Consider the following 115,343-nt stretch of genomic DNA (forward strand, 5'->3'; position numbering starts at 1 on the left):
CGATTAAAGGCGAATCCGTGGTGGCGTATGTAGTGTTAAAAGGCAAACGTCCGGAAGGCGAACAAGCCAAGAAAATCGTCGCTGAATTGCGTGAATGGGTAGGCAAGGAAATCGGCCCGATTGCCAAGCCGGATGAAATTCGTTTTGGTGATAATTTACCAAAAACGCGTTCAGGGAAAATCATGCGCCGCTTGCTGCGCAGTTTGGCCAAAGGGGAAGAAATCACCTCTGATATTTCCACTTTGGATAACCCGGCGATTCTGGAGCAGTTGAAACAACCAGTGAGTTAAGACAGAGCAGTATGGAAGGCCTGATTATCCTGGCGGTATTTATCGCGATTGCTGTTTTCCTGATGCGAAAATAGCAATCAGCTTACTCACAGCCATCCCCATCAGGCAAATAGGTTAAAATAGCGGCTTTTAAACGAGCCGCTATTTTTTCATGTCCAGTTTGCAGCAAGAAGTCCAACGCCGTCGCACCTTTGCCATTATTTCTCACCCGGATGCGGGTAAAACCACGCTTACTGAAAAGCTGCTGTGGTTCGGCGGCGCCATCCAGGTCGCTGGTGAAGTCCGTGGCCGCAAGGCTGCGCGCCATGCCACGTCTGACTGGATGGAACTGGAAAAGCAACGTGGTATTTCAGTCACCTCTTCCGTGATGCAGTTTCCCTACCGTGACCACATGGTCAACCTGCTGGATACACCAGGCCATGATGACTTCTCTGAAGATACCTATCGTACGCTGACCGCGGTTGACTCGGCCGTGATGGTGATTGACTCTGTCAATGGCGTGGAAGCGCAAACCATCAAGCTGCTCAACGTCTGCCGTATGCGCGACACGCCTATCATTACCTTCATCAATAAGCTTGACCGCGAAAGCCGTGCGCCAATTGAGTTGCTGGATGAAATCGAAACGACACTGGGCATGGAGTGTGCGCCCATGACTTGGCCGATTGGTATGGGTAAAACTTTCCGTGGTGTTTATAACCTGGTGACTGACAGTATTCTGTTTTTCGATCCACGTGCTGAAAAAGGCACTTCGGAAACTATCCAGGGTATCGACAACCCGCGTCTGGACGAGCTGATAGGCTATCAGGCACAAGAGCTACGCGTGGACATTGAACTGGTCCGTGGTGCATCGAATGAGTTTAATAAAGAGCGTTATTTAAGCGGCAAGCAGACGCCTGTATTCTTTGGTTCTGCCGTGAATAACTTCGGCGTGCAGTCCTTGCTGGATGCAGTGGTAGACTTATCGCCACCGCCACAGGCACGCAACACGGCAACCCGCTCTGTAGCCGCTAATGAAGAAAAATTCGCAGGCTTTGTATTCAAGATTCAGGCCAATATGGACCCAAAACACCGCGACCGCATTGCATTCCTGCGGGTGTGTTCCGGCCGTTTTGAACGTGGCATGAAAATCAAGCAAGTGGCTTCCGGCAAAATGCTTAACGTCAATAACGCTATCACCTTTATGGCGCAAGACCGTACCATTATGGATGAAGCGTACTCCGGCGACATTATCGGCATTCCTAACCATGGCACTATTAAGCTCGGCGATACATTTACCGAAAACGAAGCACTGAAATTCACCGGCATCCCTTCATTCGCGCCGGAATTTTTCCGCCGTGCGCGCATTAAAAATCCGATGAAAATGAAGCAGTTACAAATAGGCCTCAAGCAACTCTCCGAAGAAGGCGCAGCGCAGTTGTTCCGCCCGCTACTTTCCAACGATCTGATCCTTGGCGCCGTAGGTATGCTGCAGTTTGACGTAGTGTCGCATCGCCTGGAACATGAATATGGCGTCGATATGATTTTCGAGCCATATGACTGTTACACGGCGCGCTGGCTGAAAGGCTCAGATGCAGATCTGAAGGCCATCGCTGACAAGTACGGTTTCAACGTAGGTTTGGATAGTGCAGATGACTATGTATACCTGGCACCTAACCGCGTCAACCTGCAAATGGCCCAAGAGCGCTACCCGGATATCCAGTTTATGGAAACGCGGGAAATCGCTTAACTCTATTCATTCGTTGGCAGCCGGACTATGTCTATTTCAATACCGTCAGGCGTGATCAAGGCTTTATCTTTCAAGCAACCGTTTGCCTGGCTGATCGCAAACGGCTACTTGCTGGTCGATGACCGAACCTGGGGCACACAATATCGCGGCCCCATGCTCATTCATGCCAGCAAAGGGTTGTACGCGCAGTATTACCAGCACATTAAATTCAACACCGACGTTCCCATCCCTGATGTGGATAAACTGGAATATGGCGGTGTGGTTGGCATTGCCAAACTTGTGCTGTGCTGCAAACCTGGGGAATTACCAACAGGAGTTAGTCGCGATCAACGCGCGCATTTCGGCGGTGTGCATCATGACTATTTTGGTTTTTTATTTGAACAGGCAAGACCGCTACCGTTAATGCCATGTGCGGGCAAACTTGGTATCTTCGAGCTTGATATCGATCAGTTATTGGCGGCCCCGCCGGCAGCACAAACAGAGTTGTTTTGATGCAGACTCGACCTTGGAACAGAATTATCGACAATCACTTGATCGCTAAACGACTTGCATACTGAGATTCGGAATACCCAATGAAAAATGCCTGCCCATGTTACAGCGGTAAAGCTTATACAGACTGCTGCCAGCCTTTGCATAACGGCACACCCGCACCAGATGCTGAACGTTTGATGCGTTCGCGTTACAGCGCCTATGCATTAAAATTGCCAGAATATATTTTGCATACCTGGCATCAAGACACACAACCTAAAAGCCTTACTCAAGAAGATTTAGGAGGTATCAAATGGTTAAAACTGCAGGTGCTTTCACATGAGCAGCCGGATGCGGATACGGCGTTTGTAAAGTTTGTGGCGACTTTTCAGAGTGGTAAACAGAAGAAAGAACAACTGACCGAATATAGCCGATTTAGTCGAGAAAGTGGGCAATGGCTTTATATTGATGGGCAAGCTGACTAGGTGATTATTCAATATAAAAAGGCAGCGACTCCGCTGCCTTTTTTAATTACCTGAATATTAACTTAAAGCCCCTGCTTGAGGCTTTCCATAATAAAAGGGTCCAGGTCGCCATCCAACACGCCCTGCGTATTGCCAATCTCGACATTGGTGCGCAGGTCTTTGATACGTCCCTGGTCCAGCACATAACTTCGGATCTGGTGACCCCAGCCGATATCGGTTTTGGCATCTTCCAACGCCTGCTTTTCCTCGTTACGCTTGCTCAGCTCTAGGTTATACAAAGCACCCTTCAGCATATTCATCGCTTCCTCTCGGTTACGATGTTGCGAACGGTCATTCTGGCACTGCACGACCACATTGGTCGGCAAGTGGGTGATACGCACCGCTGAGTCGGTTTTGTTAATGTGCTGACCACCAGCACCACTGGCGCGGTAGGTATCAATGCGCAAATCCGCCGGGTTGATGTCAATTTCAATCGAGTCATCTACCTCAGGGAATATCTGCACACTGGCAAAGCTGGTATGACGCTTGGAGTTGGCATCAAACGGGGATTTACGCACTAGGCGATGCACGCCGCTTTCAGTACGCAATGTGCCGAACGCATAATCACCGCTGACTTTGATCGATGCGCCCTTAATCCCGGCAATATCACCTTCTGATTCTTCCAGCACTTCGACTTTAAAACCTTTGCGCTCTACATAACGTAAATACATACGTAATAACATGCCCGCCCAATCCTGCGCTTCAGTACCGCCACTACCAGATTGAAATTCGATAAAGCAGTTGTTGGCATCCAAAGGCTGCGAGAACATGCGTTTGAATTCCATCGCAGCGATGATTTCCTCAATCTTTTTTGTGTCTGCTTCTACACTCAATAAGGTGTCATCATCATTCTCTTCACGCGCCATCTCAAACAACTCACGGCTATCAGACAATGACTGATGCACATCGTCCAGCGTCATGACCACGGTTTCCAGCATGCGTTTTTCCTTGCCCAGGTTTTGTGCCTTTTCTGCATTGTCCCAAATCTTGGGATCTTCGAGCAGACCGTTGACCTCGGCTAAACGTTGCTGTTTGTTTTCGTAGTCAAAGATACCCCCGAAGGGCCTGGTGACGTTGCGTCAAATCGCTGAGTGCGTTGGCGATACTATTGAGGTGTTCGGCTTCCATTTTTGATTGGTCAGAGAGTAAAAGCCAGCATTATACCGCAGCCTTGCATGTGATTCAGGATCATATATGGGCATCAATTTAGTAAAGAATTCATATTTTTGTCACATTCACTGTCACAAAATAGTAAAATCACGGTCACAAAACTTTGTAACCGTCCGGGAGTCCTCAATGGCGCATGCCACCTTTGGCCGCATTATGGCTGCAATCAGCCCTAGAAACGATAACTATTTTGTGCTGTTTAACCGTCTGGCCGACTGTGCTGTGCGTGGTTCCAAAGTATTGGCGTTAATGGCCGCAGAGGTAGATCAGGCCGGGTTTCACACACATTTTGCCGAAATCCGCAAAATTGAATCCGAAGCGGACGAATATACCAAAGAGATCCTGCTTTCCCTGCACAAGACCTTTATTACCCCGTTTGACCGCCGAGAAATCCGCGAACTGGCGATGGCGCTGGATGACATCATTGATTATATGGAAGCGATTCCGCAGAGTGCGGAAATCTACGGCCATACCAAATTCACCCCTGAAATGGTAGCACTTGCGCAGATCCTGTTAAGAGCGGCCGAAAAAGTACGCGATGCCGTGCATATGCTGTCAGATATGAAAGATGCCGAACGCATTTTGCGCACTTGTGAGGAAATCAGCACCATCGAAGGTGAGGCCGACCACATTATGCGCTCTGGCATGCACAGGCTGTTTTCTGAAGACCATGATGCCCGCACCCTGATCCGTTCCAAGCAACTATATGATTTGTTCGAAGAGGCTGTCGACAGCTGTGAGGATGTCGCGGATGTGATTCACGGCGTCGTGTTGGAACGCATTTAAGGAATCGTCATGGATCACGTGATAATCGTCATGGCGGTGCTTGTTTTCGTCGCCCTGATCTTTGATTTTATGAACGGCTTTCATGATGCCGCCAACTCCATAGCGCTAATGGTTTCAACCCGTTTGCTAACTCCTCAGGCAGCCGTGATCTGGGCTGCTTTCTTTAACTTTGTCGCTTTCCTGTTTTTTGGTTTGCATGTGGCAGATACAGTAGGTAAAGGGATCATAGACCCGAATATCGTCAACAATACTATTATCTTCGGCGCCCTGTTTGGCGCAATTGCCTGGAACGTCATCACCTGGTGGTTCGGCATCCCCTCCTCCTCGTCACACGCGCTGATTGGCGGCCTGATCGGCGCAGGCATGGCGCATTCAGGCACTAAGGGCGTGATCATAGGCAGCAAACTGATCAGCACCGGTATTGCCATTATCTTGTCGCCATTGTTTGGCATGTTGCTGGCGCTGCTGTTGTCCATCGGTATCATGTGGGCATTTCAGCGCTCATCCCCTTATAAAATCGAAAGCCGCTTTAACAAGATGCAATTTATTTCATCTTCGTTATTCAGCCTTGGGCATGGCGCCAATGACGCGCAAAAAACCATGGGCATTATTACGGTCTTGCTGTTTGCCAATGGCTACCTGCAAGGTGACTTTCATGTGCCATTCTGGGTGGTGATTGCCTGCCAGCTGGCAATGGGCCTCGGTACCCTGTTTGGTGGCTGGCGTATCGTACGCACCATGGGCATGGGCATTACCAAGATTCGCCCGACCGGTGGCTTTGCAGCACAAACCTCCGGCTCGATTGCATTATTTCTGGCCACTAGCCTGGGGATACCCGTTTCAACCACCCACACCATTACCGGCGCCATTGTCGGCGTAGGACTATCACGCCGGATGACCGCTGTACGTTGGGGATTAGCTTCGCGAATTGTCTGGGCATGGGTACTGACTATCCCCTGCGCAGCAATTATGGCAGCAATTGCGTACCATATCGGTGAAAGTGTGTTGTAAGAAAAATGTCATGCAAAATAGGCGCCTGGTGCGCCTTTTTTATTTTTTGTCACATTTCTGTCATATAAAGTTTCTAAGATTCACGCATTGCAAGATAACACCACACACAGGAGTGTATAAATGAATACCACGTTGTTCCGCACTACTTTAATCGCTTCATTGATTGTACAAACATTCAGCTTTTCAACAGCTAATGCAGCGGACAAGATTATCAAAATTGACGGTTCGAGCACTGTATACCCGATTACCGAAGCCGTCGCTGAGGAGTTTCAGCGTACCAAAGGTATCAAGGTGACTGTAGGTGAATCTGGTACTGGCGGTGGTTTCAAAAAATTCTGCCGTGGCGAAACTGACATTTCAGATGCTTCACGCCCAATCACACAAAAAGAAATAGACCTGTGTAAAGAAGGCGGCGTACAGTTTATCGAGTTACCAATCGCCTACGATGCATTGACTGTAGTGGTGAACAGTAAAAATGACTGGGTAAAACAACTGACAGTCGCAGAACTGAAAAAAATCTGGGAGCCAAACTCTTCTGTTAAAAACTGGAAGCAAGTGAATGCAACCTTCCCGGACAAAGCGATGAACCTGTATGGTCCTGGTACTTCTTCCGGTACCTTTGATTATTTTACTGAAGCGGTGAACGGCAAAGCCAAAGCCAGCCGTAAAGATTACACGCCATCAGAAGATGACAATGTCCTGGTACAAGGCGTTTCAGGTAACCAAGGTGGTTTGGCTTACTTTGGCCTGGCTTACTACCTGGAAAACACAGACAAGCTGAGAGCCATTCCTATTGTTGCAAAAGAAGGCGGCAAACCTGTATTGCCTTCTGAAGCTACGGTAATGGACGGTACTTACCAACCACTGGCCCGTCCATTGTTTATCTACGTGAACGCAACTTCAGCTGCATTCAAACCGGAAATCAAGGCGTTTGTGAATTTCTACCTGGAAAATGCACCGGAACTGGTAAAAGAAGTGAAATATGTACCATTGCCAAAAGAAGATTACGATGCAGTTAAAACACATTTCAAAGCGATGAAACCAGGTACCGGCTTTAACGGTTCTTCAGAAGTCGGCATCAAGATTACTGACCTGTTATCCCGAATCAAATAATGATTAAGGGGCTGCAATAGCCCCTTTTTTCGTTACTTTCGGCCTGTACCGCGGATTATCCGCTAAAATTCTTACCCTGACAGATCATCACTATGGCGACTCAAGCAATGCAAGCACCCGTGGAACTGCCCATCAGCCCCAGACTGGCTAAAAACATCCGTAGAAATGTCAAAGAACGCATCATTGAGTTGATACTGATGATGGCGGCACTGGTAGCGGTAGCCACTACCTTCGCGATTGTAGGCGTGTTGTTATATGAGTCTTTAAGTTTTTTTAAAACCGTGTCTGTGGTCGAGTTTTTCACCGATACCGAATGGACACCCCTGTTTGAAGATGCACACTACGGCATCTTGCCACTGGTTTCAGGTACATTAACGACTTCTGCCATTGCCCTGGCAGTGGCCGTGCCTATCGGTACCATATCGGCGATTTTCCTGTCTGAATTTGCCACACACAAAACACGCGAGATTGTAAAGCCTATCCTGGAATTGCTGGTGGGTGTACCAACCGTAGTGTTCGGCTATTTTGCCTTGTTCTTTGTCACGCCATTACTACAGACCATCTATCCGAATCTGCCTAGCTTCAACATGCTGGGTGCCGGTATTGTGATGGGCATCATGATTATTCCTTACATTGCCTCACTGTCTGAAGATGCCATGCGCGCGGTGCCTATGAGCATGCGTGAAGGTTCTTATGCGATGGGTGCAACCCGTTTCCAGACTGCGGTTAAAGTGGTCACACCAGCGGCTATCTCCGGTATTGTGGCTGCCTATATCCTGGCGATCTCCCGCGCGGTGGGTGAAACCATGGTGGTGGCGATTGCTGCGGGCCAGCAACCTAACCTGACATTCAATCCACTGGAAAGCGCTGCGACGATTACTGCTTACATTGTGCAGGTGGCCATGGGCGATTTGCCGCATGGCAGCATTGGTTACCAAAGTATTTTTGCCGCCGGACTGGTGTTAATGGCAATGACGTTAACTTTTAACATCATCGGTCACTGGGTACGCAAACGCTATCGCGAGAGTTACTAATTCTTAAGATATACCCTGACGCAAAGCTGACATATAACAACGATACACTGCCGGTAACCGACTACCGGACGATGCGGGAATAATACCAACATGGAACATAAAGCTTCTGTACTTGAAAATCTGGCCGAAGTGCGCGCCATGATTAAACGCCACAAGCGTAACGACACGTTGTTTGCAACGCTGGGCCTACTCTGTCTGATGCTAGGCCTGATGACACTGATGTTGCTGTTCTGGCAGTTGATTGCTGATGGCTATCCTAAATTCAACCTTGAATTCCTGACTGAATTCCCTTCGCGTCGTGCAGCGCGTGCCGGCTTGCTTTCCGCATGGGTAGGTTCATTGCTGGTGATGATTGTGACATTCCTTTCTGCGGTGCCTATAGGCGTCGCCGCCGGTTTATACCTCGAAGAATATGCGCCGAAAAATTTCTTTACTGACCTGATTGAAATCAACGTCTCCAATCTGGCTGGCGTACCCTCCATTATTTACGGTTTGCTGGCGCTAGGTTTATTTGTGTACATCCTGGGTTTGGGTCAAAGTATCCTGACGGCCGGTTTAACCTTGGGTCTGCTGATTCTACCAATTGTGATTGTGTCTACCCGCGAAGCCATACGTGCTATCCCGGTTTCTATCCGCGAAGCCGCATACGGCGTTGGCGCGACCAAATGGCAAGTGGTGTATGACCATGTATTCAAATACTCTTACGGCGGCATTTTGACCGGTGTGATTATCGGTATGTCCCGCGCTTTAGGTGAAACTGCACCGATTATCACCATTGGTGCGCTGACATTCATCGCCTTTCTGCCACCCTCACCAATCACTACAGAGGCACCATTCATTAACTTTGAATGGTTATCCTCCGGCTTTACTGTGATGCCGATCCAGATGTTTAACTGGTTGTCCCGCCCTGACCATGCATTTCATGTCAATGCGGCCGCCACTGGGGCACTCATTATTGTTGTCACCTTGTTGATGAACGGTGGCGCAATCTGGTTACGCTACAAAATTCGTAAAAATATTAAATGGTAATGCCACACAGGATTTAGAAAATATCATGGCCACAATAACGACCCCGATTAAAGCCGAAGCACGCGATTTAAACTTTTTTTATAGCAACGGTGCCCGCGCACTCAAAGGTATTTCCATGCCTTTGTACGAGAACAAAATCACTGCGCTGATTGGTCCTTCAGGCTGTGGTAAATCCACATTCCTGCGCTGTTTCAACCGCATGCACGACCTGTATCCTGGTAATAAATATCAGGGCCAGATTGTAATGCACCCGGATAACACCAATGTGCTCGATAGCGGCGTGGACCCGATTGAAGTACGCATGCGTATCAGCATGGTGTTCCAGAAACCTAACCCGTTTCCGAAATCGATCTATGAGAACGTGGCTTACGGTCTGCGCGTGCGTGGTGAAAACAACAAACGCATCATGGATGACAAAGTAGAAGAAGCGCTGAAAGGCGCAGCATTGTGGAATGAAGTCAAAGACCGTTTGCACGATCTGGCATTCAACCTGTCCGGTGGTCAGCAACAACGCTTGTGTATTGCCCGCGCGCTGGCCACGGATCCGGAAATCATGTTGTTCGATGAACCGACTTCAGCATTAGACCCGATTGCAACGGCCAACATTGAAGAGTTAATGGTTGAGCTGCGTAGCAAATTAACGATTCTGGTCGTGACACACAATATGCAACAGGCAGCACGTGTGTCCGATTACACGGCGTATATGTACCTGGGTGAACTGATCGAGTACGATGATACCGACAAAATCTTTACTAACCCTGGCCGTAAGGAAACTGAAGATTACATTACCGGTAAATTTGGTTAACTCCACTTTTCCAATAAAAAAACGCCGCAAATTGCGGCGTTTTTTATTGGACACTTACAACATGCTCAAGCATTAACCTTCGATAACTTGCTCAGATGAAACTGATCCGTTATTTAGGAAGGTAAGGGATGGCACCTGCAACATCAGTGTCATCTATCAACTGGAAACGGCTTTCAGTACCCTCTTGCCTGGCTTTTGAGAATGGCGCATATTCGGGGTCATTCGCAAATGCTAATGCTGCTTCTTTATTAGGAAACTGAATTAAAGCAATCAATGTGTTTTCCAATGGCTTACCCTCAAGCACATCAATATTAGCACTTCGACTCAAATATCTTCCACCATGTTTTTCCGCAATCAGGTGAACATGCTTTGCATATTCAGGAACCCATTCATCATTTTTAAGTAGTACATCTGCAATTAAATATGCTGCCATTTTTACTCCTTGGATGTGTAGAAATAATCAATTAGTGCGAGTTTAAACTCTATTGTTTAAATCAATGAGAAATTTAAAGACTGCCAAATTCTGGCTGGCACTCAAAAAAGGCAACCAGCGTGCGGCAGGTGTTGAGTTAACATATTAGATTATCCTGAGATTGTGCTGCTTGCTCGAGTGCAAGGCTGCCGGTATCTTGGCGCGCCAGCTGGCAAGCGTCAAGTGGTCCAGGAAAAATTCCGGAAAATCAGCAGGGATGGCAGCATCACAGTAAGTGTGTGCTGCCTGAATTATGCGGCTGCAGAAGCTGACAGCGGAAAATTGGCCAGCATCAAACGCTCGTAGCACTCCAGCAACTTCTTGGCCTGTGCTTCGCTTGACCATACCTGTTCCACATAGCGTTTGCCATTTTTACCAACACGCTCACGCAACTGGTGGTCAATCAGCAAGGTTTGTACTTGTTCGGCAAAGTGCAACTCGTCATCTTGTGCAATCAGCGCGCCCTGCTCATGGCGCAAGATGGAGGCAGTGCCCAGTTCAGCGATGGCAACCACCGGTGTTTCCTGCGCCATGGCTTCCAGCAATACTAGCCCTTGTGTTTCACTCTTGGAAGCAAACACAAAGATATCCGCAGCACGGTAAGCGGCATTCAGGCCGACAGCACGGTCCAGGTAACCCAGGAACATCACGTTCTGTTGCAAGCCGTTATCCTTTGTCATTTTTTTCAACATCGCTTCGGCCGGGCCTTCACCCGTGATCACCAGTAAAACCTCGGGATGATCCTGGATGACCAGCGACAACATTTCCAGCAGGAACTGGATATTCTTTTCATGTGCAACCCGGCCAACAAACATCAGCAAAGGCCTTTGTGCGGGGATGCCATATTTTTCCCTGAAGGCTGCGCCATCACCAGGTACAAAACGTGAGGCGTCCAGGCCGGTAGGAATCACGGTAATTGGTGTGGTCACCCCGTATTGTTGCAAGACATCACGCATTTGCCCTGAAGGTGACACCACGGTATCCACTTGCTGGCATTGCTTACGAGATACCCATTGCGCAATATTCACCGCAAACTTGCGTGGTACCCACGGCAAGTAATGGTGCATATAGTCTTCAAAGAAGGTGTGGTAGGTTTCCAGCACCGGCACTTGCAGTTTCTTGGCGATTTTAAGCCCGGCATAGTGCGCGATAAAGGGAGTATGGATATGCACCATGTCGTAATCACCAGGATGCAGGCTTTCAATATAGGCCACCAGTGCAGACCACTTCATTAAGTAATCTTCAGGATCAAACACAATCTTGCGCGCATCTATGCGCGTGATCCAGGCTTCATCACCAATCAGAGCATGATCGAGGGACTGCGCGTATTGAGGCGCAATCAGGTGCACGCTATGCCCATCGGCACGCAGGCTTTCTGCAAAGGTACGAATGCTGGTTGAAACGCCATTTACGCGTGGGAAATACACATCTGAAATCATCAATATTTTCATGCAAAGTTCCGTTTAAGCGGTTCCATGTAAACAATTCTCACATACTTTAACAAGGGTTCGTGATGCTTTTATGACTAAATCCCTTTCATATCAATGTCATACAATCATCATGCATCTGTCATCTACCAGGCGCAGAGTGCGCACATGCAAAAAAGTATCTTCAGATGTTTAGCCGTACTGCTATTACTGATTGCCATACCCGGCGAAGCACATGCCTGGGGGTTGTATTCCCATGTGGCTTATACCCATAGCTGGTTACAGACATTACCTTTATTGCCCTTGCCCTGGTTAGGCGTGATGCGGCGTTACCCGACCCTGGTGCTGGCTGGCGCCTGCCTGCCGGATCTGGCAGTAGTTTCCCGTACCTTTAATCACAGCCATGGCTGGGGCATAGGCCAGCAATTACTGCATACCAAAAATGAGAGACAACTGGCGCTGGGGATAGGGTATAACGTGCATTTACTCACCGATGTCGTTGCCCACCAGCATTTTGTACCTACGTTTGAAGCCAAGTGGCAGCATGACAGTCTGCTCACGCATGCGGCTGCTGAATGGGCAATGGATGCTTACCTGCAAACGACGGACATTCCTTCGCCTTCCAAACTATTGCGTATACACCGCAAAACCATTGTGGAAACGTTAACGCAAGCGATGCAATGTGATTCCGGCATCGTGGAAAAAGCTGTTTCCAGGTTAGCTACCGCCGACCAGGCATTGCGCCTGTCGCGTATTCCCCAATATTTGTTGCGCCGTTACGGCAGGCTGGATAACGAGTTTGAACACAAACTGGCCTATTACCGCGATCAGGTAAGTTTGGCATTGCAAGACCTGCCTCAGTTACTCAACGGGTCGTTTCCCTCATTGCATGCCGAGCATGTCAATTTAGGCATGGAACAACTGGATGACTGGCGCCAAAAATGCCTGCAAGACGCCAGGCTGCGCCCTACCCGTGCCATCCAAGCGTTTGAGCATTACCATCATCAGTGGTTTAACCAGCCAGACTGCTAGCGCAAAAAGCCAAGCTGCCGCTGTTGCTTTAACAGCTAGCGGGTATGCTTTAATTATCAGGCTGACTTGAATCTATTGGCGCTGGCTCCATCTAACGAGTACCCATCCTCCAGCCAACAAAAACAATACATGCCGCCTCTACGCTTTCTGCTCACATTCACCACCATGGTCAGTGTCTTGCATTACTACATCGGTTCACGCCTTCTAAACTCGGTTGCCTGGGCTGATTGGGTGCTGTGGGCCGGTTGGATATTCCTGGTCATTTCAACGCTGCTGCAGCCAGTCGCTTTCCTGGCACGCGGGCTGCGTAACCATGCTTTGCGTGATACCACCAGCTGGGTCGCAATGACGCTGATGGGCGTGTTTTCTTCATTGCTGGTACTGACACTAATACGAGATATTTTCTTGCTGGTGGTCGCTGGCATGGATGCTTCCCACTTTTTCCAGGCAAACTTTTTAACGCTGGAGAAGAACACTGCTTTATTGGCAATCACAGGCGCAGTGGCAATCAGTGTGATCGGGTTTTTCAATGCCCGTCGATTAGCCAGGGTGATTAAAATCAAAGTGCCTTTACGCAATTTGCCTGCCACGCTGAATGGCTTCCGTATTGTGCAGATCAGCGATATCCACGTAGGGCCTACCATTAAAAAAGGCTATCTTTCGCGCATCGTTAACCGCGTCAATACCTTGGACGCCGACCTGATTGCCATTACCGGCGACCTGGTGGATGGTCGCGTCAGTGAACTCTCAAGGCATACCCAACCGCTGGCGCAATTGAATGCGCGCCACGGCAGTTTTTTTGTTACCGGGAATCATGAATATTATTCTGGCGCACTGGACTGGATTCAGGAAATAAAGCGCTTAGGGATACAAGTATTGCTGAATGAGCACGTGCAGCTGAAACATGATGGCGCAACGCTGGTTTTGGCGGGGGTGACAGACATAACCGCAGGCGGGTTCTATGACCATCATCAGAGTGACCCACATGCAGCGATTGCAGGTGCGCCCCTGCATGCACCAAAAATCCTGCTCGCGCACCAGCCACTGAGTTCCAAAGAAGCCGAGTCAGCAGGTTTTGATTTACAGTTATCCGGACATACGCATGGCGGCCAGTTTTGGCCATGGAAATACCTGGTGCCACTGCAACAGCCTTATGTAGCTGGGCTGCACCGTTTGAAAAATTTGTGGGTATATGTGAATCGGGGGACCGGTTATTGGGGCCCACCCAACCGCTTTGGCTCGCCGTCGGAGATCACCTGCCTGACACTAGTACCGGCAAATGATTAGAGCGTCATTGACGTTCTAATCAACGCTTGGCGCTGTTAACCCTCAACGCGCCTGCGGTAAAGCACATCTGGCAAATAGCTAGCCAACACTAGCAGTATCGCCAGCACCAGATACACGACGCGTAGCGGGTAGTCTGTGACAAAACTGGCTGTGGCTTTTTTTGCGGCAATAGACTGGTAAAACGCTTCCTGGTCTTGCCCTTTCACGTAACTGCCTTTGAATTCCGCTGACAGCTCTTTCAAATACTCTTCTTCCAGTTGCGACAGCATGCGGTCATATTCTGCATAAGCCACCGGAGGATCCGGTTCATCACTACTCGGGTCCGCATAAGTCACGCCTACAGCACCTGCGTTATTATTTTCGCTAACTGGCCAGTATCCCACTGGTTTATTGGCAGTGTTATAGCGTGTAATCGCCACCTTTTCTGGACCGCCTACCCCGACAAACGTGAAAAACTCACCGATCTGCACCCCGCTTAAATCCTGCTTGATGGTCACGTTCACGCGTGGCGCTTCATCGCCATCGGTGAAAAACAGCATTTGTGCCGGTTGATTCAGCGCATCATAAATATGGGTCGCTGCATGTACGGCAAAGCTCAGACGGCTATTGCCTTTCCATGCCATGCGCCATTCCAGGTGATCAATACCATCGGTAATCACATCCAGGTTTTTGCATACTTCCAGCGGTGTTTGCAACATCGCCACGTTATCAGAAGCAAAAATGCCTAAACTGAAATACGTGCCGCATGGTGCTTTATGCACGATCTGTTTCATCAAATGTTGTGCGTAGGCAATGCGGCTGATTTTTTTCTGGTTCAGCATTTCATCTTCAGCATTCATACTTTGTGACACATCGGTGATCAGCAAATAATGCTGCACCTGCTGCCTGAGCTGTATGCTGGGCTTGACCAGTGCCAACACCAGCAAACTCAAAGCGAGTGCGTAGAGCACAGGCTCATAGTACTGTTTCAGCCATGCTATCGCTTTCATTATGGCAACCCGATCGGCAGATTACTGAGTTCCATATGCGACTGGTCTTTAGTGCCCGCCTGCATGCCGCGCGCCATCACCGAGTGCAATAGACTCAAATTGAATTTGGCCGCTTTATCTGCAGGCTGCAGGCGTAATGACTGTTCATAAGCGATTTTTGCCTGTGTAAATGCATAGCGCGCCTCATCCTGAAACGAACCATCTTCATTCACTGTGCGCACCAAGCCGGACAAAAACAGGTTATTCCCGATATTGAAATGGATATGCGGCAGCTCGGCTTCTGGCGGACCGACTTCCAGCAACTGGCCATAGGTTTGCACTGCATGTTTATAATCGCCATGTTTGCCCTGGTCATAGGCCGCAGTAAACCGTTGCAAATACGGATATTCTTTCTCTTTAATCAACGTGCCATTCTGGATTTTTTGATTCAGCGCCTGTAATGACTGTAACTGCCAGCCAAAATACATCGCACCAATGATTCCTGCCACGGTAATGCTACCCCACAGCCAATTGGCTTTTTTTGCATGTGTTGCCATTAGTACATCCTTATATGTTTAACCAGCACCAACCCAAATCCCAGTACCAATGCCAGCAAGATTAAGTCTTTGGCATAGTCATGCCCGGGAATCATGATGGCGTATTGAATGACGTTCTTTTCCTTGGCATCGATTTCACGCAGGGCAGATTCCAGCGCCGTGGCGTTATCTGCCTCAAATGCCTTGTATTTGATCTTTAAGGAACGGAAAAATCTATCCAGCGCTATGGCTTCCGGTACGCGCTCTTCTTCATAGACGTTGTCACTGAAAATACTGATGTCATCAGGTTCACGTAGCACAATCCAGTACAGATTGAGTTTTTTACCTGTCAACTGTTTCTGGATCTGGTATTTCACGCGCGGGCTTAATTTACCGGCACCATCCGACAGCAAAACGATAGCGCGCGAGCCGGTGCTGGCAATGTTTTCAAACAATGTTACTGCATTGGTGATGCCGGCACCGATATTGGTCTGGTTCAAGGCCGGGCCAGTCGCGGCCTGAATTGCCGAGTGGATGCCATCGCGATTGGTGGTGATTTTCATGCCATACAGGGCAGAGTTGGTGAAGCCAACCACGCCCATCATGTCATCCGGTCGGGAATCGATAAATGCAGTAATTAATCGCCTTGCCGCCATGGACTTGATTTCTGCCGCATGCCCACCGGTACTTTGCCCGGCAAACGGGTGATCCATACTCACGCTGCGGTCAATCACAAATACACTTTGCGCCCCTTTGCCGACTTTTTGCTCCTGGTGGCTATCGCCCTGTGGACCAGCCAAAGCTAACACCAGGCATAGCAGCATCAGTGCAGTAGCGGCTTTAACCAGCCGGTTGGCGGTATCTGAAAACGGGTCTGCAGGCACCATTTGCAACCATGAATAAGTTTGTGCATGCCGGCTTTTCAATAGGAAAGGGACAGCGACTACTGGCAACAGCAGCAAGAACCACGGGTGTAACCAATGCATCAGACGCCCCGTTCACAATCGCGCAGCTGGCGCGTAAATGTTTTACATTGCTTTAAATAACCGGCAGCGTCGATGGCTTGCCCGCTATACAGCACCGCATTGGACTCGGCAAAAAAAGCATGAAGCGCTTGTTCTAGTGGTTTAAAACCAGGTTGTTGCGCGACAAACTGCGGCACATGTGACGCCAGCATTTGCTGGCCGAAGCGCTGATTCAATGCATCTTGCACAATCAGGGCTGCCTGCTTCTGGCCTTCAGCGTTTGCTGGCAGTTTTTTTAGTTTGCGGAAAGCACGGGCAAAGTGCCCGTTCACCATAGGCAATAAAGTCCAGTCGGAATTCCGGTAAAGCAATACCAGGCCACCAATCACCGCTAGTAACAGGCTGATAAGCAATCCTCGTTGTGGCGTTTGTGTATCCAGTAATGCCGGGCGGTGTTGTGCAACCACACTTTGCCTGGCTTTTTGTAACTGGTCTGGCAGTTGCGCCATCAACCAGAAGCGCCATGAAGGTAATTCAACCTTGGCACCGCTTTTAAATGTCACTTGTTCGGCCGGCAGTTGCAACTGCACAGGTTTGCCACTGCTGGCGAATACCTGGTAATCGTATACCAACTTGTAGACTTGTTGATTTCCCTGCTTGCGGCTATCGACTTGCAACTGCCGCAGTTCAACACCGTTACGTTGCAAGCCTTTCAGTGGCAGGTTGTTGTCATTGAGCTGATCATTTGCAGCCACCGAAACCTCGATGGAGCGTTGCAATACATCACCGATCTGTATCCCTGCATAAGAAGCCGGGTTTTGCACGCTAAGTACTTGCACTTTGGCCACTGGTGTTTCGGCCAAGGCAAAGCTTGGGCATACAGCAGCCATCAACCACCATAAAAAAATCTGTTTCATCAGCACACTCTAATGGATAAGTTGTTCAAAATAATCCGACAGCAAGGCCGAATCGAAGCGTCCATCGACATACAGCGGACGAATATCAAAGCGCGCAAATAGCTGGTCCAGCGCCTGTTTACGTTGCTCAAACATCTCGACAAACTGCGCGCGTATGGCCTGGCGGAAGAAAATGGTTTTTTGCTGGCCGGTTTCGGGGTCTTGCAAGTTACCGAAACCAAAGCGCGGCAAACGCTGATATTCCAGCGGATCCCATAATACGATGGGAATCATTTGGTGATTGGCCATCAGGTTCAAGCCATGCTCAATCAGTGACAGCGGCAAATGAAAATCGGAAATCCAGAACACCAGGCCTTTTTGCTGGCCCAGTAATCCGGCCGCCTCGACGATGCCACTGCCATCTCGTCGCGTACTGCGAAAATCACCGATTTCGGCGATGGTGGCAAAAGACTGGTGCGCATGGTGCCCGGCTGACAGGCTCAAATGCGGAATCACGCTATGGTCATAAGAAACCATGCCAAACAGGTCACTGTTCTCATGGGCCGAGCAGGCAATCGATGCTGCCACCGCTTTCACCGTATCCAGCTTGCTCACTTGCCCCTGAAACTGCATGGAACTGGACAGATCACATACGGCATACAGAGGAGACGATGCCTCCTGCTTGAATACACGCACCTGGATCTGCTCATAAGGATCACGCAGCGTTTGCCGCAAATCCACGCGCCTGGCATCCGGATAATCAACTAGCGAAACATGCTTGCTGAATTCATCGCCCGGACCACGCTGTATGCCCAGGTGTTCGCCAGTATGCACGCTGGCAGAGCGCCAGGGCACCTGGTAGAAAAAGGGCTGGGCGTAGTCGGGAATCATGCCGCTTTCGCCTTGGATGGCACGCTCACTGAAGCCAGTATCTGGTTGGTCAGTTCGCGGGACAGTTCGGTGCGACGGCTTTCAAACATCGGGTTAAGCACCAGTCTGTGCGCAATGATTTCATGGAACACCGCATGAATATCTTCTGGGAATAAACTGTCACGATTCATTAGCCAAGCATGCACACGGGCTGCTTTTAATAACATACCCATACCACGCGGACTGGCCCCGGTATGTATCAGGCGGTTAACATCCACGCTATCAAGCTGAATGCCGTAAGCAGATGGTTTTTGGGTAGATTCCCACAAATCCAGCGCATAATCTTCAAGCACATCGCTGGCGCGGATATGGCTTTGCAATACGTCAGAAAAAGCATTCAGCTGGTCATAAGCCAGTACGCCGGCATCCACTTGCTGGGTCAGGCGCTCGGCATGCTGGAACTTCACATCGAACATCAAGGCCTTGCGTAATGCACGATCCTCAGGAATTTCAATCGGGATTTCCATCATAAAGCGGTCGCGCGCTGCGGATGGAATCTCAAAGGTTTCATTTTTTTCTACCTGGTTACGGTCGGCGAATACCAGCATGTGCGGCAAACGATATTCTTTTTTGAACGCGCCAATATGTCGCTCAGCCATCACACGCAGCATCAATGCATGTACCTGCGGCCTGGCGCGGTTGATCTCGTTAAAAAAGAACACAGACAACTGCTCGCCTGCCCGCAGCAACGGACCCTCTTCCACTTTTGGACGGCCATCCTCGCCAAGGAATGTGTGGTAGATCAGATCGTTAGGCATCAGGTCAACGGTGCCTTCAATACGCTCATAAGCCCCCCCCAAACCACGGGCAATCGACTGCAACAACGTCGTTTTACCCACACCTACACCGCCTTCGAGTAACACATGGCCGCGGGCAAAAATGGCAATATTAATGGCACGGATTGCCTTGTCCTGGCCGACCACTACTTTTTTCACTTCGTTTTCGAGCTTAAGCGCATGGTCGCGCCACTCGGTCAATTGTGTTTCGATTGATACGGATGTCATGGTTATCCCTTGTTTACAAATTCAGCCGGGGCTATGATGCCAAAGTAGCTTCTGGAAAAGGTGTGGAAGAACTGGTTGCAATTTGTGGTTTGCCACGTTAATATGCAGACAGGTCTGTTCACTTATTTCTAGTCTACTGCAGCCATCGAAAAAAAAGCAAGAAGATTTTTATGGGGTTACCAGCGTGAACGTACTAGCGATAATGAAGAAGACAGGACAGCGTGGCGCACGCAGCGTGAAAACCTACGCGCTCTATGGCCTTTGGAAATTGGGATTTAAGCAATGGTGTCGACATGCGCCGTTATACATGTTGCGCCAACAGCTGGTAGCCTGGAACTCGCAGCGCATGCATGCCCATGGTGCCAGTGCTGCTTTAAATACGCAGGACATCCTGCATATTCGGCAGCTGATAGAACGGGCTCAACATACAGCGGATGTGGCACTGTCGCCAACCCTGCTGGACCAATGGTTTTTCCAGGCCATAGGCGCCATTCGTGTGCAATCGCAAACAGGTGTCGATACTGCCTGGCATTTGTTTGAGCAGTCCGTGCATGAACAACTAGGGAGCCAGTCATTTAGCCGTTCATTGTCCTTTGGCTTGGTGGTGACGCTCAGTGTGGTCTGGATGACTATGGTAACGCCAATGCATCAGCCGACGCATACTGAATGGTCACCATTGGAAGAAACACAATTTGAGTCAGGTGCGACCGCTGATCCAGTCACGCTCAGCTTGCTAAACCTGGCTTACCAGAAAATGCAAAACGGCAGTTGCCAGCTACCACAGGCAGCAATGTTGCCAGATGCGCAGCGACAGGCATTTATTATGTTTGTCACCAATGGCAAGGTAGATGTTGACCATGTGGAACAGTTGCGGCAAGCACTTGGATACGTGAGTTGCCTGTACCCACAAGAACTCATGCGCCCGCAAGGACGTGAACGTTTTTAAACCAGCATAAGCAGAAAAATCGGGATCTCCCATTGAATGGGAAAAGGATAAATGATGAACATGCGTGAGAAAATTTTAACCATTGCCAGCAGCCTGTTTGATACCAGAGGTATTCAGGCTTCGGGCGTTGATACCATTATCATGGAGGCAGGCGTCGCTAAAGCAACCCTGTATAAGCACTTCCCCAGCAAAAACCAGTTGATTACGGCTTATTTGCGTGAGAAATCAGACAAATTTTATGGCTGGCTGAATGCCCAGCTGGCTACAGGTAAAAGGGAATCGATTGAGTTACTGATTCAATTGTGTGAGTTACTTGAGCAATGGATAACACAGCCAGAATTTCATGGCTTGCCGTTTCATATCGCTGCAGTAGAGTTTCCGGATCCTGAGCATCCGATTAACCAGTATTCAGCCGTTCTTTCGGTAGAGCTGCAAACCTATCTATGTAAAATTGCCCGCAATGCCGGCGCTAAGGATCCGGAAGCATTGGGTCAGCAATTAACCATTCTTTTTGAAGGGGCGGCATTAGTAGAACGACTTGCCCCGAACACCGGTGCCGCTACCCGTGCAAAACTAGCAGCGATTACCCTGGTGCATCACGCTACCTGATCACGTGAAAATACCAATGTGCTAACCTGGTGGCACATTGGTGTTTTTACAGTTTCTTTAGTCATCTCTGCTAACACTTCTGAGCTCGTTTTTTATTCATACCCTGCCTGATCTCACTTAGAATTAATCTCTAAACAATGAGATTTGGCTACGCATTTGAGCTTTTAAATAGAGTGGGATTAGCTTTTCAAAAGCAATGCCTTTTCAAGCCTCACACCTGTAATTTCAAATAAAATATTAAATTATTTACCGATTGGTAATAAATATATTGACAAGCATAAACGTCTTCTTTACTATTTATATACCGAATGGTAATTAAATAGTAAATCAAATTTTACAAGGACTTTAAAATGAGCACACCACAGCAACGTATTGCATTTATTACTGGCGCTAATCGCGGTATCGGCTTTGAAACTGCCAAGCACTTAGGCGGACAAGGCATCAAAATTATTCTTGGGGCACGTGATGAAGTCAAAGGCTTGGAATCAGTAGCGCTATTAAAAGCCGCGGGCATTGATGCGGAATATTTGCACTACGATGCGGCATTAACAAATGCCCCTCAAACAGTAGCTGAAGCATTGCAATCACGCTTTGGGAAACTGGATATCCTGATTAACAATGCCGGGATATTGAAAGAAGAATTGATTGGCCAGAACAATACGTTAACCGTTGACCAGGACACACTGAAAGCTACTTTTGATGCCAACTTTTTTGCAGTAGTGGCACTGACTCAAGCCCTGCTGCCCTTGCTTCAAAAATCTCCAGCGGGCCGAATTGTTAACCTGTCCAGCATTCTGGCTTCACAAACACTGCACAGTTCACCAGACTCGCCTATAGAGGTCGCAAAAGGACTGGCGTATAACGCCTCGAAAACAGCATTGAACATGTTTACCATACATCTGGCGCATGCGCTAAAAAATACCCACATTAAAGTCAATTCTGCGCACCCTGGCTGGGTGAAGACTGAACTGGGCGGGCCTAATGCGCCAATGGAAATCAGTGACAGCTGGAAGACTTCAGTCAGGTTAGCTACACTGGACGATAATGGCCCTACCGGTGGCTACTTTCATGAGGACCAGGCTTTGCCATGGTAAATAGCACAAACAAACGCGTGGCCTTCAAACGTAAACTGCTATTCGCAGCACTGATGTCACTGGTGACTGTGAATATCGTGAGCATTTCCATCCTGCTGATTAATCACGTCCCTAGGGCGCTATTGCTTGAAAAGTGGCTAACCAGCATCACAGTGGCCTGGCCGATCGTATTTGTGAGTATTTTGATGGTTGCGCCGTGGTTGTTACGGCTGACGGAATGGCTGGTAAAAGACCATAAGTAACCTTGTTTCCTCTGCTGTAGTGAGGAAGCATGGAGAGCGAGTCTGGCTGCCCTGAATAGGCAGACCTGCTCGCTTAAACTGACGGGCAGGTTAGAAAGGCTTGCGCGGTTCCAGGTGACGGAAAATGATACGACCTTTATCCATATCATAAGGAGACATCTCAATAGTAATCTTGTCGCCCGCCAGAATACGGATTTTATGTTTACGCATTTTGCCACCTGTGTAAGCGATCAACTCATGACCGTTTTCAAGTTTCACACGATAGCGCGCATCCGGCAAAATCTCGGTGACTGCGCCCTGCATTTCAATTAACTCTTCTTTTGCCATTCAGCATCCTCTAAAAATAAAAAAAGCCCGGAGATTCCGGGCCCCTTTTCCGGTAGGCCGTTAACCAGCCTTGCGGACGTGCAATTAATTATTCAATGATTTGAATATTTGCAGCTTGTTTGCCTTTAGGGCCAGTAGCTACTTCAAAGCTAACGCGTTGGTTTTCTTTCAAAGTTTTGAAACCTGCAGATTGAATTGCAGAAAAGTGTGCGAATAGATCTTCGCCGCCGTTGTCAGGAGTGATGAAACCAAAACCTTTTGAATCGTTAAACCATTTAACTGAGCCTGTTACCATGATAAATCCTTGAATGAAAATTAAAAATTTGGGCTAATTGCCCATAACGAGGATCAAGATGGCGGGAAGTAACGATACACCAAAAGATAGAACCATAGAACAACGACACTACTTGAACTTCGTGAGGGCACACTATGCACGTAATCTTGAATATTGGCAACTAGTATTTGATAAACCGCTAAAAAATCAAAAAAATCATTAGATATCATGTTGTACACACTGATAAAACAACGATTTAGCTTTTAAAAAAACATAGGGAATATGATTATTCCAGATGAATTTTTTATTTAAAAGTACTTAGGATTTCAAAAGTCTTTTCATCATCACAATGCGCTACATTGAAACGCAACCATGAAGAAGGTGCTTGATGGGGGCTAAATAAATTGCCGGGTGCCAGCATGATGTTTTGTTTTGCTGCGATCGTCGCAATTTCAGCTGCATTACCTTCGTTTGCAAGCTGCGCCCATACAAACATACCGCCCGCCGGCTCTGCATATACACTTAAGCCACAAGCCTCTAACTTGCTGATTACCCGCCCTCTTTCGACTTCAAGCCGGGAACGAATTTTCTCCATATGCTTACGGTAGCGTCCTTCGACTAGTATCTGGTACATCACACGTTGATTAATTTCTGAACTGGTTAGCCCGGTGAGTAATTTCAGGTCTAGCAATCGCATGGCTAGCTCGCTATTGCACGCCACAAAACCTACACGTAGGCTGGCCGAAATGGTTTTGGAATAGCTGCTGACATAAATGACCCGATTCAACTGATCCAGCGTGGCCAAACGTGGCACATGATTTGAGTGGAAGTCGCCGTAAATATCATCCTCAACAATATATAAGCCTGACTTTTCAGCCAGCTGCAATATCTGGTGGGCAATCGCCATGCTGGTGCTGGTACCGGTTGGGTTATGCAACACTGTATTGGTGAAAAAAAGTTTGGGGCGATAGGTTTCAAGATGCTGCTTTAGCGCAGCAACATCCGGCCCATTCATCCCGCGTGGTACAGCTATCAGCTTGGCGCCCAGAGATTTCAGGTATCCAAACAAAGTGTAATAACCAGGGTCATCCACCAGTACCACATCCCCAGGCTGGATAAATAGCCTCGCCACCAAATCCAGCCCGTGCGAGGCACCATTGGTCATGATGATCTGTTGCGGCTCCAGGCTGATGCCTATATCCGCCAGGTTCTTTTGTGCCAGTTGTTGACGCAAGGGCAAATAACCACGGATATCGCCATAGCCCGTTAAAAATGCACCGGGCTTGCGCGAAAGCTCGTGCAGGCTCTTTTGAATGACCTTTTCATCCAGCCAGTCAGTGGGCAACCAGCCACACCCCGGACGGATGATATTGGGAACATCCCGAAAAGTGTTATGCAACAACCACAATACGTCGTCGGCACGTTCCAAAAAAGTGGTTTGCGGAATCGCCTCTTCGGTTTGGGTGAGGGAAGCCACATAAAATCCTGATCCGCGACGTGATAACAAATAGCCAAGCGCTACCAAGCGATCATAAGCGTCCACAACGGTAAAACGGCTAATGCCATGCTGGATTGCGAACTCCCGGATCGATGGTAAACGTGTGCCTGCGCGCAACACACGTTGCTCAACCAGATTTTTGATACCGGTGACTACCTGCTCAACCAGAGGAACAGAATCTGAAGTATTCACTGTGATTATCGGTATTACTGGCATGGCAATATGACCTGTACAGTTCTATCAACTGAAATAAAAATTGTACATGTAGTGTACATGATGATAACGATATGATGCTTTTAAAATTTATAAAGCAAATATTATGAAATCGTTAATAGCTCTCTTGATTGTTGCAGTCACAGTTTCGCCATGGTTAGCAAGAACAGAGCGTCTAAAAACAACGCTCATGGCTCAAACTGCTAAATCTCAGCAGAGAGATCAGCTATCACCTTGCATTCTGCATTTAAGCGCTCCAGCTGATTGCAAGGACTTATCCCAACCAACACAAAAGTTCGTGCTGGTCAGAGGTCAACCGTTACCTATTTAACATTATGTATGTCCCTCAACACTTCTCAGAGCCGAATATTGATGCATTGCATGCGCTGATGCGCGCTTATCCGCTGTCTACGCTGGTTTTAATGTCAGAAGACGGTTTAAATGCAAATCATATACCTTTATATCTTGACACTGCCAACGGTAAACATGGCACTCTCAGCGGACATATAGCGAGGGCTAACCCGCTGTGGAAAGACCTTGCTGCCAATCATCAAGTGCTAGCCATCTTTCACGGCCCGGATGCTTATGTGACGCCTTCCTGGTATGCGAGCAAAGCGAAAACAGGCATGGTGGTACCCACCTGGAATTATGTCGCGGTGCATGCGCATGGCAGAGCAAAAATGATTGAAAACAAGGAGTGGTTACGCACACATCTTTCATTATTGACCACTGACCAGGAAGCCAAATTTGAACATCCTTGGCTGATTGAAGATGCACCGGCAGGCTTTATCGATAAGTTGATACTTGAATTGGTGGGAATTGAGATTGAGATCATTCAACTGACGGGTAAGTGGAAGGCTAGCCAGAACCAGTCAGTGGAAAATCAGTTGGGTGTTATTCAAGGACTACGTGAGAGCGCCAGTCTTGAACAATGCGAGATGGCCGCGATTATTGAAAAATCAATAACCAGTCATTGAGTAAGAATGGCGCCAATAGCTGCCATTCTCCTTTCAATGCTTTAAAACAAGGGTGAATAAGCCGCTACCAGTAAATACCCTACCCCGGCACCTGCCAGCACATCGCTTGGATAATGCAAACCAAGTACAACCCGTGATATACCTACCAGCACCACAAAAGGATAAACGATAGGAAACAGTTGCGGATAATGTTGCACAGCCACCATCCCAAAAGCCACTGCGTGCAAGGTATGTCCGGAAGGGAAACTGAAATAATCCAGCGGTGTACCGCTTAAGAGTACATCCTGTCGGACTTGAAACGGTCTTGGTCGGCTAGTGCGGTGTTTCAACCACTTATACACCAGGGTACCGCTGAGGCCTACGGTAAGCATTTGCAGGCATACGTATAAGCCGCTTTGGCCCTGAGTGATTGCAATCACCAGCATCAATAGATACCAGAACATGCCATCGCCCATGCGCGAGATGGCGCGAAACAGGTTGCGGATCAATCGATATTGGCCGGTATGACTTACTTTGACACACACACGGCTATCAACCGACTGCACCCATCCCAAAGTTTGTTGTAATTTAAGCATCTCAGGTCCTTTCCGCGGTTTGCCCCAACTTTAACGGGGTGCGCCGACTACTTAGGTGAGCTTAGTATGAGCAGGATGCTTGAAACTATAGTGAAGAATTCGTGAAATTAATGTGACTTGCTTATAGTGCCAGGAACTATTTCCAGAGTACGCGGTAAACAAAACCCGGGAAGGAAAATACGAGGAACAGGCAGACAGTGATACTGTAAAATTCCCAGCCTTGTGGCCATACCTGACCCATGACCAGTTGTTCCACAAAGTAGGCAATCACCAGTGTGATCAGGTAAGCAGGCACCAAGGCAGCGAAGCGTTGCCATAATTGATTGACGCGACCAGCGATACCCAACCACTTGTCTGAAATCCAGCCCAGGTTGGCCATGAAAAGTATTAATACCAGGTACAGCAGTTTAGTTAGCATAATGTGATTACTGCAGACTCATTAACAGGCTGCGGCCACAGACACTCAGCAGAATTTCCGGGAATAAGCCCAACCCTAATAATGCCAGTGAATGTACGCTTAATACAAAACGCATATCGATCGGCGCAGTCAGTGGGGAATGATCAACCGGTGCATCAAAGTACATTTTGCGCACGATATTCAGGTAGTAGAAAGCGCCAATCACTGCCATTAATACTGCCAAGACCACTTGCCAGGTAAATCCGGCCTGCCATGCAGCTTGCAACACGGTAAATTTGGCATAGAAACCGATGGTAGGCGGAATGCCCGCCATGCTGAACATGATGATCAGCATCATGAAAGCAAACCAAGGATGGCGTTGATTGAGACCTTTAAGGTCGTCGATCTCTTCCGCTTCAAAGCCCTGACGGCTTAACAGTAAAATAATGCCGAAGCCGGCGATTGAGGTTAGGACATAGGTGCTGATATAAAAGAAGCTTGAGGCAAAGCCATTGGCATTGGCGCTCATCATGCCGAACATGATAAAACCGACATGCGAGATGGTGGAATACGCCAGCATACGCTTGAGGTTGGTCTGGACGATGGCACTGAAGTTACCAATAATGATAGACAGGATTGCCATCAGCATCAGCATATCCTGCCAGTCTTGTGCGAGCGGATGCAGACCTTGTACCAGCAACCGCACCGTCATCGCAAATGCTGCCAGTTTCGGTACAGAGCCGATCAACAGTGTCATTGGCGTTGGCGAACCCTGATACACATCCGGCACCCACATCTGGAACGGCACGGCGCCAAATTTGAAAGCAATCCCTGACACCAGGAATACCAAGCCCATAATCAGCACAGGGCTCTTGTTTTGCTGCATGATGCTGTTGGCAATATCACTGACATCCAGGCTACCGGTCATACCGTAAATCATACTCATACCATACAGCAACATGCCGGAAGCCAGGGCACCCAGCACAAAGTACTTCATGGCTGCTTCTGAGGCACGCGGATTATCGCGGTCAAACGCAACCAGCGAATACAGGCATAGAGATAATAATTCAAGGCCAATATAGATAGTCAGCAAGTTATGACCGGACACCATAATCATCATACCCAGCAGGCCAAACAGCACCATGGCATAAAACTCGCCACGGTACAAACTGCGGTCCTGCAGGTATTTGCGGCTGTAGACAAAAATCAGTGAAGTACCCAGGTACATCATCATTTTGATCACGTCCGACAGCGTGTCGTCGATGAACATGTGGGAGAACGCAAAGCCAACTGCAGGCGTATGGGTTTTAAATGTAAAGAATGCTGCGGCAAACAAGGTGAACTGGCTCAACCCATAAATGATGGAGCGGTTTTGCGGCAGGATAAATAAATCCAGCAGCAAAATAAACATGGCCATGCCCAATAACACCAGTTCCGGCAACAGGGCGAGCAAATCGAATTGCATATTATCCATTTTCTAACATCCTGCCTTAATAGCCAGTGACCGGCAATTTGGAAATCGCCATATGTTTCAGGAATTCACTAGTGGTAGCCTGCATCACTTCAGTAATTGGCTGTGGATACACACCGAACCCAATGACCAGAATTGCCAGAATACCCAGAATCAGGAATTCGCGTTTATTGAGATCTGTCAGCTCAGCTACGTGGTGGTTTGCAACATCACCAAAAAATACGCGCTTGGTCATCCATAAGGTATAAGCAGCACCGAAAATTAAAGTTGTGGCTGCAAAGAAACCAACCCAGAAATTAAATTTGACTGCGGCCAGAATCACCATAAATTCGCCAACAAAGCCCGACGTGCCTGGCAAGCCACTGTTAGCCATGGCAAACAGCACGGCAAACCCGGCAAACACCGGCATTTTGTTGGCGACGCCACCGTATGCCGAAATTTCACGGCTGTGTACGCGGTCATACAATACGCCTACGCTCAGGAACATGGCAGAAGAAATAAAGCCGTGCGAGATCATCTGCACCAAAGCACCTTCCAACGCCAGCTGGCCAAACATAAAGAAGCCTAAAGTGACAAAACCCATGTGTGAAATTGAAGAATAAGCAATCAGTTTCTTCATATCGGTCTGCACCAGGGCAACCAGGGCGATGTACACCACTGCGATCAGCGATAGCACGATCATGGCGGTACTGAAGTAGTGTGACGCGTCCGGCGCTATCGGCATCGCAAATCGCAGGAAGCTATAGCCGCCAAGTTTCAATGCAATTGCTGCCAGTACCACAGAACCACCTGTTGGCGCTTCCACATGGGCGTCCGGCAACCAGGTGTGCACTGGCCACATGGGGATTTTCACAGCGAAGGCCATAAAGAAAGCAATAAAAATATAAATCTGCGCTTTCATGCTTAAAGGCAGCAAGTAGTAATCGGCCAGTTCAAAACTACCGGTCTGGTGATACAGGTAGATAAATGCCACCAGCATCAACAGGGAACCGAGCAAGGTATACAGGAAAAACTTGACGGTGGCATATACGCGGTTAGGACCGCCCCACACACCGATCACCAGGAACATCGGGATCAGCATTGCTTCCCAGAACACATAGTAGAGCATTGAATCCAGTGCCGTGAAGACACCTATCATAATCCCGCTCATGATCAGGAAGGCGGCCATATACTGGGCAACATGCTTGGTGATCACTTCCCAAGCGGCCAGCACTACAATCACGGTAGTAAAGCTGGTCAGCAGCACCAGCGGCATGGAGAATCCATCGATACCCAGGTGATAATGGATATTAAACGCAGGGATCCATGGCAGCAACTCTTCAAATTGGAAGAAGCCATCCTGCACATCAAACAATGTGTAAAGAGGTATGGTCACCAGAAAGCTGACCAGGCTACCTGCCAATGCCAGCCAGCGGGTTAAAGTCGCTTTGTGGTCACCGCCCAGCAGCAATACCAGCACACCGGATAATATTGGCAGCCAGATGGCGAGACTTAACCATGAAATACTTGTGAGGTCGGCTTGCATCATCAATTAATTTTTACAAAGAAAGTCATAAGAAGAAACACGCCAATAATCATGGTAAAAGCGTAGTGATAAATAAGGCCTGATTGTACATTGCGTAATCTGGCAGCAATCTTACCCATGGTTTTGGCGGTGCCATTCACCATGGCACCATCAATTAAAGTGATATCGCCAAACTTCCACAGCAAACGGCCCAGGCAACGGGAACCGCCGGCAAAGAATTTCTCGTTAAAACTATCGAAACCATATTTGTTATCCAATATGCGGTAAATCACGTCGAATCGCTGTTTGATCGCCGCCGGAATATCCGGGCGCTTCATATAGAAGAACCAGGACAAAAACACGCCAGAAGCAGCCAGGATAAATGGCAGGCTGGCAAAGCCATGAATCGCCATACCAGCCGGACTGTGCATAAACTCATGGTAATGATGTGCCAGATGCTCCATCGCCGGATGCGCTTCAGGATTCACGAAAATCACATTCTTGAAAAAATCGCCAAACACCATAGGCTCCAGCGCAAAATAACCAATGACCAGTGATGGAATTGCCAATAATATCAATGGCAAGGTCACTACCCAGCCTGGCTCATGCGGATTGTCATTCGGGCCAAGGCCGTGATGATGCGCATCGTCATGTGCATGATCGTCATGATGGTCATCTGCATGCGCATCGTGCGTACCATGGGCATCGTTAGTATGCGCGACATGCTTATGGTCTGCGTGTCCGGCATCTCCATGCGCTACTTGGCGCCATTTTTCTTCACCGTGAAACACCAGGAAATACAGTCGGAAAGAATAGAATGCTGTCACAAATACGCCAACGATCACCGCAAAGTAGGCGAACCCGCTGCCTGGAATATGCGATAACTCTACTGCTTCAATGATGCTGTCTTTTGAATAGAAACCGGAGAAGAAAGGTGTACCGATCAAGGCCAGCGAACCTATCAGCGAAGTAATCCATGTGATCGGCAGGTATTTTTTCAGGTTACCCATGTTGCGGATATCCTGGTCATGGTGCATACCTATAATCACAGAACCGGCACCCAGGAATAACAAGGCTTTGAAGAATGCGTGTGTCATCAGGTGGAAAATTGCCACTGAGTATGCCGAAGCACCCAGCGCGACCGTCATATAACCGAGTTGTGACAGCGTGGAATATGCCACCACACGTTTGATATCGTTCTGGATAATCCCCAGGAAACCCATAAACAAGGCAGTAATCGCCCCGATCACCATCACCGTGGATAAGGCTGTTGTTGACAGTTCATATAGCGGCGACATACGTGCCACCATAAAAATACCTGCCGTTACCATGGTCGCGGCGTGAATCAATGCAGAAATTGGTGTCGGGCCTTCCATCGAGTCTGGCAACCAGACATGCAACGGCACTTGTGCCGATTTACCCATGGCGCCCACGAACAATAGCAGACAGGTGACTGTCATCAGAGACCATGAGCTGCTACCCAGGATGTTCACTTGTGCATCTGCCATAGATGGTGCGCGTTCAAACACGGTCGCGTAATCCACACTGCCAAAATAATACAGCACCATACCTATGCCCAGCAGGAAGCCAAAGTCCCCTACCCGGTTCACAAGGAAAGCTTTCAGGTTAGCGTAAATGGCTGTTGGACGTGTAAACCAGAAGCCAATCAGCAGGTAAGACACCAGGCCTACCGCTTCCCAGCCGAAAAACAGCTGCATGAAGTTGTTACTCATCACCAGCATCAGCATGGAGAAGGTAAACAGCGAGATATAGCTGAAGAAACGGCTATAGCCCGGATCCTCTTGCATATAGCCTATGGTATATACGTGCACCATCAACGACACGAAAGTGACGACTACCATCATCATGGCACTCAGGTTATCAATCAGGAAACCGACTTCAAAATGGATATCACCTGAGTTTAGCCAGGTATATACGGATTCATTCAGGGTAAATCCATCCAGTGTCTGGTTGAGTATGGTGACGGATAGTACAAAAGCTGCACCGACACCGGCGATGGTAATGGCATGCGCAGTCCAGCGTGGCAGTTGATTGCGGAATAAACCAACGATGGCTGCCGAAAATAACGGCAGCAAAGGGATCAATATCAGGATTTGTTTTATTGTCATGCCACTAGCCTTTTAACTGATCCAGATCATCGACGTTGATAGTGTGAAGATTACGGAATAGCACCACCAGAATTGCCAGTCCAATCGCCGATTCAGCAGCTGCAACCGTCAGGATAAAAAATACAAACACCTGGCCGGCGATATCGTTGAGGTAATGTGAAAAAGCGATGAAATTGAGGTTTACCGCTAATAGCATCAACTCAATCGCCATCAGCAGGATGATGACATTTTTACGATTGAGGAAAATGCCGATCACGCTAATTGCAAACATCAGCGCGCCCAAAATCAGGTAATGAGACAAGCCGACCATGGTTATTTTTTCTCCTCGGCAACAGGTGTTGGCGCTGGCGGTTCAACTTCGGCAGGCATGGAAACAATTCTCAGCCTGTCATTACGCTTCACTTTCACCTGCTCGGATGGGTTCATGGATTTGTTATCCTTGCGCTCACGCAGGGTCAGCACAATGGCGGCGATCATGGCGACCAGCAACACAACAGCGGCTAACTCGAAAGGTAACAAATAGTCGGTATACAGCACTTTACCCAATGCCGCGGTATTGCTGTAATTGGCAGGTAACTCTACCGCCTGGCTTGGTTGCAGGTTTTTGTCAGCCAGCACCAGTGTCATTTCAACCACCATCAGCAAACCAATAAAACCTGCCATTGGCAGATATTCCCAAAAACCTTCACGTAATTTGTCGAGGTTGATATCCAGCATCATGACCACAAACAGGAACAACACCATCACCGCGCCGACATAGACAAGGATCAGCGCGATAGCGAGAAACTCTGCCTCAAGCAATAACCAGATACCGGCTGCGGTAAAAAACGACAATACCAGGAACAATGCCGCATGCACCGGGTTGCGAGTAGTAATCACGCGGATGCCGGAAAACAGCAGGATAGCTGCCAGCACATAAAAAACAATATCAGTAAATACCATAATTTTCCTGTCCGCGCTTAGCGATAAGCCTTGTCCTGAGTGCGATCGGCAGCAATTTGCGCCTCATATTTATCGCCCACTTCCAGCAACATTTCTTTGGTGTAAATCAGGTCGCCGCGCTGCTCACCGTGATAATCAAAAATTCGCGTTTCAACAATGCTGTCTACCGGGCAAGACTCTTCACAGAAGCCGCAGAAAATACACTTGGTCAGGTCAATGTCATAACGCGTAGTACGCCGGCTGCCATCTTCACGCTGGTCAGATTCAATAGTGATTGCCATCGCCGGGCACACTGCTTCGCACAATTTGCAGGCAATGCAGCGCTCTTCACCATTCGGGTAGCGGCGCAATGCATGCAAACCACGGAAGCGGTTCGATTGCGGTGTGCGCTCTTCCGGGTACTGGATAGTGATTTTCTTGGCAAAGAAATAGCGTCCGGTCAGAGCCATGCCTTTCAGCATTTCCCATAACATTAAACTGCCTAATGTATTTTTAATCGCGTTCAACATGGTAAGGTTTCCAAATTCTTTGTCCGTACATCCTATTAATGGAACAGGTACGCCCACTGGGTCTGCATCATGGCGGCAACTACGACAATCCACACCAGCGTGATCGGAATAAATACTTTCCAGCCCAGACGCATGATCTGGTCATAGCGGTAGCGCGGGAAGGTCGCACGGAACCACAAGAATAAAAATAATAAAAATGCGACTTTGGCTAACAGCCACAAAACACTGTCTGGCAAGAATGGTACTGGTGACAACCAGCCGCCTAGGAACATCAGTGCGGCCAGCATGGACACCAAAATCATGTTGGCATATTCCGCCAGGAAGAAGACCGCGAAAGCCATACCGGAATATTCCACATGGAAGCCAGCCACAATCTCCGACTCACCTTCAGCGACGTCAAACGGTGCGCGGTTAGTCTCCGCGACGGCACTGATGAAATACACAATAAACAGCGGGAACAATGGAATAAAGTACCAGTGCCAGAAACCACCCTCCTGCCCCATGACAATCTTGCCCAGGTTGAGGGAGTTTGCACACATGAGCACACCGACAAGCGTAAAGCCCATGGCAATTTCATAAGAAACGATTTGTGCGGCAGAACGTAAAGATCCCAGGAAAGCATATTTGGAGTTGGATGCCCAACCGGCAATAATCACGCCATAGACCGCGACTGAAGTCATGGCCAGGATATACAACAAACCAGCATCGATATTAGCTAACACCAGTGTCGCATCAAACGGTATCACAGCCCAGGCGGCAAAGGCAGGTGCAATTGTCAGGATAGGGCCAATAAAAAACAACACTTTATTCGAAGCGGTAGGCAGGATGATTTCTTTGAATAACAGTTTTAATGCATCTGCCACAGGTTGCAACAAACCGAATGGACCAACACGGTTAGGCCCGATACGCACCTGCATATAGCCAATCACCTTGCGCTCGAAATAGGTCAGGTAAGCTACGCATACCATCAAAGGCAGCACGATGGCGACAATTTTCACCAGTGTCCATGACACCAGTTGTACTTCCGGCCAGTAGGATCCAAATAAGTCAGCGAAGAATTGCATGTTATGCCATCTCCGTCAGTTGTTTTTCGTAAATCGCCACTTGCTCGACTGCCGCTTTTTCAATCGTAATATCACCCATCAGATCACCCAAACCGACTGTCAGCGGATGTGCTGCGGCTACACGCACGCAACCTTTTGCCACATGATTATCTGCGCGCACTTTCAGCACCGCGCTGCCTTTGCTCTGGCGGACAACCACAATATCGCCATCCTGCAAGCCTAATTCGGCCAGCTGGTCGCCGTGAATACGTGCCATCGGGCGGATGTTGTATTTGGTCTTTTGTAGTGGTGCAGAGCGACGCACGATAGGGTCAAATTCGTACTGCGGCACTTCACCGATACGCTGCAAACCTGTCTTCTTGATATTCACCTGGATTTCAACCAGCTCTTTCAGGTTGTTGTTCAGACTGCGCCAGACTACGGCAGAAGGCTTCTCACCATTGAACAGTGCGTTTTTAACCTCTTCCGAACTGTTGTAATCAAAACCGGAAAGTCCCAGTGTATTCGCTAACACACGCAATACCTTCCAGCCAGGACGACATTCGCCTAACGGACGTGTCACAGCCTGGAAGCTTTGTACACGCCCTTCCATGCTCATAAAAGTACCGGAAGTTTCAGTAAATGGTGCAATCGGTAACAGGATATCGGCGTTTTCAAGGGCAGAAGACTTGTAAGCTGTTAATGCCACTACACACTCGGCTTTAGCCATCGCCTCGTTAGCCAATGCCGCATGCTGGCAATCCAGTTCTGGTTCGATATTCAATAACAGGTAAGCTTTACGCGGTATTTCAATCATGGCGCGCGCATGCATACCGGTGGCTGAAGGCATGACGCCTATCATATGCATACCGGTACTATTCGCTGCCGGAGGCAAAATACCGCCCTTGGCACCACTGATACCGCCAATCGCTTCCGCCATACTATACATCTCGGTAAAACGCGGATCACTCAATGCCATATTGCCCAGGAAAATACCGACCTTAGGCGCAATCAGGATCAGGTCCTCACGGATACCGGCCAGGCTTTCCGCAATTTTTTGCGTATTTGGGCGTATCTTGATTTCTTCCAGCAACTCATTCAATGCCGGTGGCAAACATAGTGACAGTTTTTGCAGACCGGACATGGCTTTCAGAATCTGTCCCAAAACATTGACCATATCATTCGGGCGCACAATCACTTTGTGCGCAATATCCATCAATGGATCATTGTCCAGCGGGCTGACAATACTGAGCTCGGCACCATTCGCCACCGCTTTACGGATACGCTGTGCCAGCAATGGGTGTTCATTACGGATATTGGACCCGATCAACAGGATACGGTCCAGCTCTTCAACTTCCTGGATATTACAGCCCATCCATGGCGTACCGGTACGCTTACCATCGAGACGGAAATCCGTCTGGCGCAATCGGTAATCGACGTTGCCGCAACCCAAGCCATCAGCCAGTTGCTTGATCAGGTAACCTTCTTCCATGGTGCTGTTTGGGGAAACCAGCACGCCGAGCGCCTCGCCACCATGTTGTTTGGTAATGTCTTTGAGCTGGCCTGCAGCAAATTCCAGCGCTGTTTTCCAATCTGTTTCCTGCCATTGCCCGTTGTGCTTGATCATCGGCACTTTCAGGCGATCCGGACTGTTCAGGCCTTCGTAAGAGAAACGGTCGCGGTCAGATAACCAGCATTCGTTGATTGACTCTTTTTCACGCGGCAGTATGCGCATGACTTTGTTATCTTTAACATGCACTTCAACATGGGAGCCAAGGCCATCATGCGGGGCAATTGAAGGACGACGTACTAACTCCCAGCTACGTGCAGAATAGCGGAACGGCTTACTGGTTAACGCGCCGACCGGGCATAAATCAATGATGTTGCCGCTTAATTCTGAATTAACTGATTGATCAACGTAAGCAGTAATTTCTGCATGCTCACCACGGTTGACCAGGCCCAACTCCTGCATACCGCCAACTTCCTTAAGGAAGCGCACACAACGAGTACACTGAATGCAGCGTGTCATATCGGTACTAACAAGCGGGCCGATATTTTTGTTGAACACCACGCGTTTTTCTTCTGTGTAACGTGAACCGGAAGCGCCATAGGCGACTGCGATATCCTGCAAATCACATTCACCGCCCTGGTCACAGATCGGGCAATCCAGCGGATGATTGATCAGCAAAAATTCCATCACGCTTTTTTGTGCTTCAACGGAAGATTTGCTGCGTGTAAAAATCTTCATGCCATCGGCGACCGGTGTGGCACAGGCAGGCAAAGGTTTATTGAATTTCTCCACCTGTACCAGGCACATGCGGCAGTTTGCAGCTACAGACAGTTTCTTGTGATAGCAGAAACGCGGGATGGCAATGCCTACCGCATCCGCAGCATCAATAATGGTGCTGCCGTGTTCGACCTCTAGTGGTTTGCCATCAATTTCAATATTTAACATGTCTGCAATCTCTAAAATTTATTTGTTGAGCTGGTCTCAAAAATAGATTTTTATTTACCGTCGATCATGGATTTTCCATGCTGTATGTAGTACTCAAACTCGGGGCGGAAATGCTTGATAAAGCTCAACACCGGCGTTGCTGCCGCATCACCCAGCGCACAAATTGTGCGACCGGAAATGTTGTTGCTTAAATCAGTCAGCAAATCCAGATCTTCCATTTTGCCTTTGCCATTCACGATGCGCTCGATAATGCGATATACCCAACCGGTGCCTTCGCGGCATGGCGTACATTGGCCGCAGCTTTCTTCGTAGAAAAAATAGCTTAATCGTTTAAGCGTTTTAACCATGCAAGTGGTTTCATCCATCACAATCATCGACCCTGCACCCAGGCTGGAACCGGCTTTACTCAAGCCATCGTAATCCATGGTGGCATTTTCAATCGCACTGGCTGGCATAACCGCCGTAGAAGGTCCACCAGGAATAACCGCTTTTAGTTTTCGACCTTTCCAGATACCACCGGCCATTTCGAGCAAGTCCTTAAAAGGCGTGCCCATTCTGATTTCGTAGTTACCTGGTTTGTTGACATGGCCTGAGACTGAAAACAATTTACTGCCGCCGGAATTAGGCACACCCAGGTCTGCAAACGCCTGGCCGCCGTTCTGCATAATCCACGGAATCGAGGCGTAGCTCTCGGTATTATTCACATTGGTAGGCTTGCCAAATACCCCATAACTGGCCGGGAATGGCGGTTTAAAACGTGGCTGGCCTTTTTTACCTTCAATGGATTCGATCAAGGCGGTTTCTTCGCCACAGATGTAAGCACCGTAGCCATGCACTGCGTATAAATCGAAACTGAAATTGGTGCCAAACAGGTTTTCCCCTATATAGCCCGCTTCACGCGCTTCGGCCAATGCCGCTTCGAATATTTCGTAATCCTGCCATATTTCACCGTGGATATAGTTATAACCTACGCGCGCGCCCAATGTGTAGGCGGCAATCGCCATACCTTCAATCAACTGGTGCGGGTTGTAGCGGATAATGTCACGGTCTTTGAAAGTGCCTGGTTCACCTTCATCGGTATTACACACCAGATACTTGGTGCCATCGTAATAACGTGGCATAAAGCTCCACTTCAATCCGGTCGGGAAACCGGCACCGCCGCGTCCGCGCAGGTTAGAGACTTTTACCTGGCTGATGATTTCCGGCGCTTTGATTCCCTCAGTAACTAATCGTTTGAGTTGAACATAACCACCCAATTTTTCATAGGTCGCCAGTGCAGCAGGATTTTCTTCAGTCAGTGTGCGTAAGGTGACCAGGGTCTGCCCCGCCAGGTCTGTTTTGACCACAGGCGCTTTGTTTGCAGGGGTATTTGAAGTGCTTGCCATGACCCGTTCCTTCAGCCCTTGTTTAACTCATTGATGAGCGCATCCACTTTTTCAGTGGTGAGAAACTCATGCATTTGACTGTTGTTCACATGCAGCAACGGCGCACCGCCGCAACATCCCATGCACTCTCCTTCTTTGAGGCAGAATTTGCCATCAGCAGTGACTTCATTAAAACCAACTCCAAGCTTATGTTGCAGGTGTTCGACAATCTCATCCGACCCGCGCAACATACAGGAGATATTGGTACAGATGGTGATCTTGTGTTCACCCACCGGCTCCAGCTCATACATATTGTAGAAAGTAGCCACTTCAAGTGCAGCAATTTCCGGAATACGCAGATACTTCGCTACTTCTGAAATACTCTCCTTGGACAGCCATCCGCGCTCCATTTGCACAATACGCAAGGCTGACATCACAGCAGCCTGGCGCCTGTCTTTGGGATACTTACCCAGTTCGTATTCAATTTTCTCTATCGATTCTGCACTTAACATGCTTGTACCTTAAATATCTTTTCGACTTATCCAGTGTGAAATCCGGGCCATCTTATCGATCCGATTACCTATCGACTTTTATCTATCAATTTCGCCGAACACAATATCTTGTGTACCAATAATCGCCACCAAATCGGCAATCATATGCCCTTTGGTCATTTCATCCAGCGCTGCCAGATGCGCAAACCCTGGCGCACGAATTTTCAAGCGATAAGGCTTGTTGGCGCCATCGGAAACTATATAAATACCAAACTCACCTTTAGGATGTTCAATGGCGGCATAAGCCTCGCCTACAGGCACGTGAAAACCTTCGGTAAACAACTTGAAATGGTGGATCAAGTCTTCCATATTGGTTTTCATGCCTTCGCGGTTAGGCGGTGCAATCTTATTGTCACTGGTGATTACCGGACCAGGATTCACGCGTAACCAGTCTATACATTGCTTGATAATCCGGTTGGACTGACGCATTTCTTCCACACGCACCAGGTAACGGTCATAACAGTCACCGTTCACACCCAGTGGAATATCAAAGTCCATTTTGTCATAGACTTCATACGGTTGTTTCTTACGCAAATCCCAGGCAATCCCTGAACCACGCAACATCGCGCCAGTCAGTCCCAACGCTAATGCACGTTCAGGTGTTACTACACCAATACCGACCGTACGCTGTTTCCAGATACGGTTATCGGTCAGCAACGTTTCGTACTCATCCACATACGTCGGGAAGCGGTTGGTAAAGTCTTCAATAAAATCAAGCATGGAACCCTGGCGGTTCTCATTGAGTTTCTTGATTTCTGCATCGCTGCGGAATTTAGTCGTTTCATGCTGCGGCATTTTTTCCGGCAGGTCACGGTATACACCGCCAGGGCGGTAATAGGCTGCATGCATACGCGCGCCGGAAACCGCTTCGTAAACGTCAAACAAATCTTCACGCTCACGGAACGCATACAGGAATACTGTCATCGCTCCCACGTCCAGCGCATGAGCACCCAGCCATAACAGATGGTTTAGGATACGGGTAATTTCGTCAAACATGACGCGGATATACTGCGCACGGACAGGCACTTCCAATCCGAGCATTTTTTCAATCGCCATCACATAAGCATGCTCATTGGCCATCATGGATACATAATCCAGACGATCCATGTAGGGCACGCTCTGCAGGTAAGTGCGGTTCTCGGCCAGTTTTTCCGTGGCCCTATGCAATAAACCAATGTGCGGATCTGCACGCTGAATCACTTCGCCATCCAGCTCAAGCACTAAACGCAACACACCATGCGCCGCAGGGTGCTGCGGGCCAAAGTTCATGGTGTAATTCTTAATTTCAGCCATACTAAAAATTCCCTAGCTTGCCAGATTTAGCCATGATGTTTTCCTTCATCACGAATCAGGCGCGGTACATTATTGCGTTGATCAATCGAAACGGGTTGATAAACCACACGTTGCTGTACCGGGTCATAACGCATTTCTACATTGCCGATCATGGGGAAATCTTTACGGAACGGATGGCCGACAAAACCATAATCCGTCAGCAGGCGACGTAGATCCGGGTGGTTTTCAAACATCATGCCGTAAAGGTCAAACGCTTCGCGTTCAAACCAGTTGGCAACCGGCCAGACATCAACCAATGTAGGAAATAACGGAAAGTCATCATCCGTCGCAAACGCACGGATACGCACGCGCTGATTCAAACTCACAGATAACAAATGTAACACCACCGCAAAACGTGGGCCTTCCCAACGCCCGTCAGCATAGTCAGAATAATCCACACCACACAAGTCAATCAGCTGCTCGAATTTGAGTTCCGCGTGCGTTTTCAATTTATCCGCTACGGCCAGCAAATGTTTAACATGTACTTCTACCGTAATCTCGCCCAGCTTTTGTTCCAGCTTGATCACGCCATCACCCAGTGCTAACTTGAGCTGTGCGGATAAATGTTCGAGTTTTGCGGACATAGTTTGATTTCTTGGCTGAGTTTTTTAGATTCTGGTGAGCGTATCAGGTTCGGGCAATCGTATTGGTACGTTTGATTTTTTTCTGTAGCTGGATAATGCCGTACAGCAGAGCCTCTGCAGTTGGCGGACAACCTGGCACGTAAACATCGACCGGCACAATACGGTCACAGCCGCGCACTACCGCATATGAATAATGGTAATACCCACCACCATTGGCACAGCTACCCATAGAAATAACCCAGCGAGGTTCGGCCATCTGGTCATAAACCTTGCGCAACGCAGGAGCCATTTTGTTTACCAGCGTGCCAGCAACAATCATCACATCCGATTGCCGCGGGCTGGGGCGGAATACGATACCAAAGCGGTCCAGGTCATAACGCGCCGCGCCGGCATGCATCATTTCTACCGCACAACACGCCAGGCCGAACGTCATCGGCCACAAAGAGCCGGTACGTGTGTAATTGATCACCGTATCCAGTGTGGTGGTGACAAAGCCTTTTTCCAGTACGCCTTCAATGCTCATAATGCACCAATCCTATTAGTCCCATTCCAAGGCGCCCTTCATCCATTCAAAGATGAAGCCGACCACCAGCACAAACAAGAAAACCATCATCGCCCAAAAACCAGCCTGGCCAATTTCCTGGATCACGATCGCCCAGGGGAAAAGAAAAGCAATTTCGAGATCAAACAGGATAAACAGGATGGCGACCAGGTAATAACGCACATCAAATTTCATGCGCGCATCTTCAAACGCTTCAAAGCCACATTCATAAGGAGAGTTTTTTTCCGCATCAGGGCGATGCGGAGAGACGAGTTTACCAATAATAAGCGGCCCCAGGCCAACGCCCAAGCCCACCAGGGTAAACATCAAAATCGGGAAATAATTTTCTAACACTGATTTGCCTTAATCGATCATGTTAACAAGTCATTTCACTGCAAACCCAAAGGTCTGGCAACTACACAACAAACACGCCCAAGCAAACACTTCCCAACCAGCCGACGTCGCGAAACCTTGAATTAATAGATCACGCATGAACATCGCTGGTGCCGTCGGCGAGACTCGAACTCGCACAACTTTCGTCACTACCCCCTCAAGATAGCGTGTCTACCAATTCCACCACGACGGCTAAAAATTAATTGGGAATATCTTTGGGTGTATTTTCAACCGGCTTGGCAGGTTCAACTGCCTCGCCTTTGGCCGGAGCCTGTTGTGTCAGCGGGGATTTAACCACGCTGCCAGAACCCGCTTTATTACTGGACAAAAATGCCAGCGTCAAACTGGTTGCAAAAAATACTGTAATAAAAATCGATGTCAGCTTGCTGAGCAAATTGGAAGAGCCGGAAACCCCGAACAAACTACCTGAGGCGCCACTTCCAAACGCTGCACCCATGTCAGCGCCTTTGCCGTGCTGTAATAAGACCAGGCCAATCACTGAAGCTGCTGCCAACACATGAATGACAAGAATGACGTTTTCCATATTCCTTAATCCGATAATGTAATAACAATGATGCTTTTGGCACGTTTGCTATTGAGTTAGAGGTGCTATTTTACAGGAACGGCCTGACATATTTTTATAAATTGCCCAACATCTAGCGAGCAACGGCCGATCAGCGCACCATCTATTTCCTTCTGATTTAATAATTGTACCGCATTTTGTGGACTTACGCTCCCTCCGTAGAGGATTTTTAAGCTGGCAGAGGCCGATTTATCGGCATTCGCTACTGACTCGCGAATAAACTGGTGCATGGCGACCGCCTGCTCTGCAGTCGCGGCCAAGCCAGTACCAATCGCCCAAATCGGTTCATAAGAAACAATGGTATCGGCAAATGCTTCGCCACCAAACAGGCGAATAATTGTTTCTAACTGCCGACCCACCACACGCTCCATGACGCCGGCTTCGCGCTCAAGCAGAGTTTCACCGACGCACAAAATCGGCTTCAGGCCATGGCGTTTGGCTACCATCATTTTTTCAGCGATATTCTCATCCGACTCACAATACGCCGTACTGCGTTCGGAATGCCCGATAATCACATATTGCGCGCCAAAATCGCGCAGCATACTCGCACCGACTTCACCGGTATAAGCACCTTGCTCGAACTTGGCCAGATTCTGTGCACCCCAGCCTATCCGTGAATTGGACAGCAACGATTGTGCCTGCGCCAGATATGGATACGGTACGCAAACTACAACATCTGTTTGCGTAAGCGAAGTTAAGCCTTCCAGGTAGCCCTCAATCAATGCCTGGTTAAAAGCCAGGCTGCCATGCATTTTCCAGTTGGCAACAATTAACTTATGGGGCTTTGTGTTTGAATCAGGTTGAGACATGCAGAAATTAACTCACAATGTACGGAGCGTTAGCCCATTGAATTTGCTTTGCGCGAATTCTACGCCCGCACACCGTGAGCGACAAGTCTGGTGATAAAACTTAGGTATAAAGCCAGGCAATAAGACCCGGCAACATCATTAAGCGCTCAAGAACGGATAATCAGTATATCCCTTGTCAGTGCCACCATAGAATGAAGAAGGGTCGGCTTCATTCAGTGGAGCATCTTTCGCATAGCGCGTAACCAGGTCAGGGTTCGCGATAAATGGCACACCGAAAGCCACGGCATCCGCATGCCCACTGGCAATCACTGCATTGCCACGCGCTTTGTCATAGCCAAGATTGGCGATATAGCCATTGTTGAACAGTTTACGCAGTGCCTCAAAATCGAACGGCTCAGCTTCACCGCCCCCATGAATGCCGCCTTCAACCGCATGCAAATATGCCAGATCAAACTGATTCAATGCCTGTGCAACATAATTGAAAGTCTTTTGTGGCTGGCTGTCTTTCATATCATTGAACGGATTCACCGGCGAAATACGCACACCCACTTTGTTCGCTCCAATAGTGTCCACTACCGCTTGCACCACTTCCAGCAATAATCGGGTGCGATTCTCTAGAGACCCGCCATAAGCATCCTCGCGCTGATTTGATCCATCTCTCAAAAACTGGTCTAGCAGATAGCCATTTGCTGCATGCACTTCAACCCCATCGAAACCCGCCGCGATGGCGCAACGCGTCGCATGTACATAATCTTGTACTATGGTGGGCAGCTCATCCAGCTCGAGGGCGCGTGGAGTGACATAATCCTGCAAACCTTGATAAGTAAACGCCTGCCCTGCCGGTTTGATTGCTGAAGGAGCTACAGGCTGAGACTGGTTGGGTAATAAACTAGGATGTGAAATACGGCCTACATGCCACAACTGGATGACGATTTTGCCACCTTGTGCGTGGACGGCATCGGTCACTTTTTTCCAGCCGGCAATCTGTGCATCGGTATAAATACCTGGCAAGGCCGGGTAACCATGCGCCATTGGTGAAATCGGCGTCGCTTCTGTAATAATCAGGCCAGCTGTGGCGCGCTGCTCGTAGTATGTCACATTCATCGCCTGCGGCACGCCGCCCTCACCTGCACGGTTCCGCGTAAGAGGTGCCATCACTACGCGATTTTTTAATGCGATTGCGCCCAGTGTTAATGGGGAAAATAAATCTAATGCCATGCTTATCTCCAATACTTACATTTTACGAATCTTAAAACGAATATACGGAAGCCTGACCAAACCAGGCTTCCGTATTCATATTGCTAATTACTGTGTTATTTAGCTTTAACGCCTTCAATCAACAAGGTCACTTCAATCTCATCGCCTACTGGTGAGTTGGCACCAGTCGCCCAGCCATAACCGTAATCTGAGGCTTTCAGAGTTACATGCCCCTCAAAACCTGCGCGTTGCCCACCCCATGGATCAGAACCGTATCCTAATACGCGAACAGGGATATCCACTTGTTTGGTGACGCCATGCATGGTCAACTTGCCCTGTAAAATGGCCTGATTCTGGTTTGAAGCAGTAATCTTGGTGCTTTCGAACTGAATCTGTGTGTATTTGGCGGCATCCAGATACTTGTCGGCTTTGATATGCTCATCGCGCTTGGCTAAACCAGAGTTCACACTCGCAACATTAATTGTCGCGCGCACGGTAGCTGTATTCAAGTTGGCCGGATCAAGCGTAATCACACCCGTCACATCATTAAAAGTGCCGGAAGTTTTGGCAACCACATGGCGGATGCTGAAATTGGCAAAACTATGTGCAGCATCAATATTGTAGGTTTCGGTTGCGGCCCAGGCTTGTGAAGCTGCCAACAGACTTACAGCTAAGAGTAACTTTTTCACTTTAATTTCTCCCTAATTTGGATTGTTATTTAGATTCAGAAAACCGTTTGGCAATCGTAGCAACGCGCTCACCCAAATGCTCGGCAGTTAATAGATCACTAGGAATCGGTCCAAACTCTGGCCCCTGATCGGCATTCGCCTGCGCCATCGCGCCCAAGAAGCCACCCAAACGATTTAAATCGTTGACCGACCCTTTACTGTTATTGTTCCCCGGCAATAAATCCTGTCCTACCCAGATCATGCCGTGTTGTGCTGCAAACACTGCTAACTGTATTAATGTACTAAGCTTGTCCCCGCTTTGGCTGGCAGAGGTGGTGAAGCCAGCTGCAATCTTGTCTTTCCACTCGCGGACATACCATTTCTCCGAACTGGCTTCCATAAAAGCTTTAAAAGCAGCTGACGCTGAACCCATATAAGTCGGGCTACCAAAAATAATCGCATCACTTGCTTTAAGTGCATCCCATTGCTGCTGGGCTTCTTCTGCAGTAAAAAGATGCAGTTTTACGCCTGCCACTTTCTCGACACCGCGCGCAACCGCTTTGGCTTGCTCTGCGGTATGGCCATAACCACTGTGATAAACAATTGAAACTTGAGTCATGTTGTTACTCCCTTCATATTAAATAATGAATGTTAAAACCTATTTTTTATTGCCAGGTAAATCAAACCACAACACTTCACTTTCTTCGTGCGCGCGCATTTCCAGTTTAGTCGCATCTTCAATTTTCAGCGCATCGCCAGTGGCTAATCGCTCACCATTGATCTCAACTGCACCGCGGGCAACATGCATATAAGCGCTGCGGCCTTCGCTCACTTCCAGAGGCAGGCTATGTTCTGCCTCAAGCACGGTGGCGCACAAAGTCACATCCTGGTGAACTTTCAATGAACCATCCCAGGCATCAGGCGAGGCGATCAAAGCCCAGCGATTCAATTTATTCTCTACAGAAATCGTTTTTTCTTCATAGCCTGGCGCCAGATTCAAAGTCGCAGGCTCAATCCATATCTGTAATAAATGCGCGGTGGTTTTGTCAGAGGCATTCATCTCACTATGACGCACGCCAGTACCGGCCGTCATGCGCTGCACATCACCGGCACGAATGACGGACCCATTACCCATGCTGTCGGTATGACGTAGCTCACCCGCCAGCATATAAGTAATGATTTCCATATCCTGATGGCCGTGCATGCCAAAGCCGGTTGCCGGGGCGACTTTATCGTCGTTAATCACGCGTAATACTGAAAACCCCATATGGGCCGGATCGTAATAACTGGAAAATGAAAAGCTGTGAAAGCTTTCCAGCCAGCCATGATTGGCGTAGCCACGTGTGTTTGAAGGGCGAATGTTCAACATTTTATTCACTCCGTTTGAAAGATTAAATGTATGATAAAAAAACACTAACCCCATTGATAGCAAAACATTTTGCATCACTTGTTCAATTTTTTTGATTAAGCATTTATGAGCCTCAAACTCAGCATTGAAGCGCTGGAAGTAATTGACATGATCGCGCGCAAAGGCAGCTTTGCGGCAGCAGCAGAAGCTTTATACCGCGTGCCTTCTGCACTCACCTACACGGTACGCAAGCTTGAGGAAGATTTAGGCATAGAGTTATTTGATCGTAGCGGCCACCGCGCGACCCTAACAGCAGCGGGCGCAGAATTGCTTAAAGAAGGCCGTTATTTGCTGGACGCGGCCCAGACGCTGGAATGCCGAGTGCGCAGGATAGCCACTGGCGTTGAAACCGATATTGCGATTGCTATCAGCGACCTGTTCGATTTTCAGCCTATTCTGAATTTACTACAAACGTTCTACCAGCAGGGATTTGGCACCCGGGTTAAACTTCTGCGTGAGGTCTATGGTGGTAGTTGGGATGCTCTGCAAACCAACCGCGCAGATATTTCAATCGGTGCACCGGGTGATTCCCCACCCGGCAATGGTTTTGGCACTCATTTGCTAGGGCAACTGGAATTTGTGTTTGCCATTGCACCACATCACCCGTTGGCAGCGCTGCCTGAACCATTAGACGCCAATGATATTGTGCAGCACCGGGTAGTCGCTGCAGCGGATAGCTCACGCAACCTGCCTCCGCGCACCTCCGGCATACTTTCCGGTCAGGATACCCTGACCGTGCCGGACATGCAGACCAAGCTGCAAGCACAGATATCCGGTATTGCGATCGGCTATTTACCAAAACAAATGGCGCAAACCGCAGCCGATAAAGGGCTGCTTCTGATCAAGCAAGTGGCGGAACCCAAGCCAGTAGCGCCGACTTTTATTGCCTGGCGGCATCAACGCCCTGCCGATATGGGCAAAGCCATACAATGGCTACTCAAGCAACTCTCAGAACTCACTTTGGAGCAATTACTCACCAAATGATTTATCATTTGGGCTGGATTGCCTAACGGAAAAAGCATGTCACAAGAACAACTGCCTGAAGAGTTCGAACCATTAAACCGCATCGCCATCAAGGCGATGCTTTGGCTCAACGGCCTGGCTCATATCATCATTGGCCTGGCACTCGCCATCTCGGTCATCATGTTCACCTGGCTGTTCTTTATCGATGTAAAAGAAGCTGCTTCGACCAACAACCTGGTACATGGTTTTTTACGTGCACTGGGTACATTAATGTTGCTGTGGTCCATATCAGCGTTAATCTCAGCAGAAATCCGCTACCTGCGCGGCCATAAATTACTGGTTGAAACCTTTGTCGAGGTCGTCCTTGTCATGTTTCTACGTAAACTGATCGTGCTACCTGTGCAGGATGCCACCCCAACCTACCAGGAAATCGGCATCTGGCTGGCGGGCGCTTTTACCATGGGCTTGGTATATATCCTTATTCGCTTGGCCGATAAACCCAGTAACACATAATATTTATGCAAGACCAAGATTACATGCGCATGGCAATTGCGCTCGCTGAAGAAGCGGCCAGCCTGGGTGAAGTGCCGGTAGGCGCAATAATAGTGAAGAATGGAGAAGTGATCGGCCGTGGGAGAAATGCCCCTATCAGTCTAAATGACCCGACAGCACATGCTGAAATCCAGGCTATGCGGGAAGCCGCCAAACACTTGGGTAATTACAGATTGGTGGATTGTACGTTGTATGTGACTTTAGAACCTTGCGCCATGTGCAGCGGCGCTATCCAGCATGCACGTATTTCCCGCCTGGTGTACGGTGCCAGCGACCCCAAAACCGGCTGTTGCGGGAGTGTCATTAATTTGATGGCAGAAAATAAGCTAAACCATCACTGTGAAGTGACCAGCAATGTAATCGGTGATGAATGTGGCTCCCTGTTAAGCAGTTTTTTCAGGCAACGTCGCCTGGATAAAGAACAAGACAAACTCTTGCCCTAGCGCTTGCCGGGCTCAAAAGATCCAAACAAGTTAACGTACCTGACGCATAAAAATAAACCCGCCGAGGGCGGGTTTATTGGTCACTGCCTGGATGAATTAAGCAGATTTACGGCGGCGAACGATACTCCCGATCATTGCCAAACCAGCCATCATCATGGCATAAGTTTCAGCTTCTGGCACCATAGTCACAGCGAAACCGCTCAGGAACATATCCTGACGGATACGGCCACCTTCTGAAGATGATGCACCTTGTACGATGTGTACAGCGTTCGATGTCCATTCAACAATTGAGTTATTTGCACTGAACTTGATCAGATACAAACCACTGTTAGGATTATCTTCGCCCAAGCTTACGTCTGTTCGGATCGCTACTTTGTCTGCATCAAAGTATGCGCCTGTAGCAGCCGTACCAGCATTGTAGGAGGCAATGTAATCAGAACGAGAAGGATCACGCAAACGATAGCCAGCCTCTGCACCACTATAGATACCGGATGCATAAGTCCATGCTGCACTTAAATCACCGGTTGCGTCGGCGAAACCGCTACGCACAATAGAGTTGATTTCAGTAATACCATGGTCATCATTGGTTAACTGGAAATAGGTACCGATGATGTAGGAGTTACTTGAAGCTTCATACCAGAAAGAATCCACAAACTGTCCAACAATCTGGCTTGTACTGCCAGCAACTGGCGAGTAAACATCCGTAGTGACAGAGTTCTTCAGTGTCCAGGAAGATGGCAAATCATTAATAAAGAACGGATCAGTTGCAGGGTTGTTGGTACTGCCTGGGGTACGGGCGCCATTGTTAGAGATAGTGGTGAAATCACCTGCGTATGCAGAACCTACAGCTGCAAAAGTAATCGCAGCGGCTGCCAAAGATTGTTTCAAAAGAGTAGCTTTCATAGTATTATTTCCTCGCAATTAAGATATTTAGATGGCGGGGTAGCCTTGGCTCCCCGCTCTTTTTTTCATGGCATTTATAATTTTAAGTATGTCTATGCCATTATTTTGATTGACGACGACGTGCGGCTGCGCCTGCTACGCCAAGGCCGGCCAACATCAAGGCATAAGTTTCTGCTTCCGGTACAGGAGTGGCAATGAAACCAGTCATGAATCCACCGACTACAGACTGACCCTCTTCACCAGCTTGATAGTAACCAATGGCGTTAGCGCCGAGGCCATAATTCACAGCATCGGTTTTTACCAGATACAAGCCAGACCAAGGGTTACCTTCTGAAACGCTGATATCAGCCTTTTGACGAACAATACCGTTGGTGTAATCTACAACTGGGTCATAAGTAAAATCATTTGTCTGGCCGGCCTGATACATACGCAAATCAAAGTCGGACAGGAATGTCCAGGCGACTGAAGGATTATCACCTGCGCCCTGGCGATATAGGTAGTTAACTTCCTGATCGTTATCAACCAGGTTCATATAACGCGTACCAAATACCAGTTTGCCGTCGGCGCTGTCACGGTAGACATAATCAAACACGGTTGCCTGGGCAATACCAGGTAGCAAAGTTACGTTTTCAGTCACGCGCCAGTCAACCAGGGTCAATGTACCTGTTGAAATCGTTGGATTACCGGTAGTAGTTGCAAAGGTTCTATAATTCAATGCAGATGCAACCACACCATTGTCTGAACCGTACTCATAACCACTCAGATAAGTCGTTGAGGTCAGATTTTCAATGTAGAAAATGTCCCTGTTCGGATTATTGATACCGTTTTTCAAACCACCATTTGCTAGGGAAAGGTCTCCGCCCACACCTTGTGTTAAGGATACAAAATTCCCTGCATAAGCACTGTTTACGCTTAATGCAAGCATACTGGCTAACAATATTGCCTTTAACTTCATCACTAATCTCCTTTATTTAAAGAATATTTGTTTTCAATCTAATTCCAGTTGTCATGGCTAGATAACAAAACTAATTACCTGCTGCATTTTTAAAACAATCTATTGATCTCTACCAGCTTCGTCTTTAACAGGTGGCAAAACCTGTGCCAGCGGTTTTCCGGTTATCAGAAATTTACAAAAGAAATTTACTGCGACAGGAGAATTTATAAGTAATTGATAAATAATGATTAAATTTTTATAAATTTAAATTTTTCTTTAAATTTTATTAACAAATTTAAAGAAAGTTCTTAATAAAAAATCAATCCATAATAATGGTTGTTATAAACCACCGATTGGTTGCCGAAAACAACCAAGAAAAAAAACCAGCAATCAATGCTGGTTTTTTATCTCATCTTCACTTTTAATCTTTAAAGGCTTTGTTTTTCCAATCCCAATCAATTGAAAGCCCTATCCATGCTGCTCTGGGCGCACCAGGACCAATGAATGTTGTATTGTTCCAGTTGTTAGAGTTAGTTTGAAATTGGCCTGCAGAATTGAATGGATTTCTTCCTAAATCACCCGCGGTGGCGTATTCTCGATCAAAAATATTATCCAATTTCAAGAACATTTTCACACCTGGATTAAATTGATAATTGGCTCGCAGATGGAATACTGCATAACCTGATGTCGTACCTTCACCAATATAGTTATATCTTTCAGTAGAAATTCGACCTCGTGGTTGGTGATCATTATTTTCATTCCCCCTAACAAAAGCGGAAGAATGCATAACCATTGATAGAGTTGCATCAAATTTATCAGAAAATCTGTGGCTCCAGCTTGCCTGTAAAATATGATTTGGCATACCTGGCAATTGATCTCCAGACTCGACCGTTACGTAAGCCTGTGCTGCCGCAGCAACAATTTGCGAATTAGTACTATTTGCGTCATTGATGATCCTTTGCGAGGATTCAAACGTAGCCCTCATAAAGGTATAGTTTAGACTGAACTTATCATTATCTACCCCCCCTTTAACACCCATTTCTATCCCTTGTCGTAAGGTTGACCCAAAATTATCAAATACACCGCGATTTCTCCGACCTAACGGAACAAACAAAATATCATCCTTCAATTCAGTTCGGAACAATCCGATATTCCAATCCCAACCTTGAGTTTCACCTCTGAAACCAGTTTCATATGAGGTGGAACGTACCTGTTTTAAATATGGATCCGAAGATAATGAAGTGGGTATAGAACAACCAACTTGATAATTTTGACTTCCAACTGCGGCAGTTGCATTTTTATCATTTGCGCACCCAAGTTCAATCACGGTAGGTGTTCGTGCCCCTCGACTTACATTCCCATAAGTAGTTAAGTCTTTTCTTACTTCCCAAGTTACCCCTAGGGATGGATTAAAGCTACGATAGTCATAATCTCCCGTACTACATGCATAACGACCACGAGTTGGAGAAACATCGCCACGCACCAAGCATTTTTGCTTTAGTGGATTGTAATCATCATCCGTAAATGCATGCAGTTCCTTACCATTATCTGAAATAAGTGTATTTTTAACGTTTGTCCAATTTAAGCGTGCTCCGAGAGTTAAATGCAAATCATCGGTTGGCGACCAAGTATCCGAAATAAAAGCACTTTTTGTTTTGCTACTACCCTTCAAATTATTTCTATCTACAATGTAGTAAGCACCATAAAAACCGTTGTCTTCAAAAAAATCTGTATTTGTTGTTGGTCGTACTACATGATTATCATCAATTTCACCCATTTGCTGAGATTGTAAGAAGCCGATTCTATTGCTATCTATAGATACGCCAGCAACAACTTGATGCTTATCAAAATCAAAAGAAGACTGAAACATTCCCCCACCACTGATTTGATTGAGAGCAGTGTAGTTAAACATCCCATTCAACTTACCGGCATCATCCACTCCATCTCCATCAATATCATTTCCCCATTGAGAAATTAATGCTCGATATGGATCATAGACATCTCCGCTTATCGCAGATTGATCTAAGCGCCGCTTGTATAGCGACCCGGATAGAGTAACGTTATCATTAACATACCAACTCCCATTTAACGCATAATGTTCAAGTGTACTTTTCACTTGATCAGGTGAGGTATAGACTTGAGTCCTATCTCGTTCAGCTATTTCAAATGGAATCATGCCATTACCGACAAGAGCAGTGTCCACATTCATAGCAGTAAAATTCAATTCACCAGCATCTAACCTTACTGATGCTTTGTTGAAAAGTTGACGTACATTCGTTGGAGAATTATCACGCCAGCCATCCTCCTTAAAATGATTATAGGCCGTGAATAAAGCAAATCTCTCACCATGTAAACCATTTGAAAATTGTGCTTGCTCCCTGCCCCATGAACCAAAAAGATATTGCGACCTTAGATAGTTATCTGAAAAACCATCTTTAGTACGAATAGCTAATGCACCACCGATGGTATTTAAACCAAACAATGGATTAGACCCTGGGATTAGATTAAGACTGGAAATAGCATTCATGGGAATTAAATCCCAGTTGACTACCTCACCAAACGCTTCATTAATACGAACACCATCCAAATAAACCGAAATGCCTTGTGGCGTACCTATAGATGGTGAAGCCGTAAAACCACGAAAATTTAAATCTTGTTGAAAAGGGTTCCCAGCATAATCATTCGTTGTGACCGATTGCATATTCCCATTCATAAACTCCGTCACATTGAGTGCTTTTGTTTCTTCAATCTCTTTTGAAGTTGCGCTTTGTATATTAGTAGTGGCCGTTGCCTTATCGATGGGAACCCCAGGCAAAGGGGTAATGATTCTCTGACGCTTTGCCTTTACTTCAATTTCATCAAGTAGGATTGTTGCATTTGGCTCTGCCGCTTGGGAATTGTTGTTTGAAGGCTCGGCATCCAACTCCGCCCCAATCAAAACTCCAGAATAAGTTGCCATTAGCAACACTAACTTCAATTTATTATTTAACACACTGTCTCCCCCATTTGGCAAAGGCAGTGCAAAAATCAATCCACCAAAATTACATTTTTTTTACTATTAAAATCATATAGTTACTTATTAATTTATCTTTACAGCCACATATTTTTGGCTGTATGAAACCAGTGCGGTTATAAATAACCATTAATGAAAAGGCTTTAACCAATAAAAAAACCCGCCGTAGCGGGTTTCTTTTTTATTGCTAGTTATTAGTGCTTAATCACGGTTACCTAGCAAAGCCAGCAAGATGTTTAACAAGTTAACAAACAAGTTATAAACATCAAGGTACAGATTCAATGTCGCCATTACATAGTTAGTCTGGCCACCACGTACAATCTGGTTTACGTCATACAAAATGTAAGCTGAGAAAATAAGTACTGATACACCAGAGATAGCCAATGACAATGCTGGAATCTGGAAGTATAAGTTTGCTAAACCGGCAACAATCACCAGAACCAAGCCAACCATCAGGAATTTACCAATGCCACTGAAGTCACGTGCCGGGGATGAGCCGATACCAGCCAGTGTTAAAAAGGTAATCCCTGTACCCGCTGCAGCCAAACCTACAATCTCGGCACCATTACGTAAATGCAATGCATACTGGAGAATTGGGCCAAGCATAATGCCGAATGCGAATGTCATTGCCAACAGCAGCCACACACCAATACTGCTATTCTGGTTAACAGCAATCAGTTTGAACATACCAAACATCACAGCCAGAAAGCCGATTGCGAATATGAACGGATGCGCCGCCAAAAATCCAAAATTCATTTGCAGGCCTACATAGGCGCCAATGACGGTTGGGATCATACTCAAGCCGAGTAGTGCATATGTGTTGCGCAACACGCGGTTCTGCGTATCGGATACATTACCCTCACGACCTAAAACTTGCATATCAGACATAATGTTTTCTTCCTCTCAAATAAAACGTTATTACTTTTAACTTCTAAACCTTTAACTTTCAAGAACTAAGATAAGGGCAAATGGACAAAGTTTCAAGTTTAATCATCACTTTTAGACTATTTATCCTAAATTTTCCAGATGGCATAAATCACTAGTGCGATTAGCAGGATTCGGGTGATTTGATAAACTGTCCGGTTCCAGCGTTTGAAGCGGCGACGATATTGTCCAACTACCCAGGCGTAGTGAAACAGGCGGTTAATCACGCCGGTCTGGTCACCATCTTCATTGGGTGAGCTGGCCGCTGTCACAATGGTATTAGCTAAAAAACGATTCACAGACTGTGCCCAGCGATAACGCATTGGACGCTCGATATCGCAAAACAGGATGATGCGGTTTTCATCAGTTTTGTTATAGGCTTCATGGATGTAAGTTTCATCAAACATCACCGCTTGTCCATCGCGCCAGCTGTAATTTTCGCCATCAACCTTGATATAGCACAAGTCATTATTCGGCGTTGCCAATCCCAAGTGATAGCGCAATGATCCTGCATACGGGTCGCGGTGCGGATTCAAGTGCGCACCTGGTGGCAGTTCGGCAAACATGGCGGCTTTGACGCTGGGGATACTTTGCAGCAAAGCCACTGTTTGCGGGCAATAAATGCTGGCGGAAGGATGCTCCGCGTCATACCACTTCAGGTAAAAACGTTTCCAGCCGGTTTTGAAAAATGAATTGAAACCGGCATCGTTATTGTTTTTAGCGGCGGCAATACGTTCCTGGTCGCGCACATGCAGGGCTTCCTTGAGGATGTCCTGCCAGCGGTCGCTGATCACTTTCAGTTCTGGGAATTCGCTGACTTGCACGTAAGGCGTCGTCGGTGCTTTTGAAAACAGGTATAAAAACACATTAAAGGGCGCCACAATGCCTGAGTGATCAAACAGTTGCCTGTAAAACTTATGCCGCACCTTGCCGCGAAAGTGCACGTAGCTGACAGAGGCTAAAAATATCCCTAAAACAATCCATTTCATAGCAATTACCGATGATTGAGCTTGAAAAATTACTTTTTAATTAAGTGCTTAGCTTACTTTATCCTGGCGTGATTAGAAAGCCTTCACGCAAACAAATCTGCTTCCTTTAAGCCCACCAGCGCAACCCGTTTTACGGCATCTACATAATCAGCTGATTCACGTAGCGCAATCATATCTGCCGGGTGATGCGCGCCGTGCATACGCGCTAAGCGCGCAATCGTTTGTGCAGAAATGCTCCATTCGAGGTTTTCCAGTAACTCATCCGCCAGATCTGGGCGGTTGCACAACAACACCATATCGCAACCGGCATTCAGCGCCGCCAGTGTGCGTGCTGTCACATCGCCCGCTACGGTCGCGCCTTCCATACTCAAATCATCGCTAAAAATCACGCCGTTAAACCCCAGGCGCTCACGCAATACTTTTTGCAACCAGCGCGGCGAGAAACCGGCAGGTTTTTCATCCACTTTAGGATAAATCACATGTGCGGGCATAATCGCATGCAAACCCTCATCAATCATCTGGCGGAAAGGTTGCATGTCGTTTTGCGCAATCTGGTCAAACTCACGATCATCCACCGGAATACTGACATGTGAATCAGCTACCACAAAGCCGTGCCCGGGAAAGTGTTTGCCAACTGCCGCCATACCGCCTTTTTTAAGGCCCTGCATCAAATGAAAGGCTAATTCATTAATTGCCTGCGGATCGCGGTGAAAGGCACGGTCGCCGATGACCAGGCTATCGCCGTAATCCATATCCAGCACGGGGGTAAAACTGAAATCCACTCCATGTGCACGCAACTCAGCTGCCAGGATATATCCGGCCTCTACTGCCAACTCTTTCGCTTTACGCGGATTTTTGTCCCAGATATGGCCAAACTCTCGCATGGGTGGAATTTTTGTAAAGCCTTCGCGAAAGCGCTGCACGCGCCCGCCTTCATGATCGACCGCAATCAATAATGGCGGCTGGCGCACGGCATGAATGCTGGCGGTCAGTGCTTTTAACTGCTCACCATTCTCAAAATTACGCGCGAACAGAATCACGCCACCCACCAGCGGGTGTTGCAAACGGCGGATGTCATCAGCAGTGAGTTCTTTGCCAACAACATCCAGCATGACGGGACCTAAAGACATAAAGTTTCCTGATGTTTTCTATGAATGATTTAACCTGTTTGGCCCAGGCTAGCTCAATTTTAAACGATAAAGGCTGGTTACTTCTTTTGATCTTGCAGCAAAAAGCGGGTCCTGCTTATCCTGTGATTTACCATGTTTAGGCTGCGTGTCTAAACGCTCAATCACTTGCAAGCCAGCTTCAGCGATCCAGCCTGTTAAATCATCTGGTTTGCGCAAGCCAATCAGCTCCGCCAGATTTGACATGACCAGCCAGGCCTCACCATCCGGGTTTAAATGCGCTTTAACACCACTTAAAAAACCCTTCAGCATCCTGCTATCGGGGTCATATACCGCCTGCTCGATCGGCGTGTTGGCCTTAGCTGGCAGCCACGGCGGATTACACACTATTAAATCGGCTTTGCCTTCCGGAAACAGGTCTGCTTCAACAATCTGAATATTGGTAAGCATATTCAGTTGCTGTACATTGTCTGCAGCGCAGATTAAAGCGCGTGGACTGGTATCCGTAGCAATGACATTTTTTACGCCACGTGTCACCAAGACGGCGGCGATGACACCGGTACCGGTGCCTATATCCCATGCAACCTGAGGATTATTGAGTAGCGCCTGGTCAATCAGTTCTAGATACTCACCACGTACGGGCGAATACACCCCGTAATGGGCGTGGATATTGGCATTCAGCGCGTTGATGGGGACGCCCTTTTTACGCCATTCATACGCGCCGACCATACCTAACAGCTCACGCAACGAAAGTACCAGGCGTGCGGGTAATTTGTCTTTTTTCTCATCAACAATCAATGCGCCCTGCACTGCCGCTTTCACATCCGGTGCACGCGGTAAATCACATTGCCCGTATTTAAGCTCAATCAACACTTTGTTCGTGATGTTGGCACGGTCGATCTGGCGTGCACGGTGCTGGTGAAAACTCTCCAGCATCGTAGCGGCAGGTTTGACCGGTTTGCGATCTACACGTCGCGTAATCGCCTGCAATAATTGTTTGGCATTTTGAAAATCGCCACGGTAAAGTAAAGCGGTGCCTTCGCAGGCCAGACGATAGGCCTCGTCTGCTTTTGTCGTGTCATCTGCGATGACTACGGCTTTTGGCGGCAGATTGCCTGCTTCTGACTGCCAGTCAGCAGCTTGTGTTTTGTTTTTTTCGTACCAGTTAACTTGGTTCAATGGGGTTCCGATAGGTATATGGATAAAAATAGGACGGATGGCACACGTTAAAGTTTGAACGGGCTAAAGTCCGTATGCGTGTCGTAGTAATCTTCATTTTCTGCACGCTTCAGAAACGCAACGATTTTATAAGTAACTGGCGTAAAAGCAATTTCAACCAGCACTTTGGCGACAAATTGCGCCAACACGATTTGCGGCATCATAGCATCCGGAAACTCTCCAGAACCATAAAATGCCAGAGGAAAAAACAATATCGTATCTACCGCTTCACCAAATAGTGTCGAGCCTATGGTACGACTCCATAACCAGCGCCCCTTGGTGAGGATTTTCATTTTGGCCATGACAAATGAGTTCACAAACTCTCCTGCCACAAATGACACTAATGAGGCGATGGCAATACGTGCTGTCGAACCAAATACCGATTGATAGGCAGCCTGATCGTGCCATTCAGGCGCCGGTGGAAGTGCTACTATGACCCATGCCATCAGGCTGGCAAAAGCCAGGCAAATAAACCCGGTCCAAATCACCCGCCGGGAGGCGGCATAGCCATACACTTCAGTGAGGATATCTCCAAAAATAAAGCTGATCGGGAAAAACATAATGCCCGCACCAAACGTCAGCGCACCCATCAACGGCATATGAATCTCGGTGATCTTACCTGGGCCAATAATATTGGAGCCGACCAGCACCACGGCAAAAGCCGCCATGATCAGGTCGTAATAACGATATTGCTTTCTCATGATCTGGATTCGCTTCGAACATCCAGTTTGTCACGCAGCACATCGCCACCCAGGTTAATCGCGAGAATTAGGCTCATCATGCATACACCTACTGTCAACACATAATGCGGGGCTACCAGCATAAACCTGACTGCATCCCGTAGCATGGCACCCCACGAAGCATTCGGTGCTTGTATACCTAGCCCCAGAAAAGATAGTGACGCTTCTGCGATCATGACGCTGGCCATGCTGTAAGCGGCTTCAACCAATAAAATAGAAATCAGCAGCGGCAATATATGCAACAGCATCACCCGTAATGAACTGGCACCAAGTGACTCTGCCGCCAATACATGCAATCGTTCCCGCAATGCCAGCGTTTGCCCACGGGATAATCGCGCATAAGTCACCCAGCCTGTGAGGCATAAGGCGAGGATCAAATTATTAATACCCGCGCCTAATACCGCAGCAAATGCAATCGCCAGTAAGATACCGGGAAATGCCAGGAAAATATTGGTAAGCTGCATCAAGGCATGATCGAGTTTTCCGCCCTTGTAACCGGCGATCAAACCAATACTGATGCCTATGGTCATGGTCACTGCGGTGACTATCACGGTGACCATAAAAGAAACTTCTACGCCGCGGATCACACGCGCCAGGATATCGCGACCGAGGTCATCTGTACCTAACCAATGTTGCAGGCTGGGCCATTGCAGAATCGCTTCAAGATCGGTGTGATTGGGGTTTGTGCCAACGATATGAGCCATGATGACTGCAAACAGCCAGAAAGCCAGCGTAGACAATGAAAAAGTTTTCATCGTGCGCCTCTGGTGCGAGGGTCAAGCCAGCGATAAGCGAGATCTGTTGCCTGGTTGATCAGCACATAGCTCAATGCGATCACCAGCACACATGCCTGTGTCACCGGGTAATCGCGCTTCTCTATACTATCCACCAGCAGGCGACCTATGCCGTTCCAGCTGAAAATGGTTTCGGTAATCACAGCACCCGCCAATAGACTACCCATTTGCAAACCGACGATGGTGACCAGGGGCAGCAACGCTGCACGCAATGCATGTTTTAATAAAACCTGCCGTTCGCTCAGGCCTTTGGCACGAGCAGTGCGGATATAGTCTTCGTTCAACACTTCCAGCAGGCTGGTGCGTGTCATGCGTGTCAGAATGGCACTCAGGCCTAAGCCTAGGGTCACCGCTGGCAAGATAATGGAGGCCGGACTGCTCATACCACTAACCGGCAACCAGCCTAACCATACCGCAAATACCAGCATCAACACCGGCCCCAGCCAGAATGCGGGCATGGCGGCGAGACGGATACTCACCATGGTCACCATGACGTCCTGCCAATGTCCGGCTTTCAGGGCTGACCATATCCCCAGCGGAATACCTATTAATAAGCCTATGCTCAATGCAGTGAATGCGAGTATCAGTGTTGCGGGATAAGCCTGTGCCAGCAATTGCGTGATGGGTGTTTGGGTATGAATAGAAACGCCAAAATCCCCTTTAAGGATGTTCGAAACATATTGCCCAAACTGCATATACAAAGACTGATCCAGGCCAAGCTGGACTTTAAGCAACTCGCGATCTGCCGGGCTGGCGGATTCGCCCAGCATGACATCGACCGGGTCGCCGGGCACCATATGTAACAAGGCGAAGGTCAGACAGAGTACGCCAATGATCACTGGCAATAATGAGGTGAGGCGTTTAATCATTCACACCATGGGGAATAGATTGACCTTCTACCCCCCGAGCTTCTGTCTGTTGATCATTTTGTAATTGATTAAGCCGCTTTTGATCTTGTGGCGCTTGATCATGAATATTCACGGTAGTACCGACCGGCACCTGGTCAAATAGCGCAATTAAATCAGCATTGCGCATGCGTACACAGCCATGCGAGCCGGGCGCACCAAACGCAGTCGCCTCCGGCGAGCCGTGTATGTAAATATAACGCTGCATGGTATCGACATTTCCCAGGCGATTTTTGCCAGGCTCTGTGCCACTTAACCAAAGAATGCGGGTTAATATCCAGTCACGCTCAGGGAATTGCTCCTTTAATTCAGGCGTAAATATTTCTCCAGTCGGCCGGCGACCTCTAAATACCGTATTCTCAGGCACATCAGCACCAATTTTGGCACGGATAATATGGCTGCCCAATGGCGTACAACCGCTATCTTTGACACACCCAACGCCATTAGCGGCAGTGGAAACTGCATAATGGCTAAGCTGCTTGCCGCTGTCGTCAAACAGCGTCAAAGTCTGTGCCGGGATGGATATTTCAATGTGCATAAGCATTATTCTAAGCGATTTGCCGGGGATTTGCCTTGAGAATGGCCGCTGATTTAATGGCAGCTCTATCTCACGCGGTAAATTACATTACAATCTTTGCCATTACGTTTAATGAGTTTTGCATATGCCGCATCACGAAATGCATTTTTTACAGCGCAGCGGCTGGTTAAGGGCTTCAGTGCTGGGCGCTAACGATGGCATTATTTCCACCGCCAGCCTGTTGATGGGTGTCGCGGCGGCAGGTGCTGGCAATCATGCATTGTTGATTACCGGTATTGCAGGAATGGTCGCTGGCGCACTTTCGATGGCGACTGGTGAGTATGTATCTGTCAGTTCGCAAACGGATATCGAGCAAGCGGATCTTGCCCGTGAAGCCAGGGAATTGCGGGAAGACCCGGATAGTGAACTGCGCGAGCTGACAGGCATTTACGTCCAGCGCGGATTACCCCAGGAGCTTGCGATTCAAGTCGCACAGGCACTTTCGCATCATGATTCACTGGCCGCGCATGCACGCGATGAACTGGGGTTGCATGACTTTAACCAGGCCAACCCTTTGCAGGCAGCAATGGCTTCGGCGCTGGCATTCACCAGTGGTGCCGCCCTGCCCTTGCTCATCGCCTGGCTGGCGCCTCATGCGCAAGTGCAGCTATGGTTAATCTGCAGTACCTTGCCGTTTTTGGGATTACTGGGTGCAGTGGCTGCGAAGGCCGGTGGTGCCAGTGTGTGGAAAGGAATGAGCCGTGTTGTGATTTGGGGTGCACTGGCTATGGCCGCAACTGCCCTGATTGGCCATTGGTTCGGGGTAAACCCTTAACTATTCATCGGATGGCTGGAACACAACTTTGGCCAGCCCATCCCAATTACCGTCTGGCATCGGCTGGTAGGCTTCGACACTGCTGCGGTAAGCTGCGAACTGGCCTTCATACCAGAGCGGTATATACGGTAACTGTTCATGAATGCGGCGGGTGACTGCTGGCCAATCTTCATTTTTCAGCAAGGTATCCAGTTCAGCATCCCGGTAACCGCCACGGTTAAAGCCTTGGGGTGGCGCACTGCCTGAACCAAACACTTTGCTATAGATTTCTGGGGTTTTAATACCCACCCAGGTCAGCCCTGATAGCTGAAAATTACCTTTTTGCACATCGGCAAAGAAAGTCCCCCAATCCAGGCTTTTAATCTGTAAATCAATGCCTGCTGCCTGCATTTGTGCCTGCAAAATCGTGGCCAATCGCACGCGTTGGGGGTCGGTGCTGGTTTTGTATACCAGCGTTAGCGGTAGTTTGATGCCTGCTGATTGCAATAGCTGCCTGGCCAGTTCCGGCTGATAGCTGTAAGGCTGTAATGCAGGATTACCAGCATAATGTTCTGGCGGCAGGATGGCATTCGCCTGCCGGCTGTGGCTGACCATGACCTTGTCAATAATTGCCTGCGTATCAATGGCATAGGCAATGGCACGCCTGACCCTGACATCGCGCAGGAATTCAGCCTGCACATTCAAGCCGAGATACGAATAGTTGGCACCAGCCACGGTTTGCACTGTGATATCTGGCTGTTTTTGCAGGTATTTCACCAGTTCAGGCGGCAAATCTCCCTGAATGAGGTCCGCTTCACCTCGCTTGAGTTTTAGCACACGAACATTTGGGTCCTTGACTTCATTGAAGCTGACTTTGAGACCGTCACTCAGCCTGACTAGCTCAAGCTCGCTATCCCAGCAATTAAGTTTGAATGGGCCACTGCCAACAGGTGCATGACCAAAATCATGCCCCGCTGTAATCAGTTCAGCGGGTAAGATACCGATAATCAGCCTGGCCGGGAAATGGGGATCCGGGCGGCTAAGCTCAAAATCAATGGTGTGTGAATCCGGCGTGCTGATCTGTTTGATATGCTTGAATTCAGCAGTGTGTGGCGAGTTTTTGAGTTGCAACAAACTTTCATAAGTAGCTTTCACGTCGGCAGCGGTCAATGGTTTGCCATCATGAAAGACTGCCAATGGCCGCTGAAGCTGAAAGCGGTAATGCAGTGCATCCTGCATTTGCCATGAAGCTAACCCTGGCACCTCATGCGAAGCCGAATCAAACTCAACCAGCCGCTGATAAAGCAGATGATTAACCCGCTCCGAAGCGGCATCTGTGGCATACCTTGGATCCAGGTTAACTGGCGCTTGTGCGATTGCAAACACCAGCGCGCGCGGCTCAGTGTCTGACTGGCAGCCTGACAACACCAGCGCAATCGCTAATAAGCTATAGCCTGCAACTCTTCTCAACAACATGTCAAATGCCTTCAAGCAACTTCGCTAAATCAAACGCGTTCAAACACAGCGATTGATTCCACATGTGCGGTGTGCGGGAACATATTCATGACACCTGCGGCTTTCAACTGATAGCCTTTAGACTGGGTCAAAATCGCTACATCACGTGCCAGCGTAGAAGGATTACAGGATACATAGACGATTAACTGAGGCGCGCCTTGGCCATCATCCGGCAATGACTTGATCAGCTCCATCGCGCCATCACGTGGCGGATCAATCAGCCATTTATCAAAATAACCCAGGCCTTGCAGCAGTTCCGGCGTCATATCAAACAGGTCAGACTCAGCAAACTCGACATTACTGATGCCATTTAAATGGGCATTTTCAATCGCGCGTTTAACCAATGCCTGTGCGCCTTCTACACCGTAGACTTGGGCACCACTGCGGGCGATTGGCAACGTGAAGTTTCCCAGGCCACAGAAAAAGTCGGCAATGCGCTCACCCGCTTTGGGTTGCAACAATTGCATGGCGCGACGGATCATCACCCGATTGATACCCGGGTTTACCTGGGTAAATTCTATCGGGCTGAACGGGTATTCCAGGTTGTATTCAGGCAGGCTGTAATGCAGGCGGTCACTGTGGCCAAATAAGGGCTTGGCGGTGTCCGGGCCTTTGGTCTGCGTCCAGAATTGCACGCCATGCCGTTCCTCAAAAGCTTGCAACAAAGGCAAGTCACGCTCTTCGAGCGCTTCCAGGATACGCAGAAGTAATACAGTGGCATCTTCGCCGACTGCCAGTTCAATCTGAGGCAGTGACTGCCTGACGCTTAACTGCCCTATCAATTCCTTTAGTGGCACAATCAGGTCAGAAATGGCTTTAGGCAGCACCTGGCAGCTATCCATAAACGTGACATAGCTAGTACCTTTTTCATTGAAGCCTACCAGTACGCCGCCTTTTTTCTCTACGTACTTGACTCGCAGACGCGCTTTGTGACGGTATTGCCAGGGCGTACCCTGGATTGGTGGCAGTATTTTTTCAGGCTTAATACGGCCAATGTGCCATAAATCTGCTTCCAACAACCTTTGCTTGGCAGCCACTTGTGCAGAAAACTCCAGATGCTGCATGGCACAGCCGCCGCACGTGCCGAAATAGACACAGCCTGGGGTAACACGCTGGCTGGAAGGTTTAAGCACTTCCAGCGTGGCAGCGACTTCGTAGGTAGCTTTTGAATAATGCGACGCAAAGCGCACTTTTTCAAATGGCAATGCGCCTTCGATGAAAACGACTTTGCCATCGACATGCGCGACCCCTCGACCTTCCTGGTCCAGGGATTCGATGACGGCGATGCGGGATGTTTGTTTCGCCATGGACGCTGGCGACAGGCGGGTTCTTTGACGGTTGCTTCTCATAGCTGTTATTTTACCTGAATTGGGCTTACAATCCTTCACGAAGCACTGCAAATAAGGGAGACCATATGTTAAAAAAATGGAGTCTATGTATTGCTCTGGTGATGGCAGTTTGCTCCGCAACCTGCCTCGCAGATGTCGCCATCCAGCAGGATGAACATGGTGTGGATTATGTGACTGGTGGAATCGGCTCGGAAGAAGTTGAGGCGCTGGAAGCGTTTAAAAAGCAATTCAACCTGTATTTCCTGTTTTCGGAAGGTAAAATTGGCCGGCTGGTAGATGGCGTCAGTATCACTATCATTGATGCCAAAAAACAGACCGTATTCAGCCTGGATCAAGCGGCCCCCAGATTACTGCTCAATCTACCTAATGGCAAATATTCCATTATTGCCAGCTACCAGGGAAATACCCAGCGTTACACTTTCACCAGCAACGCAAAAAAACATCAGCGTGTGATTCTGAACTGGAAGAATGCCAATCTCGATGAAGATTCACGCGAAGACCACAGGGAGGAAGACGCGGCGCCTGATGAAATTAAAAACGATACCAGGGCCGCATTGCCTGGCACTAGCTGACTTTAAGCTGCCGATCCTTTAAGCTGAGCTAACTGGGGTCCAGGCCGCTAGAAATTGTTGCCAGTGCGTGCCGGCGTAACTAGTCAAGGTCTCACGCGTCACGCGGATTTCTTCTTCATATTCCGCTTCGCTTAAATGGCCGCGCATTTTCAGAAAACGCAAATAAACCAAATGGGTATTGGCAACATCGGTTTCACAGTAATCGCGTATCGCCTTGATTTCACCATTTAAATACGCTTGCCACACTTTGCTGCCGTCCATGCCCAGTTTACCGGGGAAGCCACATAACTGTGCCACCTGATCCAGAGGCGCATTGGCACGGCCGCTATACATTGCCAGCACATCCATCAGATCCAGGTGACGCATATGGTAGCGGCTGATGTAGTTATTCCATTTAAATTCTTTATCATCCTCGCCCAGATCCCAGTAACGGGGCGCAGTAATGCCGTGCACCATGGCGCGATAGTGCAAAACCGGCAAATCAAAACCAGCACCATTCCAACTGACGATATTTGGCGTGTATTTTTCAATGCCGTCAAAAAATCGCTGGATGATTTCTGCTTCAGAGGAATCTTCGTCGCCCAAGGTCCAAACCTTGAACTGGTTGCCTTCACGCAAAGCACAGGAGACAGCGCATACACGTTGCAAATGATGCGGTAGAAAATCATTACCGGTTTGCTGTCGGCGTTGGTGAAAAGCGATATTGGCTACGTCAGCATCACTCAAACCGGAAGGAAGGTCGTGCAATTGACGTATACCGTCAACATCGGGAATAGTTTCGATATCAAACACAAGGCTGCGAAGCATAAGAGCCACAATCCGGCAGGATTGCCTACAAAATAATATGGTCGTAACCATATCACAGGCAATGGCTACCTCACTAGCCGAAAATCCTCGTCTTTGAGCAATTTAAAGACTTTGGGGAATTAATTCACCAGTCAATTGTTCACAGGCATTGGCCTTAAAACCAGCCAATCACCTGCTAAAAATCAGGCAATTTCCAGCTGTAAAATATCCTGATCATTATTTTCCTGCAGCCATTCCGCAGGCGCTTTGTGCAATCGGATCGGCGTTTTCATCTCGTCCCCTTCAAACGTCAGGATGGCGTAGCTAATATCCTCTGGCGCTTCAATGGGGGTGAATTTACCAAAACCAAAATCAGCATTACGCATGACTTGCCAGGCACCTACCGGCTCGGTGTATTCAGGCTTGGAAAAATAATGTGCGATTTGCTTGTCAGTCGCAGTTTTGAGCACGCAATCATTTTCGCGTGACATCACCGACCAGCGATAATCCAGACCGTCGGCAATCGGCTGCAACTGCAAGATATACCAGTGCAAATTTTCACGCACCAACTGTATCAACGATCGCACGCGGCCAGTTTGCTGATTCAGGATATAGTAGATCCCGGAATCTTCCTGTCGGATAGGTTGGCCCAGACGAGGTAGAACGAAAAGATTATTTGCCACAACAAACTCCTTCCATTGCAATATGCACTTAGTTTGCATGCAATGACCATGCCTGAAATTTAAATAAAGTGCTTTTACCCCTTTGTTTTTTGATTTGTTGTAGCGGCAAAAATATTACTCAACTACTCTTTAACGCATGGTCATTTCATAAAACTTGAATAATCTATTTTCTTTACAAGGCCTTAGCGCGATGCAGACAATTACTTCCTGGCCCACTGTCCGTCGCGCTGTACCATCCAGCCTGCTTGCGCTCTATCAATCCAGCGCTGGGCGAATGTGCGTTGTATCTCACCTTCCCACTCCGGGTGACCATTTGCGGCAGCAATTCCCTGATATAGCTTTGCGCGGTCAGCATTTTCATCTTTCACCAGCGCGGTCAGCGCACTACGTTGGGACAATGGCACCAATCCGGCATCCTTCACGGCGACAAATCCATCAGCAGTCAATCCCACTGCGCCCGATAGATAATGCGGTGATAGCAATTGATGACGGTTTTGCATACTGGCTTTTACTGCAGCAACAGCGGGCGTGTTTACATCAAGGTCGGCTGCTGCATGTACCTGCATCGACAACAATCCAAATATCATGACAAATATCAGGTGCTTAAAGTTGTGATAACAATCAAGCGTAAATAGTTGCAATTTCCCTAACCATGGTTTGCGTATTTTGATGATTGAACTCATGGTGCAGACTCCTGATTAACTGATAGTGTCACTGCTGGTGTGGCTGCAGGGACATTGCTTTCTTTAGGGGTTGGGTTGGGCGCCTTATCCGGATTATGCGAAGGAGCTTGGCCAGCAGGTGTTTGCCAGATTTCGTCGATCACTTTATCGGCTGCTTTTTCAGCCGCCGCGGCAGGAAAGTAGATATTGATCGTGACGCAAGCGGTCAATCCGCACGCGGCAACTGCCAGTAAACATCCATTTACCCAATGCCGGTATGGTTTAGCAAAAGCGAGTTTCAATCTGGTTCCTTTCACAAAATTCCGCTTGTTTTAATCAGTTAAACAAGTTCTAGTCGATAATGATTTTACTATTACTATCCGTTACCCGCTGCATGCGTGCCAGCACATCTTTCCAGCTGACATACCTGGTGTACCCGTTCACATTGACCGAAGGCGCACCTTTGCCTTTGACAATCACAAAGCCATCGGGAATCGCTTCCACCCCACCCATTTTGCAGATATCACCACGCAATTCACAGCGCAAGCCAATTTTCTCGTAGCCAAATTCTTTAAAGAACCGCAGGAAAGTGCGTTGCAAGGCTGCAGCCGTGCCTTCCCCACCCAGTGCGGTAATATTCTCAACAGCACGCTGCGATATCTTCTTCTCAAACGGTCCATCGGCAGTCTGAATGACAGCATCCATATATACCGGCTTCCAGTTTTGCAAACGCAAGTGCCTGATATCGCCTTCCAGCTTGCCGGTAATCGAGCCAAAATTAAATGTACGCGTAATTTCACCCAGGTCTATATCGCGCATGGTGAAGTTGGCGTGCAGCTTTGGTACTGCACCTAAGGGGTCATCAATATCCAGGTCAGACATACCGACCATGCCATTAAACAATTTAAACTGCATATCGCCTGTCATGCGCAATTCGTGGTTGGCATAGGTGATTAAGGGCACCGACCCGGTTATCTGGCCACGCATGGTCGGCCAGTCCAGCGACTGACTGAACTGTGACATGCTGATAGGCTGCATATCCATTCTCACATGCCAGACCATGCTTTGATTGATCCAGGCAGCGGAAAGATCCTGAAACTCCAGCGCACCATCCAGTATCGGCAACTTCAGGCTGGGTGAAGTGATCGAATAACGGTTCACCTCAGCCCACCAGCTGGTGGGCCCCAGCGGGACTTTTAAAACATGACCGGACTGGTAACCCATGGCTATCTGTGTTGGTTGCTCATAATCCCACGGGATATTGGCATTAAAATGGCTAAAGCCAAATTTGCCGAGCTGGTCTTCGAGGCTCGCATCGGTAATATTCAGGTGAAATTTTAATGGCTGCAATCCTTTGGCTTCAAAAGACCAGTCAGCTTTGCCGGAAACTTTCAGGTGACCAAATGCCGAATCGGGGATCAATGGCTGGATGAATGCCTGGTAAACGCCGTTAAAATCAACATCACTGGCATCGACCTTTAATAAATCGAATTCTTTGCTGACCAGGTTGACGCGGCTCTGGCTGTGCAATGTACCTACGCCAGGTAAGTTAAGGGTCGCTTGCTCGACATCAAGATAAGGCTGCCGGTAAAACCCTTTGATTTCAAAGCGCTTGTTGCCATCGGCAAAATAAAACGGTTGCCAGAATAATTCACCCTGCTGCCAATCGAAAATACCCTGCCAGCGCCAGCCACCCGCTTGTTCATGCGCAGAAAGACTGACCTTGCCGGTAAGTTTATCCGCCGCATGCAAGCCTTCTGCATCACTGAACTTTGCCTGGTTTACTGATAACTCCAGGTCTACGCCCCTTGCCATTTCACCGCTTTTACCAACCGATTTCCAGGTCGGTGTCACCAGCAACTCAAATGGGATGTTGGAACGGATATCTTGATACAAGCCATCTTCGCAACGCCAGGTTTGCGTAGCCGCTTGTGCTGGGACCAGACAATGAAGGTGAAACTTGCCCCACACTGCGTCATGCAATGCTTTAACTTCAGCATCCAGGGACAAAGTGGGTTGCAGGACCTTCTGCCGGTAATCCAGGAAAATGCGTGGATGCCTGACCTGGTATGGCTCCATTTGCAGTTGATCGGAAGTAATCAGCAAGGTCGGGCGCTGGCTGATATCGAGTGAGATATTCGGTTTATCCAGTTTGGCATCACCCAGTGTCAGGCGTTGGGCATTGATTTTAACCTGTTGTTTGCTGCGTAAATCCAAGACGGCATTGGGTTTATCGAGTCGAAACAGGTCGCTGCTGATACTGTCTGCGCTTAAGCTAATTTGGCTGATGGCACAGGCCTGTGCTGACCATAACATCAGGCTCAGGCACCAGATGCGCATCAGTCTGGGAAAACTCCGGTCGACAGGTAACGGTCACCGCGGTCGCATACGATGGCGACAATCACAGCGTTATCGACTTCTTTGGAAAGTTGTAGCGCACTGTATAGAGCCCCGCCGCTGGAAATACCGGCAAAAATACCTTCTTTATGCGCCAGTTTGCGCGTGGTATCTTCCGCATGTTTCTGGCTGACGTAACGCAGCTCATCGACGCGTTTGGCATCAAAAATGGTAGGCATGTAGGCTTCCGGCCATTTGCGGATACCGGGAATCTGTGCGCCATCTTCCGGTTGCACACCGATGATCTGGATGGCAGGATTCTGCTCTTTAAGAAATTTTGAGGTACCCATGATGGTACCGGTAGTACCCATGCTGGAAACAAAATGCGTGACTTTACCCTCAGTATCACGCCAGATTTCCGGCCCGGTGCCTTCATAATGCGCGAGCGGATTATCCGAATTACCAAACTGGTCCAGCACAATGCCTTCGCCTTCTGCCTGCAGCTTCATCGCGACATCACGCGCCAGCTCCATGCTGCCGTCTTTAGGCGTCAGCACCAGCTCAGCACCATAGGCTTTCATGCTTTGGCGGCGTTCAACGGACTGGTTTTCCGGCATTACCAACACCATTTTATAACCACGCATGGCCGCCACCATCGCCAGTGCGATGCCGGTGTTGCCACTGGTCGCTTCAATCAGGGTGTCGCCAGGCTTGATATCGCCGCGTTGTTCGGCACGCAGAATCATGCTGTAGGCAGGCCTATCCTTCACCGATCCGGCCGGATTATTGCCTTCGAGCTTGAGCAAAATGGTATTGCTCTCATTCGGGTTCATGCGTTGCAAGGCGACCAACGGCGTATTGCCGACAAAGTCATCTAAAGTTTTATATGGTTTCATCACAGACTGACAGAGATTGTGTTCCGGACCCGGAATCAACCGTCATCCAACATTTCAAATTTGAGGAATAATTTAATACACTCGCCAGCTTAATATATGTAAAATTCCCATATTGTTACTGAGTTAGCTGGTGAAGTACGCATTTTACATAAACTGACCGCATCACAAAAACAATAATTGCCGAGGAAAAACGGATGTTGAAAAAGTGGCTTAGCCGAGTGCTTGTCGTCATGTTACTTCCGATCCAGCTTTTTCCGAAATTAACCGATACGGTTAACGTTCGTTACAAGGTTATTTTCCTCAATAACGTTTTCACCTTTGCTGGCCTTGTTTCCCTTGCAATGAGCGTGATCCGCTGGAATACCAATCCGTTTCTCGGCAAAGTCGACCTTTTATTCTCCTGTATCGCTTTTATCCTGCTATGGATACTGCACCGCCACCATAAACTGGTTGAATTAATTGCGAGCATTGCCCTCTGGCTATGTTTCGTACAATTTCTGATCGTGTTTTTTCTCGCCAACGGCAATCCAACTCGAAGCGGTCTGCTATTGCTGGTACTGGCTTCCGCTTTTTACCTCAAAGGTCGCAAAGCGGGGTATTCGATGCTGGCAATCATACTAGCTCTGGTGGTGGGCAATCATTTAACAGGAATGTTCCCTTCGGAATTCAATAACCTGGATATTCTCAGCCTGGGGTTTTACATGCTGGCCCAGTTTTTTATTATTCATAACTATGAAAGCCTGCGCGAAACACAAACCAACTACCTGAAAGCGTTAAATACGGATCTGGAAGCCCTGGTTAAGCAACGCACCGAACAGCTGGCGGCCGTGAATTCGGCGCTGGAGAAAGAAAAAGAAAACCTGACCAGACTTTCCAGCACGGATCATTTAACCGGCTTGAGCAATCGTCACCACTTCGAGACAGTATTTGCCGAATACTCTCCCGCTGCGCGTGGCAAAACGCCTGATGCGCTGATATTGATCGATATCGATAATTTTAAAAAAATCAACGACACCTATGGGCATGTGCTGGGTGATAAGGTGCTGAAGAACGTGGCAGCATGCATTAAACAACATAGCCGGATTTCGGATATTGTCGTGCGCTGGGGTGGTGATGAGCTGATTGTGTATGCGCCTCGCACGTCACTCAAGCAAGCCTCTCAACTGGCTGAAAAGATGCGCAAACAAATACATTTACTCAATATTAGCGAGATAGAGTCAATCACCATCAGCGCGGGGGTTGCCGCGATGCAAGCCGGTGATACACTCTCACACTTGCTGCACCGCGCTGACAATGCGCTGTATGAAGCCAAACAGGCCGGGCGTAACAATGTATATTCGGCTGAGTTAGGCTAATGCGCTGTTGGAAAAAAGTACCTGACAACTCCGGATTTAGTTTTATTTATGATGTTTAGATTCCCTGCCCTTGTTTTAGTCGTTTTCTTGCAGTTGATACTACTAAGCCCTGATTTATACGCGGAGCAATGGCAAGCGGTTCAGGGCCGCGAAAAATTCCTGACTGTGTCCGTGGACCTGGACTCTCTGCAAGTCGGCCAGCTCGACGATATGATCCGCTTCAAATTAAGGGCGGACGATCATGATGACACCATCACTACCAAATACGTGCAGGCATCGTGCAGCGAATTTTCGATAGAAGCAGAACGTGAAGTGGTGTTTCATAAATCCACTATGACTTCAGAAACACTGGACTGGAAAAATGATAACGCGTTAAAGAGCAGCGCTGAATCCTCCCAGGCCAGATTGTCATTCTGGGGATATACCCAGTCTTACGGGCAAGCGATTTCACTGGCATGCCGCAAGGTCGGCAATCGTGCGCCAGAGCGTTTGTTAAGCATGCCTGCTACCAGCGAACAGTGTGCAATGACGAACCCGTTACGTAAAGTAGCGTGTGCCAGTCATGGCAGCTGGCGTGCCAATTACAAGTTATATATGTCGCGCTCGCATGATGTGATCCATAACTGCGGTATTGCGGAAGACCGCATGACCAAACAGGCGGCATGGTTGTTGAAGAATGTCATGCGCTGCCAGAATGAAAGTTGCGGTAATGAGATTCTGGAGAACTGGATACATAAACGCGGCGAAGATATTGCCAGCGTGATTCATATGCCGAAGAATGCCAGCTACAGCTGGAGCAGCCAGCAAGGCCCAGTATGCAAATCGCTCAATCAGGCTGATCAGGCGATTGCAAGCATGCAAACTGAAGAGATTTACGCCAAGGCCAAATACCTGGGTTGCGTAAAACGCGAAACAGCCAGACTACGCGCTGCCAGCATCCCAAATGACATGCTTCCGCAGTTGGCTGAGCAATCATGCGAAAGCCAGTTTCAGGAATGGCATGAGACGATATCCAGGCAATCTGCCATGCTGGAAAAAACAACATCTCATTATTAATGAAAAAGGCGCTTTAAAAGCGCCTTTTTCTATGCCGCCAGCAGAATAATCATTAACGACTGCAACGTCTCGCACGGAACAGGAACACTGCATACGTGCCAAAAGCTAAAAAGCTGATCAGCCCCAGTTGCGGCAAGGTCAGACCAAGGAAAGTCCAGTCAATCGCGGCACAATCACCGGTACCACGAAACACCAGCGTCAAGGCTTTCTTCAGCGGGAAGTTTTCAAACATATAATCAAACCCCACGCCGCAGTCGGCAATGATTTCGTCTTTATGTACTTGCAACCACCAGTGACGAATCGCCACGCCCACGCCGCCCAAAGCAGTCAATACCTCAACCACTGCCAGACCGGAACTTAACCAGGATTTGGGCGGTAGAAATGCATGCAGTAAAAACAGCACGCCTAAACTCATAAAAATAATGCGCTGTGAAATACACAGTGGACAAGGTTCGAGGTTGTAATGCACCTGGATTGCCAACGCCAGCGCGACTATCCCGAAACAGGCCAGAAACCCTAACACGTAACCGCCTTTACCCTTAAACCATTGACACATTGCCTGCTCCTGCGCATTGAATAAAATTGAATTGTAATGGATTAAGCGCTAATGCGGCTGCTGATGTAGACATGGGCCTGACTTTGATGAATGTTTGAAGCTGGCATCAGGATGCGGCAGATATTGCATCACTCTCGCGCATGGCTGACTTTTGCCTGACCTCGTGATGTTTCTTTTTATAGTAGTGAGCAACCCGTTTCACATAATCACGTGTTTCAGGATATGGCGGAATACCTTTATGCCGTTGCACGGCATTTTCGCCCGCGTTGTAGGCTGCAGTCACCAACTCGACATCACCTTTAAAATGGCCGATTAGCCAGCGTAAATATGAAAGCCCGCCTTTGATATTCTGTTCAGGGTCATAAGCATCTTTAACATGGAACCTGGCCTGCGTGTCCGGCAATAATTGCATCAAGCCCTGCGCCTTCTTGCGTGAAGTCGCTTTCGGGTTAAAGCCAGACTCCACTGCGATTACCGCCATCGCCAGGTCAACATCTACACCATACTTGGGAGCATGCTTTTTCACTAACTGATAGACCGGGCCACGTTTGCGGTACAACACTTGTGCCGCAGAATTTTCATGCGCATGCATACATGCTGGCAGTTTTGCCAGTTCGGCATTGCCCGGCTCTTTATCCAGCCATTCCCTGGCCTCCCTATGTCCTTGTATGGCCGCCAAACTAAAAAAGCGTGCCGCAATATCATGATTCACTTCCACACCTTTGCCAGTGCTGTATAACCAACCCATGGCAAATTGTGCATCCGGGTCGCGCGCCTCGCCCGCGAGCGCACAATAATGCGTGTAGGCTTGCTCATAACTGCCAAGGCCCAAGGCATTTTTAGTACCTGAAGCGAGGCTGATTTGCAGCTTGATAAATTGCTTGTAAGCATCATTCTGCATTTTTGACTGCTCACGGGTATAAGTGGTGTTTGGCTCAATGACTGCTGGCATATCATCTACTTCAATCTCTTTCGCAGGTTGGGATGTAGCAGCTTCATCAATCGCAGGCTCACTTATACCAGGCTGGCTGACGACAGCCTCGTCATCCGCCATAGACGCCAACGACCATAGCGCAAAAAAAGCTATCACCAACCAGGTTGTAAACCAGGTCTTAGTCGTAAGCAAAATGAATTTATATAGAGAATAGGAATTTGTGTTTTGGCTAGCTCGCATTGTTTGACACCATATTAAATATCGCAATGCCCCACTCTTTAAAAGACCTCGAGGAGCTGACAAAGTGCCAACTACATTTGTTAAAGAGTGCGAAAAACATGATTAAAATTTGTTTTTATAATTTCTAAATGGCTGGTGGTGTACTGAAAACCTTGCCGGTTTTATAGAAAAATAGCCAAACTGCAATCAGCTGTTGGATAATGTAGGCCTATGGCTAGTTTGTTATCGACGTCTTCCAAGCAACTCTTGAGTGTCAGTGACCTGACGCGTTTAACTAAAGAATTACTCGAGACCAGTTTTCCGTTGTTCTGGGTCAGTGGCGAAATTTCCAATTTCACCCGTGCGGCCAGTGGTCACTGGTACTTTTCGCTCAAGGATGCCAAAGCACAAGTCCGTTGCGTGATGTTTAAAGGGCGCAACAGCCTGGTGGAAAGCATGCCGCGCGAAGGTGATTCGATAGAAGCGCGCGCAACGGTGACACTGTATGAAGCGCGTGGTGATTTCCAGCTGACCATCGAGTTCATGCAACCGGCCGGTTTAGGGCGCTTGTACGAAGCTTATGAGCAACTAAAACAGCGCTTGCAGGCCGAGGGCTTATTTGACCAGTCTCGCAAGCAACTTATCCCCGGCGACCCGCATACCATCGGCGTCGTTACTTCTCCCGATGCAGCGGCGTTGCGCGATGTGATCACGGCGATACGCCGACGCCACCCTGGCATTGCGGTAATCGTTTACCCGACGCCAGTGCAAGGCAAAGGCTCGGCCGAGCTGATTGCGAATGCCATCCGCCTGGCCGATCAGCGACAAGAAGTTGATACGCTACTGATTTGCCGTGGCGGCGGGAGTATTGAAGATTTATGGTCATTTAACGAAGAAGTCGTAGCGCGAGCAATTGCCGATTGCCGCCTGCCGACCATCAGCGGCGTGGGCCATGAAACCGATTTCACCATTGCTGACTTTGTCGCTGATTTGCGTGCTGCCACGCCTACCGCGGCGGCAGAACTGGCCTGCCCGGATCAGTCGCAATTGCGTTTACAGGTTTCCCAATTACAACAAAGACTGATGCGAGCCATGCAATCCCTGTTGCAAAAACAGGCACAAACGCTGGATTATTTATCGCGCAGGATGATTTCACCGGCGCAGCAGTTACAGCAGCAAAAGCAATCCCTGGAGCAATGGCAACACCGTTTGCAATTAGCCATGCAACATCTTTTGAATAAACAATTACGGCGGCTGGACCATTTTTCGACCAGCCTGCAACAGCTGAATCCGCATCAGGTACTGGCGCGTGGCTATGCCATTGTGCAAAAAACGGATGGTCATGCAGTCACAGATTCCCGGCAACTGACTTCGCAGGAACCCTTGCATGTCACTTTATACAATGGATCGGCAGAAGTGGTGGTTACCGAGATCCACCAGCCAGATCAGCAATCCTGATTACCTTGCGGATAATTGAAAAATTTACAAACTCTTAACACAGGGCACACAGGCGCGGCTGCAAAAGTCATTGGTTAAGCTGTCAAATTGACAGATAATAAACGTTTGCTTTACGTAGTTCACACAATGGACAATACAAAAAGTCAGCCTGCGGCATTGCATACCATGGCACTTGCCGCCCTCGGGGTCGTATTTGGTGATATCGGAACCAGCCCCCTCTACACGATGAAAGAAGTATTTGCGGTAGGTCATCACCCATTACTACTCACACAAGATAACGTTTACGGTATTTTATCGTTAATAACCTGGGCACTCCTGCTCATTGTTTCCTTCAAATATGTAGCCTTTATCATGCGGGCGGATAACCGCGGTGAAGGCGGGATCATGGCCTTGCTATCCCTTGCCAGCCGCTATGCAGGTGGTGAACCGGAGCAAAGAAAGCGCATTATGATGCTGGGTATTATCGGCGCCTGCATGTTTTATGCAGATGGCATGATTACCCCGGCGATTTCAGTATTATCCGCAGTCGAAGGCCTGGAAGTCGCCGCCCCGCAACTGGATAACTGGATAGTCCCCATCACCTTGCTGGTCCTGTTTTTACTGTTTTGGGCGCAGAGTAAAGGCACCGCGGTGATGGGCGCGTTTTTTGGCCCTATCATGCTGACATGGTTTGCGGTGCTGGGTATTTTAGGCGCAATTAACATTAGTCATCACCCCGAAATTCTCAAAGCACTGAGTCCTTATTACGCTTTCCTGTTTTTTAGTACCCAACCCAAGATTGCGTTTATTGCCTTAGGTGCGGTAGTACTGGCGGTCACAGGTGCCGAAGCACTATATGCCGATATGGGGCACTTTGGCCGCAAACCGATACGATTGGCCTGGTTCCTATTCGTATTGCCTGCCTTAATCTGCAACTACTTCGGCCAGGGCGCATTGATTCTTTCCGAACCTGACTCTATCCAGAACCCGTTTTATCACCTTGCCCCCGACTGGGCTCTTTTCCCACTGATTATCCTGGCGACCCTGGCCACAGTGATTGCCTCACAAGCCGTGATCACGGGCGCATTCTCTGTCTCCCGCCAGGCCTTGCAGCTTGGCTTTATCCCGCGCATGCACGTTGCGCATACCTCTGAACAAACCGAAGGCCAGGTCTATATGCCGAGGGTAAACTGGGGCTTGATGATTGCGACCATGGGGCTGGTACTGATTTTTGGCAGTTCCGGTGACCTGGCTGCTGCTTACGGCATTGCCGTGACTGGCGACATGGTGATTACCACCCTGCTGGCAGCAGTGGTTTTCCATCATTTGTGGGGGTGGAGCAAGTTCAAAACCGCCTGCCTGATTTCACTGTTCCTGGTCATTGATCTGTCTTTCTTTACCGCCAACATCCTGAAAATTCCTGATGGTGGCTGGGTGCCGCTGTTGATGGGTCTGATCATCTTCACCCTGATGCGCACATGGAAAACCGGCCGCGCTTTGTTATACAGTACCCTCAAATCAGAATCGATGGAGCTGGTACCGTTTATTAAAGCGATAGGTGCGCACCCGCCTGCACGCGTCAACGGCGCCGGTGTATTCATGACACCTAACCCGGACGGTGTGCCGCATGCACTGTTACACAACCTGAAACACAACAAGGTATTGCATGACAGCGTCGTGATTTTGACAGTACGTTTTGAAGATTACCCTTACACCAACAGGGAAGAACGCGTATTGGTTGAGAATCTGGACTTTGGGTTTTATCGCGTCACCATCCGCTATGGCTACATGGATGAACCGGATTTGCCGCGTGACCTGGCATTGACCGAAGCACAAGGTTTGATACTGGATGCCATGGACACCTCTTTCTTCGTTGGTAAAGAAAGTCTGATTGTGTCTGACAAGCCAGGCATGGCCTTCTGGCGCAAAAAAATATTTATTGGTTTGTTCAGGACGGCAGAAACCATTACCAACCAGTTCAAATTACCGCCTAACCGGGTGGTTGAATTGGGGTCACAAGTAAAAATTTAAGTTGGTCAACATGACTGTGTCACACTAGAATGTTATAAAAAATAACCCGTATCCAGTCTGGGTGTATTCCGGTACCGAGAAAGGAAAAACTTTAATGTCCATGATAACAACCACATCGATCAAAACAACTTCCATCGCCATTTTGTGTGCCATGCTTTCCGCTTGTGCCAGCACCACGAATAACAGCGTATCCGGCGTGCAGCGCAGCCAGCTGCTGCTGTTGCCGACAAGTACCGTGAACCAAATGTCCTCGCAGTCATACACAGAAACTTTGCAGGTAGCGAAGAAAAATAACACCCTCAATGCTGACAAGGCGCTATTGACGCGTGTCACCACTATCTCCAACCGGCTGATTGCGCAGGTAGGTGTTTTCCGCCCGGATGCGGCGCAATGGAAATGGGAAGTGAACGTCGAAAAAAATGACCAGCTGAACGCCTACTGTATGCCTGGCGGCAAAATCATGGTGTTCTCTGGCCTGGCTGAAAAACTCAAAGCAACTGATGATGAATTAGCCGCAGTGATCGGCCACGAAATTGCCCACGCCCTGCGTGAACACGGTCGTGAACGTATGTCGCAAGCTTATATACAGCAATTTGGCTTGCAGGCGCTGGCTACCGTAGTGGGCGGTACCGCCGGTAATATGGCGGCACAGGGTGCCGGGCTTGGCAGCCAATTACTGTTCTCCATGCCAAATGGCAGGGAGCAGGAGCGCGAAGCTGACCGTATGGGACTGGAGCTGGCAGCCCGCGCTGGCTACAACCCGGAAGCGGCGGTAAGTTTATGGAAAAAAATGATGGCGGCTAATAAAGAAGCGCCACCAGAATTTTTAAGTACCCACCCTTCCAGCGAAAATCGCATTAAGGATTTGCAGGCGCTGACTCCTAAAGTCATGCCACTCTACCTGGCGGCGAAGTCTAAATAACTTCCCCCGGCTTGGGATAAGCCTGCCACATTCAATCAGCACTAAAACCCCGAAATTAGGTTAAAATTTCGGGTTTTACTCCTCCCTATCATTTAGAGAACATCATGGATCCACGTCTAAGTATTATCGAGGCGGCTTTTGAAGACCGCGCCAACATCAACCCTGCAAATGCATCTGCAGAAATCAAGCAAACTGTTGCTTCCATTCTTGATGACCTCGACGCTGGTAAATTGCGCGTGGCCAGCCGTATCGGCGACACCCAGCAATGGGAAACCCATCAATGGCTGAAAAAAGCCGTGCTGCTGTCTTTCCGCCTGAAAGATAACTACCTGATGGATGATGGCGTTACCCGTTACTTCGACAAAGTGGACCCGAAATTCGCGGACTATACCGAAGAAGATTTTAAAGCTGGCGGTTTCCGCGTTGTGCCAAATGCCATCGTGCGCAAAGGCTCATTTATTGCTAAAAATACTGTGTTGATGCCTTCATACGTCAACATCGGCGCCTATGTCGGCGAAGGCTCCATGGTGGACACCTGGGCGACTGTCGGTTCATGTGCGCAAATCGGTAAAAACGTACATTTGTCTGGCGGCGTTGGTATTGGCGGTGTGCTGGAACCAGTGCAAGCTGGCCCTACCATTATTGGCGACAACTGTTTCGTCGGTGCACGCTCTGAAGTGGTTGAAGGCGTAGTGGTTGAAGACAACTGTGTGATTTCAATGGGTGTTTATATTGGCCAATCAACCAAAATCTATGACCGCGAAACTGGCGAAGTGCATTATGGTCGCGTACCAGCCGGGTCAGTAGTCGTTTCCGGCAACCTGCCTTCCAGCGATGGCAAGTACAGCCTTTATTGCGCAGTGATCGTGAAAAAAGTTGATGCCAAAACATTAAGCAAAGTCGGCATCAACGAATTGCTACGCGGCATCTAAATTCTGCAGCGGGAATCACTTAAATAATAGTCTCAGGAACGATGCGCTGAGACTTAGAAACTTAAGCTCAAGTTATCAGCGCAACCAGTCGTTATAACAGTGATTCTCGTTAATGCATAGGCGAAGACGAGATTTGAGGATGGAGAAATAGAGTAGCAGTAAATTAATCAGGCTATAAAGCACAAGCAGTAAAGTAGTAGTGTCACAACACCAAAAATCAAAATAATCGTGAATCACTCATTTATGACTACAACGCATCTTTTTGTCCCGATTCTTTTCACACTCAGTGTGGTCGGGTGCTATTTTGCGTTTGAACTGGTAGATCGCCTGCGCAAGGTAGCTGCCAAAGACCATGACAGCCTGCTCAGGAAAAATGCGATTATTGTCGCCCTGGGCGTATTCCTGTTGCATTGCGGCTATCAAATGTCTGCTGACAATTTCCCCAGAATTGCCGAACATCCGGTCGACTTCGTCGGCAGCCTGTTATGTGCATACATGCTTTCACTGTCGTTACTCAGTACCGTCAATAAAAAGAAACTGCCACTGCGGGAACTGCTATATGGTTCACTGGCCGCAGCACTAAGTGGCTACCTGCTTTCATATTTTTACCAGATCAGCGCTGGCGCAATCAATACGCGTATCGATACCTGGACTGCATTATTTGCGTTCTTCCTCTCATGCCTGACTTCTGCCCTCGCGATTGTCACCATGCTGTGGATCAAAAGTTACGAAGGCAAAGCATTGCAACGCCTCAAAGTCATGTTCTCGGTTGAAATCGCGCTAGGTTTCCTGGCCTCGCATGCGGCGATTAACCTGAGCATACTGCACAACAACATGTTTATCGGCCAGCCAACTGACCAGGCAGGCAATTACCTGGTACTGCTATTAACGCTGGCGCCGGTTTTGCTATTTATCACCTCATTTATCCTGGTGATTTTTTACGAGCGGAATGTGGATCTCGCGCAAAGCAAGCTGACTTTCCGCAACACCCAAAGCGCCAACAAAAAATTCCTGGCTTATGACCCTCTGACACAATTGCCCAACCGCGATGCACTCAACCAGCATCTGGCTATTAATGCCAAGCGCTGTGACCGCAACGGCGAATCATTGGCACTGGCATATATTGACTTGGACCACTTCAAGCCGGTTAATGACCAGTATGGCCACCATATCGGTGACCTGCTGTTAATCGAGGTTTCCAAACGCATTAGTAACGCTATCCGTAACTGTGATTACGTCGCCCGCGCCGGCGGTGACGAATTTATCGCTGTACTCAGCGAAATCGAAAATCACCAGAGCGTAGTCACTGTTATTCAGCGCATCATTGATTCCTTGCGTGAAACCTTTGTGATTGAAAATCACGTAATTGAGATTTCCTGCTCTATTGGCATTTCCATGTATCCGCAGGATGGCAATCTGCAAAAACTCAAATTGAATGCAGATGCGGCCATGTACAAAGCCAAGGAAAACGGTAAAAACCAGTACCGTTTCTTCGATGCTGAAATTGAGCAGGCTTCTGACGAAATGCAGCAGACTCGGGTGGAGTTGAAAAAAGCCATTACTGAACAAGAATTCAGGTTGTTATTTCAACCCAAGGTAGATGCGGCCACGCGGCTGGTTCATGGTGCTGAAGCCTTATTGCGCTGGCAACACCCTACCCGCGGCCTGCTATCACCCACTCACTTTATTGAGGCAGCCGAGCGGTTTGGCATGATTGAAGAAATCAATGCCTGGGTGATTTCGCAGACCTGCAACACCATCAGCCAGGCCAGGGAGCGTGGCATAGATTTGAGTATCTCAGTGAATTTGTCTAACCAGCAATTCAGGAACAAGCATCTGAGTGCGCATATACAAGCCATCCTGGAAGAACATCAGGTTGAAGCGCGCAACCTCATTTTAGAGGTGTCCGAAACCACCGCTATCCATCATCAATCGCAGTTTAAAGAAACATTGCGGCACTTTAAAAAGCAGGGGTTGAAAATCTCGCTAGACGATTTTGGCTTGCATCCTTTCAGCCTGACCCACCTGCAAGATCTGGAGATCAGCGAAGTAAAACTGGACCGCTCACTGACTAAAGGTGTAGCTGCCTCAAAAATCTCGTTATCGATTGTGGAAGCGATTGTCAAACTGGCACATGCGCTGGACTTGAACGTGGTGGCTGAGGGTGTGGAAGATGAAGAACAGCGCCAGGCCTTGGTCAGCATCAACTGCGACCAGATGCAGGGTTACCTGTTCTCGAAACCGGTTGAGCAAAAATTCCTGTTTGATGTGTTCAGTGAACTACAGTTGAAATCCATCACCAAAAGCCTGTTTTAGTTTTTTAGTGCTCCCTTCTCCCGCCGAATTAATTACTCCACCTTTGCTGCTGGCTGGTAAAATGGTTTCTTTGACCAAGAATTATCGCCATGAAACTTTACGGCATCCCCAATTGCAGCACTGTCAAAAAAGCACGCGCATGGCTGGATCAGCATGCAGTCGCTTACGAATTTCACGATTTTAAAAAACTGGGGCTGGATGCTGCCACCGGGCAACAATGGCTAACCCAGCAACCCTGGGAAAAACTGGTCAACCGCAGTGGCGTGACCTGGCGCAACCTGAGTGACACCGAGAAAAATGCCGTGGTAGATACAGCCAGTGCATTGCGGCTAATGCAGGAGAAAACCTCAGTGATTAAACGCCCGGTACTGGTCGATAACAATCAGATTCTCACCCTTGGTTTTAACGAAGCCGATTACAACCAACTCTTTGCCAAAGAATAGTGATCATGTCAAAAACACTGGAACTCGCCATTGACTTGCTTAAACGCCGCTCCCTGACACCGGAAGATGCCGGCTGCCAGGAAACCATGATTGCGCGCCTGGAACCACTGGGTTTCAAGATTGAGCGCATGCGTTTTGGCGAAGTAGATAACTTTTATGCCCGCCGCGGCACTACCGGCCCATTGCTGGTATTTGCCGGCCATACCGATGTGGTGCCTACCGGCCCGCTGGATAAATGGCATACGCCACCTTTCGAACCGACCATTAAAGATGGCATGCTATATGCGCGCGGGGCGGCCGACATGAAAACCTCATTGGCGGCATTTATCACCAGTATTGAAGAATTTGTGGCGGAGAATCCGGATCATCCTGGTTCTATCGGTTTATTGATTACTTCTGATGAAGAAGCCATTGCCATTGAAGGCACGGTCAAAGTAGTAGAAGCATTGCAGGCACGCGGTGAGACTTTTGACTATTGTATCGTTGGCGAACCGACCAGTAACAAACTGGTGGGCGACATGATTAAAAATGGCCGTCGCGGCTCATTGTCCGGCACATTGATCGTTAAAGGTATCCAGGGCCATATCGCCTACCCGCACCTGGTGAAAAACCCGATTCACCTGGTGGCGCCTGCCATTAAAGACATGGTGGAAACGGTGTGGGATAACGGTAATGAATACTTTCCGCCTACCTCATGGCAGATTTCGAATATGAATGGCGGCACCGGTGCGACCAATGTGGTGCCTGGTGAAGTCGAAATCCTGTTTAATTTCCGTTATTGCCCTGAGGTCGATGGTCAAGGTAGTTCTGAGACCAGCTTGCGTTCACGTGTGCATGCCATCCTGGATAAACATGAACTGGACTATTCTCTGGACTGGGAACATAACCAGTCATACATCACGCCGCGTGGTGAGCTGGTTGCCGCCATCAGCCAGGCCATCGAGCAGAATTATGGCATCACTCCGGAACTGTCGACTACCGGCGGCACTTCTGATGGTCGCTTTATTGCGGATATCTGCAAGGAAGTCATTGAATTCGGCCCGCTAAACGCCACTATCCACAAACTGAATGAATGTGTTGGCGTAGCGGATATCGAACCCTTGAAAGAGACCTACAAGCGGACCATGCAATTGCTGCTGAAATAAACCGAATAAACCTATGACACACACTTTACAAACCATACGTGACTGGCTGCGCTACGCAGTCAGTCGTTTTGAAAACTCGGATATTTTTTATGGTCATGGCACCGATAACAGCTATGACGAAGCTGTCTGGCTGGTGATGAGCGCACTGCATCTGCCGCACGATACGCTGGATAATTTTCTTGATGCACGGCTGACGGCAGAAGAAAGCCAGCATCTCGCAACATTGATAGAAAAGCGTGTCACTGAACATACACCCACTGCTTACCTGGTCAACGAAGCCTGGTTACGCGGATATAAGTTCTATGTCGATGAACGCGTGATTGTACCGCGCTCATTTATTGCCGAACTGCTTGAAAATGGCTTGCAGCCATGGGTAGAGTTTCCGGAAATGGTGGAATCGGCTGCCGATATTTGCACCGGCTCAGGCTGTTTAGGTGTGTTGCTGGCGGAGGCTTTCCCGAATGCGCATATCGATGTGATCGACATCTCTCCGGATGCAATTGAGGTGAGTAATATCAATATAGGACGTTATGGCCTGGAGCATCAGGTACAAACCGTGCAGTCCGATATGTTTACTGCACTCAAAGGCAGGAAATACGACGTTATTATCAGCAATCCGCCTTATGTGGATGCACCAAGCATGGCCGAATTACCGGCAGAGTATCGCCAGGAGCCTCAATTGGCGCTAGGCAGTGGTGATGCGGGTTTGGATCACACGCACACGCTGCTTACGCAAGCCAGTGAATATTTAAATGATGGTGGCGTGCTGGTAGTTGAAATCGGTCATAACCGTGATGCCTTGCATGCGGCCTATCCTGATCTGCCATTCACGTGGCTGGATACCAGCGGCGGAGACCAGTTTGTGTTTATTCTGACCAGGGAAGACTTGCTGGAAGCAGGTTTGCTTGCAGAGTAAAGCTGTTGTTTAAGCTTTACTGAATCGGTTTTTTTCAAATACTAATTAGGCTTTTTAACTTGTCTGCCGCGATTAACGCAGTGTCAATTTAGCAAGCCTTGGCTTTATTCCAGTTATCCGCGACCACGATCCCTATCGCTACGCTTTTTAGCCCCAGAGTTCACGCGGGCATTCTGGCGCGAAGCCTGTTTTAAATCTGAATCCTGGCGAATACGGCGTGTACCTGGTGGGGGTGCCGGACGCGCAGGTTTTTCAGTGGGTGCAGCGCCATTCGCTGTTTCCAGCAGGCTGCGGCGTTGTTTGCGCACTTTCGGCACAAATACACTGGTTGCACGGTCTTTTTCACGCGGGCTTAACTGCTTCAGCGGTTTGTTTGGCACCGGCAATCCCACCCATTCCAGAACACCAACCACCTGTTTTTGTTCCAGTTTAAGCATGGTACCGCGTTTAAGACGTGGCGGTAGATTGATAGGCCCGAAGCGCACACGCATCAAGCGGCTGACCGGTAAATGGAAGGCTTCAAACAGGCGGCGAACTTCGCGGTTACGGCCTTCTTTGATCACCACCTGGTACCATTTGTTAACGCCTTCACCACCGGTCGCATAAATGCTCTCGAAATTGGCCGGGCCGTCTTCCAGTTCAATACCTTGTTTCAGTTGCGCCATCTGGTCTTCAGTCAGCTCGCCCAGAATACGTACCGCATATTCCCGTTCAACTTCATAGCGCGGGTGCATGAAGTGGTTAGCCAGTTCGCCCGAGTTGGTGAATATTAATAAGCCGCTGGTATTCATATCCAGGCGGCCAATCGCGATCCATTTACCCTGTTTGATCTTGGGTAATTTATCAAATACGGTAGCACGCCCTTCCGGGTCGTCCTGGCTGACCAGTTCACCTTCTGGTTTATGGTAGAGCAATATTTGTGGCAATTCCGGTTCAAACGGCAAATGCAGGATGCGGCTATCAAGACGGATGACATCGTGCTCATCAACAGTAGCGCCCACCACAGCGACTTGGCCATTGATGGTGATGCGGCCGCTACCTATCAGGGTTTCCATATCGCGGCGCGAACCAAAGCCTGCCAGAGCCAGCAGTTTATGCAAGCGATGCCCCGCACGTGCAGGGGTAGCCGAATCTTCACCCTCCTCTTGCACGACTGGTGGCGGGGTAACGGCCGGACGTTTTGCGGGAGAACCTGGTTTAGGTGTTTTAAATGGACGCGCCATGCTTAACCTCTTGAATGAAGGCTCTATTTTACCGTATTTAAGAGCTTCGCCCTAAGGCTAAATCTTGGCCGATTTGAAAACTTAACCTGAAACCCGGCTTGGCGGCATTCAAGCAGGGCAACACACGGCAGGCAAATCTAATACGTGCGAGATTAGGTCACAAAGTCTCGGCATACACCACCTGTAATTGCAGGTTTCTGGCGCCATTGAATTCGTTGATTTGCAATGCATAGGCCAACGTCACTTTTTCGGGCAACAAGGTAGCCTGCTGGAAATAAATAGCCTCAAACTGTGCGCCCTGTTTTTGCAAACGCAATTTAAGGTGTTTTTCGCCCAGAATGCGCTGTTGAACTACTTCAAAGTCGTCATAAAACAAAGGCGGCGGAAAGCCCTGACCCCACACCTGATGGCTGAGAATTTCTGCGTTTTGCAGGGTCATCTCCTCTATTTCCAGGGCACCGTCGGTTTCCAGCACTTGCTGCAGGATTTCTGCAGTAATCAACTGCTGTACTACCTGCTCAAAAACCTGCTGGAAACGGACAAAATCATCGGCGCGTATACTGAGGCCTGCCGCCATTGCATGGCCACCAAACTTGATGATTAAATCAGGGTGTAACTTGGTCACCAAGTCCAATGCATCACGCAGATGCAAGCCGGCAATCGAACGACCGGAACCTTTAATCAGGCCGTCACCGGCATCTGCAAATGCAATCACCGGGCGGTGAAAGCGCTCTTTAATGCGTGAAGCAAGAATTCCAATGACGCCTTGGTGCCAGTCTGGCTGAAAAACGCTAATCGTGTATTGTTCATCCTGAAAATCCTGCGCCAGGTCTGCCATGGCATCCCATTGCATTTCGGCTTCGATTTGTTTGCGTTCAGCATTCAGCGCATGCAATTGCTGTGCGTACTGCATGGCTTCTTGCGGCGTGGCTGCCAGCAGGCAACGAATACCTATGGTCATGTCATCCAGCCTGCCGGCAGCATTCAGGCGCGGACCTACATAAAACCCCAAATCTTGCGCAGTGACTTGTTCCGGATGACGGCCCGCCAGTTTCAATATTGCCAGAATCCCCGGGCAAGCCTGCCCCTGCCTGATACGTTTTAAGCCCTGCCGCACCAGGATGCGGTTATTGGCATCCAGTTTGACCAGGTCAGCTACCGTGCCAAGTGCTACCAGGTCGAGCAAACTGCCAAGATGCACTGCGTCATCAGTCAGCAAACCGCGCTGCTTCAACTCTGCGCGCAGTCCTATCAGCACATAAAACATCACGCCCACCCCGGCCAAATGCTTGCTGGGAAAATCGCAACCACGCTGATTGGGGTTCACGATACAATCCGCCACCGGTGTTTGCTCTGCCGGCAAATGGTGATCGGTGATCAATACCTGCATCCCCAGCGCTTTCGCCGCGAGTACACCGTCAATACTGGCAATACCATTATCTACCGTTAAAATCACATCCGGCCGCTGCCTGGCGGCCAAAGCGACGATTTCCGGCGTTAAGCCATAGCCATATTCAAAACGGTTGGGTACCAAAAAATCTACCTGCGCACCCATCATCGCTAAGCCACGCATGGCAACACAGGTGGCGGTGGCACCATCCGCATCATAGTCACCAATAATCAGGATATGCTTCTTTTCCTGTATTGCATCCGCCAGCATTATGGACATCTCGGTACAACCCGTGAGTGCCTGTGGTTTTAGCAGATGCGGCATGTCTTGCATTGTCCAGTCATCAACAGACACTGTCCTGGCAGCCAGTAACCGGGCTAATAAGTCAGGCAAGCCTTGCGCCTGCAAGGCCTCAAATGATGTTGTTGAATATGGTCTTTGCTGAATTTTCATAAATGATTAAACGCGAGCGAAGGCGATTAAATGGCCTCGGGTAATTTGGAGGTTGGCAGTGAGGCTTCCAGATGCGCATACAAACTTTCCAGGGTGTAGGCTTTACGCCAGAAGTGCCAGCGATGGCTTTTTTTACAGCTGATCCGCACACTGCGCTCGGCCACCGGCAACACAATTTCAAGCTGAGACAACTGTCCTTTTTGCCATGCATTGCTAAGCGCATTCCAGTCAACCTGATCAACGCGGTCAACCACCATCAATGCGTCCTGATTCGATTGGCCAAGTGCTTCAGCCATTGACAGCTGTTTCACACCCGGCAGCTGGCAGGCGGATAAGCCATCAAATACGTCACCCGAGCCATAAACCACTTGTGGTGGATGTTGCCATTCCGGCAACGTTGGCACACTCGCAAACCACAAACTGTTAAGCTGCGCCGGCCAGGCTGTTAAACCAGTTTCGCTGGATAGCTGATGCAACAGCATCTGAATTTCATTCGTCCACTGACGAACAAGTGAGGCATGCTTACCTTGCGGTTGCCACTGGAAAGCCTGCTGATATAAACAGTCTTGCGGCCAGGGCGATTGCACATCCAGTTTGCTCAGAGGTTGTATCCACCAGAATCGCTGACCCAGTGTTGGGCACACAATAAAATCTTCTTGAAAATGTTGCTGCAATCGCTGGGTTAAATACACATAAACTTCAGCAGGTAACTGGATAGTACCTTGTAAGGAAAACGTATCCCGCTGTAAACCGAGATGCACAGGCAGCATGCACATTACAGGCGTATCTTTCATCGCATCATTGCTTGCGCGCAGTACGGCTGACACAATTGATGTAGGTGCTGAAGCCTTATCCGTAACAAGCTTATCCTTAACGCGCAAAGCTGAAAACAAAGCAGCCAGCGGTGTGGCGGAGCTTACTTGCCAGTCAGCCTTTAACAGCATGGAGCACTGTCCAGTCAGAGACTGCACTAGGCCAGCCGTTTCAGTGGCTGCATCGGAGAGATAATCTGTGATATAAATTTGCTGTATCATGAAAAAACAAATACACTCTTTTTACAAAAACGAGCCAACTATATGCAAGACTGGCTTAAGCGGGTCCGCAAAATTTACTGTTGGTATCTTGTGGACTTATACACGATTTAAGAGGGGATGTCATGACATTAGCAATACCCATATGCGATAATCATCATCGCACATCCACCACCGTGTTGAACCAACCGAATTACCCGTCACCATGCAATTTTTCCAGCAATTAAGTATCCAGTCCCGATTATTGTTATTAGTAATCGCGCCGATATTTACCTTATCCTGCTCCCTGCTGATGCTGGATTTCAAAGAGCAGCTGCAACGTGATGAAGAAAAACTGAGCCAGCATGCGCTGACCACTGCAAAATTTCTCTCAGCCGTTGTGCATAACCAAACAGACCTGCATGGTCGTCCCTATATCGAACGCCTGCTTAAGGCTAGTCAGCTAGATCGCGAACCTTATCTTTCCCTGATGATTGCGGATGCAGATAAACGCCCGCTGGCACAACTGGGTGCTTCGTTTACCGTAGGTGATTCATTACCTCGCCAGGACGCTATCGTGATGCAGCAAGCCACGCATGACGTCACTATGGTGAGAGTGTTTACCACTGAACCTAAGCATGCCTTGCTGGGTTTTGTGTTTGTTGCCATCGATAAAGCAGCTTTGATTGAAGATCACCGCCAGGCGTTTATCAGGAATGTAGGTTACATCACATTAGGGCTGATGCTGTGCTCAATACTGGTATATTGGGTCAGCCGCTCCATTAGCCAGCCCATTCGCGAGATGACAGCCGCACTGAAGCGCTTCGTGATAGGTAACCAGCACATCAGCCAGGTGAAAAATACCCTGCCTGAAATTAATTCGCTGCAAACAACGATCAATGAAATCTCGAGAGAGATGCAGCACGTCGAAGCTGACATGCGTCATCGTATCCAGGATGCCCAGGCACAATTACGTTACCAGGCACGACATGATGCATTAACTGGCCTGGTGAATCGCCAGGAATTGGAAAGACGCCTCCAACAAGCATTGGAAGACGTTAAGCAGCACCGTGCAGATCATGTGTTTTGCTACATGGATCTCGACCAGTTCCGCGTCATTAATGACACCTGCGGCCATCCTGCCGGCGATGAAATGCTGAGACAGATCAGCATGATCCTGAGTCAACGCATACGCGCTGAAGACACATTTGCCAGGCTTGGCGGTGATGAATTCGGCTTACTGCTCAGCTATTGCCAGGTCGAAAAAGCCATTGAAATCGCCGCTCAATTGCGCCAAATGGTGGAATCATTCCGGTTTATGCATGAAGGCAGGTTGTTTCATACCGGCATCAGCATAGGTATCGTTGAAGTCACTGCTGACCTGAAAGACGTAGGCCAGATTACCCGGCATGCCGATGCCGCCTGTTATGTGGCTAAAGATAACGGACGTAACCAGATACATTTATTCCATCCTGAAGATGATGTGTTACTCAAGCGACATGTGGAGATGGAATGGGTATTGCGCATCAATGAGGCAATAGAACACAATGATTTCGTACTGTATTGCCAGGGGATTTTCCCCATGCAACAGAAAGAGTTGCCGCCGTTCTATGAAATTCTGATCCGCAAGCGTGATGAACATGGCGGCATTATCCCGCCTGCAGAATTTTTACCATCAGCTGAACGCTATCAACTGATGAACAAGATTGATCGCTGGGTTATTCAGCATGCTTTTATGGCTTTGCAGCCTTTATTCAAAACGCAATCCAGCAACAAACCATTTATCGTCAGCATCAATCTCTCGGGCATGTCTTTAGGCGACCCGACGCTGTTACCTTATATTAAAAATTGTTTCAGCAATTACGAAGTTTCTCCCAGTCATGTTTGTTTTGAAGTCACTGAAACTTCAGCCATCATTAATATCGACAACACCATCAAACTGATTAACGAATTGAAGCTGATGGGCACGCGCTTTATGCTGGACGACTTTGGCAGTGGCATGTCTTCCTTCAGCTACCTCAAACATTTGCCGGTCGATTTTCTGAAGATGGATGGCGCTTATGTGAAAGATATCACCACCAATAAAGTGGATCTGGCGATGGCAAAAGCGATTCAAAGTGTCGCTGAGTCCATGGAAATTGAAACAATAGCTGAATACGTTGAAGACCAGGCCACTCTAGACTGCCTGAACGAAATGGGCGTTGCCTATGCACAAGGTTTTTACCTCAACAGGCCGATTCCATTGAGTGAGGCACTTTCCCGCCATATCGCTACTTCGCAGCCAGCCAAAAAAACAGTCACCACGACTGATACCATTGCTTAGTCACTCGTCATCCGCAGCGTGCTTTAGAGCAATACGGACTTGGCTTCATGTCAGTTTCAAAGAAACAGTGTTGTTGCACTTTCTAACGATGCTTGCGTGCGAATATCATCAATTGTGAATATCGCTTCCTCGCCGATATTTGTCGGAATATCCAGTTCGTTACCCACACTGTTAATACGGATTGAATCAATCGAAATCCCGCTTTCAGTGTAATGTACACCCACAATAGCTGCATTCATCACCTGCTGCTGACACTCAGGTAATACTTCATCCATATTGAGCAAAACCACGATAGCCGGTTTGGCATTTGCTGTTGTCAAACCATTTTGAGAAATTGAAGAGATCACGTTGGCACTATCGGTGGCCGCCTGGGCGTAAATGGAATGATGCACAGGAAACAGAAAAACAAAAAATACCATGCAAAAATCGATAGGTCTTTGATGAAATAATTTCATACATCAGGCACCTATCAGAAAAAGAATCAGCGACATGATTGCGACAGGTACAATGACCGCCACCGCACCAGCACCGGCTAGAAGAACCGCCGTAGAAGTGTTCATGCGACTCACCTTGAGAGAATGACCCTCATGCGTTGGTGGAATTTGAATCCGGTGAGTGTGCTGACCTGATAAATGCGATTTCGCCATGATCAATTCTCCACAAATAGTATTACAGAGTGTTACATTGCTCATTAAAGAATTCAGTCTGATAACGTACACAATCGACACACATTCACAGCAACTCCCCAATCTCAAACTCGATTGATTATTGTTTGGATCATCAACTTTCCCGATGCAAACTTTAAGACGGTTTTTCAGATGGAAAATATTCAAGGCTGATTTACTGCTATTCTAAAACTGGAGTTTTAATGAGCAATCATTGTGGACTCATACGTTTGCTTATCCATCTCATAGCAATAACATGCTTTTTGCAGCAATGCCAGCGGGTTCAATATCTCAATGTGACCCCGGCTGTAATGTACGATTTTAGCTTGCTGTAATTTACTGGCGATATTGTTAATGCCTGCCCGGCGCACTCCCAACAAAGTCGCCAGTAGCTCCTGGGTGATGGTAAGCGTCGATGTCTGCAGCCGGTCACTATAGGCGAGCAGCAATCGAGCCAGCCGTTGCTGTACGTTATGCAGGCCATTACACACAGCAGCCTGCGCATGTTGCGCATTCAATACTGCAATATACCGATCCAGACAGATACCGAAGTTTTTGTTGCTCAACTTGAGGGCATACAAATGCTCTACAGAAATGCGCAGTGCCGTCCCTTGCGCAAGCACGATGGCAGAATACGGCACAAACTGAACACCAAGTGCTGGCGCGATATCTAACATTCCCTCATTACCAATCAAGGCAATAGCTAATGGCTTATCCAGCGCGTGCTGCAGGATTAAAGCAATGACTCCGCAAGTTGGAAAATAGATGTATTCAATGGCAATGCCAGGTGCATTGAGTTGTTGTCCTAACGTAAGCTCTACCCATACTCCATACTTTACCAATCGATTTTGGCAACGACGATCTAGTTGGTTTATTAGCCTGTTCCAAGTAAGCGCGTGTTCCATTCAACAAAAATAACATCTATGCAATGTTACGTATGTTCGTTTACACACATGCGGAGCATCCCTTCCCGCTTTAGGCATGCTTATCTGTTAGACAGTCACGGCATCTTTAAAGAAAGATGGCCTTAATGAAACCTTACCTAGCTTAGGTTATGAGGCTTGTATCGGGCTATTACTGGCGCGCATATGTTGCGCAGCAAATATATAAGGAGATGGCAGCTTCAATCAAGCTAAATGGTATCGGCTTTTTGATGATGATTTCTTTGCATATCCGGGAGTAATCGATCAAATTCTGTTTTAACTACCTGATAGCACTCGCATACTGCCTTTTCCAGCTTGGGTCGGTCCAGTACGCGTATGTGCCCACGTGAATACTCTATCATGCCGGCACGTTGCAACCTGCCCGCTGCCTCAGTCACCCCTTCACGTCGTACACCCAGCATATTGGCCATTAACTCCTGTGTCATATGAAGATCATTTGCAGATAACCTGTCCAGGCTCAGTAATAACCAACGACACAATTGCTGTTCAATCGAATGATGGCGGTTACATACGGCAGTTTGGGTCATTTGAGTAATTAAGGCCTGTGTGTAGCGCAATAGTAAATGCATCATCGCGCCTCCACGGCTAAATTCCAGTTTTAACAGGCTGGCCCGCATTCTATAACCATGGCCTGAACTTTGTACCACAGCACGGCTGGGCGTCGTTTCACCACCCATAAACAATGAAATCCCTAATACCCCTTCATTACCTACGACTGCAATTTCCGCGGATGCCCCGCTTTCCAGGACATACAATAAAGACACGATAGAAGTAGTGGGAAAATACACATGCTGGAGCTGACCACCAGACTCGTACAGCGTATGCCCCAAGGGCATTGCGACATACTCAAGCATGGGTTCAATTCGGAGATAATCGGATTCTGGCAGCGCCTTCAACAAGTGGTTTTGTTGTGGTTGTGGAGTGGGCTTGCTAACCATATTCCGCCTTTAGCTGAAAGTTACATGATAGTACACCTTACTTATCTCTTATGTGCGATAGCGTACATTAGGATTCTTGCATGATGCACAGTGTTAACCTGCCCAAAGCTAACTACATAGATAGTGATGGCGGGATTCACACTTTGACCGAGTCTATCCCAAGCAACATTCTGGTTTAACTCACGCGCAATCCACACGGAAAAAAGTATAAAAAAGCGCCATGCGAATGGCGCTTTCTATTTATTATCAAGTCTCAATCCAATGTGATTTCCTTACTAACCTTTCCTGGTGCGACGTGCACCAATCAAGCCAATCAACCCCAGTCCTGAAAAAACCATCAGGCCGGTTGAAGCTTCCGGTACGGCAGCAGCTGAAGCAAACCCTTCAGCATTTGAACCGATCCCATTTGATATCACAAAGTTTCCTGATTGATAGTTTGTCGCATTGGTACGGATAATCTGGATGTAACTGGTTGACCCAGGTTGAATATCGCCCGTCACCACCGGTACGAAATTAAATCCGATGACACCGGCGTTTGAGCGGTCTGCGTTATCAGAAAACTCACTGCCATTTGCGAAGATCCCGAAACCAGTTCCAGTCTGATACACATCAACCACACTCGCGCCCAGGCTACTAAAATCAAATCCCGCAAAGCGGTGAACGCCATTCTGGGAGCTGTCTTCATTGGTGAACTGATAGTAAAAGTCAAAACCTGTGGCGGTTTGATATACGGCAGAACGGGCGGTACCGTTGTAACTGATATTACTGATGGCCGTGATAGCACTATCAATCAAAGTGCCACCAAAACCGCTGGCTACGATATCTACGCTAGTGGCCGAAGAATTCGACACGAGTACGGTGGCATGGGCACTACTCATTACACCTGCCATAGCAAGGGTAAGGACTAAAATTTTCATTTTCAAATGCATGTCGAGCTCCTTAAGGGGAAGGGATAGCGCAATAAATCAGGTGAACTCTTGCGCTGATATGCATCATTACTGATTGCAAACGTGAGTTCTGTACGCTAGAACACTTATCAAAAAAGAGTTCTGGCGTTGGTTGTTTTTTGCCTAATTCAGTGCAAAAGCAATGAAGACCACCTGGATAAAATTGCCGCTTGAGCTTGGATAAACAGGGTTTATTTTGGGTGATGTTGAGTGATCTTATGCCTGCCCCTGTGTTCGATAGCGTACAGACACTAATTCAATAACATCTCAATATATGACTTATAAATGTGCTGCAGTTGCCAGAAGATAAATCAATTGCAGAGGACTTTTAGAAACGTAACTTGTGCTTGTTTAACAGGTGATGAGTTTGTACCACTTAACTCTTTCCCTATGGCTATCCCCTCCATAAGAAAAGGGAAATCCCGCTTCGGCGGGATTTTTTTGCTAGATACGCATTGAAAGATTACAAACCTGTAATGCGCGAAACCGCACACAGGAGAGAAGCCAGTCCAGGTTGTTAATTGATAATAGTGGCAATGACTGGCTTGATTTGCCAATCATGCAAAATGTCTGCCAGTGGCGTATACACTGGTCTTTGACCGGTATTATCAGCATAGCCTAACAACCCTGCCGGGCAATGCCGGTTATCATCCCAACCTGGATAATCCACCACAGGATAGAGACAGACGCCATCAATCGGAATTCCGGATATTTGCGCTTTAGCCACTTCATTAAAAATATAGCTTGCCCAGGCTGCGCGGTTTTCTCCTTCAGCACCCGTTTCCGCCACCAGCATGCGCCGTCCATAGCGCAAATATACTTCAGCCAGCATGTCGTACAAAGGCCGGTAAGCCGGCGACGTGGGAGACACTTTTTCACCTCCGATATACCACTGGTTATTGCTGTAATAATTCAGACCGACAATATCCAGATATTTAGGATCGCCGCCTAAGCCAGGCCATGCTTCACCAATCAGCATATCTAACGCTTCAAATTGTGCTTGTCGATAAGCTTCAGCCTGGCCTTTATCTCTTGGTCGGTCAATTCTGGGTAATACGTTAATCAACGGCTCAGCGGTGATGAAACGTGCACGAGGGTCTACCTCCCGTATAGCCTCAATCGCAGCGATGGTAGCACGCACGAGTTGATGTTTCAGCTCCAGTGCGCGTCCCTTCGCTAAAGGATTAAAAAAGGCGACTTCTCCACCGGCCCAGGCCCAAAACGACATTTCGTTGACTGGGCAAAATAGCGGGATAGTATCTGTTTCATTTTTAATCACGCGTGCCACTTCAGAAGCAAACCGCGAAAACCGTTTCACAAATTCTGGACGCCAGATGTTCAATCCATCCGGGATGCCATAGTGACTCAGATCCCAGATAACCTGAACTTGAGCGTGATGGGCAGCCTTCACCAGTGGTAAAAAACTTGACCAATCATATTCACCTGGCCGGGTTTCAATCAAATGCCATCGCAGGCCATCACGTATGGTTTTAAGCCCATGCGCACTAAGTGCCATGTAATCTTCAAGTGCCCACCTGTCATGCCTGGTAGAAGCAATCAGGTCCAGCCGTCGCCCATCTCGTCTACGATGTGTCGAACATTCAAACCCGCCCATAAAAAAACTGTTGAAACTTTCAGAAGGTTGCAACTTAGGTCTCTTTAAGCGCAGTAGCCATGACAAGCGCCGAATCAGCCTCTACCGTTACTAATCGCTGGTAAGTTGCCAATGCCTGACCCACCACCTGGTCCATGTTGTAATACTTGTAAGTGGCCAGACGCCCGACAAAAGTTACTTCCGGGGTTGCCTCTGCCAACGCTTGATATTCTTTATACAAAGCTGCATTTTGCGGTCGCGGGATAGGATAGTAAGGATCTCCCTCTGCCTGCGGAACTTCATAAGTCAATGCTGTTTTGTCATGCACTTGCCCGGTGAGGTATTTATATTCCGTGATACGCGTATGCTTGATCTGTTCATCCGGGTAATTCACCACAGCCACGGACTGGAATTGGGGTTTATCAACTGTCACATGCCGGAATTCAAGCGAGCGGTATGGCAACTTACCAAAACAATAATCAAAATATTCATCAATAGGCCCGGTAAAAATCAAATGCCCATACTTGATGGTATTTTTGACGACGCGGTAATCCACATTTAAGAGTGTTTTAATATTGGGATGGTCCACCATCTTTTTAAACATGGCGGTATAGCCATGCAGTGGCATTTGCTGGAATTCATCCTGGAAATAGCGGTCATCATCATTCGTTCGTGTAGGCACACGCGAAGTCACCGATTTATCCAACTCAGAAGGATCAAGCCCCCATTGTTTTTTAGTGTAACCGCGAAAGAATTTTTCGTATAACTCTGTGCCAATCTGGTTGATGACTACATCTTCTGAAGTTTTAATGTCCGCCACAGGTTCGGCGCGCGCTGCCAGGAATTTCTCGGCCTGTTCAGCATCCATGTTCAAACCATACAACTTGTTCAGTGTTGTTAAATTAATGGGGATGGGCAGCAACTGGCCATCTACATCTGCCAGCACGCGATGCTCATACGCGCGCCATTCAGTAAAGCGCGATAAATAGTCCAGGATACGTTGCGAGTTGGTATGAAAAATATGCGGGCCATACTGATGAATCAGGATGCCATCATGATTGAAATAATCATAAGCATTGCCGCCAATATGCGGGCGTCGATCAATCAGAAGCACACTTTTGTTAGAATCAGACGCCAACCGTTCCGCCAGCACGCTACCGGCAAACCCGGCTCCTATAATCAAGTAGTCGAACTCTAATTCAGCCATTAACTGCTCCCTAACAATACCGGACTTGTTTGCGATACTTTAGAGAGAAAAGCATTGGCTGGACTGATCTGCAGCTTATCTTCCATCTGCAAATACATTTTTTGCCAGGTTTTATCCCATGACATGCCACGCAAAATGCTGTCGGCTTTTGCAGAAATAACAGCAGGATTTTCCATCGCTTCGAGCGCCATCTCGATGGAATCAATGAATGCCTGGCTTTCTGCGGCAATGAGCACCAGCTCACTTTCACCATACATGCGGACAACATCATGAATAGGGGTGGAAACCACTGGCCGTCCGCCTGCCAGATATTCCGGTGTTTTGGTGGGGCTAATAAACCGCGTGGATTGATTAATGGCAAATGGCATTAATGCCACCTTCCAACCACTTAAATATACCGGCAACTCATCATATGTTTTTGGCCCCAGGTAATGGATATTCGGCAGTCTTGGCAGCGTCTCCGGGTTTATCTTCACAATCGGTCCTATCATTACCAACTGCCAATCCGGGCGCGCGGTAGCAATCTCCCGAATGAGCGCAACATCAATCCGCTCGTCAATCACGCCATAAAAACCGATTTTTGGTCCAGCTATATTGGCCTGATCGACAGGCTGTTCATTCACGAGTCTTGCCTTGCCAAAATGCACGGTATCAACGCTACTTGGAATCGGATGCACATTCTGGTGTTGCTTGCGTTTCGTGTCATAGAGGCTGTAGCCACCGGTAAACACAATGTCAGCTTTTTTGAATAAAGCCTTCTCATAACCGAGCAACTCAGGTGGTGCCCCAAGAAAAGCAGAAAGTTCATCCATGCAATCGTAAACAACCAGCGACGCATTAATATGATCAGTAAACGACAGGCTCATCGGCGTGTAATACCACAATATCGGATCAACGTCGGCAATCATCAGATAGCGATCGAGTAAACTCCTGAGTAAATCCGTGCCGCCAGTCGTACCTATCTCTCGGGCAGGAATATGCGGGATAAGTACACGAACATCCTCATGTGCCATTTTCACTTCCAGCCAGGCAGTTTCGCCTTCACTGGCAATCGGTTCTTCAAAAAACAATACCTGGAACATCTTGGAGAAGCGGCTCATCAGATGCTGCGGTCTCTGGTACACAAAATCCCAGCGCAAATGTGATAAACATAACAATGCAGGTTTGGAATTACCTGGCAAAGCGAGTAGTCCCTGACTGTTGTGTGCCGCATGCGGCTTGATATTTTTAACTTCAAAAGGCGACCGACTCATCAACTGCTCCTCATTAAATTTTTAGACCTTGCTTAACTCCTTTGTAGCTTAAGGGTTTGGCAGACCAAACAAAATCGGCCTTTGAATTATTCTCATGTAGGAGGATATTAAGGATTAAGACGGGTGCAGTTAAACAGGCTCTTTTATTTCACAGAAATAACAACAACATGAAGTATTAAGCGGGTTAGCGTACAGTGAAGAGCAGGAAATTATGATCTGTTTTTAGATGTGAAGCCTGCCTAAATTACTTTTATTGCAAACCATCATGGCTAAAAAGATAGCCTTTGATATTCAAAAAATTCACACGTGATACACAAAAAATATAGCCAGCCCATCAGGCTGGCTATTTTCAGATTGAAGCAATTAACTAAGAAAAACTTTAAAGATTTTTGAGTATTTAAGCGTTTAAAAACAGATTAGACCAGCGGCGGGTCTGTTTCACGAGAGTGATCGCGCGGTTTACCCAGTGCAGTGATGAATGCTTCAATATTGTCATAAGCGTCATCATCCGCGATAAACAGGCTTGGATCAGGGTTACCATCTGATAAAACTTCCTCAATGCCTGCTTTTTGCAATAAGCTTCTTGCCGTATTAGGAACCAGGATAGGTTTGCAATGACGGTATTGATTTTGCAGGAATTCACAGGTGTGGGCATTGAGTGCCAAATTGGCCACCGACTGCTCACCCTCGGCGATTACCATCCCATCAAACAGCACGCCAGGCATGGTTTCCAAGGTCGCTTCAACATGAATAGTCTTTCCTTCGGAGGTTTCCAGCTTGCCTAGTTTAGTGCTCAATATACGTGGTACCCCGCCTTGGGCAAGGATGGCATCATACAAGGCATTGACGTTGGCTCCATTCACACCATGCGCAGCCAGGATGGCTACACGTTTGGTTTTAATAGTGCCATCACCTGGATAGAAGGTTTCTGACAAAGCTGGTGAGGCATCCAATACGGGAAACGAAATATCGCTGGCCAAAGGCGCGGCAGCAGGCAAATCAATGCCCAAGCCATCAGCCACTTCCTGAGCCAATGTCTCATCCACATTCACTAACAGGGATACGACCCGTTCGCGTATGGCAGGCACCTGTATGCGGGTGAGTTCGAACCTGAAGGCATTGATAATGTGCTGCTTTTCAATTTCCGACTGGCTAATCCAGAAAAGCGTTGCTTGAGAGTAATGGTCAGCAAATTTTTCCGGCTTGCCGCGCACCTTATCCTCCGCGACAGGTTCCGGAAAGCTGGTGAATCCCTGCATACCTGCCTGGAATGGGCAACCACCGCCTAAGGAGTTGGGTTCATAAGCCACACGGCCGCGTGGAATATTCTGTCTATGCATGCCGTCGCGCTGATTGTTATGAATTTCTTCTAGCGGCGCATTAATAGGGATTTCATGGAAATTGACACCGCCTAGTCTGGAAATTTGCGTATCCAGATAAGAATGAATGCGGCCCTGTAACAATGGGTCATTAGTGAAATCTATACCTGGAATAATATGTGCAGTACAGAAAGCAACCTGTTCGGTTTCTGCGAAAAAATTATCCGGATTACGGTTCAGCACTAATTTTCCAACTGCAACCAGCGGCACCAACTCAACCGGAATCAGTTTGGTCGCATCCAGCACATCAAAGTCAAATTTATCGGCTTCTGCTTCAGTGAATATTTGCAGGCCAAGTTCCCACTCAGGATAAGCACCCGCTTCAATCGCTTCCCACAAATCACGGCGATGAAAGTCTGGATCGGCGCCACTGATCTTCACTGCTTCATCCCAGGCTAACGAATGGGTACCTGCCACTGGCGTCCAATGGAACTTGCAGAATACCGATTCATTATTTTCGTTAATTAAACGGAAGGTGTGTACGCCAAAGCCTTGCATCGTGCGATAGCTACGGGGAATAGCCCTATCCGACATTTGCCAAAGCAGCATATGGGTTGATTCAGGCATCAGGGAAACAAAATCCCAATAAGTGTCATGTGCAGAAGAAGCTTGCGGCATGGCATGGTGCGGCTCAGGTTTCACCGCGTGGACCAGATCAGGAAATTTCATCGCATCCTGAATAAAGAACACCGGAATATTATTCCCCACCAGATCCCAGTTGCCTGAGTCAGTATAAAACTTAACGGCAAACCCGCGTACGTCCCTGGCTGTATCACTTGAACCGCGCTCACCAGCCACTGTAGAGAATCTGACAAAAACCGGTGTTTGTTTGCCCGCCTCATTAAAAGGCGTAGCTTTGGTATATTTGGATAAAGGCTGGTAATTCTCAAAATAACCGTGTGCTGCAGAACCACGCGCATGCACTACGCGCTCCGGGATACGCTCATGGTCAAAATGTGTAAGCTTCTCACGGAGGATAAAATCTTCCATCGCGGTCGGACCACGCAGTCCAATTTTAAGAGAGCTTTGATTATCACCAACAGCAACGCCTTGGTTGGTTGTGAGTGTCTGGCCAGCCGAATCAGAACGAACACGATCCAAATCGCCTTTTTGCAGATTCTCACCATCTGGCGGACCTTCACCAGTCTTTTCATTGGTATTCAATTCACTGACGGTGCTGGCGCCGACTATTGCGTCTGGCGCCTCTGAAATCGTACCTGAGAAAGGACAACGTGAAGCTTCACCGTATTCAGAGGATTTTGTGGCATTGTGGGGAAAAGACGTGGAAAGCTCATCCGACCCTACAAATTTATCTACTAATTTGGTAGGCACTGAATTATCCAAAGCTGAGTCCGGCGGCTCATGGGTAGAAGGTCCAGATACAGTTGATAAAACGGAACCTAATCCAATTTGAGTCTTCGGTGCTTTAGCCATGATATTTATTCCAATTTAATTGATAAGGAGCATGGATTATCGAAAGTTAAATGGAATGCGGTTATAAGTGCCTCCTTATTTTGATGTAGGAAGATCGTTTCTTTTTGCTCACATAAAAAAACCCGCGTAATGCGGGTTTGTTTTCCTTGACCTAATAATTACTGAATATAGCCCTTGATCTCATCTTCTTTCCTGACAGGCGTGGTGAAATCCAGCTTCATTGCGGAAGGATTAGCTTGCCAGTTTGGCGATGAGAAAGCACGTAAACAGGTAAATGCATTTGGAATATTGCCACTACTGTCTTGCTTACAGATATCAATGGCAGCCACCATGCAACGCGCGCCATTCTCAAAACCCGATCTAATCTTGTCCACACACACCGACTCGCCTATCAACGGGCTTACTGACGGGTCATCCATCTTAAGCTTGATTGAATCATAAGCATTTAACTTAGAAGTCACACATTCGTTAAAGCGTGGAATATTTCCTGCATTCCTAAAGTCATGGCAAGTATTCAATTCTTTGGATAACAGGAGCCTGGACGACTTATAGAACCAGGCGTTTTTTTCTGCATGGGCTGCAAGTACGCAAGTCATTAAAGTTAATGCCAATATAAGCGTTTTCATAATTGAATTAATTGGTTGAGCTTAAAGTGTGAACGTATTGAAGATCATTCAGTTTACATCATGAATACAGCCAAAAATGACTCACTTCAGACTGCATATAGCTAGAATCTCTAACTTTGAACGATCAAGTGAATATCTCGAAGATCTAAAATTTAGATAATCACCGATTCTCCTGAGTCAAACAATACACTGATATATCTACACCCAAATACCCCCATCTATTAAATGTCACCATCCCAAACAAATCGTCATTACAATTAAGCAAGTAAAGAACGAGGTCTATGATGATAAGAGTATTGATTTCTCTGGTTGCTTTAGGAATAACATCATGCGCACAACAGCAATCTATCACCACAACAAATACTTACGAAAAGGCAATGCCGTTTTCTAAAGCTGAAATAAAAAAAGTTGAAGCGAATCAAGAGGGTATATGTGCTAAATATTCTGCCAAATCAAACATCCGGATAAAACGCATGAAAGCAATCAATGCCTCCATGGATGAGCAAGGCTTAACGCAAAAGCAGAAAAATGAAAGGTATGATTATTTAATGTCACACCTTAATGACGGCTTGGAAGACTCTGAACAATGGAAAGATAAGTGTGATGCTTTGAATAAAAAGCTTGATGAAATGTATAAAGCAAATCAAATAGCTGGTGATAAATACTTAGAACAGCGAACACGTAAATACTAGAAGCGGTTATTTGCTTTTAATCTGGGCGAGGAATTCTGATTATCCAACCTTACATACTCGGACGAACGACAAGTTTTCACCCGCATTTGATTTGGGATTTAGAGCCGTTTTAAATAAAATGGAACACTTAATTTAATAAGTTTCGATTGGTCGGGACGGAGTGATTCGAACACTCGACCCCTTGCACCCCATGCAAGTGCGCTACCAGGCTGCGCTACGCCCCGACATTTGAGTTCTAGCGGGAACCCGCCTGAAAAGAACGCTGAATTATAAAACAAAACCGCATATTCGCTAAGCAGAATATGCGGTTTTGTGTGTCTGGAAGCTAGTCAGGCAGCGACTTTGAGCAGGTTTATTACCTGCTGTAACTGCTCTTTTAAAGCCAAAATATCTACAGTCGGCAATTTTGAAGCTTCAGCTGAGATTGCTGTTGCATTCTGGTTTGAAGATTCTGTTGCTAAGCGTCCGGCCTTTTCTGCTTTTTCATCCACGCCATCTAACCGATTGCGGGCACCACTGATAGTAAAGCCTTGCTCGTAAAGCAGTTCACGAATCTTGCGGATAAGCAAAACTTCATGATGCTGGTAGTAGCGACGGTTACCGCGACGTTTAACAGGTTTGAGCTGGGTGAATTCTTGTTCCCAGTAACGCAATACGTGTGGCTTTACACCGCACAATTCGCTGACTTCACCAATGGTAAAGTAGCGTTTGGCGGGGATAGGCGGTAGCGTGATTTTTTGCGTTTCGACCATGTGTAAATACTAAATTAAGCTTGTGCTTGCAAAGGTTGTTCTGCGTAGTGCTCTTCTACTCGCAATTTTAATTTTTGACTGGCATGGAAAGTCACCACGCGACGTGCCGAAATTGGTATTTCTTCGCCTGTTTTCGGGTTACGGCCAGGACGTTCTGATTTAGTGCGCAACTCAAAATTACCGAAACCGGAGAGTTTTACGCTGTCTCCATTTTCCAGTGCATTACGAACTTCTTCAAAAAACGCTTCGACCATATCTTTGGCTTCACGCTTATTTAGTCCGACTTGTTCAAACAACAAATCAGCCAAGTCAGCTTTTGTGAGTGTCATTAACGATCCCCTGAACCTTCTTATTATGTGAGATTACGCTAGTATTGAATTAACTGATATTCCTCGACTCACCGAGGAATATCCGAATAATTATCTTAGTACTGCAGAAAAATTCGATGACCAATTTTTTAGGATTTGTGACAAGATTGTGTCCACTTCCTCATCGACCATAGTCTTGGCAGTATCTTGCATAAGTACAAGAAATGCAAGGCTTTTTTTGTTTTCTGGCACGCCTTTACCCTGATAAACATCAAACAATTTGACCGTTTGCAACTGCGGAATTTGCTCTGCAATTATGGCTTCTATCATTGCTTGCGCAGAGATATTTTGATCAACCACCATGGCTAAATCGCGACGCACCGGCAAGAATTTACTTACCTCTTGGTACACTGGAACTTGTTTGGTCTGGATGGCAGCCACATCTATCTCAAACAGGAAACAAGCCTGGGTAAGTTGATATTGCTGTTGCCATTGCGGATGCAATTTTCCCAGCCAGCCTACGGCTTTATCACCCATGTAAATACGTGCTGACTGACCAGGATGCAGTGCCGGATGTAATTCGGAAACGAAACGTACTGTGTTCGCGAATAATGCTTCTACATGTGCTTTGGCATCGTAAAAATCAAACTGGCGCGCTGCACTGCCCCATTGTTCTGGCAACACATTGCCATAACATAACCCTGATAACACCAGTGTCTCCGTATAGCCTTGAGCCTGGCGCAAATAGCGACTGCCAAGCTCAAACAACATCGCACGCGATTGCTGACGGTTGAGGTTATAACTCAAGGTATCGAGCAAGCCGCCCCACAAACCAGAGCGCATCACACTCAGATTGCTGGCGATAGGATTTTTCAAGGCAATAGGTTGGTGGTTAGCATATAAATCACGTTCCCAGGCGGCATCGACAAAACTATAGGTGATAACTTCCTGATAGCCTTGTTGCACCATCACGTCACGCAAACGGTCGTGACTACGCTTAGCTTCAGGCGCTGCCAGCATGCCTTGAGACGCGACTGGCGTTAATGCCGGGATATGCTCGTAACCATGTAACCGGGCAACTTCTTCAATCAGGTCTTCTTCACGCGCAATATCAAAGCGGAAACTAGGCGCGCTCACTTTGAACACCCCATTCGATTCGCTGAACACAAAGCCTAACTGGGTGAGCAATTGGCCGACCTGCGCTGCGCTTATCTCAATGCCAAGCACCGAAATCAAACGCTCGTAACGTAAAGACACCTGTTTTCGCTCTGGCAGTTGAGCAGTCGCAGAAGTGATAGGCCCAGCGCTGCCACCACAGATTTCCAGCACCAGTGCTGTCGCGCGTTCAAGCGCTTGCGAAGTATTGCCGAAATCCACGCCACGCTCAAAACGGTAAGATGAGTCTGTGCTTAAGCCCAGACGGCGAGCTTTGCCAGCCAAAGTATCCGGCGTAAAGAAGGCGCTTTCAAGGAATATGGAATGTGTCTTATCTGTCACTGAAGTAGGTTTGCCACCCATAATCCCTGCCAGTGCCACTGCACCATTACTATCTGCGATGACGAGGTCATCGGCTTTCAGGGTTACTTCAGTATCATTAAGTAGGGATAATTTTTCACCCGCTCGTGCAAAACGAACCTGGATATCGCCTTGCAGCAGATTCAGGTCAAACGCATGCAGTGGCTGACCCAGCTCAAGCAATACGTAATTGGTGATATCAACCAAGGCGCTGATACTCCGGATACCGCTACGCTCCAGCCTGCGAATCATCCAGTCCGGCGTTGGAGCCTGTGCATTCACACCTTCAACCACTCTGCCGTAATACGCTGGGCAGGCTTCGCTGGCGGTGACATTAACAGCCTTGCTTTGGTTACTGTTGACGACAGCAGCCTGGATGGCAGGCACTTGAATCGGCGCGCCTGTCATGGCTACGACATCTCGTGCGATGCCGAGAATGCTGAGGCAGTCAGCACGGTTAGGCGTTAATTTCAATGTGTAAGTATGATCATTGAGGTCAAGATATTCACGGATATCCTGCCCGACTGGCGCATCGGCAGGCAGTTCGAGCAGGCCGCTGGCTTCGGCAGCAATGCCCAGCTCCTTGGCTGAACACATCATGCCGAATGACTCGATACCGCGCACTTTAGCTTGTTTAATACTGATACCAGGTAATTCTGCACCGACTAATGCACAAGGTGCTTTCAGGCCGGCACGTGCATTAGATGCGCCGCACACAATTTGCAGCACTTCCCCACCGACATTGACTTTACAGACCTGCAAGCGGTCAGCACCCGGATGCTTGGCCGTTTCAAGGATTTCTGCCACCACTATGCGCTGAAAAGCAGGCGCAACCGCGGTTAAATCTTCGACTTCCAGGCCCGCCATCGTCAATGCATGACCAAGTTGCGCAGTATCCAGCGCTGGGTTGACCATTGAACGTAACCATTGTTCTGAAAACTGCATATTCTTATTTATACCTATCTGATAAGGTTTAAAAGTGACGAGCGTTTATTTAATAAACTGCTGCAAAAAGCGAAGGTCATTATTAAAGAAATGACGCAAATCATTTACACCGTAGCGCAACATTGCCAGGCGCTCTACGCCCAGGCCAAACGCGAAGCCACGGTATTTTTCACTATCGATATTCACGTGCTTGAGTACTTCCGGGTGCACCATGCCGCAACCACCGATTTCCAGCCAGCCGCCATTCCAGCTCATATCCATTTCGGCAGATGGCTCGGTGAACGGGAAGAATGAGGGACGGAAACGCACTGTGAGGTCATCGCGCTCAAAGAATTTTTGCAGGAAATCCTGTACCACGCCTTTGAGGTTTGCAAAACTGATCTGCTCATCTACCCACAGACCTTCCACCTGGTGGAACATAGGTGAATGGGTGGCATCGGAATCGACACGATACACGCGACCAGGTGCAATAATCTTCAGCGGCGGCGTGTTGGTTTCCATGTAATGCACTTGCACTGGTGAGGTATGCGTACGCAACACGTGCTCCATACTGTCAGTGCCGTTATCTACGTAAAACGTATCGTGCATGGCACGCGCAGGATGATTATCAGGAATATTCAGGGCGGTGAAATTATAAAAATCAGTTTCAATTTCAGGGCCGTTGGCAACGCTGAAACCGATAGAATGAAATAGTTCTTCTACCCGGCGTAACGTCAGCGTAACGGGGTGCAAACCACCTGCAGCCTGCGCTCTTGCCGGTAAGGTTACATCAATGCTCTCACTCGCCAGCTGTTTGGCTTGCTCTGCAGCCAGAATGCTGTCGCGGCGTGCATTGAGTGCCTGCTCAACCGATTGTTTAACCACATTAATCGCGGCTCCAGCTGCCGGACGTTCTTCCGCAGAAAGTTTACCCAAGCCTTTGAGGGCTTCGGTCAATGCGCCAGACTTACCCAGATATTTGGCTTTGGCGTTTTCCAGGGCTGTCACATCATGACAGTTAGCAAAGTCTTGCTGCGCTTCTGCGATTAAGGGGGTGAGATCGGCCATAATTATGTTTTCTTGCGATTATTTTTGTTGCAGCAATTGAAATAAAAAAAGAGGCCGCAGCCTCTTTTTTCGTTAGGTCAGACTAGGCGCTTAAACCTGTTTTTGCCAATTCTACGAATTTAGCGAAAGCAGCTTTATCAAACACAGCCAGGTCAGCCAATACTTTACGGTCAACTTCAACCGCAGCTTTTTTCAAGCCATTCATGAAGCGGCTGTATGTCAAACCAGCCTCACGGGCTGCAGCGTTGATACGTGCAATCCATAATGTACGGAATTGACGTTTTTTCTGACGACGGTCACGGTATGCATATTGACCGGCTTTCATCACCGCCTGTTTGGCAACGCGGTAAACGTTCTTACGACGACCACGGTAACCTTTAGCTGCTTTTAAAACTTTCTTGTGTCTTGCGCGGGCTATGACGCCACGTTTTACTCTAGGCATGTCGGTCTCCTTATTGTGTTGGCATCATTGCGCGAACGCGTTTGACATCAGTTGCAGAAATAATGGAAGTACCGCGCAGCTTACGTTTTTGCTTGGTGGTTTTCTTGGTCAGGATGTGGCGCAAGTGGGAGTGCGTACGCTTCACTTTACCGTTACCCAAGAACTTGAAGCGCTTTTTGGCGCTGCTCTTTGTTTTCATCTTTGGCATTTTGGTCTCCTTAGAGGTTGAATAGAGAGTAACTAGGCAGCCAATTTAGCCGTATTACTCCAAAAAAACTTTTTTATTGCTTAAGCTTGCTGACGTGAAAATTATTCAACGCCTGATGTTTCTTTATCAGCAGGTTTATCTGCTTTTTTGGCAACCGGAACGACTTTTTTAGCCGGTGCCAGTACCATGACCATTTGTCGGCCTTCCATTTTAGGATATTGCTCAACCAATGCATGTTCTGTTAAATCTGCTTCAAGGCGTTTTAACAACGCCAAACCAAATTCCTGGTGCGTAATCTCACGACCACGGAAGCGTAAAGTAATCTTCGCTTTATCACCATCACCCAAAAAGCGGATGATATTACGCAGCTTGATGTTGTAATCGCCATCATCGGTGCCGGGCCTGAACTTGACCTCTTTAATTTGCACCTGTTTTTGTTTTAGTTTTTGCTCATGCAGACGTTTGCTCTCGGCGTATTTGAATTTACCATAATCCATCAAACGGCACACTGGTGGTGCTGCATTTGGTGCAATTTCAACAATATCAATATCAGCTTCTTCCGCTTTGGCAAAGGCCTCTCTCAGAGTCATCACACCTAACGGTTCGCCATCTACACCAACTAAACGCACTTGTGGCGCAGTAATATCGCCATTGATGCGTGTATCTTTATCTTGAGCTATAACAATCCCCTAAACAAATAAACAAAGCCGCACAGCACCTGAGAAAATCAGACCTTGCTTTGGATGTCTTGTTGCACACGCGCTACAAACGCGTCTACCGTCATCACACCCAGATCTTCACCTTTTCTGGTACGTACGGCCACTTGACCATTTTGCATTTCCTTGTCGCCTACCACAATCAGGTATGGCAACTTCTGCAAACTATGTTCGCGTATTTTATAGGTAATCTTCTCATTTCTCAAGTCAAAATCGCATCGAATGCCATTTTTCTTCAAACTTTCAACCACTTGGCGCACGTAATCAGCTTGACCATCAGAAATATTCAATACCATGACCTGCACCGGAGCCAACCATGTGGGCATGGCACCAGCAAAGTTCTCAATCAAAATACCCAGGAAACGCTCCATGGAACCGACAATCGCGCGATGCAACATAATCGGGCGCTGACGGGAATTATCTTCTGCCACATATTCCGCACCCAGGCGTTCCGGCAGGTTCGGGTCAAGCTGGATTGTGCCGCATTGCCACATCCTGCCTAATGAATCTTTAAGTGTGAACTCGATTTTAGGGCCATAAAATGCACCTTCGCCGGGCTGATATTCAAACTCAAGCCCATTAGCTTTAATCGCATTTGCCAATGCGGTTTCAGCCATATCCCACGCTTCTTCAGTACCCACGCGTTTTTCAGGACGGGTAGACAGCTTGACAATCACGTCATCAAAACCAAAGTCTTTATAGACTTCATACAGCATCTTGATAAAGTCGGCCACTTCAGCCTCGACTTGCGATTCCATACAGAAAATATGGGCATCATCTTGGGTAAAGCCGCGCACGCGCATCAAGCCATGCAAGGAACCGGAAGGTTCGTTACGATGACAGGAACCAAATTCAGCCAGACGCAAAGGCAAATCACGATAGCTATGCAGGCTGCTGTTGAAAATCTGAATATGCCCAGGACAGTTCATCGGTTTCACTGCATAATCGCGGCTTTCCGACTGGGTGATAAACATATTGTCACGGTAATTTTGCCAGTGGCCGGATTTTTCCCATAGGGTCTTATCCAATACTGTCGGCGTGCGCACTTCCTGGTAATCATATTCTTTGAATTTGGCGCGCATATACTGCTCGACTTCTTGCCAAATCACCCAGCCACGTGGATGCCAGAACACCATACCAGGCGCATCTTCCTGCATATGGTAGAAATCAAGCTGCTTGCCCAGCTTGCGATGGTCGCGTTTTTCAGCTTCTTCCAGCATATGCAGATAAGCTTCTAGCTCTTCTTTATTGCGCCAGGCTGTGCCATAGACACGCTGCAACATCTCGTTGTTACTATCGCCACGCCAGTAAGCGCCAGCCAGCTTCATCAATTTAAATGCTTTTAATTTGCCGGTGTTCGGCACGTGAGGACCGCGACACAAATCGGTAAAGTTACCTTCACCATACAAAGACACATCCTCATTACTGGGGATGCTGGCAATGATTTCTGCTTTGTAATGTTCGTTAATGCTTTTGAAATAAGCGACCGCTTCATCGCGAGGCAATACCGTGCGCTCGACTTTTTCGTCCTTTTTAGCCAGCTCAACCATTTTCTTTTCAATCGCTACCAAATCGTCCGGTGTAAACGGGCGCTTATAGCTAAAGTCATAGTAAAAGCCGTTTTCAATCACAGGACCTATGGTGACCTGCGCATCAGGAAATAATTCTTTGACGGCATAAGCCAATAAGTGAGCGGTGGAATGACGGATCACCTCCAGGCCCTCTTCATTTTTGTCAGTGATAATTGCGAGATCTACGTCCTGCTCGATCAGGTAACTGGTATCTACCAGTTTAGCCTCTTGCCCTGGATGCGTGACTTTGCCTGCCAAAGCGGCTTTCGCCAGCCCAGCACCAATATTCATCGCAACATCAGCCACGGTCACCGAATTCTCAAAGCTTCTGGTGGACCCATCAGGCAAGCGTATTACAGGCATGTATTCTCTCTCGAAAGGTTAAAATCACTAATAAAACAAGCGCATGGCACTGCTTTGTGACCAAACGAACATTATCGCACAGCGCGTGAAAAGTCTGCAACGGAACTGCTCACCAAAGTTGAAGCAGTCAACCGTCATTAAGCTTGGCTGATCAGCGTCGAAAATGCGAAAATAAAAAAGCCACCTCGCTTGAGGTGGCTTTTAATATCTGGTAGTCGCGAATGGACTCGAACCATCGACCCCCACCATGTCAAGGTGGTGCTCTAACCAGCTGAGCTACGCGACTATAAACTCACAGACATGCTGCGAATCAATAAGGTTGCGCATTCTATCCGAAAGCATTCAGCTAGGCAATGGCATGCATTTTAATTAATGGGCTACAAAACTCATTGCAATAAGCCGGCACTGGCTACACAAATATCAATTAATGGCTTAAATAGGTGCCTGAGCAATGTTATTCCTTCATTGCCGGTTGATTTTGCGCTGACTTCACAACATCTTTTGCGTCAACATCAGTTCACAAACTATCGATCACTCTTTAAGGGGGTGGCGCAGTCAGCCGGTTAAATATCTCAACACCCGGGTAACCATCCTGTGGCAGCTTCTGGGTTGCCTGGTAGCGACGAATCGCGGCTTGCGTTTTGCCACCAGGAAAGCCATCCGGAGTGCCGCTATCAAACCCCTGCGCGTTCAGTGCTTCCTGTAATGCCCACATTTGTTGGTAACTAAGGGCCGGCGGTTCAGGGGGCATTGCCAGGGTGTACATATCCTGCCGTAACTGCTGGCTTAACAGACTCACACTGAGTGCATAATTCACCGAGCGATTCCATTGCATGATCACATCAAAATTCGGGAATATCATGTAGGCAGGTCCATCAAAGCCTTGTGGCAGGATAATCGCTGCTTGCGGCAGGCTCATCGCATTATCCGGCACGCCAATCACCCCCAGTTTTACCCATTCACTGACCGGTTTATACAGCTGCAACTGTGCCAGGCTGTAATCAAACCCTTGAGGCAATGCCACCATCATACTGATGGGTTTTCCGGCCTGCCAACCGGCCTGGGAAAGATAATTGGCCGCTGAGCTGAATATATCCGGGTATGAATTCCAGATATCAATTTTGCCGTCGGCATCGGCATCAACCCCGTACTTAAGCAAAGTGCTTGGCATGAATTGCATATGTCCGGTGGCGCCTGCCCAAGAGCCTGTGACGACACTATCGTAGTGATGCTCACGCTCAACCACGCGCATCAGGTTAAGCAGTTCACGCTTGAAAAACTCTGCCCGGCGGCCTTCATAAGATAAAGTTGCAAGGGCGGATGCCAGGGGGATATCGCCCATATAGCCGCCAAAGTTGGTTTCCAGCCCCCAAAAAGCGACCAGTACCTCCTTGGGCACCTGATACAGCTCTTCCACCACATACAAAACACCCTGGTAATCTTGCAGCATTTGCTTGCCTTTGATGACTACACGCTGGTTGATGCGGCGATTCACATAGGCTGAAAAACTGGTCACAAACTCTGGCTGCTTGCGATCCAAATCAATTAGCTTTGGCAGATAGGTTACATTATTGAGCGTGAAATCCACGGCTTGTGGCGCAATGTGTAAAGCCAGCGCTTCCTGACGTAACGCCGAGACCCAGGATTGAAACGCTTCTTCATCTTCTGCATTCGCCATCACACTATTGAGCAGCAGCGCTGCAATGCATAATACCTTCAACATAGCGTGTGATTTTCCCTACATGAGTGATAGAAGTTGGCCATTACTGTCTGGCTGCCAGTATGGCTTCGTAGCCTGCACGGTAATCGGCAAACTTTAATTTAAAGCCACTTTGTGGCAAAAACTGGTTAGTGATGCGCTTGCCGGTTTGGGGCTCTAAAGGAGGCGTGTCCGGCAATGGCAATTGCATTTTGCCAGCCATCCACTGCAACACTTCGTGCTGTAGCGCCGGTACACCATCTGTCACAATGCAATGTGCCGGCAAAACCATGCCGTTCGCCACCTGTTCATACAAGTGCACTACAGCCCTAGCTACATCGAGTTCATGAATACGGTTGGTCCAATGGGCCACTTTTGGCCAGCGCGCTTGATCCTGCACTGCACGCAATAAATACAAACGTTGCGGGCCATAAATGCCTGACACGCGTAACGCAGAATGCGCGCATGGCAACTCATACAGCAATCGCTCAGCGTCTAGCATTACCTGTCCATCAGCATCTGCAGGCACAACGGCAGTACTATCATCCACAAATTCGCCTTGATGTTCGCCGTAAATGCCGGTACTGGAGATAAAAAAGACATGGCGTAGTGCAGACTTGGAGACATGCGCCAGCACATTTTTCAAGCCTTGCACATAGGTTTGCTGGTAAGTCTGGCCTTCCACTGGGGCCAGGCAATACAGCAGAATTTCAGGCTGCAACTCGGCAATCGGCGCTAAAGCGTCTCCTTTTACCACATCCAGATGCAATACTTGCGCACCTTGCGGCACAGCCTGCCTGGAACGCCTGACGATAATCAGCTCATGTCCGTGTGCAAGCGTTTCTTGCGCAACTAATGTGCCCAAGCCACCACAGCCTATTTGTAATACTCTCATCAACTACTTTCTTAAAGACTTAATCCTGACACCGGATGTTTGAGCAAGTATCGCTCTGCCAGCAACATCGCACCCATCGTTTTACTGTCAGTGATTTCGCCGCTTTCAATTGCTTGCATCACGCGCGCAAACGGCCAGACAAACACATCCATCGCTTCGTCAATATCCCTGGCATGTGCTCCCAGCGTCAGGCCAGTCGCCAGGTAAATATGAATCACCTCATTCGAATAGCCAATACAAGGATGCTGAACACCTAGCTTCACCCATTCGTTGCCGCTGTAGCCGGTTTCTTCCAGCAACTCACGCTGCCCGGTTCGCAATACCGGTTCGCCCTGGTCAATTTTACCGGCGGGCAATTCTATAAATACCTGCTTGAGCGGATAGCGGAACTGTCTTTCAAGCACCACGCCACCGTCTTGCGTCAACGCGACCACCACCACAGCACCCGGATGCATCACATACTCGCGTCCGCTAATGGTGCCATTAGGTAAGCGCGCTTCGTCGTAACGCACGGTCAACATCTTGCCTTGCGCCATGATCTCGCTGGAAACGGTAGTTTCAATTAAGTGCTGATCGACTGATTGATCACTTGCAGACACAGCCTGAGAAGAATTACTTTGTTCAGTCATACCTTAAACATCCATACCACTTACTATGTTTACACTGCATTTTTAAATGTATTGCAATCATTGACACTCCCTGATTGCAGGCCCGCTTTAAACCATTGCACACGCTGTTCGGCACTGCCATGAGTGAAACTGTCGGGCACTGCATAACCGCGCGCCTGCTTTTGCAGGGTGTCATCGCCAATCGCAGTCGCTGCGCGCAAAGCTTCTTCAATATCGCCAGTTTCCAGGATACGGAATTTCTCATCCGCATGATGGGCCCATACGCCGGCATAGCAATCTGCCTGCAATTCCAGCTTAACCGAATACGCATTCGCCTCAGCCTCTGAACCTGCCTGTTGCCGGGCCTGCTGTACTTTTTGCGAGGTACCCAATAAATTCTGTACGTGGTGGCCGACTTCATGTGCAATCACATACGCCTGGGCAAAGTCACCGGGCGCTTTGAAACGCTCTTGCAGTTCTTTATAAAAACTCAGGTCAATATAGACTTTCTGGTCTGCCGGGCAATAAAACGGCCCCATCGCCGCCTGGCCTTGTCCACAAGCCGTTTGTGTCGCGCCACCAAATATTTCAAGGTTAGGTGCACTGTATTGCTGCCCGGCGTTGGAGAATAATGATTGCCAGACTTGCTCGGTACTCCACAACACGCGGGAGACAAACTTGACGTTAGGATCATTGTTATCGGCTGCTGGCACCGAAGTTTGCGTGGCAGGCTGGCCCTGTTGCGCCAGATTCAATACCAGGTTTGGGTCGACACCAAAATACATCGCCACCAGCGCAATAGCAATCGTGCCTATGCCTATGCTGCGGCCACCGATCATGCCGCTGCCGCGGCTATCTTCTACATGCTGGCTTTCTTCAAGATCATCTAAACGCATATGGTCACCAAGCCTGGTTGAAAATTGTTGGATTATGAAAAATGTTGCGTGAATGTGATTACTTTAGCATGCAGCACTGATAAAATCACACCATGTTCACTGGGATTATTCAAACCGTCGGCTACATTGCCGACGTAGTCACACACGGCGACGATTGCGCATTACGTATCGAAGCCTCCGATTTAGGCCTGCAAGATGTACAGCTGGGTGACAGCATTGCCGTGAATGGCGTGTGCCTCACTGTTACCAAACTGGAATCCACTTCCTTCGAAGTTATGGTGTCCAAAGTCACTTTAGATGTGACCAGTGGCCTCGGCCAACCTGGTGCTGTGAATCTTGAAAAAGCGTTGCGACTGGCAGACCGGCTGGGCGGCCACCTGGTGACCGGCCACGTTGATGGCGTCGGCACCATTAGCGTTTTGGAGCAGGTAGGCGAATGCTGGCTGCTGAAAGTACGCGCGCCACATGCCCTGAGTAAATACATCGCCCAAAAAGGATCGTTGTGCGTCAATGGCATCAGCCTGACAGTCAATGCCATCACGCAGGATGAAGTCAGCATCAACCTGATCCCCCATACCATGCAGCATACAATTATGCAGTATGCAAAACCCGGAGACGCAGTGAACCTGGAAATTGATTTGATTGCGCGTTATGTAGAGCGCATGCAAGCCTGGGAGCAGGAATAATGTCGGCGCAGATTAGTACTATTGAAGCGATTATTGCCGACATCCGCGCCGGAAAAATGGTCATTCTGGTCGATGACGAGCACCGCGAAAACGAAGGTGACTTTGTGATTGCGGCTGAATTTGTGACCGCAGAGCATATCAACTTTATGGCTAAATACGGCCGCGGCCTGATTTGCCTGACATTGACAGAGCAACGTTGCCGCCAGTTGAATCTACCGCCGATGACCCGCAAAAACGGTACGCGCTTGGGCACAAATTTTACCGTCTCTATCGAAGCGGCTGAAGGTGTCACTACCGGCATTTCAGCGGCTGATCGCGCAACCACAATCCGCGCAGCTATCGCCAAGAATGCCAAGGCCAGTGACATTGTCAGCCCGGGGCACATTTTCCCGATTGGTGCCATGAATGGCGGCGTGCTGGTGCGTGCCGGGCATACTGAAGCGGGTTGCGATCTGGCACAACTGGCCGGCTGCGAACCTGCCAGCGTGATCTGCGAGATACTCAAAGATGACGGCGAAATGGCGCGCCTGCCAGACCTGATGCAGGTCGCAGCAGAGCATGACATCCGCATCGGCACCATCGCCGACCTGATTCATTACCGCGCTGCGCAT

At 48.2% G+C, this 115,343-nt stretch carries 114 protein-coding genes, 3 tRNA genes and 1 pseudogene (2 of these 118 only partly in view); 36 read left to right on the forward strand and 82 right to left on the reverse strand.

The window, feature by feature from the left end:
• The 4 genes from acs to ASG34_RS01870 form a co-directional block, all read left to right on the forward strand.
• On the forward strand, positions 1-290 hold the 3' portion of the coding sequence (acs, locus tag ASG34_RS01855; RefSeq protein WP_055825885.1) for an acetate--CoA ligase. It extends 1,687 nt beyond the left edge of the window; 290 of the gene's 1,977 nt are visible here — the last part of the coding sequence; its start codon lies beyond the left edge, outside the window; the stop codon is at positions 288-290.
• Between the two features lie 151 nt (positions 291-441).
• Positions 442-2,016, forward strand: coding sequence for a peptide chain release factor 3 (locus ASG34_RS01860; RefSeq protein ID WP_055825887.1), 1,575 nt, complete (start codon positions 442-444; stop codon positions 2,014-2,016).
• Positions 2,017-2,043: 27 nt separating this feature from the next.
• Positions 2,044-2,508, forward strand: coding sequence for a hypothetical protein (locus tag ASG34_RS01865; RefSeq protein WP_055825889.1), 465 nt, complete (start codon positions 2,044-2,046; stop codon positions 2,506-2,508).
• Positions 2,509-2,588: 80 nt separating this feature from the next.
• Positions 2,589-2,969, forward strand: a complete 381-nt coding sequence (locus ASG34_RS01870) for a YchJ family protein (RefSeq protein WP_055825891.1) — start codon at positions 2,589-2,591, stop codon at positions 2,967-2,969.
• 62 nt (positions 2,970-3,031) lie between these two features.
• Here ASG34_RS01870 and prfB read toward each other — a convergent pair.
• A protein-coding gene (gene prfB, locus ASG34_RS01875) for a peptide chain release factor 2 (protein WP_156376445.1) occupies positions 3,032-4,136 on the reverse strand; the annotation gives its coding sequence in 2 pieces (ribosomal slippage) (positions 3,032-4,054 and positions 4,056-4,136; 1,104 coding nt in all).
• A gap of 168 nt (positions 4,137-4,304) precedes the next feature.
• Between prfB and ASG34_RS01880 the strand changes: the two genes are divergently transcribed.
• The 6 genes from ASG34_RS01880 (at position 4,305) to pstB (ending at position 9,953) form a co-directional block, all read left to right on the forward strand.
• A complete protein-coding gene (locus ASG34_RS01880) occupies positions 4,305-4,961 on the forward strand; it encodes a DUF47 domain-containing protein (RefSeq protein WP_055825894.1) in 657 nt (218 codons plus the stop codon).
• Between the two features lie 9 nt (positions 4,962-4,970).
• The gene (locus tag ASG34_RS01885) at positions 4,971-5,972 is read left to right on the forward strand and encodes an inorganic phosphate transporter (RefSeq protein ID WP_055825896.1); all 1,002 of its coding nucleotides are present in this window, start codon (positions 4,971-4,973) and stop codon (positions 5,970-5,972) included.
• Between the two features lie 120 nt (positions 5,973-6,092).
• The gene (locus tag ASG34_RS01890) at positions 6,093-7,085 is read left to right on the forward strand and encodes a PstS family phosphate ABC transporter substrate-binding protein (RefSeq protein ID WP_055825898.1); all 993 of its coding nucleotides are present in this window, start codon (positions 6,093-6,095) and stop codon (positions 7,083-7,085) included.
• Positions 7,086-7,192: 107 nt separating this feature from the next.
• On the forward strand, positions 7,193-8,119 hold the full coding sequence (gene pstC / locus ASG34_RS01895; protein ID WP_055825900.1) for a phosphate ABC transporter permease subunit PstC: 927 nt from the start codon (positions 7,193-7,195) through the stop codon (positions 8,117-8,119).
• A gap of 90 nt (positions 8,120-8,209) precedes the next feature.
• A complete protein-coding gene (gene pstA, locus ASG34_RS01900) occupies positions 8,210-9,148 on the forward strand; it encodes a phosphate ABC transporter permease PstA (protein WP_055825901.1) in 939 nt (312 codons plus the stop codon).
• A gap of 25 nt (positions 9,149-9,173) precedes the next feature.
• Positions 9,174-9,953 carry a phosphate ABC transporter ATP-binding protein PstB gene (gene pstB / locus ASG34_RS01905; protein WP_055825903.1) on the forward strand — a complete coding sequence of 260 codons (780 nt, stop codon included), beginning with the start codon at positions 9,174-9,176 and terminating at the stop codon, positions 9,951-9,953.
• 109 nt (positions 9,954-10,062) lie between these two features.
• Here the strand turns inward: pstB and ASG34_RS01910 are convergent, their stop codons facing one another.
• Together ASG34_RS01910 and ASG34_RS01915 are read right to left on the reverse strand one after the other, a co-directional pair.
• Positions 10,063-10,386 carry a DUF1330 domain-containing protein gene (locus tag ASG34_RS01910; RefSeq protein ID WP_055825905.1) on the reverse strand — a complete coding sequence of 108 codons (324 nt, stop codon included), beginning with the start codon at positions 10,384-10,386 and terminating at the stop codon, positions 10,063-10,065.
• A 290-nt stretch (positions 10,387-10,676) separates the two neighbouring features.
• On the reverse strand, positions 10,677-11,876 hold the full coding sequence (locus ASG34_RS01915) for a glycosyltransferase (protein WP_200934421.1): 1,200 nt from the start codon (positions 11,874-11,876) through the stop codon (positions 10,677-10,679).
• 144 nt (positions 11,877-12,020) lie between these two features.
• On the opposite strand from ASG34_RS01915, the gene ASG34_RS01920 reads away from it, so the two are divergent.
• Both ASG34_RS01920 and ASG34_RS01925 read left to right on the forward strand, forming a co-directional pair.
• On the forward strand, positions 12,021-12,884 hold the full coding sequence (locus ASG34_RS01920; protein ID WP_055825907.1) for a zinc dependent phospholipase C family protein: 864 nt from the start codon (positions 12,021-12,023) through the stop codon (positions 12,882-12,884).
• 129 nt (positions 12,885-13,013) lie between these two features.
• Positions 13,014-14,171 carry a metallophosphoesterase gene (locus ASG34_RS01925; protein ID WP_055825909.1) on the forward strand — a complete coding sequence of 386 codons (1,158 nt, stop codon included), beginning with the start codon at positions 13,014-13,016 and terminating at the stop codon, positions 14,169-14,171.
• 35 nt (positions 14,172-14,206) lie between these two features.
• Here the strand turns inward: ASG34_RS01925 and ASG34_RS01930 are convergent, their stop codons facing one another.
• The 6 genes from ASG34_RS01930 to ASG34_RS01955 are packed head-to-tail and all read right to left on the reverse strand — an operon-like array spanning position 14,207 to position 19,470.
• Positions 14,207-15,160 carry a vWA domain-containing protein gene (locus tag ASG34_RS01930; RefSeq protein ID WP_055825911.1) on the reverse strand — a complete coding sequence of 318 codons (954 nt, stop codon included), beginning with the start codon at positions 15,158-15,160 and terminating at the stop codon, positions 14,207-14,209.
• A complete protein-coding gene (locus ASG34_RS01935; protein WP_055825913.1) occupies positions 15,160-15,696 on the reverse strand; it encodes a hypothetical protein in 537 nt (178 codons plus the stop codon). The genes ASG34_RS01930 and ASG34_RS01935 overlap by 1 nt, the downstream gene beginning before the upstream one ends.
• A complete protein-coding gene (locus ASG34_RS01940) occupies positions 15,696-16,661 on the reverse strand; it encodes a vWA domain-containing protein (protein WP_055825915.1) in 966 nt (321 codons plus the stop codon). Before ASG34_RS01940 ends, ASG34_RS01935 begins: the two co-directional genes overlap by 1 nt.
• Positions 16,661-17,557 (reverse strand): hypothetical protein, encoded by an 897-nt coding sequence (locus ASG34_RS01945; RefSeq protein ID WP_055825917.1) that lies wholly within the window; start codon positions 17,555-17,557, stop codon positions 16,661-16,663. The genes ASG34_RS01940 and ASG34_RS01945 overlap by 1 nt, the downstream gene beginning before the upstream one ends.
• A 9-nt stretch (positions 17,558-17,566) precedes the next feature.
• Positions 17,567-18,427: a DUF58 domain-containing protein gene (locus ASG34_RS01950; protein WP_055825919.1), complete on the reverse strand. Its 861-nt coding sequence runs from the start codon at positions 18,425-18,427 to the stop codon at positions 17,567-17,569.
• Positions 18,424-19,470: an AAA family ATPase gene (locus ASG34_RS01955; RefSeq protein WP_055825921.1), complete on the reverse strand. Its 1,047-nt coding sequence runs from the start codon at positions 19,468-19,470 to the stop codon at positions 18,424-18,426. The genes ASG34_RS01950 and ASG34_RS01955 overlap by 4 nt, the downstream gene beginning before the upstream one ends.
• Before the next feature lie 202 nt (positions 19,471-19,672).
• On the opposite strand from ASG34_RS01955, the gene ASG34_RS01960 reads away from it, so the two are divergent.
• The 4 genes from ASG34_RS01960 (at position 19,673) to ASG34_RS01975 (ending at position 22,361) form a co-directional block, all read left to right on the forward strand.
• Positions 19,673-20,416, forward strand: a complete 744-nt coding sequence (locus tag ASG34_RS01960) for a hypothetical protein (RefSeq protein WP_055825923.1) — start codon at positions 19,673-19,675, stop codon at positions 20,414-20,416.
• 54 nt (positions 20,417-20,470) lie between these two features.
• The gene (locus ASG34_RS01965; protein WP_055825924.1) at positions 20,471-21,025 is read left to right on the forward strand and encodes a TetR/AcrR family transcriptional regulator; all 555 of its coding nucleotides are present in this window, start codon (positions 20,471-20,473) and stop codon (positions 21,023-21,025) included.
• A gap of 350 nt (positions 21,026-21,375) precedes the next feature.
• The gene (locus ASG34_RS01970) at positions 21,376-22,119 is read left to right on the forward strand and encodes an SDR family oxidoreductase (RefSeq protein ID WP_055825926.1); all 744 of its coding nucleotides are present in this window, start codon (positions 21,376-21,378) and stop codon (positions 22,117-22,119) included.
• Positions 22,113-22,361: a DUF2798 domain-containing protein gene (locus ASG34_RS01975; RefSeq protein WP_055825928.1), complete on the forward strand. Its 249-nt coding sequence runs from the start codon at positions 22,113-22,115 to the stop codon at positions 22,359-22,361. Before ASG34_RS01970 ends, ASG34_RS01975 begins: the two co-directional genes overlap by 7 nt.
• 90 nt (positions 22,362-22,451) lie before the next feature.
• Here the strand turns inward: ASG34_RS01975 and infA are convergent, their stop codons facing one another.
• The 3 genes from infA to ASG34_RS01990 all read right to left on the reverse strand — a co-directional run bounded on the left by infA (position 22,452) and on the right by ASG34_RS01990 (position 24,652).
• Positions 22,452-22,688, reverse strand: coding sequence for a translation initiation factor IF-1 (gene infA, locus ASG34_RS01980; protein ID WP_055825931.1), 237 nt, complete (start codon positions 22,686-22,688; stop codon positions 22,452-22,454).
• 88 nt (positions 22,689-22,776) lie between these two features.
• Complete coding sequence (locus tag ASG34_RS01985) at positions 22,777-22,983, reverse strand: cold-shock protein (RefSeq protein ID WP_018985697.1); 207 nt, start codon at positions 22,981-22,983, stop codon at positions 22,777-22,779.
• A 283-nt stretch (positions 22,984-23,266) separates the two neighbouring features.
• A complete protein-coding gene (locus tag ASG34_RS01990) occupies positions 23,267-24,652 on the reverse strand; it encodes an aminotransferase-like domain-containing protein (RefSeq protein ID WP_235559632.1) in 1,386 nt (461 codons plus the stop codon).
• 356 nt (positions 24,653-25,008) lie between these two features.
• Here ASG34_RS01990 and ASG34_RS01995 point away from each other — a divergent pair, with 356 nt between their 5' ends.
• Positions 25,009-25,650, forward strand: a complete 642-nt coding sequence (locus ASG34_RS01995) for an FMN-binding negative transcriptional regulator (protein WP_055825935.1) — start codon at positions 25,009-25,011, stop codon at positions 25,648-25,650.
• Between the two features lie 41 nt (positions 25,651-25,691).
• Here ASG34_RS01995 and ASG34_RS02000 read toward each other — a convergent pair whose 3' ends face one another.
• The 23 genes from ASG34_RS02000 to ASG34_RS02110 form a co-directional block, all read right to left on the reverse strand.
• Positions 25,692-26,225 carry a phosphatase PAP2 family protein gene (locus ASG34_RS02000; protein WP_055825937.1) on the reverse strand — a complete coding sequence of 178 codons (534 nt, stop codon included), beginning with the start codon at positions 26,223-26,225 and terminating at the stop codon, positions 25,692-25,694.
• Positions 26,226-26,361: 136 nt separating this feature from the next.
• A complete protein-coding gene (locus ASG34_RS02005) occupies positions 26,362-26,643 on the reverse strand; it encodes a DUF2818 family protein (RefSeq protein ID WP_055825939.1) in 282 nt (93 codons plus the stop codon).
• Between the two features lie 7 nt (positions 26,644-26,650).
• The gene (gene nuoN / locus ASG34_RS02010; RefSeq protein ID WP_055825944.1) at positions 26,651-28,096 is read right to left on the reverse strand and encodes an NADH-quinone oxidoreductase subunit NuoN; all 1,446 of its coding nucleotides are present in this window, start codon (positions 28,094-28,096) and stop codon (positions 26,651-26,653) included.
• Between the two features lie 16 nt (positions 28,097-28,112).
• Entirely contained in the window at positions 28,113-29,621 is a 1,509-nt protein-coding gene (locus tag ASG34_RS02015; RefSeq protein WP_055825946.1) for an NADH-quinone oxidoreductase subunit M, read from the reverse strand.
• On the reverse strand, positions 29,621-31,726 hold the full coding sequence (gene nuoL, locus ASG34_RS02020; protein WP_055825948.1) for an NADH-quinone oxidoreductase subunit L: 2,106 nt from the start codon (positions 31,724-31,726) through the stop codon (positions 29,621-29,623). The genes ASG34_RS02015 and nuoL overlap by 1 nt, the downstream gene beginning before the upstream one ends.
• Before the next feature lie 4 nt (positions 31,727-31,730).
• The gene (nuoK, locus tag ASG34_RS02025) at positions 31,731-32,036 is read right to left on the reverse strand and encodes an NADH-quinone oxidoreductase subunit NuoK (protein ID WP_055825950.1); all 306 of its coding nucleotides are present in this window, start codon (positions 32,034-32,036) and stop codon (positions 31,731-31,733) included.
• A 2-nt stretch (positions 32,037-32,038) separates the two neighbouring features.
• Positions 32,039-32,668, reverse strand: coding sequence for an NADH-quinone oxidoreductase subunit J (locus ASG34_RS02030; RefSeq protein ID WP_055825952.1), 630 nt, complete (start codon positions 32,666-32,668; stop codon positions 32,039-32,041).
• 17 nt (positions 32,669-32,685) lie between these two features.
• Positions 32,686-33,177, reverse strand: coding sequence for an NADH-quinone oxidoreductase subunit NuoI (gene nuoI, locus ASG34_RS02035; RefSeq protein ID WP_055825954.1), 492 nt, complete (start codon positions 33,175-33,177; stop codon positions 32,686-32,688).
• Between the two features lie 35 nt (positions 33,178-33,212).
• A complete protein-coding gene (gene nuoH, locus ASG34_RS02040; protein WP_055825957.1) occupies positions 33,213-34,241 on the reverse strand; it encodes an NADH-quinone oxidoreductase subunit NuoH in 1,029 nt (342 codons plus the stop codon).
• A gap of 1 nt (position 34,242) precedes the next feature.
• Entirely contained in the window at positions 34,243-36,675 is a 2,433-nt protein-coding gene (gene nuoG, locus ASG34_RS02045; protein ID WP_055825958.1) for an NADH-quinone oxidoreductase subunit NuoG, read from the reverse strand.
• Between the two features lie 50 nt (positions 36,676-36,725).
• Positions 36,726-38,060, reverse strand: coding sequence for an NADH-quinone oxidoreductase subunit NuoF (gene nuoF / locus ASG34_RS02050; protein WP_055825961.1), 1,335 nt, complete (start codon positions 38,058-38,060; stop codon positions 36,726-36,728).
• Positions 38,061-38,071: 11 nt separating this feature from the next.
• The gene (gene nuoE, locus ASG34_RS02055) at positions 38,072-38,551 is read right to left on the reverse strand and encodes an NADH-quinone oxidoreductase subunit NuoE (RefSeq protein WP_055825963.1); all 480 of its coding nucleotides are present in this window, start codon (positions 38,549-38,551) and stop codon (positions 38,072-38,074) included.
• Positions 38,552-38,629: 78 nt separating this feature from the next.
• Entirely contained in the window at positions 38,630-39,883 is a 1,254-nt protein-coding gene (locus ASG34_RS02060) for an NADH-quinone oxidoreductase subunit D (RefSeq protein WP_055825965.1), read from the reverse strand.
• Positions 39,884-39,909: 26 nt separating this feature from the next.
• Positions 39,910-40,506 carry an NADH-quinone oxidoreductase subunit C gene (locus tag ASG34_RS02065; protein WP_055825967.1) on the reverse strand — a complete coding sequence of 199 codons (597 nt, stop codon included), beginning with the start codon at positions 40,504-40,506 and terminating at the stop codon, positions 39,910-39,912.
• Positions 40,507-40,549: 43 nt separating this feature from the next.
• A complete protein-coding gene (locus tag ASG34_RS13920; RefSeq protein WP_055825969.1) occupies positions 40,550-41,029 on the reverse strand; it encodes a NuoB/complex I 20 kDa subunit family protein in 480 nt (159 codons plus the stop codon).
• A gap of 15 nt (positions 41,030-41,044) precedes the next feature.
• Positions 41,045-41,374, reverse strand: a complete 330-nt coding sequence (locus ASG34_RS13925) for an NADH-quinone oxidoreductase subunit A (protein ID WP_055827261.1) — start codon at positions 41,372-41,374, stop codon at positions 41,045-41,047.
• Positions 41,375-41,548: 174 nt separating this feature from the next.
• Positions 41,549-41,633, reverse strand: a tRNA-Leu gene (locus ASG34_RS02080).
• A 6-nt stretch (positions 41,634-41,639) separates the two neighbouring features.
• The gene (gene secG, locus ASG34_RS02085) at positions 41,640-41,984 is read right to left on the reverse strand and encodes a preprotein translocase subunit SecG (protein ID WP_055825971.1); all 345 of its coding nucleotides are present in this window, start codon (positions 41,982-41,984) and stop codon (positions 41,640-41,642) included.
• Between the two features lie 65 nt (positions 41,985-42,049).
• Positions 42,050-42,832, reverse strand: a complete 783-nt coding sequence (tpiA, locus tag ASG34_RS02090) for a triose-phosphate isomerase (protein WP_055825973.1) — start codon at positions 42,830-42,832, stop codon at positions 42,050-42,052.
• A 138-nt stretch (positions 42,833-42,970) separates the two neighbouring features.
• Positions 42,971-44,050: an alkene reductase gene (locus ASG34_RS02095; protein WP_055825976.1), complete on the reverse strand. Its 1,080-nt coding sequence runs from the start codon at positions 44,048-44,050 to the stop codon at positions 42,971-42,973.
• Positions 44,051-44,145: 95 nt separating this feature from the next.
• Complete coding sequence (locus tag ASG34_RS02100; RefSeq protein ID WP_055825977.1) at positions 44,146-44,718, reverse strand: YceI family protein; 573 nt, start codon at positions 44,716-44,718, stop codon at positions 44,146-44,148.
• Between the two features lie 25 nt (positions 44,719-44,743).
• Positions 44,744-45,316 (reverse strand): flavodoxin family protein, encoded by a 573-nt coding sequence (locus ASG34_RS02105; protein ID WP_055825979.1) that lies wholly within the window; start codon positions 45,314-45,316, stop codon positions 44,744-44,746.
• 39 nt (positions 45,317-45,355) lie between these two features.
• Entirely contained in the window at positions 45,356-46,066 is a 711-nt protein-coding gene (locus ASG34_RS02110) for a pirin family protein (protein WP_055825981.1), read from the reverse strand.
• 105 nt (positions 46,067-46,171) lie between these two features.
• Here ASG34_RS02110 and ASG34_RS02115 point away from each other — a divergent pair, with 105 nt between their 5' ends.
• The 3 genes from ASG34_RS02115 to tadA are packed head-to-tail and all read left to right on the forward strand — an operon-like array spanning position 46,172 to position 48,063.
• On the forward strand, positions 46,172-47,089 hold the full coding sequence (locus tag ASG34_RS02115) for a LysR family transcriptional regulator (RefSeq protein ID WP_055825983.1): 918 nt from the start codon (positions 46,172-46,174) through the stop codon (positions 47,087-47,089).
• 36 nt (positions 47,090-47,125) lie between these two features.
• Positions 47,126-47,581, forward strand: coding sequence for a phosphate-starvation-inducible PsiE family protein (locus ASG34_RS02120; protein ID WP_055825985.1), 456 nt, complete (start codon positions 47,126-47,128; stop codon positions 47,579-47,581).
• A 5-nt stretch (positions 47,582-47,586) separates the two neighbouring features.
• Positions 47,587-48,063, forward strand: coding sequence for a tRNA adenosine(34) deaminase TadA (tadA, locus tag ASG34_RS02125; RefSeq protein WP_055825987.1), 477 nt, complete (start codon positions 47,587-47,589; stop codon positions 48,061-48,063).
• Between the two features lie 96 nt (positions 48,064-48,159).
• Here tadA and ASG34_RS02130 read toward each other — a convergent pair whose 3' ends face one another.
• The 11 genes and pseudogenes from ASG34_RS02130 to ASG34_RS02180 all read right to left on the reverse strand — a co-directional run.
• Positions 48,160-48,966 (reverse strand): PEP-CTERM sorting domain-containing protein, encoded by an 807-nt coding sequence (locus ASG34_RS02130; RefSeq protein WP_055825989.1) that lies wholly within the window; start codon positions 48,964-48,966, stop codon positions 48,160-48,162.
• 100 nt (positions 48,967-49,066) lie between these two features.
• Complete coding sequence (locus ASG34_RS02135) at positions 49,067-49,921, reverse strand: PEP-CTERM sorting domain-containing protein (RefSeq protein WP_055825990.1); 855 nt, start codon at positions 49,919-49,921, stop codon at positions 49,067-49,069.
• A gap of 400 nt (positions 49,922-50,321) precedes the next feature.
• Complete coding sequence (locus ASG34_RS02140) at positions 50,322-52,892, reverse strand: TonB-dependent receptor (protein ID WP_055825992.1); 2,571 nt, start codon at positions 52,890-52,892, stop codon at positions 50,322-50,324.
• Positions 52,893-53,114: 222 nt separating this feature from the next.
• Positions 53,115-53,801 (reverse strand): Bax inhibitor-1 family protein, encoded by a 687-nt coding sequence (locus tag ASG34_RS02145; RefSeq protein ID WP_055825994.1) that lies wholly within the window; start codon positions 53,799-53,801, stop codon positions 53,115-53,117.
• A 125-nt stretch (positions 53,802-53,926) separates the two neighbouring features.
• The gene (lpxO, locus tag ASG34_RS02150; RefSeq protein WP_055825995.1) at positions 53,927-54,826 is read right to left on the reverse strand and encodes a lipid A hydroxylase LpxO; all 900 of its coding nucleotides are present in this window, start codon (positions 54,824-54,826) and stop codon (positions 53,927-53,929) included.
• An 83-nt stretch (positions 54,827-54,909) separates the two neighbouring features.
• A complete protein-coding gene (gene nagZ, locus ASG34_RS02155) occupies positions 54,910-55,956 on the reverse strand; it encodes a beta-N-acetylhexosaminidase (protein WP_055825997.1) in 1,047 nt (348 codons plus the stop codon).
• A gap of 48 nt (positions 55,957-56,004) precedes the next feature.
• On the reverse strand, positions 56,005-57,132 hold the full coding sequence (locus ASG34_RS02160; protein ID WP_055825999.1) for a methyltransferase: 1,128 nt from the start codon (positions 57,130-57,132) through the stop codon (positions 56,005-56,007).
• Between the two features lie 47 nt (positions 57,133-57,179).
• On the reverse strand, positions 57,180-57,872 hold the full coding sequence (locus tag ASG34_RS02165; RefSeq protein ID WP_055826001.1) for a queuosine precursor transporter: 693 nt from the start codon (positions 57,870-57,872) through the stop codon (positions 57,180-57,182).
• Positions 57,869-58,666, reverse strand: a complete 798-nt coding sequence (locus ASG34_RS02170; RefSeq protein ID WP_055826003.1) for an ABC transporter permease — start codon at positions 58,664-58,666, stop codon at positions 57,869-57,871. The genes ASG34_RS02165 and ASG34_RS02170 overlap by 4 nt, the downstream gene beginning before the upstream one ends.
• Positions 58,663-59,574: a nickel ABC transporter permease gene (nikB, locus tag ASG34_RS02175; protein ID WP_055826005.1), complete on the reverse strand. Its 912-nt coding sequence runs from the start codon at positions 59,572-59,574 to the stop codon at positions 58,663-58,665. The genes ASG34_RS02170 and nikB overlap by 4 nt, the downstream gene beginning before the upstream one ends.
• A 97-nt stretch (positions 59,575-59,671) precedes the next feature.
• A pseudogene (locus ASG34_RS02180) lies at positions 59,672-60,148 on the reverse strand (L,D-transpeptidase family protein); the annotation flags it as partial.
• A 124-nt stretch (positions 60,149-60,272) separates the two neighbouring features.
• Between ASG34_RS02180 and ASG34_RS02185 the strand changes: the two are divergent.
• Positions 60,273-60,962 carry a VIT1/CCC1 transporter family protein gene (locus ASG34_RS02185; RefSeq protein ID WP_055826007.1) on the forward strand — a complete coding sequence of 230 codons (690 nt, stop codon included), beginning with the start codon at positions 60,273-60,275 and terminating at the stop codon, positions 60,960-60,962.
• Here the strand turns inward: ASG34_RS02185 and ASG34_RS02190 are convergent, their stop codons facing one another.
• A complete protein-coding gene (locus ASG34_RS02190; protein ID WP_055826008.1) occupies positions 60,963-62,417 on the reverse strand; it encodes an ABC transporter substrate-binding protein in 1,455 nt (484 codons plus the stop codon).
• 29 nt (positions 62,418-62,446) lie between these two features.
• Entirely contained in the window at positions 62,447-63,805 is a 1,359-nt protein-coding gene (gene rlmD / locus ASG34_RS02195; RefSeq protein ID WP_055826010.1) for a 23S rRNA (uracil(1939)-C(5))-methyltransferase RlmD, read from the reverse strand.
• A gap of 65 nt (positions 63,806-63,870) precedes the next feature.
• On the opposite strand from rlmD, the gene ASG34_RS02200 reads away from it, so the two are divergent.
• Positions 63,871-64,377, forward strand: a complete 507-nt coding sequence (locus ASG34_RS02200) for a hypothetical protein (RefSeq protein WP_055826012.1) — start codon at positions 63,871-63,873, stop codon at positions 64,375-64,377.
• 18 nt (positions 64,378-64,395) lie between these two features.
• On the opposite strand, the gene ASG34_RS02205 is transcribed toward ASG34_RS02200, so the two are convergent.
• From ASG34_RS02205 to cysM, 6 genes are all read right to left on the reverse strand, one after another.
• A complete protein-coding gene (locus ASG34_RS02205) occupies positions 64,396-65,184 on the reverse strand; it encodes a 3'-5' exonuclease (RefSeq protein WP_055826013.1) in 789 nt (262 codons plus the stop codon).
• 182 nt (positions 65,185-65,366) lie between these two features.
• Positions 65,367-65,846, reverse strand: a complete 480-nt coding sequence (locus ASG34_RS02210; RefSeq protein ID WP_055827264.1) for a hypothetical protein — start codon at positions 65,844-65,846, stop codon at positions 65,367-65,369.
• Positions 65,847-66,046: 200 nt separating this feature from the next.
• Positions 66,047-66,433 (reverse strand): YdbL family protein, encoded by a 387-nt coding sequence (locus ASG34_RS02215; RefSeq protein ID WP_055827267.1) that lies wholly within the window; start codon positions 66,431-66,433, stop codon positions 66,047-66,049.
• Between the two features lie 92 nt (positions 66,434-66,525).
• Positions 66,526-66,810, reverse strand: a complete 285-nt coding sequence (locus ASG34_RS02220; protein WP_369814561.1) for a hypothetical protein — start codon at positions 66,808-66,810, stop codon at positions 66,526-66,528.
• A gap of 49 nt (positions 66,811-66,859) precedes the next feature.
• On the reverse strand, positions 66,860-68,824 hold the full coding sequence (locus ASG34_RS02225; protein WP_235559633.1) for a hypothetical protein: 1,965 nt from the start codon (positions 68,822-68,824) through the stop codon (positions 66,860-66,862).
• 23 nt (positions 68,825-68,847) lie between these two features.
• Positions 68,848-69,741: a cysteine synthase CysM gene (gene cysM / locus ASG34_RS02230; RefSeq protein ID WP_055826017.1), complete on the reverse strand. Its 894-nt coding sequence runs from the start codon at positions 69,739-69,741 to the stop codon at positions 68,848-68,850.
• A gap of 194 nt (positions 69,742-69,935) precedes the next feature.
• On the opposite strand from cysM, the gene ASG34_RS02235 reads away from it, so the two are divergent.
• Together ASG34_RS02235 and ASG34_RS02240 are read left to right on the forward strand one after the other, a co-directional pair.
• Positions 69,936-71,096: a GGDEF domain-containing protein gene (locus ASG34_RS02235; protein ID WP_055826019.1), complete on the forward strand. Its 1,161-nt coding sequence runs from the start codon at positions 69,936-69,938 to the stop codon at positions 71,094-71,096.
• A gap of 48 nt (positions 71,097-71,144) precedes the next feature.
• Positions 71,145-72,152, forward strand: a complete 1,008-nt coding sequence (locus ASG34_RS02240) for a hypothetical protein (RefSeq protein ID WP_235559634.1) — start codon at positions 71,145-71,147, stop codon at positions 72,150-72,152.
• Between the two features lie 52 nt (positions 72,153-72,204).
• Here ASG34_RS02240 and ASG34_RS02245 read toward each other — a convergent pair whose 3' ends face one another.
• Positions 72,205-72,708 carry a disulfide bond formation protein B gene (locus ASG34_RS02245; RefSeq protein WP_055826021.1) on the reverse strand — a complete coding sequence of 168 codons (504 nt, stop codon included), beginning with the start codon at positions 72,706-72,708 and terminating at the stop codon, positions 72,205-72,207.
• A 106-nt stretch (positions 72,709-72,814) separates the two neighbouring features.
• On the reverse strand, positions 72,815-73,762 hold the full coding sequence (locus ASG34_RS02250) for a lytic transglycosylase domain-containing protein (RefSeq protein WP_055826023.1): 948 nt from the start codon (positions 73,760-73,762) through the stop codon (positions 72,815-72,817).
• A 330-nt stretch (positions 73,763-74,092) separates the two neighbouring features.
• On the opposite strand from ASG34_RS02250, the gene xseA reads away from it, so the two are divergent.
• From xseA to prmB, 8 genes are all read left to right on the forward strand, one after another.
• Positions 74,093-75,319 carry an exodeoxyribonuclease VII large subunit gene (gene xseA, locus ASG34_RS02255; protein ID WP_055826025.1) on the forward strand — a complete coding sequence of 409 codons (1,227 nt, stop codon included), beginning with the start codon at positions 74,093-74,095 and terminating at the stop codon, positions 75,317-75,319.
• A 126-nt stretch (positions 75,320-75,445) separates the two neighbouring features.
• On the forward strand, positions 75,446-77,329 hold the full coding sequence (locus ASG34_RS02260; protein ID WP_055826027.1) for a potassium transporter Kup: 1,884 nt from the start codon (positions 75,446-75,448) through the stop codon (positions 77,327-77,329).
• 100 nt (positions 77,330-77,429) lie between these two features.
• Positions 77,430-78,251: a M48 family metallopeptidase gene (locus ASG34_RS02265; RefSeq protein ID WP_055827276.1), complete on the forward strand. Its 822-nt coding sequence runs from the start codon at positions 77,430-77,432 to the stop codon at positions 78,249-78,251.
• A 104-nt stretch (positions 78,252-78,355) separates the two neighbouring features.
• Positions 78,356-79,183: a 2,3,4,5-tetrahydropyridine-2,6-dicarboxylate N-succinyltransferase gene (dapD, locus tag ASG34_RS02270; protein ID WP_055826029.1), complete on the forward strand. Its 828-nt coding sequence runs from the start codon at positions 78,356-78,358 to the stop codon at positions 79,181-79,183.
• A 243-nt stretch (positions 79,184-79,426) separates the two neighbouring features.
• Positions 79,427-81,499 carry a bifunctional diguanylate cyclase/phosphodiesterase gene (locus tag ASG34_RS02275; protein ID WP_055826031.1) on the forward strand — a complete coding sequence of 691 codons (2,073 nt, stop codon included), beginning with the start codon at positions 79,427-79,429 and terminating at the stop codon, positions 81,497-81,499.
• A gap of 89 nt (positions 81,500-81,588) precedes the next feature.
• Complete coding sequence (locus tag ASG34_RS02280; protein ID WP_055826032.1) at positions 81,589-81,942, forward strand: ArsC family reductase; 354 nt, start codon at positions 81,589-81,591, stop codon at positions 81,940-81,942.
• Positions 81,943-81,947: 5 nt separating this feature from the next.
• Positions 81,948-83,087, forward strand: coding sequence for a succinyl-diaminopimelate desuccinylase (gene dapE / locus ASG34_RS02285; protein WP_055826034.1), 1,140 nt, complete (start codon positions 81,948-81,950; stop codon positions 83,085-83,087).
• A gap of 13 nt (positions 83,088-83,100) precedes the next feature.
• On the forward strand, positions 83,101-84,003 hold the full coding sequence (gene prmB / locus ASG34_RS02290; RefSeq protein WP_055826036.1) for a 50S ribosomal protein L3 N(5)-glutamine methyltransferase: 903 nt from the start codon (positions 83,101-83,103) through the stop codon (positions 84,001-84,003).
• 113 nt (positions 84,004-84,116) lie between these two features.
• Here the strand turns inward: prmB and rluB are convergent, their stop codons facing one another.
• From rluB to ASG34_RS02305, 3 genes are all read right to left on the reverse strand, one after another.
• Entirely contained in the window at positions 84,117-85,226 is a 1,110-nt protein-coding gene (rluB, locus tag ASG34_RS02295) for a 23S rRNA pseudouridine(2605) synthase RluB (protein ID WP_055826038.1), read from the reverse strand.
• A gap of 157 nt (positions 85,227-85,383) precedes the next feature.
• On the reverse strand, positions 85,384-87,069 hold the full coding sequence (gene recJ, locus ASG34_RS02300) for a single-stranded-DNA-specific exonuclease RecJ (protein WP_055826040.1): 1,686 nt from the start codon (positions 87,067-87,069) through the stop codon (positions 85,384-85,386).
• Positions 87,070-87,095: 26 nt separating this feature from the next.
• Complete coding sequence (locus ASG34_RS02305; RefSeq protein WP_055826042.1) at positions 87,096-88,103, reverse strand: hypothetical protein; 1,008 nt, start codon at positions 88,101-88,103, stop codon at positions 87,096-87,098.
• 202 nt (positions 88,104-88,305) lie between these two features.
• On the opposite strand from ASG34_RS02305, the gene ASG34_RS02310 reads away from it, so the two are divergent.
• Positions 88,306-90,402 (forward strand): putative bifunctional diguanylate cyclase/phosphodiesterase, encoded by a 2,097-nt coding sequence (locus tag ASG34_RS02310; RefSeq protein WP_055826044.1) that lies wholly within the window; start codon positions 88,306-88,308, stop codon positions 90,400-90,402.
• 56 nt (positions 90,403-90,458) lie between these two features.
• Here ASG34_RS02310 and ASG34_RS02315 read toward each other — a convergent pair whose 3' ends face one another.
• The 9 genes from ASG34_RS02315 to ASG34_RS13930 form a co-directional block, all read right to left on the reverse strand.
• Positions 90,459-90,857, reverse strand: a complete 399-nt coding sequence (locus ASG34_RS02315) for a hypothetical protein (protein WP_156376446.1) — start codon at positions 90,855-90,857, stop codon at positions 90,459-90,461.
• A 410-nt stretch (positions 90,858-91,267) separates the two neighbouring features.
• Positions 91,268-91,909 carry a Crp/Fnr family transcriptional regulator gene (locus ASG34_RS02320; protein WP_055826048.1) on the reverse strand — a complete coding sequence of 214 codons (642 nt, stop codon included), beginning with the start codon at positions 91,907-91,909 and terminating at the stop codon, positions 91,268-91,270.
• A 290-nt stretch (positions 91,910-92,199) separates the two neighbouring features.
• Positions 92,200-92,949 carry a Crp/Fnr family transcriptional regulator gene (locus tag ASG34_RS02325; RefSeq protein WP_055826050.1) on the reverse strand — a complete coding sequence of 250 codons (750 nt, stop codon included), beginning with the start codon at positions 92,947-92,949 and terminating at the stop codon, positions 92,200-92,202.
• Positions 92,950-93,224: 275 nt separating this feature from the next.
• The gene (locus ASG34_RS02330) at positions 93,225-93,827 is read right to left on the reverse strand and encodes a PEP-CTERM sorting domain-containing protein (RefSeq protein WP_156376447.1); all 603 of its coding nucleotides are present in this window, start codon (positions 93,825-93,827) and stop codon (positions 93,225-93,227) included.
• Positions 93,828-94,413: 586 nt separating this feature from the next.
• A complete protein-coding gene (locus tag ASG34_RS02335; protein WP_235559635.1) occupies positions 94,414-95,544 on the reverse strand; it encodes a beta-glucosidase in 1,131 nt (376 codons plus the stop codon).
• Position 95,545: 1 nt separating this feature from the next.
• On the reverse strand, positions 95,546-96,697 hold the full coding sequence (glf, locus tag ASG34_RS02340) for a UDP-galactopyranose mutase (RefSeq protein WP_055826052.1): 1,152 nt from the start codon (positions 96,695-96,697) through the stop codon (positions 95,546-95,548).
• A complete protein-coding gene (locus ASG34_RS02345) occupies positions 96,697-97,950 on the reverse strand; it encodes a glycosyltransferase family 1 protein (protein ID WP_055826055.1) in 1,254 nt (417 codons plus the stop codon). Before ASG34_RS02345 ends, glf begins: the two co-directional genes overlap by 1 nt.
• Positions 97,951-98,366: 416 nt before the next feature.
• Positions 98,367-100,763 carry a catalase gene (locus ASG34_RS02350; RefSeq protein WP_055826057.1) on the reverse strand — a complete coding sequence of 799 codons (2,397 nt, stop codon included), beginning with the start codon at positions 100,761-100,763 and terminating at the stop codon, positions 98,367-98,369.
• A 158-nt stretch (positions 100,764-100,921) separates the two neighbouring features.
• Positions 100,922-101,359, reverse strand: coding sequence for a hypothetical protein (locus ASG34_RS13930; RefSeq protein WP_156376448.1), 438 nt, complete (start codon positions 101,357-101,359; stop codon positions 100,922-100,924).
• Positions 101,360-101,670: 311 nt separating this feature from the next.
• On the opposite strand from ASG34_RS13930, the gene ASG34_RS02355 reads away from it, so the two are divergent.
• Positions 101,671-102,081: a hypothetical protein gene (locus ASG34_RS02355; protein WP_055826059.1), complete on the forward strand. Its 411-nt coding sequence runs from the start codon at positions 101,671-101,673 to the stop codon at positions 102,079-102,081.
• A gap of 147 nt (positions 102,082-102,228) precedes the next feature.
• Here the strand turns inward: ASG34_RS02355 and ASG34_RS02360 are convergent.
• From ASG34_RS02360 to ypfJ, 14 genes are all read right to left on the reverse strand, one after another.
• Positions 102,229-102,305 (reverse strand) — tRNA-Pro (locus tag ASG34_RS02360).
• 105 nt (positions 102,306-102,410) lie between these two features.
• Positions 102,411-102,833, reverse strand: a complete 423-nt coding sequence (locus tag ASG34_RS02365) for a MerR family transcriptional regulator (protein ID WP_055826061.1) — start codon at positions 102,831-102,833, stop codon at positions 102,411-102,413.
• Between the two features lie 14 nt (positions 102,834-102,847).
• The gene (locus ASG34_RS02370; protein WP_055826063.1) at positions 102,848-103,162 is read right to left on the reverse strand and encodes an integration host factor subunit alpha; all 315 of its coding nucleotides are present in this window, start codon (positions 103,160-103,162) and stop codon (positions 102,848-102,850) included.
• A 90-nt stretch (positions 103,163-103,252) separates the two neighbouring features.
• Positions 103,253-105,601 carry a phenylalanine--tRNA ligase subunit beta gene (gene pheT / locus ASG34_RS02375; RefSeq protein WP_055826065.1) on the reverse strand — a complete coding sequence of 783 codons (2,349 nt, stop codon included), beginning with the start codon at positions 105,599-105,601 and terminating at the stop codon, positions 103,253-103,255.
• A gap of 45 nt (positions 105,602-105,646) precedes the next feature.
• Entirely contained in the window at positions 105,647-106,648 is a 1,002-nt protein-coding gene (gene pheS / locus ASG34_RS02380) for a phenylalanine--tRNA ligase subunit alpha (RefSeq protein ID WP_055826066.1), read from the reverse strand.
• A gap of 82 nt (positions 106,649-106,730) precedes the next feature.
• A complete protein-coding gene (gene rplT / locus ASG34_RS02385; RefSeq protein ID WP_055826068.1) occupies positions 106,731-107,090 on the reverse strand; it encodes a 50S ribosomal protein L20 in 360 nt (119 codons plus the stop codon).
• Between the two features lie 10 nt (positions 107,091-107,100).
• On the reverse strand, positions 107,101-107,298 hold the full coding sequence (gene rpmI, locus ASG34_RS02390) for a 50S ribosomal protein L35 (RefSeq protein WP_019881750.1): 198 nt from the start codon (positions 107,296-107,298) through the stop codon (positions 107,101-107,103).
• Between the two features lie 101 nt (positions 107,299-107,399).
• The gene (infC, locus tag ASG34_RS02395; RefSeq protein ID WP_082504774.1) at positions 107,400-107,984 is read right to left on the reverse strand and encodes a translation initiation factor IF-3; all 585 of its coding nucleotides are present in this window, start codon (positions 107,982-107,984) and stop codon (positions 107,400-107,402) included.
• 41 nt (positions 107,985-108,025) lie between these two features.
• On the reverse strand, positions 108,026-109,948 hold the full coding sequence (gene thrS / locus ASG34_RS02400) for a threonine--tRNA ligase (protein ID WP_055826073.1): 1,923 nt from the start codon (positions 109,946-109,948) through the stop codon (positions 108,026-108,028).
• Between the two features lie 209 nt (positions 109,949-110,157).
• Positions 110,158-110,234 (reverse strand) — tRNA-Val (locus ASG34_RS02405).
• Between the two features lie 252 nt (positions 110,235-110,486).
• The gene (locus ASG34_RS02410; protein WP_055826075.1) at positions 110,487-111,671 is read right to left on the reverse strand and encodes a lytic murein transglycosylase; all 1,185 of its coding nucleotides are present in this window, start codon (positions 111,669-111,671) and stop codon (positions 110,487-110,489) included.
• Between the two features lie 40 nt (positions 111,672-111,711).
• Entirely contained in the window at positions 111,712-112,542 is an 831-nt protein-coding gene (locus tag ASG34_RS02415; protein WP_055826076.1) for an NAD-dependent epimerase/dehydratase family protein, read from the reverse strand.
• Positions 112,543-112,553: 11 nt separating this feature from the next.
• Positions 112,554-113,171: an NUDIX domain-containing protein gene (locus tag ASG34_RS02420; RefSeq protein WP_055826078.1), complete on the reverse strand. Its 618-nt coding sequence runs from the start codon at positions 113,169-113,171 to the stop codon at positions 112,554-112,556.
• Between the two features lie 29 nt (positions 113,172-113,200).
• Complete coding sequence (gene ypfJ / locus ASG34_RS02425; RefSeq protein ID WP_055826080.1) at positions 113,201-114,046, reverse strand: KPN_02809 family neutral zinc metallopeptidase; 846 nt, start codon at positions 114,044-114,046, stop codon at positions 113,201-113,203.
• 92 nt (positions 114,047-114,138) lie between these two features.
• Between ypfJ and ASG34_RS02430 the strand changes: the two genes are divergently transcribed.
• Positions 114,139-114,732 carry a riboflavin synthase gene (locus tag ASG34_RS02430; protein WP_055826082.1) on the forward strand — a complete coding sequence of 198 codons (594 nt, stop codon included), beginning with the start codon at positions 114,139-114,141 and terminating at the stop codon, positions 114,730-114,732.
• On the forward strand, positions 114,732-115,343 hold the 5' portion of the coding sequence (gene ribBA, locus ASG34_RS02435; RefSeq protein WP_055826084.1) for a bifunctional 3,4-dihydroxy-2-butanone-4-phosphate synthase/GTP cyclohydrolase II. 498 nt of this gene lie beyond the right edge of the window; the window shows 612 of its 1,110 coding nt (coding positions 1-612); it begins with the start codon at positions 114,732-114,734; its stop codon lies off the right edge, out of view. Before ASG34_RS02430 ends, ribBA begins: the two co-directional genes overlap by 1 nt.

Source organism: Methylophilus sp. Leaf416 (genome assembly GCF_001424665.1).
Classification (GTDB): Bacteria; Pseudomonadota; Gammaproteobacteria; order Burkholderiales; family Methylophilaceae; genus Methylophilus.

Excerpts from the sequence above, each read along its gene's own strand:
- ASG34_RS01860 (WP_055825887.1), top strand. The coding sequence starts at position 442 with ATGTCCAGTTTGCAGCAAGAAGTCCAACGCCGTCGCACCTTTGCCATT.
- ASG34_RS01865 (WP_055825889.1), top strand. The coding sequence starts at position 2,044 with ATGTCTATTTCAATACCGTCAGGCGTGATCAAGGCTTTATCTTTCAAG.
- ASG34_RS01870 (WP_055825891.1), top strand. The coding sequence starts at position 2,589 with ATGAAAAATGCCTGCCCATGTTACAGCGGTAAAGCTTATACAGACTGC.
- ASG34_RS01880 (WP_055825894.1), top strand. The coding sequence starts at position 4,305 with ATGGCGCATGCCACCTTTGGCCGCATTATGGCTGCAATCAGCCCTAGA.
- ASG34_RS01885 (WP_055825896.1), top strand. The coding sequence starts at position 4,971 with ATGGATCACGTGATAATCGTCATGGCGGTGCTTGTTTTCGTCGCCCTG.
- ASG34_RS01890 (WP_055825898.1), top strand. The coding sequence starts at position 6,093 with ATGAATACCACGTTGTTCCGCACTACTTTAATCGCTTCATTGATTGTA.
- pstC (WP_055825900.1), top strand. The coding sequence starts at position 7,193 with ATGCAAGCACCCGTGGAACTGCCCATCAGCCCCAGACTGGCTAAAAAC.
- pstA (WP_055825901.1), top strand. The coding sequence starts at position 8,210 with ATGGAACATAAAGCTTCTGTACTTGAAAATCTGGCCGAAGTGCGCGCC.
- pstB (WP_055825903.1), top strand. The coding sequence starts at position 9,174 with ATGGCCACAATAACGACCCCGATTAAAGCCGAAGCACGCGATTTAAAC.
- ASG34_RS01910 (WP_055825905.1), bottom strand. The coding sequence starts at position 10,386 with ATGGCAGCATATTTAATTGCAGATGTACTACTTAAAAATGATGAATGG.
- ASG34_RS01915 (WP_200934421.1), bottom strand. The coding sequence starts at position 11,876 with ATGAAAATATTGATGATTTCAGATGTGTATTTCCCACGCGTAAATGGC.
- ASG34_RS01920 (WP_055825907.1), top strand. The coding sequence starts at position 12,021 with ATGCAAAAAAGTATCTTCAGATGTTTAGCCGTACTGCTATTACTGATT.
- ASG34_RS01925 (WP_055825909.1), top strand. The coding sequence starts at position 13,014 with ATGCCGCCTCTACGCTTTCTGCTCACATTCACCACCATGGTCAGTGTC.
- ASG34_RS01930 (WP_055825911.1), bottom strand. The coding sequence starts at position 15,160 with ATGAAAGCGATAGCATGGCTGAAACAGTACTATGAGCCTGTGCTCTAC.
- ASG34_RS01935 (WP_055825913.1), bottom strand. The coding sequence starts at position 15,696 with ATGGCAACACATGCAAAAAAAGCCAATTGGCTGTGGGGTAGCATTACC.
- ASG34_RS01940 (WP_055825915.1), bottom strand. The coding sequence starts at position 16,661 with ATGCATTGGTTACACCCGTGGTTCTTGCTGCTGTTGCCAGTAGTCGCT.
- ASG34_RS01945 (WP_055825917.1), bottom strand. The coding sequence starts at position 17,557 with ATGAAACAGATTTTTTTATGGTGGTTGATGGCTGCTGTATGCCCAAGC.
- ASG34_RS01950 (WP_055825919.1), bottom strand. The coding sequence starts at position 18,427 with ATGATTCCCGACTACGCCCAGCCCTTTTTCTACCAGGTGCCCTGGCGC.
- ASG34_RS01955 (WP_055825921.1), bottom strand. The coding sequence starts at position 19,470 with ATGACATCCGTATCAATCGAAACACAATTGACCGAGTGGCGCGACCAT.
- ASG34_RS01960 (WP_055825923.1), top strand. The coding sequence starts at position 19,673 with ATGAAGAAGACAGGACAGCGTGGCGCACGCAGCGTGAAAACCTACGCG.
- ASG34_RS01965 (WP_055825924.1), top strand. The coding sequence starts at position 20,471 with ATGAACATGCGTGAGAAAATTTTAACCATTGCCAGCAGCCTGTTTGAT.
- ASG34_RS01970 (WP_055825926.1), top strand. The coding sequence starts at position 21,376 with ATGAGCACACCACAGCAACGTATTGCATTTATTACTGGCGCTAATCGC.
- ASG34_RS01975 (WP_055825928.1), top strand. The coding sequence starts at position 22,113 with ATGGTAAATAGCACAAACAAACGCGTGGCCTTCAAACGTAAACTGCTA.
- infA (WP_055825931.1), bottom strand. The coding sequence starts at position 22,688 with ATGGCAAAAGAAGAGTTAATTGAAATGCAGGGCGCAGTCACCGAGATT.
- ASG34_RS01985 (WP_018985697.1), bottom strand. The coding sequence starts at position 22,983 with ATGGTAACAGGCTCAGTTAAATGGTTTAACGATTCAAAAGGTTTTGGT.
- ASG34_RS01995 (WP_055825935.1), top strand. The coding sequence starts at position 25,009 with ATGTATGTCCCTCAACACTTCTCAGAGCCGAATATTGATGCATTGCAT.
- ASG34_RS02000 (WP_055825937.1), bottom strand. The coding sequence starts at position 26,225 with ATGCTTAAATTACAACAAACTTTGGGATGGGTGCAGTCGGTTGATAGC.
- ASG34_RS02005 (WP_055825939.1), bottom strand. The coding sequence starts at position 26,643 with ATGCTAACTAAACTGCTGTACCTGGTATTAATACTTTTCATGGCCAAC.
- nuoN (WP_055825944.1), bottom strand. The coding sequence starts at position 28,096 with ATGGATAATATGCAATTCGATTTGCTCGCCCTGTTGCCGGAACTGGTG.
- ASG34_RS02015 (WP_055825946.1), bottom strand. The coding sequence starts at position 29,621 with ATGATGCAAGCCGACCTCACAAGTATTTCATGGTTAAGTCTCGCCATC.
- nuoL (WP_055825948.1), bottom strand. The coding sequence starts at position 31,726 with ATGACAATAAAACAAATCCTGATATTGATCCCTTTGCTGCCGTTATTT.
- nuoK (WP_055825950.1), bottom strand. The coding sequence starts at position 32,036 with ATGGTCGGCTTGTCTCATTACCTGATTTTGGGCGCGCTGATGTTTGCA.
- ASG34_RS02030 (WP_055825952.1), bottom strand. The coding sequence starts at position 32,668 with ATGGTATTTACTGATATTGTTTTTTATGTGCTGGCAGCTATCCTGCTG.
- nuoI (WP_055825954.1), bottom strand. The coding sequence starts at position 33,177 with ATGTTGAACGCGATTAAAAATACATTAGGCAGTTTAATGTTATGGGAA.
- nuoH (WP_055825957.1), bottom strand. The coding sequence starts at position 34,241 with ATGCAATTCTTCGCTGACTTATTTGGATCCTACTGGCCGGAAGTACAA.
- nuoG (WP_055825958.1), bottom strand. The coding sequence starts at position 36,675 with ATGTTAAATATTGAAATTGATGGCAAACCACTAGAGGTCGAACACGGC.
- nuoF (WP_055825961.1), bottom strand. The coding sequence starts at position 38,060 with ATGGCAAGCACTTCAAATACCCCTGCAAACAAAGCGCCTGTGGTCAAA.
- nuoE (WP_055825963.1), bottom strand. The coding sequence starts at position 38,551 with ATGTTAAGTGCAGAATCGATAGAGAAAATTGAATACGAACTGGGTAAG.
- ASG34_RS02060 (WP_055825965.1), bottom strand. The coding sequence starts at position 39,883 with ATGGCTGAAATTAAGAATTACACCATGAACTTTGGCCCGCAGCACCCT.
- ASG34_RS02065 (WP_055825967.1), bottom strand. The coding sequence starts at position 40,506 with ATGTCCGCAAAACTCGAACATTTATCCGCACAGCTCAAGTTAGCACTG.
- ASG34_RS13920 (WP_055825969.1), bottom strand. The coding sequence starts at position 41,029 with ATGAGCATTGAAGGCGTACTGGAAAAAGGCTTTGTCACCACCACACTG.
- ASG34_RS13925 (WP_055827261.1), bottom strand. The coding sequence starts at position 41,374 with ATGTTTACCCTGGTGGGCTTGGGCGTTGGCCTGGGGCCGCTTATTATT.
- secG (WP_055825971.1), bottom strand. The coding sequence starts at position 41,984 with ATGGAAAACGTCATTCTTGTCATTCATGTGTTGGCAGCAGCTTCAGTG.
- tpiA (WP_055825973.1), bottom strand. The coding sequence starts at position 42,832 with ATGTCTCAACCTGATTCAAACACAAAGCCCCATAAGTTAATTGTTGCC.
- ASG34_RS02095 (WP_055825976.1), bottom strand. The coding sequence starts at position 44,050 with ATGGCATTAGATTTATTTTCCCCATTAACACTGGGCGCAATCGCATTA.
- ASG34_RS02105 (WP_055825979.1), bottom strand. The coding sequence starts at position 45,316 with ATGACTCAAGTTTCAATTGTTTATCACAGTGGTTATGGCCATACCGCA.
- ASG34_RS02110 (WP_055825981.1), bottom strand. The coding sequence starts at position 46,066 with ATGTTGAACATTCGCCCTTCAAACACACGTGGCTACGCCAATCATGGC.
- ASG34_RS02115 (WP_055825983.1), top strand. The coding sequence starts at position 46,172 with ATGAGCCTCAAACTCAGCATTGAAGCGCTGGAAGTAATTGACATGATC.
- ASG34_RS02120 (WP_055825985.1), top strand. The coding sequence starts at position 47,126 with ATGTCACAAGAACAACTGCCTGAAGAGTTCGAACCATTAAACCGCATC.
- tadA (WP_055825987.1), top strand. The coding sequence starts at position 47,587 with ATGCAAGACCAAGATTACATGCGCATGGCAATTGCGCTCGCTGAAGAA.
- ASG34_RS02130 (WP_055825989.1), bottom strand. The coding sequence starts at position 48,966 with ATGAAAGCTACTCTTTTGAAACAATCTTTGGCAGCCGCTGCGATTACT.
- ASG34_RS02135 (WP_055825990.1), bottom strand. The coding sequence starts at position 49,921 with ATGAAGTTAAAGGCAATATTGTTAGCCAGTATGCTTGCATTAAGCGTA.
- ASG34_RS02145 (WP_055825994.1), bottom strand. The coding sequence starts at position 53,801 with ATGTCTGATATGCAAGTTTTAGGTCGTGAGGGTAATGTATCCGATACG.
- lpxO (WP_055825995.1), bottom strand. The coding sequence starts at position 54,826 with ATGAAATGGATTGTTTTAGGGATATTTTTAGCCTCTGTCAGCTACGTG.
- nagZ (WP_055825997.1), bottom strand. The coding sequence starts at position 55,956 with ATGTCTTTAGGTCCCGTCATGCTGGATGTTGTTGGCAAAGAACTCACT.
- ASG34_RS02165 (WP_055826001.1), bottom strand. The coding sequence starts at position 57,872 with ATGAGAAAGCAATATCGTTATTACGACCTGATCATGGCGGCTTTTGCC.
- ASG34_RS02170 (WP_055826003.1), bottom strand. The coding sequence starts at position 58,666 with ATGAAAACTTTTTCATTGTCTACGCTGGCTTTCTGGCTGTTTGCAGTC.
- nikB (WP_055826005.1), bottom strand. The coding sequence starts at position 59,574 with ATGATTAAACGCCTCACCTCATTATTGCCAGTGATCATTGGCGTACTC.
- ASG34_RS02185 (WP_055826007.1), top strand. The coding sequence starts at position 60,273 with ATGCCGCATCACGAAATGCATTTTTTACAGCGCAGCGGCTGGTTAAGG.
- ASG34_RS02190 (WP_055826008.1), bottom strand. The coding sequence starts at position 62,417 with ATGTTGTTGAGAAGAGTTGCAGGCTATAGCTTATTAGCGATTGCGCTG.
- rlmD (WP_055826010.1), bottom strand. The coding sequence starts at position 63,805 with ATGAGAAGCAACCGTCAAAGAACCCGCCTGTCGCCAGCGTCCATGGCG.
- ASG34_RS02200 (WP_055826012.1), top strand. The coding sequence starts at position 63,871 with ATGTTAAAAAAATGGAGTCTATGTATTGCTCTGGTGATGGCAGTTTGC.
- ASG34_RS02205 (WP_055826013.1), bottom strand. The coding sequence starts at position 65,184 with ATGCTTCGCAGCCTTGTGTTTGATATCGAAACTATTCCCGATGTTGAC.
- ASG34_RS02215 (WP_055827267.1), bottom strand. The coding sequence starts at position 66,433 with ATGATATTTGGATTGTTGTCGATGCAGGTACATGCAGCAGCCGACCTT.
- ASG34_RS02225 (WP_235559633.1), bottom strand. The coding sequence starts at position 68,824 with ATGTTATGGTCAGCACAGGCCTGTGCCATCAGCCAAATTAGCTTAAGC.
- cysM (WP_055826017.1), bottom strand. The coding sequence starts at position 69,741 with ATGAAACCATATAAAACTTTAGATGACTTTGTCGGCAATACGCCGTTG.
- ASG34_RS02235 (WP_055826019.1), top strand. The coding sequence starts at position 69,936 with ATGTTGAAAAAGTGGCTTAGCCGAGTGCTTGTCGTCATGTTACTTCCG.
- ASG34_RS02240 (WP_235559634.1), top strand. The coding sequence starts at position 71,145 with ATGATGTTTAGATTCCCTGCCCTTGTTTTAGTCGTTTTCTTGCAGTTG.
- ASG34_RS02245 (WP_055826021.1), bottom strand. The coding sequence starts at position 72,708 with ATGTGTCAATGGTTTAAGGGTAAAGGCGGTTACGTGTTAGGGTTTCTG.
- ASG34_RS02250 (WP_055826023.1), bottom strand. The coding sequence starts at position 73,762 with ATGGCGGATGACGAGGCTGTCGTCAGCCAGCCTGGTATAAGTGAGCCT.
- xseA (WP_055826025.1), top strand. The coding sequence starts at position 74,093 with ATGGCTAGTTTGTTATCGACGTCTTCCAAGCAACTCTTGAGTGTCAGT.
- ASG34_RS02260 (WP_055826027.1), top strand. The coding sequence starts at position 75,446 with ATGGACAATACAAAAAGTCAGCCTGCGGCATTGCATACCATGGCACTT.
- ASG34_RS02265 (WP_055827276.1), top strand. The coding sequence starts at position 77,430 with ATGATAACAACCACATCGATCAAAACAACTTCCATCGCCATTTTGTGT.
- dapD (WP_055826029.1), top strand. The coding sequence starts at position 78,356 with ATGGATCCACGTCTAAGTATTATCGAGGCGGCTTTTGAAGACCGCGCC.
- ASG34_RS02275 (WP_055826031.1), top strand. The coding sequence starts at position 79,427 with ATGACTACAACGCATCTTTTTGTCCCGATTCTTTTCACACTCAGTGTG.
- ASG34_RS02280 (WP_055826032.1), top strand. The coding sequence starts at position 81,589 with ATGAAACTTTACGGCATCCCCAATTGCAGCACTGTCAAAAAAGCACGC.
- dapE (WP_055826034.1), top strand. The coding sequence starts at position 81,948 with ATGTCAAAAACACTGGAACTCGCCATTGACTTGCTTAAACGCCGCTCC.
- prmB (WP_055826036.1), top strand. The coding sequence starts at position 83,101 with ATGACACACACTTTACAAACCATACGTGACTGGCTGCGCTACGCAGTC.
- rluB (WP_055826038.1), bottom strand. The coding sequence starts at position 85,226 with ATGGCGCGTCCATTTAAAACACCTAAACCAGGTTCTCCCGCAAAACGT.
- recJ (WP_055826040.1), bottom strand. The coding sequence starts at position 87,069 with ATGAAAATTCAGCAAAGACCATATTCAACAACATCATTTGAGGCCTTG.
- ASG34_RS02305 (WP_055826042.1), bottom strand. The coding sequence starts at position 88,103 with ATGATACAGCAAATTTATATCACAGATTATCTCTCCGATGCAGCCACT.
- ASG34_RS02310 (WP_055826044.1), top strand. The coding sequence starts at position 88,306 with ATGCAATTTTTCCAGCAATTAAGTATCCAGTCCCGATTATTGTTATTA.
- ASG34_RS02315 (WP_156376446.1), bottom strand. The coding sequence starts at position 90,857 with ATGAAATTATTTCATCAAAGACCTATCGATTTTTGCATGGTATTTTTT.
- ASG34_RS02325 (WP_055826050.1), bottom strand. The coding sequence starts at position 92,949 with ATGGTTAGCAAGCCCACTCCACAACCACAACAAAACCACTTGTTGAAG.
- ASG34_RS02330 (WP_156376447.1), bottom strand. The coding sequence starts at position 93,827 with ATGAGTAGTGCCCATGCCACCGTACTCGTGTCGAATTCTTCGGCCACT.
- glf (WP_055826052.1), bottom strand. The coding sequence starts at position 96,697 with ATGGCTGAATTAGAGTTCGACTACTTGATTATAGGAGCCGGGTTTGCC.
- ASG34_RS02345 (WP_055826055.1), bottom strand. The coding sequence starts at position 97,950 with ATGAGTCGGTCGCCTTTTGAAGTTAAAAATATCAAGCCGCATGCGGCA.
- ASG34_RS02350 (WP_055826057.1), bottom strand. The coding sequence starts at position 100,763 with ATGGCTAAAGCACCGAAGACTCAAATTGGATTAGGTTCCGTTTTATCA.
- ASG34_RS13930 (WP_156376448.1), bottom strand. The coding sequence starts at position 101,359 with ATGACTTGCGTACTTGCAGCCCATGCAGAAAAAAACGCCTGGTTCTAT.
- ASG34_RS02355 (WP_055826059.1), top strand. The coding sequence starts at position 101,671 with ATGATGATAAGAGTATTGATTTCTCTGGTTGCTTTAGGAATAACATCA.
- ASG34_RS02365 (WP_055826061.1), bottom strand. The coding sequence starts at position 102,833 with ATGGTCGAAACGCAAAAAATCACGCTACCGCCTATCCCCGCCAAACGC.
- ASG34_RS02370 (WP_055826063.1), bottom strand. The coding sequence starts at position 103,162 with ATGACACTCACAAAAGCTGACTTGGCTGATTTGTTGTTTGAACAAGTC.
- pheT (WP_055826065.1), bottom strand. The coding sequence starts at position 105,601 with ATGCAGTTTTCAGAACAATGGTTACGTTCAATGGTCAACCCAGCGCTG.
- pheS (WP_055826066.1), bottom strand. The coding sequence starts at position 106,648 with ATGGCCGATCTCACCCCCTTAATCGCAGAAGCGCAGCAAGACTTTGCT.
- rplT (WP_055826068.1), bottom strand. The coding sequence starts at position 107,090 with ATGCCTAGAGTAAAACGTGGCGTCATAGCCCGCGCAAGACACAAGAAA.
- rpmI (WP_019881750.1), bottom strand. The coding sequence starts at position 107,298 with ATGCCAAAGATGAAAACAAAGAGCAGCGCCAAAAAGCGCTTCAAGTTC.
- thrS (WP_055826073.1), bottom strand. The coding sequence starts at position 109,948 with ATGCCTGTAATACGCTTGCCTGATGGGTCCACCAGAAGCTTTGAGAAT.
- ASG34_RS02410 (WP_055826075.1), bottom strand. The coding sequence starts at position 111,671 with ATGTTGAAGGTATTATGCATTGCAGCGCTGCTGCTCAATAGTGTGATG.
- ASG34_RS02415 (WP_055826076.1), bottom strand. The coding sequence starts at position 112,542 with ATGAGAGTATTACAAATAGGCTGTGGTGGCTTGGGCACATTAGTTGCG.
- ASG34_RS02420 (WP_055826078.1), bottom strand. The coding sequence starts at position 113,171 with ATGACTGAACAAAGTAATTCTTCTCAGGCTGTGTCTGCAAGTGATCAA.
- ypfJ (WP_055826080.1), bottom strand. The coding sequence starts at position 114,046 with ATGCGTTTAGATGATCTTGAAGAAAGCCAGCATGTAGAAGATAGCCGC.
- ASG34_RS02430 (WP_055826082.1), top strand. The coding sequence starts at position 114,139 with ATGTTCACTGGGATTATTCAAACCGTCGGCTACATTGCCGACGTAGTC.